Annotated in this window: 114 protein-coding genes, 10 tRNA genes and 1 riboswitch (2 of these 125 running past the window's edge); of the genes, 36 read left to right on the plus strand and 88 right to left on the minus strand. The window is 41.6% G+C overall.

The genetic code is table 11. The annotated features are described in order from the left end of the window. Window positions 1-333, minus strand: partial view of a spore photoproduct lyase gene (gene splB, locus NSQ54_12935; protein ID WYP25229.1) — the 5' portion only. Its footprint begins 693 nt before the window's first position; the window shows 333 of its 1,026 coding nt (coding positions 1-333); its start codon is at window positions 331-333; its stop codon lies off the left edge, out of view. Window positions 334-514: 181 nt separating this feature from the next. Between splB and dat the strand changes: the two genes are divergently transcribed. Continuing rightward, complete coding sequence (gene dat / locus NSQ54_12940) at window positions 515-1,390, plus strand: D-amino-acid transaminase (protein WYP25230.1); 876 nt, start codon at window positions 515-517, stop codon at window positions 1,388-1,390. Between the two features lie 71 nt (window positions 1,391-1,461). Here the strand turns inward: dat and NSQ54_12945 are convergent, their stop codons facing one another. From NSQ54_12945 to NSQ54_12955, 3 genes are all read right to left on the minus strand, one after another. Next, window positions 1,462-2,307 carry an SDR family oxidoreductase gene (locus NSQ54_12945; GenBank protein WYP25231.1) on the minus strand — a complete coding sequence of 282 codons (846 nt, stop codon included), beginning with the start codon at window positions 2,305-2,307 and terminating at the stop codon, window positions 1,462-1,464. After that, entirely contained in the window at window positions 2,304-4,634 is a 2,331-nt protein-coding gene (gene helD / locus NSQ54_12950) for an RNA polymerase recycling motor HelD (GenBank protein WYP25232.1), read from the minus strand. Before helD ends, NSQ54_12945 begins: the two co-directional genes overlap by 4 nt. Before the next feature lie 431 nt (window positions 4,635-5,065). Further along, window positions 5,066-5,905 (minus strand): biotin/lipoate A/B protein ligase family protein, encoded by an 840-nt coding sequence (locus NSQ54_12955; protein ID WYP25233.1) that lies wholly within the window; start codon window positions 5,903-5,905, stop codon window positions 5,066-5,068. Window positions 5,906-6,052: 147 nt separating this feature from the next. On the opposite strand from NSQ54_12955, the gene NSQ54_12960 reads away from it, so the two are divergent. The 5 genes from NSQ54_12960 (at window position 6,053) to NSQ54_12980 (ending at window position 10,135) form a co-directional block, all read left to right on the plus strand. Further along, window positions 6,053-6,436 carry a rhodanese-like domain-containing protein gene (locus tag NSQ54_12960; GenBank protein ID WYP25234.1) on the plus strand — a complete coding sequence of 128 codons (384 nt, stop codon included), beginning with the start codon at window positions 6,053-6,055 and terminating at the stop codon, window positions 6,434-6,436. Between the two features lie 127 nt (window positions 6,437-6,563). Continuing rightward, on the plus strand, window positions 6,564-7,259 hold the full coding sequence (locus NSQ54_12965; GenBank protein WYP25235.1) for a response regulator transcription factor: 696 nt from the start codon (window positions 6,564-6,566) through the stop codon (window positions 7,257-7,259). Then, the gene (locus tag NSQ54_12970; GenBank protein WYP25236.1) at window positions 7,256-8,617 is read left to right on the plus strand and encodes a HAMP domain-containing sensor histidine kinase; all 1,362 of its coding nucleotides are present in this window, start codon (window positions 7,256-7,258) and stop codon (window positions 8,615-8,617) included. Before NSQ54_12965 ends, NSQ54_12970 begins: the two co-directional genes overlap by 4 nt. Continuing rightward, entirely contained in the window at window positions 8,610-9,299 is a 690-nt protein-coding gene (locus tag NSQ54_12975; protein ID WYP25237.1) for a PepSY domain-containing protein, read from the plus strand. Before NSQ54_12970 ends, NSQ54_12975 begins: the two co-directional genes overlap by 8 nt. 95 nt (window positions 9,300-9,394) lie before the next feature. Continuing rightward, window positions 9,395-10,135, plus strand: coding sequence for a PepSY domain-containing protein (locus tag NSQ54_12980; GenBank protein WYP25238.1), 741 nt, complete (start codon window positions 9,395-9,397; stop codon window positions 10,133-10,135). A gap of 302 nt (window positions 10,136-10,437) precedes the next feature. Here the strand turns inward: NSQ54_12980 and gcvPB are convergent, their stop codons facing one another. The 3 genes from gcvPB to gcvT are packed head-to-tail and all read right to left on the minus strand — an operon-like array spanning window position 10,438 to window position 14,360. Continuing rightward, window positions 10,438-11,901 (minus strand): aminomethyl-transferring glycine dehydrogenase subunit GcvPB, encoded by a 1,464-nt coding sequence (gene gcvPB, locus NSQ54_12985; GenBank protein WYP25239.1) that lies wholly within the window; start codon window positions 11,899-11,901, stop codon window positions 10,438-10,440. After that, window positions 11,898-13,241 (minus strand): aminomethyl-transferring glycine dehydrogenase subunit GcvPA, encoded by a 1,344-nt coding sequence (gene gcvPA / locus NSQ54_12990; GenBank protein WYP28559.1) that lies wholly within the window; start codon window positions 13,239-13,241, stop codon window positions 11,898-11,900. The genes gcvPB and gcvPA overlap by 4 nt, the downstream gene beginning before the upstream one ends. A gap of 15 nt (window positions 13,242-13,256) precedes the next feature. Further along, window positions 13,257-14,360 (minus strand): glycine cleavage system aminomethyltransferase GcvT, encoded by a 1,104-nt coding sequence (gcvT, locus tag NSQ54_12995; protein ID WYP25240.1) that lies wholly within the window; start codon window positions 14,358-14,360, stop codon window positions 13,257-13,259. 164 nt (window positions 14,361-14,524) lie between these two features. Continuing rightward, window positions 14,525-14,618, minus strand: a riboswitch (glycine riboswitch). Window positions 14,619-14,775: 157 nt separating this feature from the next. Between gcvT and NSQ54_13000 the strand changes: the two genes are divergently transcribed. Next, entirely contained in the window at window positions 14,776-16,452 is a 1,677-nt protein-coding gene (locus NSQ54_13000) for an SNF2-related protein (protein WYP25241.1), read from the plus strand. Then, a complete protein-coding gene (locus tag NSQ54_13005) occupies window positions 16,430-17,251 on the plus strand; it encodes a YqhG family protein (protein WYP25242.1) in 822 nt (273 codons plus the stop codon). The genes NSQ54_13000 and NSQ54_13005 overlap by 23 nt, the downstream gene beginning before the upstream one ends. Before the next feature lie 17 nt (window positions 17,252-17,268). On the opposite strand, the gene NSQ54_13010 is transcribed toward NSQ54_13005, so the two are convergent. Further along, window positions 17,269-17,448 carry a DUF2759 family protein gene (locus NSQ54_13010; GenBank protein WYP25243.1) on the minus strand — a complete coding sequence of 60 codons (180 nt, stop codon included), beginning with the start codon at window positions 17,446-17,448 and terminating at the stop codon, window positions 17,269-17,271. Window positions 17,449-17,562: 114 nt separating this feature from the next. Here NSQ54_13010 and NSQ54_13015 point away from each other — a divergent pair, with 114 nt between their 5' ends. Continuing rightward, window positions 17,563-18,198 carry an MBL fold metallo-hydrolase gene (locus NSQ54_13015; protein WYP25244.1) on the plus strand — a complete coding sequence of 212 codons (636 nt, stop codon included), beginning with the start codon at window positions 17,563-17,565 and terminating at the stop codon, window positions 18,196-18,198. Between the two features lie 46 nt (window positions 18,199-18,244). Here NSQ54_13015 and NSQ54_13020 read toward each other — a convergent pair whose 3' ends face one another. From NSQ54_13020 to comGA, 18 genes are all read right to left on the minus strand, one after another. Beyond that, window positions 18,245-18,493 (minus strand): DUF2626 domain-containing protein, encoded by a 249-nt coding sequence (locus NSQ54_13020; protein ID WYP25245.1) that lies wholly within the window; start codon window positions 18,491-18,493, stop codon window positions 18,245-18,247. Window positions 18,494-18,629: 136 nt separating this feature from the next. Continuing rightward, window positions 18,630-18,806 carry a YqzE family protein gene (locus NSQ54_13025; protein WYP25246.1) on the minus strand — a complete coding sequence of 59 codons (177 nt, stop codon included), beginning with the start codon at window positions 18,804-18,806 and terminating at the stop codon, window positions 18,630-18,632. Window positions 18,807-18,862: 56 nt separating this feature from the next. Further along, window positions 18,863-19,234: a competence type IV pilus minor pilin ComGG gene (gene comGG / locus NSQ54_13030; GenBank protein WYP25247.1), complete on the minus strand. Its 372-nt coding sequence runs from the start codon at window positions 19,232-19,234 to the stop codon at window positions 18,863-18,865. After that, on the minus strand, window positions 19,224-19,736 hold the full coding sequence (locus NSQ54_13035) for a ComGF family competence protein (GenBank protein WYP25248.1): 513 nt from the start codon (window positions 19,734-19,736) through the stop codon (window positions 19,224-19,226). Before NSQ54_13035 ends, comGG begins: the two co-directional genes overlap by 11 nt. Next, complete coding sequence (comGE, locus tag NSQ54_13040) at window positions 19,657-19,977, minus strand: competence type IV pilus minor pilin ComGE (protein ID WYP25249.1); 321 nt, start codon at window positions 19,975-19,977, stop codon at window positions 19,657-19,659. The genes NSQ54_13035 and comGE overlap by 80 nt, the downstream gene beginning before the upstream one ends. Continuing rightward, the gene (gene comGD / locus NSQ54_13045) at window positions 19,961-20,395 is read right to left on the minus strand and encodes a competence type IV pilus minor pilin ComGD (GenBank protein WYP25250.1); all 435 of its coding nucleotides are present in this window, start codon (window positions 20,393-20,395) and stop codon (window positions 19,961-19,963) included. Before comGD ends, comGE begins: the two co-directional genes overlap by 17 nt. Continuing rightward, a complete protein-coding gene (gene comGC, locus NSQ54_13050) occupies window positions 20,395-20,706 on the minus strand; it encodes a competence type IV pilus major pilin ComGC (GenBank protein ID WYP25251.1) in 312 nt (103 codons plus the stop codon). The genes comGD and comGC overlap by 1 nt, the downstream gene beginning before the upstream one ends. A 227-nt stretch (window positions 20,707-20,933) precedes the next feature. Then, window positions 20,934-21,015, minus strand: a tRNA-Leu gene (locus NSQ54_13055). Window positions 21,016-21,034: 19 nt separating this feature from the next. Continuing rightward, window positions 21,035-21,125 (minus strand) — tRNA-Ser (locus tag NSQ54_13060). A gap of 42 nt (window positions 21,126-21,167) precedes the next feature. Further along, a tRNA-Ile gene (locus tag NSQ54_13065) sits at window positions 21,168-21,241 on the minus strand. An 11-nt stretch (window positions 21,242-21,252) separates the two neighbouring features. Further along, window positions 21,253-21,323: transfer RNA gene (locus NSQ54_13070), tRNA-Gly, on the minus strand. Window positions 21,324-21,366: 43 nt separating this feature from the next. After that, window positions 21,367-21,438, minus strand: a tRNA-Gly gene (locus tag NSQ54_13075). A 4-nt stretch (window positions 21,439-21,442) separates the two neighbouring features. Beyond that, window positions 21,443-21,517, minus strand: a tRNA-Gln gene (locus NSQ54_13080). Between the two features lie 16 nt (window positions 21,518-21,533). Then, window positions 21,534-21,607: transfer RNA gene (locus NSQ54_13085), tRNA-Met, on the minus strand. A 21-nt stretch (window positions 21,608-21,628) separates the two neighbouring features. Further along, window positions 21,629-21,721: transfer RNA gene (locus NSQ54_13090), tRNA-Ser, on the minus strand. A gap of 19 nt (window positions 21,722-21,740) precedes the next feature. Next, window positions 21,741-21,813, minus strand: a tRNA-Ala gene (locus NSQ54_13095). Window positions 21,814-21,986: 173 nt separating this feature from the next. Continuing rightward, window positions 21,987-23,033, minus strand: coding sequence for a competence type IV pilus assembly protein ComGB (gene comGB, locus NSQ54_13100; GenBank protein ID WYP25252.1), 1,047 nt, complete (start codon window positions 23,031-23,033; stop codon window positions 21,987-21,989). Further along, window positions 23,024-24,025, minus strand: a complete 1,002-nt coding sequence (comGA, locus tag NSQ54_13105) for a competence type IV pilus ATPase ComGA (GenBank protein WYP25253.1) — start codon at window positions 24,023-24,025, stop codon at window positions 23,024-23,026. The genes comGB and comGA overlap by 10 nt, the downstream gene beginning before the upstream one ends. 114 nt (window positions 24,026-24,139) lie before the next feature. Between comGA and NSQ54_13110 the strand changes: the two genes are divergently transcribed. Continuing rightward, window positions 24,140-24,212 (plus strand) — tRNA-Leu (locus tag NSQ54_13110). A gap of 31 nt (window positions 24,213-24,243) precedes the next feature. Here NSQ54_13110 and NSQ54_13115 read toward each other — a convergent pair. Then, on the minus strand, window positions 24,244-24,522 hold the full coding sequence (locus tag NSQ54_13115) for an HNH endonuclease (GenBank protein WYP25254.1): 279 nt from the start codon (window positions 24,520-24,522) through the stop codon (window positions 24,244-24,246). 132 nt (window positions 24,523-24,654) lie between these two features. On the opposite strand from NSQ54_13115, the gene NSQ54_13120 reads away from it, so the two are divergent. Both NSQ54_13120 and NSQ54_13125 read left to right on the plus strand, forming a co-directional pair. Then, complete coding sequence (locus NSQ54_13120) at window positions 24,655-26,997, plus strand: ATP-dependent helicase (protein ID WYP25255.1); 2,343 nt, start codon at window positions 24,655-24,657, stop codon at window positions 26,995-26,997. After that, the gene (locus tag NSQ54_13125) at window positions 26,994-27,638 is read left to right on the plus strand and encodes an HD domain-containing protein (GenBank protein WYP25256.1); all 645 of its coding nucleotides are present in this window, start codon (window positions 26,994-26,996) and stop codon (window positions 27,636-27,638) included. The genes NSQ54_13120 and NSQ54_13125 overlap by 4 nt, the downstream gene beginning before the upstream one ends. Window positions 27,639-27,678: 40 nt before the next feature. Here NSQ54_13125 and NSQ54_13130 read toward each other — a convergent pair whose 3' ends face one another. The 6 genes from NSQ54_13130 to NSQ54_13155 form a co-directional block, all read right to left on the minus strand. Next, entirely contained in the window at window positions 27,679-28,818 is a 1,140-nt protein-coding gene (locus NSQ54_13130) for a glycerate kinase (GenBank protein WYP25257.1), read from the minus strand. Window positions 28,819-28,970: 152 nt separating this feature from the next. Then, complete coding sequence (locus NSQ54_13135) at window positions 28,971-30,377, minus strand: sodium:alanine symporter family protein (protein ID WYP25258.1); 1,407 nt, start codon at window positions 30,375-30,377, stop codon at window positions 28,971-28,973. Window positions 30,378-30,499: 122 nt separating this feature from the next. Then, window positions 30,500-31,615, minus strand: a complete 1,116-nt coding sequence (locus tag NSQ54_13140) for a glycosyltransferase family 2 protein (protein ID WYP25259.1) — start codon at window positions 31,613-31,615, stop codon at window positions 30,500-30,502. Between the two features lie 105 nt (window positions 31,616-31,720). Continuing rightward, window positions 31,721-36,280, minus strand: coding sequence for an NTTRR-F1 domain (locus NSQ54_13145; GenBank protein ID WYP25260.1), 4,560 nt, complete (start codon window positions 36,278-36,280; stop codon window positions 31,721-31,723). 133 nt (window positions 36,281-36,413) lie between these two features. Continuing rightward, window positions 36,414-38,705: an NTTRR-F1 domain gene (locus NSQ54_13150; protein WYP25261.1), complete on the minus strand. Its 2,292-nt coding sequence runs from the start codon at window positions 38,703-38,705 to the stop codon at window positions 36,414-36,416. Window positions 38,706-38,816: 111 nt separating this feature from the next. After that, window positions 38,817-40,502, minus strand: a complete 1,686-nt coding sequence (locus NSQ54_13155) for a glycosyltransferase family 2 protein (GenBank protein ID WYP25262.1) — start codon at window positions 40,500-40,502, stop codon at window positions 38,817-38,819. An 89-nt stretch (window positions 40,503-40,591) separates the two neighbouring features. Between NSQ54_13155 and NSQ54_13160 the strand changes: the two genes are divergently transcribed. Then, window positions 40,592-41,053, plus strand: coding sequence for a hypothetical protein (locus NSQ54_13160; GenBank protein ID WYP25263.1), 462 nt, complete (start codon window positions 40,592-40,594; stop codon window positions 41,051-41,053). Here the strand turns inward: NSQ54_13160 and NSQ54_13165 are convergent. From NSQ54_13165 to NSQ54_13185, 5 genes are all read right to left on the minus strand, one after another. Then, window positions 41,040-42,008, minus strand: a complete 969-nt coding sequence (locus NSQ54_13165) for an NAD-dependent epimerase/dehydratase family protein (protein WYP25264.1) — start codon at window positions 42,006-42,008, stop codon at window positions 41,040-41,042. The two genes, NSQ54_13160 and NSQ54_13165, sit on opposite strands and share 14 nt — an antisense overlap. A 13-nt stretch (window positions 42,009-42,021) precedes the next feature. Beyond that, window positions 42,022-43,278 carry a nucleotide sugar dehydrogenase gene (locus NSQ54_13170; GenBank protein WYP25265.1) on the minus strand — a complete coding sequence of 419 codons (1,257 nt, stop codon included), beginning with the start codon at window positions 43,276-43,278 and terminating at the stop codon, window positions 42,022-42,024. 139 nt (window positions 43,279-43,417) lie between these two features. Then, window positions 43,418-44,113, minus strand: a complete 696-nt coding sequence (locus NSQ54_13175; GenBank protein WYP25266.1) for a DapH/DapD/GlmU-related protein — start codon at window positions 44,111-44,113, stop codon at window positions 43,418-43,420. A 3-nt stretch (window positions 44,114-44,116) separates the two neighbouring features. Continuing rightward, complete coding sequence (locus tag NSQ54_13180; protein WYP25267.1) at window positions 44,117-45,136, minus strand: glycosyltransferase; 1,020 nt, start codon at window positions 45,134-45,136, stop codon at window positions 44,117-44,119. A 13-nt stretch (window positions 45,137-45,149) separates the two neighbouring features. Next, complete coding sequence (locus NSQ54_13185) at window positions 45,150-46,136, minus strand: glycosyltransferase (GenBank protein WYP25268.1); 987 nt, start codon at window positions 46,134-46,136, stop codon at window positions 45,150-45,152. A 157-nt stretch (window positions 46,137-46,293) separates the two neighbouring features. On the opposite strand from NSQ54_13185, the gene NSQ54_13190 reads away from it, so the two are divergent. Next, the gene (locus NSQ54_13190; GenBank protein WYP25269.1) at window positions 46,294-47,298 is read left to right on the plus strand and encodes a DUF4855 domain-containing protein; all 1,005 of its coding nucleotides are present in this window, start codon (window positions 46,294-46,296) and stop codon (window positions 47,296-47,298) included. Window positions 47,299-47,418: 120 nt separating this feature from the next. On the opposite strand, the gene NSQ54_13195 is transcribed toward NSQ54_13190, so the two are convergent. The 6 genes from NSQ54_13195 to NSQ54_13220 form a co-directional block, all read right to left on the minus strand. Continuing rightward, window positions 47,419-48,375, minus strand: coding sequence for an alpha/beta fold hydrolase (locus tag NSQ54_13195; GenBank protein WYP25270.1), 957 nt, complete (start codon window positions 48,373-48,375; stop codon window positions 47,419-47,421). 92 nt (window positions 48,376-48,467) lie between these two features. Continuing rightward, window positions 48,468-49,457, minus strand: coding sequence for a glycosyltransferase (locus NSQ54_13200; protein ID WYP25271.1), 990 nt, complete (start codon window positions 49,455-49,457; stop codon window positions 48,468-48,470). Continuing rightward, window positions 49,454-50,407, minus strand: a complete 954-nt coding sequence (locus NSQ54_13205; GenBank protein WYP25272.1) for an NAD-dependent epimerase/dehydratase family protein — start codon at window positions 50,405-50,407, stop codon at window positions 49,454-49,456. Before NSQ54_13205 ends, NSQ54_13200 begins: the two co-directional genes overlap by 4 nt. Next, entirely contained in the window at window positions 50,407-51,456 is a 1,050-nt protein-coding gene (locus tag NSQ54_13210; protein WYP25273.1) for a Gfo/Idh/MocA family oxidoreductase, read from the minus strand. The genes NSQ54_13205 and NSQ54_13210 overlap by 1 nt, the downstream gene beginning before the upstream one ends. Further along, window positions 51,453-52,565, minus strand: a complete 1,113-nt coding sequence (locus tag NSQ54_13215) for a DegT/DnrJ/EryC1/StrS family aminotransferase (GenBank protein ID WYP28560.1) — start codon at window positions 52,563-52,565, stop codon at window positions 51,453-51,455. Before NSQ54_13215 ends, NSQ54_13210 begins: the two co-directional genes overlap by 4 nt. A 167-nt stretch (window positions 52,566-52,732) precedes the next feature. Next, window positions 52,733-52,891, minus strand: a complete 159-nt coding sequence (locus NSQ54_13220) for a hypothetical protein (GenBank protein ID WYP25274.1) — start codon at window positions 52,889-52,891, stop codon at window positions 52,733-52,735. Window positions 52,892-53,080: 189 nt separating this feature from the next. On the opposite strand from NSQ54_13220, the gene NSQ54_13225 reads away from it, so the two are divergent. The 3 genes from NSQ54_13225 (at window position 53,081) to NSQ54_13235 (ending at window position 55,556) form a co-directional block, all read left to right on the plus strand. Then, window positions 53,081-53,773 (plus strand): hypothetical protein, encoded by a 693-nt coding sequence (locus NSQ54_13225; GenBank protein WYP25275.1) that lies wholly within the window; start codon window positions 53,081-53,083, stop codon window positions 53,771-53,773. Between the two features lie 99 nt (window positions 53,774-53,872). Further along, on the plus strand, window positions 53,873-54,583 hold the full coding sequence (locus tag NSQ54_13230; GenBank protein WYP25276.1) for a hypothetical protein: 711 nt from the start codon (window positions 53,873-53,875) through the stop codon (window positions 54,581-54,583). Window positions 54,584-54,587: 4 nt separating this feature from the next. Beyond that, complete coding sequence (locus NSQ54_13235) at window positions 54,588-55,556, plus strand: glycosyltransferase (protein ID WYP25277.1); 969 nt, start codon at window positions 54,588-54,590, stop codon at window positions 55,554-55,556. Here NSQ54_13235 and NSQ54_13240 read toward each other — a convergent pair. The 3 genes from NSQ54_13240 to NSQ54_13250 are packed head-to-tail and all read right to left on the minus strand — an operon-like array spanning window position 55,553 to window position 57,864. After that, window positions 55,553-56,677, minus strand: coding sequence for a glycosyltransferase (locus NSQ54_13240; protein WYP25278.1), 1,125 nt, complete (start codon window positions 56,675-56,677; stop codon window positions 55,553-55,555). The genes NSQ54_13235 and NSQ54_13240 overlap by 4 nt on opposite strands. Then, window positions 56,664-57,497, minus strand: coding sequence for a dTDP-4-dehydrorhamnose reductase (rfbD, locus tag NSQ54_13245; protein ID WYP25279.1), 834 nt, complete (start codon window positions 57,495-57,497; stop codon window positions 56,664-56,666). Before rfbD ends, NSQ54_13240 begins: the two co-directional genes overlap by 14 nt. Window positions 57,498-57,516: 19 nt before the next feature. Continuing rightward, complete coding sequence (locus tag NSQ54_13250; protein ID WYP25280.1) at window positions 57,517-57,864, minus strand: DUF1360 domain-containing protein; 348 nt, start codon at window positions 57,862-57,864, stop codon at window positions 57,517-57,519. 138 nt (window positions 57,865-58,002) lie between these two features. Here NSQ54_13250 and NSQ54_13255 point away from each other — a divergent pair, with 138 nt between their 5' ends. Next, window positions 58,003-58,437 carry a hypothetical protein gene (locus tag NSQ54_13255; GenBank protein ID WYP25281.1) on the plus strand — a complete coding sequence of 145 codons (435 nt, stop codon included), beginning with the start codon at window positions 58,003-58,005 and terminating at the stop codon, window positions 58,435-58,437. A 302-nt stretch (window positions 58,438-58,739) separates the two neighbouring features. Here the strand turns inward: NSQ54_13255 and fabI are convergent, their stop codons facing one another. Genes fabI through NSQ54_13280 form a run of 5 tightly spaced genes read right to left on the minus strand, consistent with a single transcriptional unit; the run spans window position 58,740 to window position 62,338 of the window. Further along, window positions 58,740-59,519 carry an enoyl-ACP reductase FabI gene (gene fabI / locus NSQ54_13260; protein WYP25282.1) on the minus strand — a complete coding sequence of 260 codons (780 nt, stop codon included), beginning with the start codon at window positions 59,517-59,519 and terminating at the stop codon, window positions 58,740-58,742. Window positions 59,520-59,575: 56 nt separating this feature from the next. Beyond that, entirely contained in the window at window positions 59,576-60,487 is a 912-nt protein-coding gene (locus NSQ54_13265; protein ID WYP25283.1) for an RluA family pseudouridine synthase, read from the minus strand. Further along, window positions 60,480-61,277, minus strand: a complete 798-nt coding sequence (locus NSQ54_13270; protein ID WYP25284.1) for an NAD kinase — start codon at window positions 61,275-61,277, stop codon at window positions 60,480-60,482. The genes NSQ54_13265 and NSQ54_13270 overlap by 8 nt, the downstream gene beginning before the upstream one ends. A gap of 19 nt (window positions 61,278-61,296) precedes the next feature. Next, complete coding sequence (locus NSQ54_13275; protein WYP25285.1) at window positions 61,297-61,932, minus strand: GTP pyrophosphokinase family protein; 636 nt, start codon at window positions 61,930-61,932, stop codon at window positions 61,297-61,299. A 13-nt stretch (window positions 61,933-61,945) separates the two neighbouring features. After that, on the minus strand, window positions 61,946-62,338 hold the full coding sequence (locus NSQ54_13280) for a hypothetical protein (protein ID WYP25286.1): 393 nt from the start codon (window positions 62,336-62,338) through the stop codon (window positions 61,946-61,948). Between the two features lie 178 nt (window positions 62,339-62,516). Between NSQ54_13280 and NSQ54_13285 the strand changes: the two genes are divergently transcribed. After that, window positions 62,517-63,104 (plus strand): CYTH domain-containing protein, encoded by a 588-nt coding sequence (locus NSQ54_13285; protein ID WYP25287.1) that lies wholly within the window; start codon window positions 62,517-62,519, stop codon window positions 63,102-63,104. A gap of 69 nt (window positions 63,105-63,173) precedes the next feature. Here NSQ54_13285 and NSQ54_13290 read toward each other — a convergent pair whose 3' ends face one another. Further along, complete coding sequence (locus tag NSQ54_13290) at window positions 63,174-63,842, minus strand: lytic transglycosylase domain-containing protein (protein ID WYP25288.1); 669 nt, start codon at window positions 63,840-63,842, stop codon at window positions 63,174-63,176. 173 nt (window positions 63,843-64,015) lie between these two features. Between NSQ54_13290 and NSQ54_13295 the strand changes: the two genes are divergently transcribed. Beyond that, a complete protein-coding gene (locus NSQ54_13295; protein ID WYP25289.1) occupies window positions 64,016-64,396 on the plus strand; it encodes a globin in 381 nt (126 codons plus the stop codon). 15 nt (window positions 64,397-64,411) lie between these two features. Continuing rightward, window positions 64,412-65,323 (plus strand): ClpXP adapter SpxH family protein, encoded by a 912-nt coding sequence (locus tag NSQ54_13300; GenBank protein WYP25290.1) that lies wholly within the window; start codon window positions 64,412-64,414, stop codon window positions 65,321-65,323. Between the two features lie 257 nt (window positions 65,324-65,580). On the opposite strand, the gene pepF is transcribed toward NSQ54_13300, so the two are convergent. The 9 genes from pepF to NSQ54_13345 all read right to left on the minus strand — a co-directional run bounded on the left by pepF (window position 65,581) and on the right by NSQ54_13345 (window position 73,894). Continuing rightward, a complete protein-coding gene (gene pepF / locus NSQ54_13305) occupies window positions 65,581-67,383 on the minus strand; it encodes an oligoendopeptidase F (GenBank protein ID WYP25291.1) in 1,803 nt (600 codons plus the stop codon). 49 nt (window positions 67,384-67,432) lie between these two features. Beyond that, window positions 67,433-68,647, minus strand: coding sequence for a competence protein CoiA family protein (locus tag NSQ54_13310; GenBank protein WYP25292.1), 1,215 nt, complete (start codon window positions 68,645-68,647; stop codon window positions 67,433-67,435). 333 nt (window positions 68,648-68,980) lie between these two features. Then, window positions 68,981-69,637, minus strand: a complete 657-nt coding sequence (gene mecA / locus NSQ54_13315) for an adaptor protein MecA (protein WYP25293.1) — start codon at window positions 69,635-69,637, stop codon at window positions 68,981-68,983. 288 nt (window positions 69,638-69,925) lie between these two features. Beyond that, window positions 69,926-70,321 (minus strand): transcriptional regulator SpxA, encoded by a 396-nt coding sequence (gene spxA / locus NSQ54_13320; GenBank protein ID WYP25294.1) that lies wholly within the window; start codon window positions 70,319-70,321, stop codon window positions 69,926-69,928. A 292-nt stretch (window positions 70,322-70,613) separates the two neighbouring features. Beyond that, window positions 70,614-70,754 (minus strand): hypothetical protein, encoded by a 141-nt coding sequence (locus tag NSQ54_13325; protein ID WYP25295.1) that lies wholly within the window; start codon window positions 70,752-70,754, stop codon window positions 70,614-70,616. Between the two features lie 29 nt (window positions 70,755-70,783). Then, window positions 70,784-71,344: a GNAT family N-acetyltransferase gene (locus NSQ54_13330; GenBank protein ID WYP25296.1), complete on the minus strand. Its 561-nt coding sequence runs from the start codon at window positions 71,342-71,344 to the stop codon at window positions 70,784-70,786. Window positions 71,345-71,626: 282 nt separating this feature from the next. Further along, complete coding sequence (locus NSQ54_13335) at window positions 71,627-72,865, minus strand: putative glycoside hydrolase (GenBank protein WYP25297.1); 1,239 nt, start codon at window positions 72,863-72,865, stop codon at window positions 71,627-71,629. After that, window positions 72,855-73,085, minus strand: coding sequence for a hypothetical protein (locus tag NSQ54_13340; protein ID WYP25298.1), 231 nt, complete (start codon window positions 73,083-73,085; stop codon window positions 72,855-72,857). Before NSQ54_13340 ends, NSQ54_13335 begins: the two co-directional genes overlap by 11 nt. A gap of 161 nt (window positions 73,086-73,246) precedes the next feature. Next, the gene (locus NSQ54_13345) at window positions 73,247-73,894 is read right to left on the minus strand and encodes a hemolysin III family protein (GenBank protein ID WYP25299.1); all 648 of its coding nucleotides are present in this window, start codon (window positions 73,892-73,894) and stop codon (window positions 73,247-73,249) included. Window positions 73,895-74,034: 140 nt separating this feature from the next. Here NSQ54_13345 and NSQ54_13350 point away from each other — a divergent pair, with 140 nt between their 5' ends. Next, on the plus strand, window positions 74,035-74,571 hold the full coding sequence (locus NSQ54_13350) for an HD domain-containing protein (protein ID WYP25300.1): 537 nt from the start codon (window positions 74,035-74,037) through the stop codon (window positions 74,569-74,571). On the opposite strand, the gene NSQ54_13355 is transcribed toward NSQ54_13350, so the two are convergent. Then, complete coding sequence (locus tag NSQ54_13355) at window positions 74,568-75,080, minus strand: TlpA disulfide reductase family protein (protein WYP25301.1); 513 nt, start codon at window positions 75,078-75,080, stop codon at window positions 74,568-74,570. The two genes, NSQ54_13350 and NSQ54_13355, sit on opposite strands and share 4 nt — an antisense overlap. Window positions 75,081-75,258: 178 nt before the next feature. Beyond that, on the minus strand, window positions 75,259-76,419 hold the full coding sequence (locus NSQ54_13360; protein ID WYP25302.1) for a glycosyltransferase: 1,161 nt from the start codon (window positions 76,417-76,419) through the stop codon (window positions 75,259-75,261). A 146-nt stretch (window positions 76,420-76,565) separates the two neighbouring features. Here NSQ54_13360 and trpS point away from each other — a divergent pair, with 146 nt between their 5' ends. Then, window positions 76,566-77,555: a tryptophan--tRNA ligase gene (gene trpS / locus NSQ54_13365; protein WYP25303.1), complete on the plus strand. Its 990-nt coding sequence runs from the start codon at window positions 76,566-76,568 to the stop codon at window positions 77,553-77,555. Window positions 77,556-77,630: 75 nt separating this feature from the next. Here the strand turns inward: trpS and NSQ54_13370 are convergent, their stop codons facing one another. The 3 genes from NSQ54_13370 to NSQ54_13380 all read right to left on the minus strand — a co-directional run bounded on the left by NSQ54_13370 (window position 77,631) and on the right by NSQ54_13380 (window position 79,480). Beyond that, window positions 77,631-77,759 carry a hypothetical protein gene (locus NSQ54_13370; protein ID WYP25304.1) on the minus strand — a complete coding sequence of 43 codons (129 nt, stop codon included), beginning with the start codon at window positions 77,757-77,759 and terminating at the stop codon, window positions 77,631-77,633. Window positions 77,760-77,826: 67 nt separating this feature from the next. Further along, window positions 77,827-78,573, minus strand: a complete 747-nt coding sequence (locus tag NSQ54_13375; GenBank protein WYP25305.1) for a YjbA family protein — start codon at window positions 78,571-78,573, stop codon at window positions 77,827-77,829. A gap of 61 nt (window positions 78,574-78,634) precedes the next feature. Then, window positions 78,635-79,480 (minus strand): DUF2268 domain-containing putative Zn-dependent protease, encoded by an 846-nt coding sequence (locus tag NSQ54_13380; protein WYP25306.1) that lies wholly within the window; start codon window positions 79,478-79,480, stop codon window positions 78,635-78,637. 121 nt (window positions 79,481-79,601) lie between these two features. Between NSQ54_13380 and NSQ54_13385 the strand changes: the two genes are divergently transcribed. Beyond that, a complete protein-coding gene (locus NSQ54_13385; protein ID WYP25307.1) occupies window positions 79,602-80,339 on the plus strand; it encodes a GTP pyrophosphokinase family protein in 738 nt (245 codons plus the stop codon). A 172-nt stretch (window positions 80,340-80,511) separates the two neighbouring features. Further along, the gene (coaA, locus tag NSQ54_13390) at window positions 80,512-81,465 is read left to right on the plus strand and encodes a type I pantothenate kinase (GenBank protein WYP25308.1); all 954 of its coding nucleotides are present in this window, start codon (window positions 80,512-80,514) and stop codon (window positions 81,463-81,465) included. A 278-nt stretch (window positions 81,466-81,743) separates the two neighbouring features. On the opposite strand, the gene NSQ54_13395 is transcribed toward coaA, so the two are convergent. Further along, window positions 81,744-82,316 (minus strand): metalloregulator ArsR/SmtB family transcription factor, encoded by a 573-nt coding sequence (locus NSQ54_13395; protein WYP25309.1) that lies wholly within the window; start codon window positions 82,314-82,316, stop codon window positions 81,744-81,746. 130 nt (window positions 82,317-82,446) lie between these two features. Beyond that, window positions 82,447-83,244 carry a CAP domain-containing protein gene (locus NSQ54_13400; protein ID WYP25310.1) on the minus strand — a complete coding sequence of 266 codons (798 nt, stop codon included), beginning with the start codon at window positions 83,242-83,244 and terminating at the stop codon, window positions 82,447-82,449. 420 nt (window positions 83,245-83,664) lie between these two features. Between NSQ54_13400 and NSQ54_13405 the strand changes: the two genes are divergently transcribed. The 3 genes from NSQ54_13405 (at window position 83,665) to NSQ54_13415 (ending at window position 87,552) form a co-directional block, all read left to right on the plus strand. Further along, window positions 83,665-84,192, plus strand: a complete 528-nt coding sequence (locus NSQ54_13405; protein ID WYP28561.1) for a cell wall hydrolase — start codon at window positions 83,665-83,667, stop codon at window positions 84,190-84,192. A gap of 104 nt (window positions 84,193-84,296) precedes the next feature. Then, window positions 84,297-84,908, plus strand: a complete 612-nt coding sequence (locus NSQ54_13410; GenBank protein WYP25311.1) for a hypothetical protein — start codon at window positions 84,297-84,299, stop codon at window positions 84,906-84,908. Window positions 84,909-84,990: 82 nt separating this feature from the next. Continuing rightward, window positions 84,991-87,552, plus strand: coding sequence for a CBS domain-containing protein (locus NSQ54_13415; GenBank protein ID WYP25312.1), 2,562 nt, complete (start codon window positions 84,991-84,993; stop codon window positions 87,550-87,552). A 250-nt stretch (window positions 87,553-87,802) separates the two neighbouring features. Here the strand turns inward: NSQ54_13415 and NSQ54_13420 are convergent, their stop codons facing one another. Next, window positions 87,803-88,498, minus strand: a complete 696-nt coding sequence (locus NSQ54_13420) for a hypothetical protein (protein WYP25313.1) — start codon at window positions 88,496-88,498, stop codon at window positions 87,803-87,805. Window positions 88,499-88,646: 148 nt separating this feature from the next. Here NSQ54_13420 and NSQ54_13425 point away from each other — a divergent pair, with 148 nt between their 5' ends. Continuing rightward, entirely contained in the window at window positions 88,647-89,714 is a 1,068-nt protein-coding gene (locus tag NSQ54_13425) for a DUF3900 domain-containing protein (protein ID WYP25314.1), read from the plus strand. Window positions 89,715-89,764: 50 nt separating this feature from the next. Here the strand turns inward: NSQ54_13425 and asnB are convergent, their stop codons facing one another. The 3 genes from asnB to NSQ54_13440 all read right to left on the minus strand — a co-directional run bounded on the left by asnB (window position 89,765) and on the right by NSQ54_13440 (window position 94,168). Beyond that, window positions 89,765-91,663 carry an asparagine synthase (glutamine-hydrolyzing) gene (gene asnB, locus NSQ54_13430; protein WYP25315.1) on the minus strand — a complete coding sequence of 633 codons (1,899 nt, stop codon included), beginning with the start codon at window positions 91,661-91,663 and terminating at the stop codon, window positions 89,765-89,767. Between the two features lie 301 nt (window positions 91,664-91,964). Continuing rightward, on the minus strand, window positions 91,965-93,203 hold the full coding sequence (gene fabF, locus NSQ54_13435; GenBank protein ID WYP25316.1) for a beta-ketoacyl-ACP synthase II: 1,239 nt from the start codon (window positions 93,201-93,203) through the stop codon (window positions 91,965-91,967). 26 nt (window positions 93,204-93,229) lie between these two features. Then, entirely contained in the window at window positions 93,230-94,168 is a 939-nt protein-coding gene (locus NSQ54_13440) for a beta-ketoacyl-ACP synthase III (protein ID WYP25317.1), read from the minus strand. Window positions 94,169-94,357: 189 nt separating this feature from the next. Between NSQ54_13440 and NSQ54_13445 the strand changes: the two genes are divergently transcribed. Beyond that, entirely contained in the window at window positions 94,358-94,639 is a 282-nt protein-coding gene (locus NSQ54_13445) for a hypothetical protein (GenBank protein WYP25318.1), read from the plus strand. Between the two features lie 34 nt (window positions 94,640-94,673). Here the strand turns inward: NSQ54_13445 and NSQ54_13450 are convergent, their stop codons facing one another. The 3 genes from NSQ54_13450 to NSQ54_13460 all read right to left on the minus strand — a co-directional run bounded on the left by NSQ54_13450 (window position 94,674) and on the right by NSQ54_13460 (window position 95,873). Further along, window positions 94,674-94,991, minus strand: a complete 318-nt coding sequence (locus NSQ54_13450; GenBank protein ID WYP25319.1) for a hypothetical protein — start codon at window positions 94,989-94,991, stop codon at window positions 94,674-94,676. A gap of 58 nt (window positions 94,992-95,049) precedes the next feature. Beyond that, window positions 95,050-95,241 (minus strand): ComZ family protein, encoded by a 192-nt coding sequence (locus NSQ54_13455; protein WYP25320.1) that lies wholly within the window; start codon window positions 95,239-95,241, stop codon window positions 95,050-95,052. A 428-nt stretch (window positions 95,242-95,669) separates the two neighbouring features. Further along, window positions 95,670-95,873, minus strand: coding sequence for a hypothetical protein (locus NSQ54_13460; GenBank protein WYP25321.1), 204 nt, complete (start codon window positions 95,871-95,873; stop codon window positions 95,670-95,672). Between the two features lie 182 nt (window positions 95,874-96,055). Between NSQ54_13460 and NSQ54_13465 the strand changes: the two genes are divergently transcribed. Both NSQ54_13465 and NSQ54_13470 read left to right on the plus strand, forming a co-directional pair. Then, window positions 96,056-97,651, plus strand: coding sequence for a peptide chain release factor 3 (locus NSQ54_13465; GenBank protein ID WYP25322.1), 1,596 nt, complete (start codon window positions 96,056-96,058; stop codon window positions 97,649-97,651). Window positions 97,652-97,771: 120 nt separating this feature from the next. Next, the gene (locus NSQ54_13470) at window positions 97,772-98,140 is read left to right on the plus strand and encodes a VOC family protein (GenBank protein WYP25323.1); all 369 of its coding nucleotides are present in this window, start codon (window positions 97,772-97,774) and stop codon (window positions 98,138-98,140) included. Here the strand turns inward: NSQ54_13470 and NSQ54_13475 are convergent, their stop codons facing one another. From NSQ54_13475 to ctaG, 12 genes are all read right to left on the minus strand, one after another. Next, window positions 98,141-99,037, minus strand: coding sequence for an NAD(P)-dependent oxidoreductase (locus NSQ54_13475; GenBank protein WYP25324.1), 897 nt, complete (start codon window positions 99,035-99,037; stop codon window positions 98,141-98,143). A gap of 49 nt (window positions 99,038-99,086) precedes the next feature. Then, the gene (locus NSQ54_13480) at window positions 99,087-99,830 is read right to left on the minus strand and encodes a hypothetical protein (GenBank protein WYP25325.1); all 744 of its coding nucleotides are present in this window, start codon (window positions 99,828-99,830) and stop codon (window positions 99,087-99,089) included. Window positions 99,831-100,035: 205 nt separating this feature from the next. After that, a complete protein-coding gene (locus tag NSQ54_13485) occupies window positions 100,036-100,221 on the minus strand; it encodes a YjzC family protein (GenBank protein ID WYP28562.1) in 186 nt (61 codons plus the stop codon). Between the two features lie 52 nt (window positions 100,222-100,273). Continuing rightward, window positions 100,274-101,224 carry an ornithine carbamoyltransferase gene (argF, locus tag NSQ54_13490; GenBank protein WYP25326.1) on the minus strand — a complete coding sequence of 317 codons (951 nt, stop codon included), beginning with the start codon at window positions 101,222-101,224 and terminating at the stop codon, window positions 100,274-100,276. A gap of 17 nt (window positions 101,225-101,241) precedes the next feature. Then, window positions 101,242-104,385, minus strand: coding sequence for a carbamoyl phosphate synthase large subunit (locus NSQ54_13495; protein WYP25327.1), 3,144 nt, complete (start codon window positions 104,383-104,385; stop codon window positions 101,242-101,244). After that, the gene (locus NSQ54_13500) at window positions 104,378-105,460 is read right to left on the minus strand and encodes a carbamoyl phosphate synthase small subunit (GenBank protein WYP25328.1); all 1,083 of its coding nucleotides are present in this window, start codon (window positions 105,458-105,460) and stop codon (window positions 104,378-104,380) included. The genes NSQ54_13495 and NSQ54_13500 overlap by 8 nt, the downstream gene beginning before the upstream one ends. Before the next feature lie 64 nt (window positions 105,461-105,524). Continuing rightward, entirely contained in the window at window positions 105,525-106,679 is a 1,155-nt protein-coding gene (locus NSQ54_13505) for an acetylornithine transaminase (GenBank protein WYP25329.1), read from the minus strand. Window positions 106,680-106,700: 21 nt separating this feature from the next. Further along, window positions 106,701-107,483 carry an acetylglutamate kinase gene (gene argB / locus NSQ54_13510; GenBank protein ID WYP25330.1) on the minus strand — a complete coding sequence of 261 codons (783 nt, stop codon included), beginning with the start codon at window positions 107,481-107,483 and terminating at the stop codon, window positions 106,701-106,703. A 17-nt stretch (window positions 107,484-107,500) separates the two neighbouring features. After that, on the minus strand, window positions 107,501-108,736 hold the full coding sequence (gene argJ / locus NSQ54_13515) for a bifunctional glutamate N-acetyltransferase/amino-acid acetyltransferase ArgJ (protein ID WYP25331.1): 1,236 nt from the start codon (window positions 108,734-108,736) through the stop codon (window positions 107,501-107,503). A 14-nt stretch (window positions 108,737-108,750) separates the two neighbouring features. Next, window positions 108,751-109,788 carry an N-acetyl-gamma-glutamyl-phosphate reductase gene (gene argC / locus NSQ54_13520; protein ID WYP25332.1) on the minus strand — a complete coding sequence of 346 codons (1,038 nt, stop codon included), beginning with the start codon at window positions 109,786-109,788 and terminating at the stop codon, window positions 108,751-108,753. A gap of 222 nt (window positions 109,789-110,010) precedes the next feature. After that, window positions 110,011-110,619, minus strand: a complete 609-nt coding sequence (locus NSQ54_13525; protein WYP25333.1) for an SCO family protein — start codon at window positions 110,617-110,619, stop codon at window positions 110,011-110,013. Window positions 110,620-110,635: 16 nt separating this feature from the next. Next, complete coding sequence (gene ctaG, locus NSQ54_13530; GenBank protein ID WYP25334.1) at window positions 110,636-111,550, minus strand: cytochrome c oxidase assembly factor CtaG; 915 nt, start codon at window positions 111,548-111,550, stop codon at window positions 110,636-110,638. A 137-nt stretch (window positions 111,551-111,687) separates the two neighbouring features. Between ctaG and NSQ54_13535 the strand changes: the two genes are divergently transcribed. The 4 genes from NSQ54_13535 to NSQ54_13550 all read left to right on the plus strand — a co-directional run. Then, entirely contained in the window at window positions 111,688-112,506 is an 819-nt protein-coding gene (locus NSQ54_13535; GenBank protein ID WYP25335.1) for a Cof-type HAD-IIB family hydrolase, read from the plus strand. An 82-nt stretch (window positions 112,507-112,588) separates the two neighbouring features. Continuing rightward, window positions 112,589-113,047, plus strand: coding sequence for a GNAT family N-acetyltransferase (locus NSQ54_13540; GenBank protein ID WYP25336.1), 459 nt, complete (start codon window positions 112,589-112,591; stop codon window positions 113,045-113,047). A gap of 333 nt (window positions 113,048-113,380) precedes the next feature. Next, entirely contained in the window at window positions 113,381-113,980 is a 600-nt protein-coding gene (locus NSQ54_13545; GenBank protein ID WYP25337.1) for a hypothetical protein, read from the plus strand. A gap of 143 nt (window positions 113,981-114,123) precedes the next feature. Continuing rightward, on the plus strand, window positions 114,124-115,343 hold the 5' portion of the coding sequence (locus NSQ54_13550; protein ID WYP25338.1) for a hypothetical protein. It continues 40 nt past the right edge of the window; only the first 1,220 of its 1,260 coding nucleotides appear in the window; the start codon lies at window positions 114,124-114,126; the stop codon falls past the right edge of the window.

Genomic DNA, 115,343 nt, shown 5'->3' on the forward strand with positions numbered 1-115,343 from the left:
CGTACGAATATATGGTTTATCTCCAAGTGTTGTTTGTAGGTAGCAGTAATGACAATGACCCATACAACCTGTCGCAAGAGGGATGGCATATTCCGCTGATGGTTTTGATGTATCAAACTTCAACGTTTTACGAACACCGATTACTAAAGTTGACTTGGCATTTCGATATTTTTGTAGATCATTTTTTCCGGGAATGTTACGTACTTGGTTATGAGACGTCGTTTCTCGAATCTCGACGCCTTCTTTTTCAAATTTCTCTTTCAATTGACGTCCTAGTGGGTAGTCAAGAGCACCCGGCTCAATATAAACCAATTGTGGATAAAAAGCTTTCATGTTTGCACATCCTTTCGTACCTTTAGGGTGCGCTTGAATGAAGGAAACTTTTGTGTAAGGTTCTGGAAATTCAACAAAAAGGCTTTTCTTTTTTCCGAATAAAGCGTAAAATGATTGACAATTTTTTTGGAACGTGTTCAGATTGTAAGGAATTAATAAGTACATTGCGGAGGTCAAGCAGATGAATTATGTAATAGATCATATGAAAATTGTGCCCGAAAGTGATGCCGGACTCTCGTTTAACGACCGCTCCTATCACTTTGGAGACGGCGTTTATGAAGTCGTGCGAATTTATGATCAAACTCCATTTCAATTAATTGAGCATTGGGATCGTCTATTCCAAAGCGCAAAGAAACTCGACATGAATGTGACATTTACAGCAGAAGAATTAACAACTTTAACAAATAAGTTAATTGAAGCAAACCAAGTGATTAATGGTGCGTTGTATATTCAAGTCTCACGTGGGGCTACTCCAAGAAATCATTTGTATTCACGTGAAGAGACACCCGTTGTTACTGGTTTCACCATGAATGCACCTGCTTCAAATCAAGAAGAAGGCATTGCCGCTTGGGTAACAGATGACATGCGCTGGCTTCGTTGTGATATTAAAACAGTGAATTTGCTAGGGAATGTCATGGCAAAACGAGAGGCCGCTGATGCCGATTGTCAGGAAGCCATCTTGCACCGCGAGGGAACGGTTACGGAAGGCTCATCTTCAAACTTATTTTTAGTCAATAATGGTACGTTATACACTCATCCCGCGACTAATCTTATTTTAAATGGCATCACTCGTCAGTTAGTCATCCAACTAGCTAAAGACGCAGGGTATGCTGTTATGGAAGAACCGTTTCCAAAAGACGTTCTGGATCACGCAGAGGAAGCTTTTATCACAAGTACAACAAGTGAAGTGACTCCAATTGTTGAATTCAAAGGTCAGATCACAGCAACGATGCCAATCGGGCCTGTCACAAGACACCTTCAAACCTTATTTAAAGAGGCCATCCAAAAAGAGCAAGCCCGCACGAGTGAAGAAACATCCGAAACAAATAAGTCATGAATCAAAAAGAAGCTCCTGTCCCTTTTGAGGGATAGGAGCTTCTTCATCTGAACAACTAAAAGAGAACAATCTTACCTTTTCCCTCTCATCTTTTTAAGCACAACATATTCAATGATGCTCATAGGTAGCAGGGTTTTAAGTAATATCATTAGCTTAGTGTTTTTACCGATTGGATACCTGAGCTTCGGTCGCCTTACTTGGGAGATCGCAACAATTTTATTGACCACCTCGGCAGGGTCTTTTGAAGAGGTCGCTGAATGAGAGGCTTCAGCGACTAATGTTTGGGTAATCGCTTTGTAGTCATCCTCATCAGAGAACTGCGCTTCCTCCAGCCCCTTTTCCCAAATGCTCGTTCGGTAAGGTCCAGGCTCCACTAGGCTAACATATACTCCGAATGGCAGCATCTCAAATCGTAAGGATTCGCTAAAGCCTTCAAGCGCAAACTTTGATGCGGAGTATGGTCCAAGTGCGGGAAATCCGAATCTCCCACTGATGCTGCTCAGCATAATGATTCGCCCTCGCCTCCGCTTTCTCATGTCTGGTAAAAATGCCTTAGTTACAGCGATAGCTCCGAGTACATTCGTATCAAATTGATTTTTCCATTTCTCCATAGACACGCCTTCAGTGGGCCCACCTTGACAATAACCTGCATTGTTAATGAGAATGTGAACGTTTAACCCGTCGCTATGAAGCTGATTTTTAAGTTCATTGAGATCGGTCGCTTTTGTTACATCAAGCTTTTTGAAGATGATTCTTTCGTCAATATTGCGTTCTCGAGCTTTTTCTATTAACAACGTGGCCTTTTTTGGATCACGCATCGTCGCAACGACAGTCCACCCTTTTTCTGCAAATTCAACCGCTAGAAGCAAGCCAAATCCACTGCTTGCTCCTGTGATGAGTACACAATCTTTTTTCATCTTGAAACATGCTCTACTTGATATGTCTCCTGGTTTGCCTCTTTTAAGAAAGAACAAGTCTCCCCAAGAGAGAAAAGAATGAGCTCATGCATGGCTCTTGTACAGACCGTATAGAACAATGTTCGTTCGTGTTCATGAGCATAAATTTGATCGGATGCATCATGAACAATAACTGCATCAAATTCAATTCCTTTTGATAAATAAGAAGGAACGACATGAATTCCTTGTTCAAATTCATACGAGTCTTTTGTCAGTAATTTTAATGAGATCCGCTCTTTTAGCAAGGTGTAGACCTCCTTACTTTCCTCGGCTGTTTTCGTAATGATCGCTATGGATTGATGGCCATCTTCTTTGAGCCTTTCTACTTCGTGAATGATCGTTTCTAAGTGCTGATCTGTAGTAACTATCTTCACTTTCGGCTTCTGTCCCTGACGATTAAACGGCTCAATCAAGTCACCCTTTGGAATCATTTGTTTAGTAAACTCAACAATTTCACTAGTTGATCGGTAGCTTTTTGTTAAATGCATGACATTGTGTAGTTTACCTGTATGAAGACTTTCGTCAAGCATTGTCCGTTGATGCTGGGACTGTGCATAAACGGCTTGATTAATGTCACCTAAGATGGTCATTTGAGCCGTTGGATAAATCAATTTTAAGTATTCAAACTGGAACGGTGAATAATCCTGTGCCTCATCAATAAACACATGCTGAATGGCATGGTTTGACTTACTTCCCGCAAGCTGATCTTTGACATACAAATACGGTGTAACGTCTTCAAAGCGAAGCAAGCGATCGTTCAAATGTGTAAGTGTTTGGCTGCATATCATTTCCCAGTTATCTGGCGTATCTTCGTGAGCTTGCTTAAAAAGATTAACGAACATTCGATCAACGTGAATAAAGGCCATCTTTTTCACTGCGTTCTTTAATGGTTTAAATTGCTTTGCTACAATTTGTTTGGCTAGTTGTTTGCGTTCAAACTTCGCTTCATCAAAATCCCCATCCTGATCCTCATATTCCTGCTGATATTTTTTACGTACTTCTTGAAAGGCTTCAGCACCAAGTAGTTCAACTTCATCTTCAACCCAGCCATTATTGCGTTCTAGCACTTCAAGTCGTGTGAGCTTAATCAATAACCACTCGGCAGTGAGCTTCATACGATTAGCCATTGAAATGGACTGATCTAACGAATAGAAATATGCACTGATACGCGAAGCATCAATTAACACTTCTCCCCGAAAACGAACCTGCTTAAATTGCATTCCTTGTTTCGATAAACGAGCTAAGTACCGATCAATCAGCGTTTTAAAAGCGAGGCTTGATTTATACCGGATACTTGAAACCCTTTGATCGTACTCTATTTCAGAGGATAGAGTTAATAAATTTTCCGTCTGTGTAAAAGCATCCTCCACCTCAAATGATTTGCCAATGCGTTTTTGAACATATTGCTGGAAAGTGGTTTGCTCAATATTTTCTTCACCGAGCTCCGGCAATACCTTTGAAACATAGCTATTAAACAACGGGTTAGGCGAAAAGAGCATCATTTGATTAGCTTGTAGGGTATCCATATGACGATAAAGGAGGTAGGCCGCTCTTTGTAAGGCTGCCGATGTTTTCCCGCTCCCCGCTGCTCCCTGGACAACGAGATAACGACTAGACTCATCGCGAATTAATCGGTTTTGCTCTAGCTGGATTGTAGCGACGATACTCTTCATTTGCGGATTCGCTTCATTTCCTAACACTTCTTTTAGCAAATCATCGCCAATGGTTAAACCGGTATCGAACATACTTACAATCGTTCCATTTTGAATGAGGAACTGACGTTTTTTAGTCATTTCACCTTCTGTTTTCCCTTCAGGAGACGTGTAATAGGCTTCTCCTGGCGCGAAATCATAATAAAGACTAGAGATTGGCGCTCTCCAATCATGGATTAAAAAGTTTTGTTTTTCTTCATCTAACAAGGAAGCAACCCCTAAATAAATGGAAACGGATTCGTCTTGACCCTGTTCTTTAAAATCAATACGTCCAAAATAAGGTGAACTTTGGATTTTCTCTAACCGTCTGATCGTCTGGTCCATCGTTCCATGCGTTCGCTCCCGCTCTCCAAGAAGCTCTGATTGCTGTTTAATACTTAACACCGTTTCAAGCGCATCCTCAGGGTTGTCCATATTCACTGTGACATCTTCCCAGAAGGTTTTGCGTAGATGGATAATTTCAGATTTGTTTTTTTGATCGTGCTGAGTGAGCGCAGTGATCTCCCGCTTAACCTGCTCTTTAATTTGATTGATCCGTTGCTGTTCTGACTCTTTAGAATGATTGGATGTACTCATTCACTCACGCCCCTTAAAAAGTTACTTGACACCCAGACGGATGTTTGTTAAGATATAATAGAGATATACTGAAATGATTTAATTTTAAAAGTCTTGAGCTCTTATCGTACCATGCAGACGTTGCTACAGCAAGGTCTTTTTTATATGAAGCTGAAGTGTTTGGGACATAACTAAAAATCAATTAGGAAATGGCGAATGTTTCGATTACAGAATCATTCGCCATTTGTTTTTTTCGTATTTTAGTAAGACGAGCGGAAGGAGAACCCGAGACTCCTACGGAACAGAACGCGGTGAAGACACTGTAGCGGCGCTTTTCCCGCGAAAGGGGCTGAGGCCGTTCCCGTGGAAAGCGAGGGATTCTCCTGTAGCGAATTTGCTGCTGTGTCCGTGTTTGACTATTTACATTAAAGTGCTGTCCCGGCATCGTATGTTTATCTTCTGAAATTCCATTCGTCAGTCGCGTATCTTTGATCAATAATTTTTTGAACCTCATGCTCCTCAGCATCAGTTAATTCATACGGTTCAAGTTGAATGGATAATCCTTTTTCAAATCCTCTTTTAAAAAGTACACTTGCCTCTTCCACAGTCATAGGTTTTTCTCTTAACGCATTAATGGCTACTGCCTTATGTTTAAAATTACGTTGCATTCGCTCTCTTAATCGATCACTTGAATAATTAAACAGATCAAAAAGCTTGTCCTCATCTATATCGAGAATAATGGATCCGTGCTGCAAGATCACTCCTTTTTGTCTTGTCTGCGCGCTTCCCGCTACCTTTCGACCTTCAACTACTAGCTCATACCATGAAGGCGCATCAAAACAAACAGCAGAACGAGGATTCTTTAATGCTTCTTTATCGGCTTCTGAAGAAGGAATTGAAAAATACGCCTCTAACCCAGCCGCTTTAAATCCTTCAAGCAGCCCTTCTGAAATGACTCGATATGCTTCCGTAACTGAAACCGGCATCCTGGGATGATCTTCAGAAACGATAACACTATATGTAAGCTCTTGATCATGTAATACGCCTCGTCCACCAGTTGGTCTTCTAATAAAACCTAATTGATGTTCACCTACAGCGCTCATATTAATTTCCTTCTCAACTTTTTGAAAATATCCAATAGAAAGTGTCGCTGGATTCCAGCCATAAAATCGAATGGTTGGTGGAATCTTACCTTCGCTATGCCAATTTAACAAGGCCTCATCTAAAGCCATGTTGTACTCAGGAGAACGTTTACCAGAATCAATGAATCTCCACACTTCAGTGTTTTGCATCTCTATATGACCCCTTTCACTCTACTTAAGTGTATCAAAACTATGACGAAACAGCCAAGAAATTGGTGAACACGTTGCCAAAACGTGTTTTGAGCTTTATAATTTAGTAGAAAAGTTTTTTAGTTGAAGGAGCGTGCACCACCCGTTATGGATTTGCAGATTATTTTAATTATCATCTTAGCAGCACTAATTGTATTTTTAGTGGTTAGACGATTCTATACACCTAAGTATATTAAAAATTTAACCCAAGAAGAATTTATTAAAGGCTATCGCAAAGCGCAGCTAGTTGACGTCAGAGAGCCCAGAGAATATGACGGTGGACATATTCTTGGCGCACGAAACATTCCAATGTCTCAAATCCGTCAACGCATTAATGAATTCCGTACGGATCAGCCAATCTATATCTACTGCCAGTCAGGTGCTAGAAGTAGACAAGCCGCAAGCATCATTCGTAAAAAACGTGGAAACACTGAAATTTATCAATTAAAAGACGGGTTCCGTAAATGGACGGGTAAGATTAAAAAGAAATAATGTAACCTAAACGCTCCTTCACATCAAGTGAAGGAGCGTTTTTGTAGTAAAATACCTTCGCTTGCTAAGACGCGGAACTCATTGTACAGTATCTTTACAAACTTGTAGGTTGAGGTGGTATGCAAGAATGTTGGATGAAACTCGAATATTGATTGTTGAAGATGAACTGAGTATCGCTCGTATCCTAAAGTTAGAGCTGGAGCACGAAGGGTATCAAACCGAAACCGCTCCAGATGGATTAAAGGCATGGGAACTTCTTCAAAACCATTCATGGTCCCTTCTTTTATTAGACGTGATGTTGCCAGGTCTGAGTGGCATGGAAGTTCTAAGACGACTACGTGATCGGAATGATCAAACTCCCGTCATTATGCTAACAGCCCGTGACACGGTGATTGATAAAGTTTCTGGTTTGGACTTAGGTGCAAACGACTATGTAACAAAACCTTTTGATATCGAAGAACTTCTGGCACGTATTCGCGTCCATTTAAGGGGAGTACAAACACTTAAACAAGAAGAAAATCACTTAAAAATTGCTGATTTAGAGATAAATACATCTTCTCATGAGGTTACACGAGCAAAAAAAGAAATTTCACTCACTGCTCGTGAATATGAATTGCTATTATTTTTCGTCAATCACCCCCATCAAGTCCTCAGTCGTGATCAGCTCCTACAAAAAGTATGGGGTTATGATTATTTGGGAGACTCGAATATTGTTGATGTGTACGTTCGATACCTCCGTCAAAAAATTGATAAGGATGTTTCACATAAGCTCATTCATACGGTTCGAGGCGCGGGGTATATACTAAAGGACCAAAACGCATGAGGCTTCAACGTCGAATTATCGTTGTATCTACTGTTGGACTTTTTTTGATCTTGTTAATCGTCAATAGTGCTGTGTATCTTTTTTTCAAACAATTTATGGAACAATCCGAACTCACTCAGATTAAAGACCAGGGTCAGTCTATTGTTGAAACCATTGGAGATCACCAAAATCCAAGTGTATTATTGGACAACTATATCATTGGAGACGGTATGCTTCGTGTCATACGACCGGGCGATTACATTGAAAAGGTTCTTACAAAGTCTCGCGAGTATCGACAGATCCCTACTACCTATTCCGAAAGCGAAGCATCCTCGATTGTTCACTATGAAAACAAGGATTACGCAGTGTATAAACAGCCTTTCATATGGAATGACGGGACCGTTGTGACTCTAGAGTATGTAGAATCGATTTCTCACTATTCAAATGCTCTCAGTCTATTACAAACAGTACTCCTTACTGCCTCTGTCCTGGTTTTAATTCCTTCGATTGTTGCGAGTGTATGGCTTAGTCGATTTATCCTAACTCCTATACGTGCACTGATTGCAACAATGAACGAAATTAGGAGCAACGGAACGTTTAAAAAAATGGACGTCTCTTCCAAAAATAAAGATGAGTTAACTCAGATGCGTATCACGTTTAACCAAATGATAGACCTGCTAAAAGAAAATTTCGAAAAGCAACAGCAATTTGTTTCCGATGCTTCACACGAATTAAAAACACCACTCACTGTTATTGAAAGCTATTCCACACTTCTTAAGCGCTGGGGAAAAAAAGATCCCGCCATTCTAGATGAAGCGGTTGAAGCCATCTATTCAGAAGCACTCAGAATGCGAGGAATGACACAGCAAATGCTTGATCTAGCAAAAGGAGATCAGTATTCGATTCAACCATTAACAGAACTAAATGCAACTGAAATTACACAGGAGGCAGCTGAACGATTAAGCCGATCGTTTAACCGGAACATTCACTTCGTTGCAAAAGAGACCATTTCATTTCTTGGTCAGGAGGATCTGTTCAAACAATTGCTTTTTATCTTAATTGAAAATGCAATAAAATATAGCAAAAAAGACATTGTTATCAGGTTGTATACCAATCAAAAGTCCCTAACCCTTCAGATTGAAGACAAGGGTATTGGCATTCCTGAAAATGAGCAAACTGCTATATTTGAGCGCTTTTACCGCGTATCAGAAGACCGGAACCGGGAATCAGGAGGCTCTGGACTCGGACTCTCTATTGCCCAAAAGATCGTAGAGCAATTCCAAGGTACCATCCTTGTTCAAAGTAAAATTGGGGTAGGCTCCACTTTTATCGTGAATATTCCCACAAGGCTATCCAAGGAGGTGTCTCAACATGATTAAACACCCCATTCGAATGGTTCTCTCTTTATTTGTTCTTGCTGCGACTGGCTTTGTTATCTATTTAATATTACCAGCTTCTGATTCTTCGTTGACTTTAGAAGAAGCAACCGAACAGATTGAAGCTCAGTATGGAAGTAGCCCTGTTGAAATTACGTTAGATGATGGAGTGTATACTGCTGTAATTGAGCGAAAAGAGGGTCTTTATAAGGTGGAACTGAGCGAAGAGACAGGATCTATTCTTTCTTTAGTTTTAATTGAAACGAATGCAGTTCAACCAATAGGAGAGTCTATAACAGCGAGTGACGCCCGGGAACTGATTCTTGAACTACTCCCTCCTTCAGCTACTATAAAAGATTTAGAGTTACTCGATGTGGAGAACCCTCCTGTTTGGGAAGCAGAAGTTGAATATATGGACAGAGATGGCGATATTGCTCTTCATGCAGAAACAGGAGAAGTCATTCGAAATTCATTTGAAGAAGATCTCTCACCGTCCTATCTATCAGAACAAGACGCTATAGATATTGCTCTTCAAGAAATTAATGGCATGGTGGATGATGTGGATCTTGAAGAGTCCGATGGAAGAATGGTCTATGAGATTGAGATAGAGAATCAGGAGACGGATGAGGACGTAACGGTCATTATCGATGCAATCACCGGACAAATCATACAATTTGAATATTAATCGTTCTCTCATCAAATTCTAATGTTCCATTCATTCTCCTTTCATGTTGAGTTACTATACTGCATGTATAGCCAATCAACGAAAGGAAGATAAATATGAAAAAACCAATGATTTTGACATTAACAACGCTGCTGGCGATTGGAGGAACATCTGTTGCGATTGCATCAACAGGAGCAAATGCAACGGAAACGGAACCAACTCTGTCTTTAAATTCCAAGGGTAAGCCCGTTAATGAACAAGAGGCTTCTGCTTTAGCTGAAGCATTTATCGGAGGAAACGTGACAGATATTGAAAAGGATGATGACGGCACCATTGAGGTTGAAGTGAAACGTGATGGCGAAGAATTTGATGTAGAGATCCTTCAACAAACAGGCCAAATTGTAAATGTCGATGGGAACCTCTTGAAGATTGATCCTACAAATCAAAAGATTATTTCTGTAGAAGAAGCAGAAACAGCTGCAAAAAAAGCGGTTAATGAAGAGGACATCATGAAAGTTGAACTTGAAATAGATAACGGGTTATATGTATATGAGATTGAATTTAATGTAGATGGTGAAGATGAAGATGTCAAAATTAACGCCGAAACAGGATCCATTGTCTCAATGGATGATGCTTTCAAAGCGAATCTTCATGAGCAAGGTGATCTAATCTCTATAGATGAAGCCAAATTAATTGCCACTGGTGAGTTTGATCAAAAAGCAACTGTAACTGAAATCGAGCATGATACGGATGACGGTTTTTCTGTATACGAAATGGAACTACTAGTAGACGGTGTTGAATATGATGTTGAGATCGATGCTGTCTCAAAAGCAATTCTTAAAAATGAAAGAGATTGATTCATAACCAAAAAGAGACTGAGACAAAGACTATAAATTAACTAGAAAATGGCTAATGATTCTAAGATCGAATCATTAGCCATTCGTGTTTTTCGTATTTTAGTAAGACGAGCGGAAGGAGAACCCGAGACTCCTACGGAACAGAACGCGGTGAAGACACTATAGCGGTGCTTTTCCCGCGGAGGGGGCTGAGGCCGTTCCCGTGGAAAGCGAGGGATTCTCCTGTAGCGGGTTTATTGCTATATTCGTGTTTTGCTATCCACATTAATTGTTCTGTCCAAGCCTCTTTTTTCCTTTAACCGTTATTCAGCTTTTAGATAGCGTAACACGGGTTTACGTGCAGCTAGTGTTTCATCTAAACGTCCTATCACTGTGTGATGTGGAGCTTCTTGAACGATTTCTGGGTTCTCTTCTGTTTCTTTAGCAATTTGAATCATTGCTTCAATAAATTCATCTAATGTCTCTTTTGATTCTGTCTCCGTTGGCTCAATCATCATACATTCTTCCACATTCAACGGGAAGTAGATCGTTGGTGGATGATATCCGAAATCAAGAAGTCTTTTAGCGATATCAAGTGTACGTACACCCAGCTTTTTCTGACGTTTGCCTGATAGGACAAATTCGTGTTTGCAGTGCTGTGTATAAGGCAGATCATAATGAGGAGCTAAGCGTCTCATCATATAGTTTGCGTTTAAAACAGCAAACTCTGATACTTGTCGTAAACCTTCAGGACCCATTGTACGAATGTAAGTGTACGCACGTACGTTGATTCCGTAGTTTCCGTAATATGGCTTCACTCGACCAATGGAGTTCGGTCGATCGTAATCAAAATCGTACCCATCTTCCGTTTTAACTAGTAAAGGCTTAGGTAGGAATTCAATCAGATCCTTCTTCACACCAACTGGTCCAGATCCTGGGCCACCGCCACCGTGAGGTCCGGTAAATGTTTTGTGGAGGTTTAAATGAACTACATCAAAGCCCATGTCTCCAGGTCTTGCAATTCCTAGAATGGCATTTGAGTTTGCACCATCATAGTAAAGCTTTCCGCCCGCTTCGTGGATAATTGAAGCCATTTCAACAATGTAACTTTCAAATAAACCTAGTGTATTCGGATTGGTTAGCATTAATGCTGCTGTTTCATCACTGACGACTTCACGTAAATGGTCAAGGTCAACTAACCCGTGCTCATCTGTGCGCACAGTGATTGATTCAAATCCTGCAACTGTTGCTGAAGCAGGATTTGTACCGTGTGCTGAATCCGGTACGATGACCTTTGTACGACGAGCGTCCCCTCTCGCTTCATGGTACGCGCGGATCATCATGAGCCCAGTCCACTCTCCATGCGCTCCGGCAGCTGGTTGTAGCGTAACCTCATCCATTCCGGTAATTTCAGCAAGTGACGTTTGAAGGTTATGGAGTAGTTCCAAAGAACCTTGAACTTGTTTTACTGGCTGATACGGGTGAACATTTGCAAGTCCGTCAATACGCGCAACATCCTCATTAATCTTAGGATTGTATTTCATTGTGCATGATCCAAGCGGATAAAAACCTGAATCGACGCCGTGATTTCGCTTGGATAACGCTGTATAGTGACGCATAATTTGAAGCTCAGATACTTCAGGAAGCTCTGGCTCTTCTACACGAATAAATTCATCAGGTATAAGTGAGCTAAGATCTACTTCCGGGATATCAAGGTCTGGCAAGCTATGTCCAACACGTCCTGGTTTGCTTAATTCAAAAATCAATGCTTGGTTATCTGTGCTCATTGTAATGCCCCCAATTCACTCGCAAATGCATCTAGCTCTTCTTTCGTGCGTACCTCAGTTACACAAAGTAACATTTGACCTTTAAGTGACTGATCGTCACGTTCCAATTCATATCCTCCAATAAACCCTTTCTCAAGAAGCGTTTCATTTACTTCTTTTACAGATTGGTTTAATTGAATTACAAATTCATTAAATGTCGGACCTTCATGAACAACGTGAACGCCTTCTTCTTTAAGCTTTGCTTTTAAATAAGCAGCTTTTTGTACATTTTGATAAGCCATGTCTTTTACGCCTTTTTTACCAATAGCCGTCATGGCCACAGATGCGGCAAGCGCATTTAATGCCTGGTTCGAGCAGATATTAGATGTCGCTTTGTCACGACGAATATGCTGTTCACGCGCTTGAAGAGTTAACACAAATCCGCGCTGTCCTTGATCATCAACGGTTTGCCCAACTAAGCGGCCTGGAACCTTACGCATTAATTTCTTTGTTGTTGCAAAATATCCACAGTGTGGTCCACCAAATTGCATCGAAATACCAAATGGCTGTGCATCTCCTACCACAATATCTGCACCGAATTCACCTGGTGATTTTAGCAATCCTAATGCAAGTGGGTTACTTGATACAGCAAGTAAGGCTTTTCCTTGATGAGTAATAGCTTCAATATCTGCAAGAGGTTCTACATGGCCAAAGAAGTTAGGATATTGAACAAGCACACAAGCCGTATCATCATTATAATGTTCTTTCAAAAGATCTAAATCAGTTACTCCATTTTTTGTATCAATCTCAATCACTGTTAATCCTTGGCCATATGCATTTGTTTTAAGCACGTCGCGGGCTTCTGGATGAACAGCTTTTGATACAAGAATGGTTTTCTTTTTAGTATGACCGCAGCTCATCATTGCCGCTTCAGCAAGTGATGTGGGACCATCATACATAGAAGAATTCGCAAGATCCATTCCTGTTAGTTCACAAATCATACTTTGGAATTCAAAGATGGCTTGAAGTTCTCCTTGGGAGATCTCAGGCTGATACGGTGTATATGCCGTGTAAAATTCAGAACGAGAAATCACATGGTTCACAATCGAAGGAATGTAGTGATCGTACACGCCTGCTCCTAGAAATGAAGGCACGCTTTTAGTAGACGTATTTTTTGCTGCAAGTCCATTAAAAAATTTAATGAGTTCTGGTTCTTTTAAAGCTCTTTCAATATTTAACTGCCCCTTAAAACGAATATCGCTCGGGATATCAGCAAATAATTCTTCAATTGAGTCAACACCAATCGCTTGAAGCATTTCGTCGCGATCCGTTTCTGTCATTGGTAAGTAACGATTATTCATATTCAACAAATCCTCCTATGGACGTGGTCGTTTGTAAAATGGAGTGCCTACAACTTCAGCTTGTATCCGCTTTTTGCGAATTTGAACCTCTACCTTTGAGCCAAGCTCCGTATAACGAGTATCAAGTATGGCAAGGCCAATGTTTTTACCTAGAGTTGGAGATTGTGTACCTGTTGTCACAAACCCGATCTGCTCTTCGCCTACATATACCTCGTATCCGGCTCTTGGAATCCCTTTATCAAGCATTTCAATTCCGACAAGCTTACGAGTAAGTCCTTCTTCTTTTTGTTTCTTAAGTGCTTCTTGTCCAATAAAAGGAACCTCTTTGTTTACTTTCACAGCAAAACCGATACCGGCTTCAAGTGGCGAGATATCTTTTGTTAACTCTTGCCCGTATAATGCTAACTTCGCTTCAAAACGAAGCGTATCACGTGCGCCTAGTCCACATGGCACAAGCCCTTTAGATTCTCCAGTAGAAAGAAGCTGCTTCCAAAGTGTCGGGGCATCTTCAGATGAGATATATAGCTCAAACCCATCTTCGCCTGTGTAACCAGTTCTTGAAAGAAGAGCATTCACTCCCGCAACTGTTACTTGGTCCTTAAAATGGAAGGGACGGATCTCAGCAAGAGGCTCGTCTGTTACCTGTTGAAGAATGGATTCAGCATGAGGTCCTTGGATAGCAAGTAACGCTGTCTGCTCTGACACATTTTCCATTTCAACCGAGCTTGGTTTATGTTGCACCATCCAGTCCCAGTCTTTATCAATATTTGAAGCATTAACAACAACAAGATAATCGCTAGCCGATTTCCGATAGACTAATAAGTCATCAACCGTTCCACCATTTTCGTAACACATTGCTGTGTAGATCGCTTGGCCGTCAACTAGTTTTGAAAGATCATTTGTGAGAAGTTTCTGTAAAAAATCCAGAGACTCTTCTCCAGTTACCTCAAATTCACCCATATGAGATACGTCAAATAGACCTGCTTTTGTTCTAACTGCCTCGTGTTCAGCTTTAATACTTGAGAATTGAACAGGCAGTGCCCATCCTCCAAAATCAATTGTTTTCGCCTGATAATCCTTGTACAAGTCATAAATAGGGGTTTGTTTTAAGTCAGCCATGCTTCTCCTCCTGATAAACGAATAGTTTGAACTATTAAACAAAAAAGGACAGACTGATACACGATAACTTGTGTATCACCCTGTCCTTGAACCAGAAAGTTTCACTCGGCTGTTGCCGAATTGTCTTCGTGGGTGGCTTGCATAGCAAGCTCTCTCCAGAGCTGCGTCACGTAAAAGTCTGTTTGCCTGAGAGATTCACATCACTGCTTGCTCCTTCGGCGCCGGGCAGTTTCGCCCGATCTCTCCCCTTACCTTCATCCGCAAAAAAGATTCGATTATGATTTTCGTAATTGGTACATACTACTAATATTCATGTTGCTCTATACACTGTATATCCTATCAATAGTCCTCATATGGCGCAACGATTTTTTTTAAAAGATGTCGAATGATTTACTTTAAAAGGAGACCGCAGCTCATGACAGTTCCTATACATTTTGATGATTCATGGCGTTTTGAATTTCTTCACCGGCTTGATTCTGATGGTCAATGGGCCAGTTGGGAAAACTATTGTTTAGCCTATGAAGCTCACCACTATCAGAAAGTTGCAGATTTTCATGGCTTATTGGCTCCTGCACACCTACCTCAGCTTGAACCATTCCCACATCAATTAGAGGTTGCAAAAACTGTTATCGAAGAAATGAATGGAAAGGCCATTCTTGCCGATGAAGTGGGGCTTGGAAAAACAATCGAAGCAGGTCTGATCTTAAAAGAGTACATGATCCGAGGCTTAGCTAAAAAAATCTTAATACTTGTCCCTGCTTCCCTCGTTTCTCAGTGGGCGGTTGAATTAAATAGCAAATTCTATATTCCCGCCATTCCTCAAAAAAAATCGTATGTGTGGGAACAATGTGATGTCGTTGTTGCATCCATTGATACGGCAAAACGACAGCCACACCGGGATCTGGTGCTCAACCAATCCTATGACCTTGTTATTATTGACGAAGCACACAAACTGAAAAACCCGAACACTAAAAACTACGAGTTCATTCGTAGTCTTAAGAAAAAATTCTGTCTGCTCTTAACAGCTACACCTGTTCAAAATAAACTAGAAGAAATCTTTAATCTGGTATCCCTTCTAAAGCCAGGACATTTAGGAGACTTAACAAGCTTTGAAAAAGAATTCCGTTCAAGCGGACGCTCTCCTAAAAATGATGAAAAGCTTCGCGCTTTAGTCAATAAAGTCATGGTGCGTAATCGCCGTGAGGAAACCGGGATTAAGTGGACAAAACGGATCGTTGAAACGGTTCCAATTACATTTAGTGAAGAAGAAAGAGCATTGTATGATGCCATATCTCAGATGGGAGCAAATCATTTCTCCCTACTTACTTTAAAACGTGAAATTTGCTCAAGTCGTGAAGCGACATTTATGACGTTAAAGAAGTTAATTGAAAAAGCAGAAGAAGAAGGAAGAGACAACAAAGAAGCAACGGCTCTCCTAGAACAAGCGGCAAAAGTCGAGCGACACGCTAAGGCAGAGAGAGCACTTGAACTCATTAAACAGATTGATGGAAAAGTGATTATCTTTACTGAATACCGGGCTACACAGCTTTACCTTCAATGGTACTTGAAACAACATGGCATTGTTTCCGTACCTTTCCGAGGCGGCTTTAAACGCGGGAAAAAAGATTGGATGAGAGAGCTTTTTAAGAATCATGCTCAAGTCCTGATTGCAACCGAAGCCGGGGGCGAAGGAATTAACCTTCAATTCTGTAGTCACATTATTAACTACGATCTCCCTTGGAATCCTATGAGAATTGAGCAGCGCATTGGGAGGATCCACCGATTAGGTCAGCAGCACGATGTACGGATTTATAATTTCGCTGTCCAAAACACCGTCGAACAAAAAATATTAGATCTGCTCTATGACAAGATTCATTTATTTGAAAAGGTCATTGGACAACTGGACGAAATTTTAACACGTATTCAATTACCGAACATCGATGAATATGTAAAGGATGTTCTTCTCCATTCGGATTCCGAAGGCGAAGTCAATATAAAATTAACCCATCTAGCATCAGTCATGAATGATGCAGCAGAAGAAAGCGAAGATGAGAACGGAGAGGATTATCATGAATCAGTCCGAAGTTCGTAATTATGTTGAACGCTATTTTGAAGCAAATGATTGTCCTCCTGTAGAACGTCAACCTGACTTTCTAACCGTTCAACTATCAATTGATATGGATAAATTACTCATGAATCGTCCCTTTTACTGGCACTATCTAGAGAAAACTGGCGGTTCACCTAATCCAATGAAAATGACACTTATTACAGAGTCTACGCCGAATACAAAAGATATGAAGGGAGAATATATTCACTTTGGCTCCCCTCGCCTTCATCAATTGTTTCAATCAACAAAGGCGCTCGGATCCTATATTCGAATGTACGAGGATGTTCAAGTGAGTCGTAGTCAATCTACCGCACTTCAACCTTGGATTAACGTCAATGCAAAGGTATCATTTCAATGCGATCGTAAAAAGGATGTGATTTTATCATTAGGATTAAATCTCATTCATGGACAGATTGTGACTGACTTTCACACAAAGATGACGGAGATTTCGCTTACACCGAAGCTTCCAGACTATTGTTTTACCATGGCTTCACTCATTAAGCCCGCAAGTGGTCTGATCCGATTACAAAAAATGATTCAAACCTTCGCACATAACGAACCGGACGATTGGGCCGTTCAAGCAAGACAGCGCTGGCAACAGGATGCAGAACTACTTGAGAGTTTTTATGAAGAGTATGAAGAGAAACCAGAAAGTTATCAATTAGAAAAAGAAGCACTACGTGAACAATATGAACCTCGAATCGAAGTAGAAATGATCAACGGCGGTCTTTTCTTTTTACAGCAGCAAGTGTTCACACAAAAAAATGGACATTCCGCCAACTAGCGAATGTCCATTGATACTTAAGGTGCACCTTCTCCAGTTGTGATTAATGAGTACAACGTCATGACGGAGAAAAACCCAAAAACTAAAACCGTTACAAACGAAAATCCTACAGCAAATAAGTTCATCCGTTTCATTTCACGAATTCCACCAATCACTGCAAGAATTGTAATGATTAAAAACACGATGGCAAGAAACAAATTGAATTCCTCCTTCCACTTACCTTGTACCATTCACAGACGTGAATGTTTTGAACACTCCCAAGAAAACAGTTATGATACGTATATACACTTATTTTCAAAAGGAGGATCAATATGACTTGGACTCAACTTCCACTAGGTCCCATTCAAACAAATGCGTACATTTTAAGAAATTTAGAAGGTGAAGCACTGATATTCGATCCAGGTGGTGACGCAGGCACATTACTTCAATGGTTAAAGGATCATGAGATTACCCCGCTCGCCATTTTACTAACGCATGCTCACTTTGATCATATCGGAGCAGTTGATGCTGTTCGTGATGCCTACTCCATTCCAGTGTATCTTCATAAAAATGAGGAAAACTGGCTTGAAGATCCTGAGCTGAACAGGTCTACTGCATTTCTTGGACGAACAAAGGTAACGGCCAGACCAGCAGAACACATACTAAGTAGTGAACAGTCGCTCCAAATCGGTTCGTTTACCTGCAACGTTCTTGAAACACCTGGCCACTCTCCTGGAAGCGTATCCTATTACTTTGAAGATGAAGAAATTGTCTTCTCAGGAGACGCGTTGTTCGCAAGCAGTATTGGCCGCACAGATCTTCCAGGCGGAAACCATCAACAGCTTTTAGAAAGCATCCATTCAAAGTTAATGGACTTGCCTGAGGAAACGATTGTGGCATGCGGTCATGGTCCTACTACCACCATTTTAAGAGAAATGGATTCAAACCCCTTCTTAAACGCTTTGTAATGAATGAACCGGTAAAGCTTCCTGTATGAGAAGCTCTCCGGTTTTTTTAATGGTGTCCTCCAAAGCTTGGGACAAGAACAAAGGTTGAGTAGTACGTAAAGCCAACAAAAAAGATGGTTAAATACGCGCCAAATATGTAGATATATACTCGCTCTGATAAATACAAATAACTTAAAGCAAGCAGGATCGCTGTTTGAGCAAAGAAAAGTAAAGCCATACTATGCATGTCTCCAGCAAAAAACAGTACAGCAAAGATCCCTGTCCAAAAAGCGAGCACACGATACATCCGTTCCATATGCTGTGCCTCCTTCATTAATGTATGCGATTACTAATGATTGCTTCTCTATTATATACCCTAATTTTCCCGTTTGTAAATGCTTTCGCCGCTTCTCATTTTGAATTTTGGAAGCGGCGTCAGTTTATTGAGTGAACTATTTTCTACGAAAAAACCATCCGATTGCCATTGGTATAATCCCAAAGGCCCGAAAGGATAAAGATGCACGTGCTGACTTTCGTTGTTTTCGTTCTTCCTTACGTAATGTAGTAGGCTTATCCATCTGAATTACGGCCTGCTGTGTAATAAATTTCACTAAATCCTGTAATGACAAGCTCTCACTTCCCCACGACTTTTACCCTTATTGTGCCCCATTCCCTCATGTTTAAATCAGTCCATATCTTTAAAATATGTGATTGTTCTGTTTTCCTTATTATAGTGTAGGATCGACCATCTTTTATGATGCTCACCGATTCTACCGTGTAATTCTACTTGAACACTCACATCAGATTGTCCGTGCATTGAATACGAGACCGAACCCACTTCATAATGGAAATCACCTTTTTCATTGACCATGTCTGGTTGATGCAGAACATCAACCACTGCCATTTGCATAAGATGATCCATTTGCATAAGCTTCTCCTGTTCAAATACAACACGCTTCTCTAGTTCATACAACTGAATCGTATACAAACAAGATAGTGTTAGTATCGCGACTAATAGTAGCGTAACAGGATATGCAAAGCCTTTTTCACAATTCATGCTGTATACCCACCTTGCTAAACATACTGCTCATTGAACGTTCGAAGACATAACCATGCTTCGTTATCGTTACACAGCTCAGTCGTTCTTCTACGTCTAATTCACATGTAAATGATTGAACGGAATCAAGCATTGGCACGTATCCTCTTCCTTGTACGAACCTATAAATCGATTCCGACGATAATTCGTAGCGTATCTCCTCCTCATCTACAAATAAACTTAAGGTATTCTCCTTGATAACCATCTTTTCAGACCCACGCACTTCTGAATGCAACTGATTATAAAAAACTTGTAGCTCAAAGCTTGAGTCATGTTTATAAAAAGGGGACCAGGCGATTGATGTAACAATCAGAGGAACCACACTTATGATGAGAAGTGTTAATCCAAATGCAATAGATGCTTCGAGGAGCGTAAATCCTTTTTCATTTTTTAGTATAAAGACAGCTTTCGTAATGTCTTGAATTCGCCCCTTTCCACGTAAGACAAAATTGAGTTGAACCATCAGCAATCACTTCATGCTTAAATTGATAAAGCGAGTGATTAAAAGAGACTGTGGCGGTTTCATGTGTAAATGCAAGAGCATACTCCTCAAGTAAATACAACGCCTCTTCTTGCTGTTTAATAACTACTCTTTCTTGGTGTATTTTTATGAGCACAGGAAGGATAAAGGTTGTAACAATCGACAACAGAACAAGAGAAATCATGACTTCAATTAACGTAAAGCCACTACATTTGTTGTGCATAACGAATTCTCCCCTTTCCCAGGTGGAGCGTATACACATAGTGCTGTCGATTCGTTCGGAGTTGGATGGTTCCAGCATATCTAGGGTTTCCCACACGATTAAAAGCAACGAATGGCCCAGTCAATGTTAAAGGTCTAATCTGCATGTCGCTTGAAGCAAAAGGTCTTTCAAGATATGTTTCACCTTTCAAAAGACGAAGCTGATAGGTTTTTGCTAAAGGTCTAACATCTATCGTTTCTCCCCTAGCCATCGCCACGTGCTGAGCTAATATAAAATCTTGCTTCAGCTGCCAAGAGACATATTGCGACTCATGAGATTCTCGTACATTCGAAAAAGTAATTAGAGGCAGTACTGTGAGGATAGAAAGAAGTGTAAGTGTGATGAGCATTTCAAGTAATGTGTATCCTTGTTCATTCATTAGGAGGGCTTTATTACAACAAGTTGGTTGTTTAGCTCCAATTGGTCGCCATTTGGACAATTACCTTGGTCTGCATACCCACCATCTACTAAATCGCTAATGGAGCTTGGGGCAATTCCCTCTTCAAGCTGATAAACGGAAACTTGAGATTGGAGAAGTTTAATCGTGGCGTCACAACCTTTTTCGTTTGCAACTTCATTGTTTTTGGTCATGTTGGGAATCGCAATTAAAAGAAGGATGGAGATAATCATTAATACAACTAACATTTCAACAAGCGTAAATCCTTTTTGACAACGGTACCATTTCTTCATCATTAATCGCTCCTTTAGGTTGGGGAATGGAGCTGTGGGTTTAGAGGGGAAGACGATACTGAACGGAGCAAACAGTTCTCCTTTCTACAGGATAGTATATGATTAGACATCGCTATCCTCATTTCCTTCTTAAAAAAGAAAAAACTACACCTATTTCATTTTAGCAAGGTAAATAAACAGAAAGAGAACCTTGGTTTTGTTTAACAAAACCAAGGTTCTCTCAGCGATGCGGGTGAAGGGACTTGAACCCCCACGTCATAAGACACTAGATCCTAAATCTAGCGCGTCTGCCAATTCCGCCACACCCGCGTATTTAATTTCTTCAAAATGGCGGAGAAGGAGGGATTTGAACCCTCGCGCCGCTTACACGACCTACACCCTTAGCAGGGGCGCCCCTTCAGCCACTTGGGTACTTCTCCAAGAGTCAAAAAGCATAGCTCTTATCTTATTGAAGAGTATGATGGGCCTGAGTGGACTCGAACCACCGACCTCACGCTTATCAGGCGTGCGCTCTAACCAGCTGAGCTACAGGCCCATACTCTAGAAAGCGGGTGATGAGAATCGAACTCACATCATCAGCTTGGAAGGCTGAGGTTTTACCACTAAACTACACCCGCATATTTACATGTATCCTATTCATTCGCACAGATAGTACAGCGAAGCGGAAGACGAGATTCGAACTCGCGACCCCCACCTTGGCAAGGTGGTGTTCTACCACTGAACTACTTCCGCAAAATGGCTGGGCTACCTGGGATCGAACCAGGGAATGACGGAATCAAAATCCGTTGCCTTACCGCTTGGCTATAGCCCATCAAACAAAAAGGTAATTGCGGGGGAAGGATTTGAACCTTCGACCTTCGGGTTATGAGCCCGACGAGCTACCAGACTGCTCCACCCCGCGACGTTATAAAGTTAATAAAAATGGAGGAGGAAGAGGGATTCGAACCCCCGCGCGGTTTGACCCGCCTGTCGGTTTTCAAGACCGATCCCTTCAGCCAGACTTGGGTATTCCTCCGAGATAAAAAGTATGAAAGTGGAGCCTAGCGGGATCGAACCGCTGACCTCCTGCGTGCAAGGCAGGCGCTCTCCCAGCTGAGCTAAGGCCCCTCGTTAGTCATGAGTGTTGCTATGTAATTCGTTAGTGTTTCGCTGTCGTTCCGAATAACTATCGGCGACGTTTAATAATATAACATGGTACCTTTGATTTGTGCAACCCTTTTTCGAAAAAAAGTTTAAAACTTTTTTTGAAAGGGAGAAAAAGCTTGCTTTCTCCCCTTATATTACCGCAAAGCTCCGATCATTTCAAACATCGGAAGCATAACCGATAAAAACACAACAAAGATAAATCCACCCATGCCAATAAAGAAAACAGGCTGGAGAAAAGCCAGTCCCTTTTTTAACGATTCTTCAAGATCAACAAAAAGTAATTCACTATAATTTTGCAAATCAGATGCAAGATAGCCTGTACGATTACCATTCTCCACAACAAATGAAAGATCTTTAAGAAAGTAATGACGATTCTGGAGCATTTGACTGAGCGACTCTCCCTGCTGTAGCTCCCTCTTCATTTGCACAGCCTCATGTTGAAAAAACGGAAGATGTGATTGCTGCTCAAAAATAGACAATGCGTGCTGTATCGACATCCCACCTGCAAGAAGTCTTCCAAATTGCAAAGAAAAATAATAAGTAAGGATTCTGCAGGTCACTCTTCTCGTTATCTTTAATTGCAATAGCTTGTTTATCTTTAGGTGTGGTGGCATGGGTTTAATCTTCACACGATAGTACATGTAGAGGGAGATAAGAACGACGAGTATTCCGCAAGCAATGAGGGGAAGATTCTCTAAGAAGTTGAAGAAGAACGCAGTTAGTGCTGGAGGATTGCTGTTCATTGAAACAAATAAATTTTGAAAATGCGGAACGATGAATTGTTGAACAATGATTAAGACCATTACACCCGCCCAGCCTAAAACAAGCGGATAACGCAAGAGCTTCTGGATCTGCACTCTTGTTTTCTCTCTTCCCTCAAATACGATTCCTGCTTGAATAAAACCGTTCGCTACTTCACCCTGTTCTTCATAAAAATAAATAAAAGAAAGGATATCAGCAGGCAGATTTAAATGTTCAAATGCCTCGTGAATGCGCACGCCACTGTGTAAGTCAACCTGCACATGTTCAAGTTGTCCTTGAACCGTTTCATTTCCATGTAGAGCGATAAATGAAAGAGCTGCATCCATGGAATACCCTTGTTGCAGTAAGTTTCCGATACGAATCAACCGTTTTGCTTGCTCCAACTGATTGACTTTTTTTCTTAATGGAATCAGGTCCACTCCTCCATTCGTTTCATCTTCGCGCTAGAGATAAATCCCAATGCCCAAGCTTTTCTAGCTGCATGAATTAATTGATAATAGGTTGGACGAGTGCCTGACAACACTGCCTTTGTTAACAAATCACCATGAAGGATCTCATAAAGGGCGCCTTGATAATCCCATACGGTACCGACTAGTCTTTGCGCAATGATCGCCTGGCATACTTCAGCTAGTTCCATTTTAGACAAACCATATTCCTGAAAACGTAATACAGCCTGATACGCATCAGTTGTATGAATACTTGCAATGACTAGATGCCCCGTGAGAGCTGCCCTAATCGCGAGCGCCGCTGTTTCTTTATCACGTATTTCTCCTACAATAATGACATCAGGATCATGGCGAAGAATAGCTCTGAGTCCAGTCTCGAAGGTCATGCCTGCTCGGTGATTAACCTCCAGTTGAACAATTGACGGTAACGTCCGTTCAACAGGATCTTCTATCGTAATAAGAGATCTTGTGTGTTCTTGAATAATTTCATTTGCCATCCCGTATAACGTTGTTGTTTTCCCTGAGCCTGTTGGACCGCAGATTAAAACAAGTCCGTTTCGAAGTTTGGTTAATTGTTGGAGTTTTTTTGATTGGGTATAGATAAGAGGTAATGAGTCTAATGATTGAAACTCGGTTTGAGGAATTAATCGAATGGCCATGCTTTCCATTCCATGTGCGGGTAACGTGGATAATCTGAGTGAGTAAAGTCCTTTTGTTGAGTGCATACTCATCGCCATACTTTGGGGTTTTCTTCGTTCGCCGATGTCCATTCCAGACATATACTTAAAATGGCTAATCATCCGCTCCGCTACATGGTTAGTAAGACGACGTTGCGAAACCATTTCACCATAAATTCGGTAATGGACAAAACAATGATTTTTTTGCGGGATAAAATGAATGTCAGTCCCCTGCTTATGAATGGCATCTTCAATAAGACGGGTGCTTTCTTTATCAATTTCGTACAATGATTCACCTTCTTTCTTTTTAAGCCTATAAAATCTTTCGACACTTTTTTCTTTTTTCCTTCTAGAATCATAAAAAATGGTTTTTCGGACATACTACTAGAATCAACAACATAATGGGCTATAGCCAAGTGGATGGTAGCGAACTCAGAACCCGCTAACGTTGGTTCGAATCCAACTAGCCCAACCATAAAGACGAGCGCATCCATCATTGCACTCGTCTATTTTGATTTCTTTCTTGTTTTCGGAATCGTTTTAGACGGTTGTTTTCGTATCCATTTAATGAATCTTCGTACGGCTTCATCCTCTTGTAATTCTTTAATCGTTGACAGTCTAGCCGCAAGCTCCGCGTTGCTATATAGTACATGAATTTGTTTATGACAAGGAATACAGAGCATCGATGTTTGTAGATGAGCCCCTCCCTTTTGTCTTGGCGTTAAATGATGGACCGTCCGTTCAACTTCTTCTCGCAAACAAAGCTCACACTGACCGTTGTTCATCTTTTCACCTTCTTACATTCTCAAATGTTCACAACATTCTTCTGAAATTATTCTCCCTTTTCTCCCGTAAATTTGCTACGATTGATAGTATCTTTTTAGAGATGTAGCGATTGATGCAAAGGATGTTTTCACATGCAAACAGCATTTTATCAACATAAATTAACTACTCTATCTACACTAGACCGTAGTGAATGGCAGCGAGTATATCAAGCCGCTAAACGAGGCGAGGTGACCTGTCCTCATTGTCATGAGCCTGTGCGCATGAACATGAGCATAAAGTGCGCCCCTTTATTTGAACATCCTCGTTCATTGTTTGATTGTGAGGAACAGGTTAAGAAACTTGAACGGACTCAAACAAAAATAGAACAACCAACAACAAATCAAACGGAAACGAGTGTCGGTGGGTTTATCTTACCCAAAGGTCACTCTATCGAATCTCAATCTAAACCAGTTAATGACCTGGAATGGAAGGAGCCTGTTTCAATTCACAGCTTTCCCTCCTTTACAAAGCCTTCTTCAGTTAAAAGAAACCAGTCAAACCCTTACCGTCAATCACTTGAGGAGTCAGGTATCATCCTTGACGAGGCACAGTGGAGAGCCGTCACAAAAACGGAAGGACCATTATTACTTGTAGCTGGTGCTGGCAGCGGAAAAACGCGTGTCCTAACTAGCAGAGCGGCATATATGCTACAGCATGTCGGCATACTACCTGAACAAATGATTCTCGTTACCTTTACGGCGAAAGCAGCAAGAGAAATGAAAGAACGGATGCAAATCTATCCTGGTCTTTCAAAACAAACGCTAAGGAAATTAATGATTGGTACCTTCCATAGCATTTTCTATAAGATGCTTCTACATCATGAGCCTGATAAATGGGACAGCCGTTTTTTATTAAAGGAATGGCAACGAGTTCAGATCATTAAAGAGGCAGGTCGCAACATGGGTCTTGATGAGAAAGAATTCGCCTACGATCAAGCCCTCACTCAAATAAGCTGGTGGAAAAATCACTTACTGACACCAGAGCAGGTGAAACCAGCAGATCATTGGGAGGAACGCTGCGCCTCTTTGTATAAAACATACGAAGAAACAAGAAAAGCACGATCTACCTTTGATTTTGATGATATGTTAACAGGTTGTTACGATATGCTTACTTCCAATCAAGCTTTACTTAAACGATACCAGGAACGTTTTTCCTACGTTTCAGTTGATGAGTTCCAAGACATTAATAAAATTCAATTTAAGTTGATTCAACTATTATGTGAGCCTGATCGTAATCTTTGTGTAGTTGGAGATGATGATCAATCGATTTACGCTTTTAGAGGCAGTGATCCCGAATACCTTCGACGTTTCCCTGCTTTATATCCGGAAGGTGAGACGCTTATTCTAAATCAAAATTATCGCTCCACCCACCCAATCGTGTCACTTGCCAATAATGTTGTAAAAACAAATAAGCAACGAATGAGTAAGGAATTACAAGCTCAAGCAACTTCAGAGACGGTTCCTTTCCTCTTCTTTCCTTATGATGAAGAAGAGGAAGCAACGATGATTGTGACAGATATTAAAGAGCGCATTCATGAGGGGGCTGCCCCCTCAGATTTCGCGATTCTTTACCGGACAAACGTCCACTCCATGGCTTTGTTTGAACGGCTGATCCAGTCTAGCATTCCATTTATGATTGAGCAGGACGGCGAATCCTTCTACAAACGGAAAGTGGTCAAAAAAGCGCTGGCTTACCTTCGTATTGCCCAGCAACCAGATGATACAGAAGCAATGACAGATTTAATTGGAGCGCTGTTTTTAAAACAGGATCGATTAACAGAGATTAAGAGTCTCAGCATCATGCACGACTGCTCGTTACTTGAAGCCTTAAAGCATCTCAGTGGTTTAAAGCCGTTCCAGCTAAAAAAAATGGAGGACCTGCCCTCTCAATGTAAGGAGATTAATCAATTAACCCCTCTAGAGGCATTAAATCGGATCGAAAAGGAGCTTGGCTTTAAGGATTATCTTAAAAAGCAGGGTAGCGAAGGTAATAAGATGGATAAAGGAAGCGACGATCTTGCCAGATTAAAAGTATCTGCAAGACAACATAACTCAATTCCCTCTTTCTTGGAACATGTTGATCATATGGTTGCCAAGCAAGACGAACAACGATCGCAGCCAAATGATTCTGACGCCGTTCAACTCATGACTATCCACCGCTCAAAAGGACTGGAGTTTAAACATGTGTATATCCTTGGTGCGGTTGAGGGATCTATGCCACACGATTATGCATTGGATGCTTGGCGTGATGGCGACGATCAGCCTCTCGAAGAAGAACGCAGGCTTATGTATGTAGCCATGACGCGTGCCGAGTATGCCCTAGCTATTTCCGTTCCAATGATGTATAAGGGAAAACGCGCACAACGCTCTCGTTTTGTACGCGAGATGAGTCGACAGACAGCGCCTATTAAACGGACCGAGGTGAAATCAAGGTGAATTCAACGATTATAGACGAAACCGAGCAGTGGGTTCGCGAAAAGCTTTCTGACGATACGTCTGGGCATGACTGGTATCATATTATGCGGGTAACTGCCTTAGCTCAGTATCTATGCAAGGACACCGCTGCAGACAAAAATACAGTGGTTCTCGCAAGCCTTCTTCATGACTTAGCTGATGATAAATTGATTGAAGATGAAGAAGCAGGACGCCAAATGATTGCAGATTGGTTAAAAGATAAAAATGTAGCTAAAGAAACGATCGACCATATTCTTCTCATTATTTCTACAATGTCGTTTAAAGGCGGAACCGGTTCTCCTATGGAAACACTTGAGGGGCAAATTGTTCAAGACGCTGATCGACTTGATGCATTGGGTGCGATTGGTATTGCAAGAACCTTCACGTATTCAGGGCATAAGCAGCAACCGATGTACGATCCTCATTTGCCAACGAGAGAAAACATGACGGTCGAGGAATATCGAAAAGGTCGATCAAGCGCTATTCATCACTTTTATGAAAAGCTACTCAAGCTACCAGCTCTTATGAATACGTCAAAAGGGAAAGCATTAGCTGAAGAAAGAGCCAAGTACATGAAATCCTTTTTGCAGCAATTTTACTCGGAGTGGACATTCAAAGAATAGAAGGAAGAGCCAAAACTTGTCACGGTTTTGGCTCTTCTTATTAACGTTTTAGTTTCATCGTCATAGCAATGTTTTTTGCTAATGCTTCAAGGTATTCTAGCCCATTCTCCATTGCATCTTCAAGTGGAATGGCCCCCGGAACTAATGAGAATGCCGCATCAATCCCATGATCATGTATAACCTCATACCGATCCCCTAATTGTCCTGCAACGGCGATAACTGGCACACCTGCCTCTTTTGCAGCTTTAGCCACACCAATTGGCGTCTTGCCAAAAATCGATTGATGATCTAGGCGCCCTTCTCCCGTGATCACAAGGTCTGCTCCCACTAGGTGTGAAGAGAAGTTTGTTAATTCCAGTACAAGCGTAATACCTGAGGCTAATCGAGGATGAACAAATGCAAGTAACCCCGCTCCAAGTCCTCCGGCTGCTCCTGCACCAGGCGTATCCTGAACCGCAAGCCCTAGTTGATCTTTTACTACACGTGCGAACTGTGCAAGGCCCATTTCAAGTTGGTCACGAATGGCTTGAGTTGTAGCGCCTTTTTGTGGACCGTACACTGCCGTGGCTCCATTCTCACCAAGTAATGGATTCTCTACATCAGAGGCCACCTCAATCGATGCTTGTGCAAGTCCAGAATGAAGCCCATCCGTTTGAATGGTTGTTAATGTATGTAAGGCACCCCCGCCAAATGGAAGCTCTTGTCCGCTGTGATCCAAGAGTTTTACTCCTAAAGCTTGAGCCATTCCAGCTCCACCATCGTTTGTAGCACTCCCACCTAGACCTAAAATTATTTTTGTTGCTCCTTCATTTAACGCGTCCACCATTAATTCTCCCGTACCATAAGATGTTGTCGTGAGAGGATTTCGTTGGTTCTGCGGAACGTGATGCAATCCAGACGCAGAGGCCATCTCAATTACGGCCACCCCGGTATCTTTAGAGAGGGCATAACTCGCCTCTACAGGCGTTCCTAATGGTCCCGTTACGGTTATTTTTTTTATGTTTCCATGTAAGGCATCAGCTAGAGATTCAACAGTTCCTTCTCCCCCATCTGCCATTGGAATTTTAAGATAAGTGCAGTTCGGATAAATTTGTTTAAAGCCTTTTTCTATTGCAAGTGCAGCTTCATTTGCTGAAAAACTCTCTTTAAATGAATCTGGGGCAATGATTATTTTTTTCATTTTGTCTCCACTCCTTCCCTTAATCACTCAAAAGATAGCGCTTTACTATTACGTTATCATCATACCTAATCTATAATTCTTGTACAAGATGTATACGTTTTTCTATAAAACAAAAAGTCATTCGCCTATTTAGACGAATGACTCTTTTTCAATTAGTTATCTTTTTCTTTTTCTTCATTCCACGTATCTGCACCCTTAAGTCCAGGTATATTTTTCTGGAAGAAAACAGGATCTTTTCCTAACTTACGTTGTTCCTGATAATCTTTTATCGTTGCAAAGGCTACCTTACTAATGAGTAAGATCACAACAAGGTTAACAGCAGCCGTTATCGCCATAAAGACATCTGCCAGTTGCCAAGCTAGTTCAATTCCAATCATTGAACCAACAACAACCATTACAATTACAGCAATTCGGTACACATGAAGCCAGATTGTTCCTTCTTTAATGAACTGAATATTTGATTCTCCGTAATAATAATTTCCAAATAGAGACGTAAAGGCAAAGAAGAAAATAGAAATTGCCACAAATCCAACTGCCCAGCTCCCTAAGTGATCACTTAATGAAGCTTGCGTTAACGCAACACCATCTACTGCACCTGTTTGATAAACATCTGATAGTAAAATAGCAAACGCCGTTGCAGAACAGACAATGATGGTATCAAAGAAAACACCTAGTGATTGAACAAGACCCTGTTTAACTGGGTGAGAGACATGAGCTGCAGCTGCAGCATGCGGTACACTACCCATCCCTGCTTCATTTGAGAAGAGTCCTCGTCTAGCACCAAGTACTAGCGCTCCAATCACTGTTCCAGTCGTAGCTTCCCGTAAACCAAAGGCATCTTGAACAATTAGTAGAAATACGGAAGGAATCTGAGTATAGTTTAAGATCATAACAAAAAGGACAACACCAATATAAAAGATCGCCATAACCGGCACAACGATTGATGAAATCTTAGAAATTCGTTGTACTCCACCATAAATAATTAACCCAGTTACTGCAGCAACAATGATACCTACAAACAATTTATTAAAATTAAAGGCTTCATCTAGCGCATTGGCAAGAGTATTCGCTTGTAATGAGTTGAAAATTAATCCAAATGTTATGGAGATCAATACTGCAAAAAAGACAGCGAGTCCTCTTTTACCTAAGGCCGTTTGAATATAATAAGAAGGGCCCCCTCTGAACTGATTTCCATCCTTCACTTTATACACCTGAGCTAATAAACTTTCAATGAACCCGGTAGCCATCCCAATAACCGCGACGACCCACATCCAAAAAATCGCCCCAGGACCTCCTGTTGCAATTGCAAGAGCCACACCTGCAATATTTGCCGAGCCGACTCGTGAAGCAGCACTTATACAAAAGGCTTGAAAGGCAGAGACTTCATCTTTGTTTGACGTTTTATCTCCAAGCACTCTAAACATTTCAGGAAACATTCTAATTTGAACAAAGTTTGTTCGGATCGTAAAATAAAGTCCTACTCCAACAAGCAAAATGATTAGGATGTATGTATATACAAAATCATTTAAATCTCCTATTAATTTGATTAAGCTGTCCATCTTTTGCTCCTCCTTTAAACTGAATTTTTATCATACCCTTAATACGTCATACAAGCAATCTATGTAAAAATTAACCATAAAAAAAGAGAACGATGATCGTTCTCTTAGATAGTACCCAATCCCTAATCGTTTGAATCTTGTTTTGTTAATCCAAGCTCATTTTCAAGGAGTTTTTTATTTGCTAAAATTGTTGCATCCTTTGGTCGATAGCCACGAGCGAGTTCATTCTTTTCATAAGACTTTTGTTTATCTCCTGTTCGATAATAACAAACACATAGTTGAAGGTTTGGATACCATGTTGAATACGCCGGGTAACTAAAACTCCATTGATCTGGGTCCGGTTTTAATTTCGCAGCCACTTCGTACCAATAGATGGCATCTAGATAAAACGCTCTTGTCTGATAGTTGTACCCTATTCGTGAACAGGCTTCGGGCCTAGGTGTTCTAGTGTAAAGAAATGAATCAAATAATGCTTTAAGTTCTTCATCAACTTGATTTAATGCCCGGTAGCAATCTGCTTTCCCAATGCAGGCATGGAACGTATCTTCAATCCATCCGTCACCTTTCTTAATGTGGAGATTGTATTGCTCAATAGCCTTTTCACATTTTCCTTTCTCTCTTAATTCATTTCCATAATAAAAGTAATCTCTTGCAGAAAATTCTTCGCCGGCCTCTTCTTTCTGTTGGAAAATAGAATAAATTACTCCTAAATTACTGCTTACCTTTTCAGGGGTAAATTCTTTTTTGTGTGTAATGGAAATGTCGGAATTAATGATGTTACCAAACACGTTTAAGTACTCGTGAGCATCTCCTCCCCAGAGGAAATTCTTCGATCTTTTTACTAGCCGATTCCTGCGGTACCTAAGAGCCACATTGCCCTCGTCATCAACGCCATTATCATAATACATGGATACGGAATCAACAGAGGGATCCAACGTTTCTTTAAGTTTAAGTAATTTCTCTTGATCTTCTTTGAGCAAGACATCATCCGCATCTAAGTAAAGAATGTACTCTTTCGTTGCATGCTTAAATGCTTCATTTCTAGCTGCTGCATAGCTATCAGTCCATTTGTAGAAAAAAACTCGATCGGTGTAGGTTCGCGCCAATTCTTCCGTCCCATCTGTAGAACCTGTGTCCAGAATATTAATCTCATCAACAATATGCTTCACCGTATCAAGGCAACGTCCAAGTAATTTTTCTTCGTTCTTTACAATCATACATAAGCTGATCGTAATCATTTAGGCTCACTCCTAACTTTTATCTTCCTACTATCTGTATACTATGAACAAAGCGTAAGTACGTGAAAAAAACAGCCACTTGAAAAAGTAGCTGTTTCAAATTTATTAAGATAGACGAACGATATTTAAGCTTGCTCCAACACCAGGTTGGAGGGTAGCTGCTCCAAGTAAACTATATAACTGAAGGGTAATTGTTGCTCCAGCAGGGACCTCTTGAATAAATTGGGCAGTGAAGAGATTTGTTGATATACCTGGTGCTACAACTGATCGATCTACTTGGGCACCATTTAGTAAGATCCTTGAGTTGAGAAGTAAACCAAGTGTTGTTTTGACGTTGTATCCAATTTGGTACGTTCCTGCTTGGGTAACCGTAAAAACTGTACCAGCTGCATTTGATGTTATACCTGATAGAAGCTGTAAGTTTGGTAAAGGTACAGGTGTTCCTAATAAAACGACCGTAATAGCTGTGCCTTGCGTGTTTCCAGCATAGCCAAAAGTCGAGGTTACACTTGGGCCGGTTGCTCCGGTTGGTCCTGTTGCCCCGGTTACTCCTGTAACTCCGGTTGGCCCGGTTACTCCGGTGGCTCCGGTTGGCCCGGTTGGCCCCGTTACTCCGGTGGCTCCGGTTGGCCCGGTTGGCCCCGTTACTCCGGTGGCTCCGGTTGGCCCGGTTACTCCTGTCGCTCCTGTTACTCCCGTGGCTCCCGTTGCCCCCGTGACTCCCGTGGCTCCAGTGGCTCCGGTTGACCCGGTTGGCCCTGTGGCTCCTGTCGGCCCCGTGACCCCTGTTGCTCCGGTTAGCCCTGTTGGCCCTGTTACTCCGGTGGCTCCAGTAGATCCTGTTGCCCCGGTTACTCCCGTGGCCCCTGTTGCTCCGGTGGTTCCCGTCGGCCCAGTTGCTCCGGTGGTTCCCGTTGCTCCAGTAGTTCCCGTTGCCCCGGTGGCTCCAGTTGGCCCTGTTGGCCCGGTTACTCCTGTCGCTCCCGTTACTCCCGTGGCTCCGGTTGGTCCCGTGGCTCCCGTGGCTCCGGTTGGCCCTGTGGCTCCGGTGGTTCCCGTCGGCCCAATTGCTCCCGTGGCTCCTGTTACTCCCGTGGCTCCCGTTGCCCCCGTGACTCCCGTGGCTCCCGTTGACCCGGTTGGCCCTGTGGCTCCTGTCGGCCCAGTTGCTCCGGTTGGCCCTGTGGCTCCCGTTGGCCCGGTTGGCCCGGTTACTCCTGTCGCTCCAGTTGCTCCGGTTGCTCCCGTTGCCCCCGTGACTCCCGTGGCTCCAGTTGCTCCGGTTGGTCCAGTAGATCCTGTTGCCCCGGTTGCTCCGGTTGGCCCGGTTGGCCCTGTGGCTCCGGTGGTTCCGGTGGCTCCGGTGGTTCCCGTCGGCCCAGTTGCTCCCGTGGCTCCGGTTGGCCCCATGGCTCCGGTGGTTCCGGTGGTTCCCGTCGGCCCAGTTGCTCCCGTGCCTCCCGTTGACCCGGTTACTCCTGTTACTCCAGTTGCTCCCGTTGACCCGGTTACTCCTGTAACTCCTGTTGCTCCGGTTGGCCCTGTTACTCCGGTGGCTCCAGTTGGCCCGGTTGGCCCTGTTACTCCCGTGGCTCCAGTTGGCCCGGTTGGCCCCGTCGCTCCTGTTACTCCCGTCGCTCCTGTTACTCCCGTTGCTCCTGTTGCTCCGGTTGGCCCCGTGGCTCCTGTCGCTCCCGTTGCTCCGGTGGCTCCGGTTGGCCCCGTGGCTCCTGTTGCTCCTGTTGCTCCGGTTACTCCTGTCGCTCCCGTTGCCCCGGTCGGCCCGGTTGCTCCTGTTGGTCCAGTTACTCCAGTGGCTCCGGTCGGTCCCGTTGCTCCCGTGGCTCCTGTTGGCCCCGTTGCCCCGGTGGCTCCGGTCGGTCCCGTTGCTCCCGTGGCTCCCGTCGGCCCGGTTACTCCAGTGGCTCCTGTTACTCCCGTGGCTCCGGTGGCTCCCGTTGCTCCTGTCGCTCCGGTTGACCCTGTTGCTCCTGTTGGTCCAGTCGCTCCCGTTGCTCCTGTCGCTCCCGTTACCCCAGTGGCCCCGGTGGCTCCCGTTGCTCCTGTTGGTCCAGTTACTCCAGTAGCTCCCGTCGGTCCCGTGGCTCCCGTGGCCCCTGTTACCCCGGTTGCCCCGGTTACTCCGGTCGCTCCGGTTAGCCCGGTTGCTCCTGTTACCCCGGTGGCTCCCGTTGGACCTGTGACTCCCGTCGCTCCGGTTGGACCTGTCGCTCCTGTTGCTCCCGTTGCTCCTGTCGCTCCGGTTGGCCCGGTTGCTCCTGTTACTCCCGTGGCCCCGATTGCTCCTGTTACTCCCGTGGCCCCGATTGCTCCTGTTACTCCCGTGGCCCCGATTGCTCCTGTTACTCCTGTCGCTCCGGTTGACCCTGTGGCTCCGGTTGGACCTGTGGCTCCTGTCGCTCCGGTTGGACCTGTGACTCCCGTCGCTCCGGTTGGGCCCGTTACTCCGACTGGCCCGGTCGCTCCTGCTGCTCCCGTTGGGCCTGTTACTCCTGTCACTCCGGTGGCTCCCGTGACCCCTGTTGCTCCGGTTGGACCTGTGGCTCCTGTCGCTCCGGTTGGCCCGGTTGCTCCGGTTGGTCCTGTTGCCCCGGTTACTCCTGTAACTCCGGTTGGCCCGGTTACTCCGGTGGCTCCGGTTGGCCCGGTTGGCCCCGTTACTCCGGTGGCTCCGGTTGGCCCGGTTGGCCCCGTTACTCCGGTGGCTCCGGTTGGCCCGGTTACTCCTGTCGCTCCTGTTACTCCCGTGGCTCCCGTTGCCCCCGTGACTCCCGTGGCTCCAGTGGCTCCGGTTGACCCGGTTGGCCCTGTGGCTCCTGTCGCTCCGGTTGGACCTGTGACTCCCGTCGCTCCGGTTGGGCCCGTTACTCCGACTGGCCCGGTCGCTCCTGCTGCTCCCGTTGGGCCTGTTACTCCTGTCACTCCGGTGGCTCCCGTGACCCCTGTTGCTCCGGTTAGCCCTGTTGGCCCGGTTACTCCGGTGGCTCCAGTAGATCCTGTTGACCCGGTTACTCCCGTGGCCCCGGTTGGCCCTGTGGCTCCGGTTAGCCCTGTTGGCCCGGTTACTCCTGTCGCTCCCGTGGCCCCCGTGACTCCCGTGGCTCCCGTGGCTCCAGTTGTTCCTGTGGCTCCCGTCGCTCCGGTGGCTCCCGTGACCCCTGTTGCTCCAGTTGGCCCTGTTGGCCCGGTTACTCCTGTCGCTCCGGTGGCTCCAGTTGTTCCCGTTGCCCCGGTGGCTCCCGTCGCTCCGGTTGCTCCCGTTGCTCCAGTTGGCCCTGTTACTCCTATCGGCCCCGTGACCCCTGTTGCTCCGGTTACTCCCGTCGCTCCTGTTGTTCCGGTGGCTCCCGTGACCCCTGTTGCTCCAGTTGGCCCTGTTGGCCCGGTTACTCCCGTCGCTCCCGTGACCCCTGTTGCTCCAGTTGACCCGGTTGGCCCGGTTGGCCCGGTTACTCCAGTCGCTCCCGTTACTCCCGTGGCTCCGGTTGTTCCCGTGGCTCCTGTCGCTCCCGTCGGCCCAGTTGTTCCCGTGGCTCCCGTTGGTCCAGTCACTCCGGTGGCTCCCGTGGCTCCCGTGGCTCCGGTTGGCCCTGTTACTCCGGTGGCTCCTGTCGGCCCCGTGACCCCTGTTGCTCCGGTGGCTCCCGTTGCTCCTGTCGATCCGGTTGGCCCTGTCGCTCCAGTTGTTCCCGTTGCTCCTGTTACTCCGGTGGCTCCCGTCGCTCCGATGGCTCCCGTGACCCCGGTTACTCCCGTTGCTCCTGTCGCTCCGGTTGACCCGGTTGGTCCTGTTGCCCCGGTTACTCCTGTTACTCCTGTCGCTCCAGTTGGCCCTGTTACTCCGGTGGCTCCCGTGGCTCCCGTTGGCCCTGTTACTCCTGTCGGCCCCGTGACCCCTGTTGCTCCGGTGGCTCCGGTTACTCCCGTGGCTCCTGTTGCTCCAGTTGCTCCCGTGGCTCCGGTTGGCCCTGTTACTCCCGTTACTCCGGTTGGTCCGGTCGCTCCCGTTACTCCGGTTGCCCCTGTTGCTCCCGTTACTCCTATGGCTCCTGTTACTCCTGTTACTCCTGTTGGCCCTGTTGCTCCCGTTGGTCCAGTCACTCCGGTCGCTCCTGTTGCTCCCGTCGCTCCCGTTGGCCCCGGTGGTCCCGGCGGTCCAGTTGGCGGCGGTGGACCTTCAAGTACAAGCAACCCGACATCATCTATGAGCATGTCTGAACCTCCAACCTGTGGAAGTGAGTTAAGAAGCACCATTGCTTGTGTAGCGTTTAAAGGCACAGTAAAAGTTGTTTGACTTATCTCTAACCAAGTGTTTGTTGAGATTCCTGGTATATTTTGAGGCGGTATACTAATAATTAGACCATAATTAATAAAATTAAAATTATCATCGTAGTAGTTAACAGATATCGTTATAGGAGCCGCTACATCGACGTCTGATACTTTTGAAATGGATGTATAGAATTGGAATGTCTCTCCTGGTGAAACATCAACTATTTGATAGATAAATGCGTTGTTAAATGTATCATTTAGAAGAAGACTATAAAATCCTGAATGACTATACAATGAGGTTATCTCTGCATTAAGAGGAACCCATGGACTGATTGATCCTGTTTCAAATCCTCCGTTTATGATTTTGTTAACCATTTTCACTCCTCCTTTAACGCAATATAATCTATAAATATTCAGTCTTTGATCTATTTGTTTGAGCCTTAACCTACCATTAGTTTTTATTTTCCAACAAAAAAAAGCCCACAAGAATGGGCTCAACATTTATAAACTAGTCTACTCTAATGACTACAAGTGAAGCACCTACTCCAGCTTGTAATGTAGCAGCAGCAACAACTCCAAATAATTGTATCCCAATTGTCGTCCCTGCAGTTAACGTAGTGATAACATCGGCTTCATAGCTACTTAATGTTAAAACTGGAGAAATAACCGTTCCAGGAATTGGCGCTCCACCCGCTACCGCTTGAGCACCTGCTAATAATCCAGCTGTCAAATTTATACGATATGTGATGTAGTATCTTCCGGTTACGGGTACTGTAAATAAAGTAGACGTTCCGTTTGCTACAAATCCATCTAAACTTTGAGCACCTGCTAATGGAACTGCTGTACCTCCAAGAATAACAGCTAAAAGTCCTCCAGCCGTGTTCACTGCTGACATACTATTTGCAGTGACAGAGGTGCCGGTTGGACCAGTGGCTCCTGTTACTCCGGTTGCTCCCGTTACCCCGGTTGCTCCCGTTACCCCGGTTGCTCCCGTTGCTCCGGTTACTCCAGTGGCTCCCGTTACTCCGGTTGCTCCGGTCGCTCCCGTTGGTCCGGTTGCTCCGGTTGCTCCTGTTACTCCGGTTGCTCCCGTTACTCCGGTTGCTCCGGTTGCTCCGGTTGCTCCGGTTGCTCCGGTCGCTCCCGTTGCTCCGGTTACTCCTGTCGCTCCGGTTGCTCCTGTTACTCCGGTTGCTCCGGTCGCTCCCGTTACCCCGGTTGGTCCAGTTGCTCCTGTTACTCCAGTGGCTCCCGTTACTCCGGTCGCTCCGGTTGCTCCGGTTACTCCCGTTGCTCCGGTTGCTCCTGTTACTCCGGTTGCTCCCGTTACTCCGGTTGCTCCGGTTGCTCCTGTTGCTCCGGTCGCTCCCGTTGCTCCGGTTACTCCTGTCGCTCCGGTTGCTCCTGTTACTCCAGTGGCTCCCGTTACTCCGGTCGCTCCGGTTGCTCCTGTTACTCCCGTCGCTCCGGTTGCTCCTGTTACTCCGGTTGCTCCGGTTACTCCCGTTGCTCCGGTTGCTCCGGTCTCTCCAGTGGCTCCCGTTACTCCTGTCGCTCCCGTTGCTCCGGTTACTCCGGTTGCTCCGGTTGGTCCCGTTACTCCTGTCGCTCCCGTTGCTCCCGTCTCTCCTGTTGGGCCTGTTACTCCGGTTGGTCCCGTCTCTCCTGTTGGGCCGGTTGCCCCAGTTTCACCTGTTGGTCCGGTTGGTCCAGTTGCTCCCGTTGGGCCGGTTGCTCCGGTCTCTCCTGTTGGTCCTGTTACTCCCGTCGCTCCCGTTGGGCCGGTTGCCCCAGTTTCACCTGTTGGTCCAGTTACTCCTGCTCCAGTTCCTGCTGGTCCTGTTGCTCCCGTAGCCCCGGTTGGTCCAGTTGCTCCGATCTCTCCTGTTGGGCCAGTTACTCCCGTCGCTCCCGTTGGTCCGGTTGCCCCAGTTTCACCTGTTGGTCCTGTTACTCCCGTCGCTCCCGTTGGACCTGTGGCTCCAGTTGCTCCAGTTTCACCTGTTGGTCCGGTTACTCCTGTCGCCCCCGTTGGACCCGTGGCTCCGATCTCTCCTGTTGGTCCTGTTACTCCCGTCGCTCCCGTTGGTCCTGTTGCCCCAGTTTCACCTGTTGGTCCGGTTACTCCTGTCGCCCCCGTTGGACCCGTGGCTCCGGTCTCTCCTGTTGGTCCCGTTACTCCCGTCGCTCCCGTTGGACCTGTGGCTCCAGTTTCACCTGTTGGTCCAGTTACTCCTGTCGCCCCCGTTGGACCCGTGGCTCCGGTTTCTCCTGTTGGTCCAGTCGCTCCAGTTGCTCCGGTTGGACCAGGAGGACCGCTCGGTACAAAAAGAGCTCCTATCGTGATCATTGAAACATCATCTATTACAATATCTGCTGTTCCTACTGAAGCGGCAACTGATATTGTAACTGATGCAAAAACGGTACCTACAGGTGCAGCTTCTGTTGTTTCATAGACTGTTAACCACGTTGCAGCAGTTGCCTCTGGTACTCTATCTGAGAGAACATTAATCAGTAATCCTGATCCTAAAAGGACAAAGCTTGCATCATAATAATCAACTGTGATAGTGACTAAAGGAGAAGGTAGCACACTTGTTTTAGCAAGCGATGCTAGCACTTCAAAGCTCTCTCCTTCATTCACGGGAATGGTTTGTGATAAGGTTGACCCTGTTAATGCAGGTAATTGAACTGCATAGATTCCAGTGTGACTAAATGCCGTTGTTAAAAGGCCATTAATACTAGTCCATGGAGTCAAGGCACCTGTTTCAAACCCACTATTTTCAATTCGATTGATAACCATATTTCCCCTCCTTTGCAACGAATGCTTCATTATAAGAAGCTGTATTATTCTATGAGTTCAGAAATGGATGGACAGCACATTCGCCTAGTATTTAAATAGTTTTCGATCTTATTAAGAGTGTTGGATTACCAAACTGATTTCTAACGAGTAATCAATTAAGTCCTCTCCCTTACTTTTTGAGCTTGATAGAAAGTCCTTTTTCAAGTAAAGTGGTTGCTCCTCTAGTAAATCTCTACCTCGACCTCCATCTGAAAAACTTCCTCGGACTCCTTTATCATTAATCCAGTACTTGAACCCTTTAAGTATAGAGGCTAAGATCTTTTGCTCATTTTTCTCTATAAACCTACTAGCAGAAACGGATAAAGGAGCTACAATCTGATGACCCAACTCAAGTAATTTCAAATGACTTTCCCCTAACGATTGAAGGGAAGAACGATTAAAATCAGAAAAAACGGATCGTTTTAATACAAATGGAGGAATAAGAAGTGATGAATTAGGAAGCTTATGGCAGCCAGCCGTTACATTTAATAATGTATTCCCTATATGGACGAGCGTCATTTTTTCAATGGAGCTCTGTGTACTGGATTGATCATTTATACAAACATCAACACCTGGTTTATCAACCTCATCAAAAAATTGTTGAATTTCGTCTCTTGTTATAGGAATCTCTGCCGAATGAAACAGCAATCGGTTTCCTTGAGCAAGCTGACTCCCAATATAGAAGGCTGTATCTAGCGAACATGTCTGGTCAACTGTGATAAAGGGTATCGATTGATGGGCAAAAAAATCAATGGCAACAGGATGAGTTGAAGTTACAATAGGTACCCACTCAATCTGTGGAGATTTGAGCAGCTCCTGAACATCTAATAATTCAGCCCCTTCTGACACATAGAAAATAACACTCCTGTCTCTCGCTTTAGACAAGGCCTGCCACTTTAAACGATCTGAATAAAGTAGATGAACCCCCTCTAATGGCTTTGGATAATGTAGTGTTGGTCCGTACATATCGAATAAATAATCAAGCGCTTCTAAGAAATCACCATGCATACGTTGCATCGCTTCACCAATCACTTCCCCTGGCTTAGGCAAATGGTTTATTCGCATTTTGTTCATTCTTAGTACATCAATTGTATGAGAAACCGATACTTCAAGCTGTTTATCAACAGCGATGGTATTTGCTAACACAGGATTCGACAATTCACTACGTCCAACCATCTCAAGCCCCTTAAGACTGAAGGCATGTGGAATCGTTAAGATGTTCTCTGCACGCAAATCTCTTCTCTCTTGTATGGCATTTAGAAAGAATCTAGATTGAGAGATAATGTCCGCCCTCTCCACTTTCGTAATCCAATCAATTGAATTGATTGCCATATCAACTCCATTTTCTACGTCTTGAATAAATGGCAAATAATCCTCTGCTTTAATCACAATATCTGCATCCGTAAATAAATAAATGTCTGCTTTCGCATTAAGCGCACCTATTGCTCGCCCTACATCATTCCCAAGCGGTTGAGTAAAATTTAGCACCTTTGCGCCATGTGACTCTGCAATATGTGCCGTTTGATCCTTTGAGCCGTTCACTACAACGATGATTTGATCAGGCTGTAGACGCTTAAGCTCTGCTAGTACACCAGGCAGCGTATCAGCCTCGTCCATTGCAGGAACAATCACGTGTAGCTTGTAATCAAGGTTTCGTTTGACAATGCCTGTGGAAACCGGTAAAGGTGATTGCCCATTCAACTTTCTTAAATAATCTTCTTTATTCGTAATCACGCGATAAGAAAAACTATTCCTCATAGGACGCTCCCCCTTTTTGAGATTGATCTGCATGTTCCAAATCATTTGGACATATACACTATATAAACAACATTAATGAGGTGATTCGTATGGATAACAAGCAGACTTCCTTTCGAACAAAACTAACACCTGTTCAGTTACAGCAGCGTCTGATTTACACTCAATCTGAGCTAAAAAAATATAAGGCACAAGTTGAAAAATACCAAAATGATTATTATTACAACATGATTGATGAACTAAAAGAAAAGGAACAAGCTTGGATCTTAGAAAAGGATGAGCTTCAGCAAAACCTCTCAACTGCAAACGAAACCATCCAACTTCTTCAAGACGAGCTCACTACGTTGAAAGCACAAGAAAAGGCAGATCAAACATCTGCCCCAAAAGGTCAAAAAGAAATACCGATGCCTACTCAAAATACCCTGGACCCAGATACTACACGGGCAAAGGAAGATCCAAAGGAAATCACTCCTTATCAAGATGAAACACCGATATCAGCATCCAAAAACCAGGATTGGTTTTTACGATCCGTGAAAGGGTCTAAGAAAAATTAGTTTTCTGATACGAATTAACGAGTGATTGAATGCCTTCAATCAAATCTGTTTCAGGAACATAGTCTAAGAGATTTTTAGCCTTCTCTATACACGGAATTCTTTTTCTCATATCCTCAAAGCCTTTTCCGTAAGCTTCTTCATATGAAATTTGTTTGACTGGAGAACTTGATTGAGTGCACCTTTTTACAATCTCAGCGAGTTCTGAAATCGTGGTGCCTTGATTTGTACCAATATTAATAATTTGTTGATCGGTCTTTTTTTCTAATACCAAGGCTGTTGCTTTTGCAGTATCTTTCACAAATGTAAAGCACCGGCTTTGGGTTCCATCTCCAAAAAGAGTAATCTCTCTGTTCTCAAGCGCCGCCTTCACAAAAATAGGAACCACTCCACCATAGATTGAATCGTTTGCTCTTGGACCATATGCATTAAAATATCTAAGAATGGTCACTGAGAGGCCTTCTTTTCCGTAGGCAAGACAGAGATGTTCCTCCATTGACTTGGCTGTTGAATAGCACCATCTGTGAACATTCGTTGAGCCAAGCAGGCGGTCGCCATCCTCTTTATATGGAAGATTCTCGCTCTTCCCATAGACCTCTGAGCTCGATGCAAAGACTACCCTTTTTTGATAACGGGCGGCACTTTCCAAGACCGACGATGTACCTGTTAGATTTTCTTTAATCACTTTTAAAGGAGAATCGACACAGTGCTTTACACCAAGCACAGCAGCCAAATGGAATACGACGTCATGCTTTTTTATGAGTGGATCTACGGTAGGAACATGACTACAATCCCCTTCAATTAATCGGAACTTGGGATTTTCACGTAAATGGGCGACATTTGATTGATTTCCATTTGAGAAATTATCTAGAGCTGTGACCATATGCCCCAACTCCAACAGCTCTTCACAAAGGTGGGAACCAATAAATCCCGCTCCACCCGTAACCAGAAGATTCACACTCTCACCTCATTTATAATCGTATTACATGATCATAGGTTCCTTTTATACAATTTCTCGTATCAAACAATAAGGAGACTCCTTTTATCAAAGCAGAATAATCAATTTGGCTATGATCTGTTAAGATAATGGCCGCATCATAAGAGGATAACTTTTTTTGATCAAAGGAAGTGCCATGATATGTTTTTCCTTGTAACGTAATGTTCTGTACAAACGGATCATAATATTCAACGTTCCAGCCACGTTTGATTAATTCCTCCATAACCGGAAGTGATACAGATTCCCTCACATCGTTAACATCTTTCTTGTACGTTAATCCGACTAATAAAACGCTTGGATTTTTCTTACCTGAGCCAAGTGCCTTTTCTAATCGATCGACCACATACATTGGCTGCTTGTCATTAACTTTTTTAGCTAAGTCAATAAATGGTGTATGAAGCTTTTGTTCATTTGCTTTCCACTTTAAGTAAAGAGGATCAACCGGAATACAGTGTCCACCAATTCCCGGTCCTGGATAATAAGGGGTAAATCCGTATGGCTTAGTACTTGCCGCTTCAATTACTTGCCATATATCAATATGGAGTTCATGACAAATTTGACTCATTTCATTTATGAATGAAATGTTTATTAGTCGCTGAGTATTTTCTAGGATTTTTGTCATTTCTGCCACACGAGTATTTTCTACAGGAACAAGAGATGTAAATGCCTTCCCGTAAATGGCTTGAACCTCATGTAGACATGCTGTTGTTACACCACTTACTACTTTCGGGATATCTTCCAAATCATAATCTAGATTCCCTGGATCAATTCGTTCAGGAGAGTACCCTAGAAAAAGATCAACTCCTACCTTTAGCCCACTTTTTTCTAGCAGCGGAACAAGTACTTCTTCAGTTGTTCCTGGAAAAGTGGAGCTTTCAAGCACAACAAGATGACCAGGACGAAGATATGGAAGCATGGCTTTCGCTGCAGATTCTAGATAACTTAAATCAGGATCTTGATGATTTCTAAGTGGGGTTGGTACGCATAAAATAATGGCATGTGCTGTCTCCATTTTTTTAAAGTCAGGTGAAAAACGGAATTGCTTTGAAGCTGTTAACTTTTGCATGTCTTCATTTGAGTAGTCAGATAAATAGGATATGCCTTTCTCTAAGCAGTCCATTTTTCTAACGTCGATATCAATTCCAATTACATCATATCCACTTTTATGAAATAATGTCGCCAATGGTAATCCTACGTACCCGAGACCAATGACAGCAATTTGAGTCGTCATTCGTGCAGCCCTTCTTTCAAATGGTTAGATTATCAGTCTAACTATTGATATGTGGCTGTTTATTGATTCGTTAAAGCCAATATCCATATTCATCAGACGAAAGAGCAAAATAATGAACTAGCCCATCTAAAAGTGATCGTCAACTCCTGACTCTTGCCGGATTCCCTACTGTGACCGCTTTTTCTGGAACATCCTTTGTGACAACAGCTCCAGCACCGACAACCGCATGCTCACCTATCACAATGGCAGGTAAAAGTGTAGCATGATTCCCAATTTTGGCATGTGCCTTAATGTGCGGACCTGTATGCGTTCCCTTACCACTTGCCATATATTTGTCATTCGACATAGAACAACACGGACCAATAAACACGTGATCTTCAATAATCGTATCTGCTGTCACATAACATCCGGTTTGAATGGTGACATTTTTTCCAATTCGAGTATTCGGTTCAATCATGGCATGTCGGCCGATGATTGTATTTCGATCAATAAAGATCTGTTCACGAATGCTAACATGATCTCCGATAAATACTCCTTCCGCTAAGGAAAGCCCTCTGTACAAAGTGACATGACTCCCGATTACCACTTCATTATCAATTGCAAGTGGTGGTAATTCGGCAGCTGGTTTTCTGGCCATCTTTTTGTTTGAACCAGGACGTTTCCCTAAGACGACGTGATCACCAATTTCAACATCATTGCCTATGACTGTCCCTTCTTTAATAACAGCATGTGCTCCAATGGTGACTCGATCACCAATACGAACACCCATTTCAATGACAGCATATTCGCCTACTTCAACATTCGTTCCTAAAATCACACTTGAATGGATGCTCATTCGCTATTCAGTCTCCTTCATAACCGTTTGATAGATGGAAAGTAACGTCTCGGTGACAGTATTTGCATGATGATGCCTTTCTACATACGTTCTTCCTTGAACTCCAAGTGCATGCCGCTTTTCAGGATGTAAGAGTAAATCCTTCAAAACTGACTTAATTGTGTCAGGGTTCGCTGACTGGATAGGAAGATCAGTCGGAAGAGTTTGATACAAATCCGGTCGGATAAACGCTACAACCGGTTTACCTAATGCCATGGCTTCGATGCTAAGATTCCCATACATTCCACATAAGATCTGATCAATAATCAGATCTGCATCCTTGTATTGTTGGGTTGCCTCTTTATGACTTGTATTTTCAATTAATTGAAAATCAAAGGAACATTCATTTTGTAAATCTGAAAGTGCTGCTTCAATGATGTCCGTTCCTTTAAACTCTCGCTGGGAGGGCGCATGGACCACTAGTGGCCTCTCTTTTTGAATACTTGGATAGCTAGGCGTGTACTTCTGGACATCACAGAGTCTTGGAAGAACATAAATAGGTACGTCATTCTTTTCATAATACGGTTTAACATATTTGTATAATTCATAGTCCTGTACGATGGCTACATCAATAAGCTCTGCAAAAATGGTTAAATTGTGATGAATCGTCTCGTCCGGCAAGGAAGATTCAGCATTCACATACACATTGCTATAGTCTTCTCCTTGTCTTGCCTTTTGACGTGTTCTCACATCTGTCCCACGATGATGCATAATTATTTTTCCACCGTGCTTTTTAATCCAATGTAAATCCCTGAAGTCTCCAATGAATGTACCACTATTATGAAAATGAAAAATATCAAAGTATGGGATGGCTGCGAGAGCTACTTTTTGCATATCATACGAGTCTGTTGGGTATGTTCCAGGGTAGTCAAAGCTTGTTTGGAAGTAGTTAAAAGCAGCTGAGGTAAGTCCTTCCTCACGAAGCTTCGTATTAATCAGCCCTACCTGACCCGCAATTTCCATTGGCGCGTGGCAAATTTTCAAACCAGCTCCCCCCTTATAACTTCTGGTAAATTAATTCTAGACTTTCAGCAATATGATCTGCATGATGAAAGGTTTCAACGAATGCACGCGACCGTTTCCCAGTTTCATGTCTTAGTACAGGGTCTTGAATGTAACCCTTTAGCACCTCAATTAATGTATCGGGCTTCGCAATGACAATTGGGAAGTCGTCAGGTAAGTGTGAACGAACGTCTTCGCGAATGTTTGCCATCACAACTTTACCAAGAGCCATCGCTTCAACACTTAGCACACCATAGGTTCCACATAATAATTGGTCAATAATGATATCCGCCTCTTTGTACAATTCCAGTGCCTTATCATGACTTAATTGTTCTACCTTTCTGTATTCAAAATCATAGCCTTCCGCTTCCAACTGACTAAGTGCCTCATGCACATATTGCGTCCCTTTAAATGCTTGATTCGTAGGTGCATGAACGATTAACGGCTTTGTAACGGCCGGTGAGGGATAGTGCGGTACAAATTTTTCAATTTTACAAATAAGTGGAACCACATGAACATTTTTGTAGTACTCTTGCACATAAGGAACCATTTCATAATCTTGAACAATTGCCGTATCAATGTACTGAGTGAGGTATAACAACCTCTCATGAATATACTCATCTGTGTTATAGCTTGGAGGAAGAGGATACGGATTTAATTCTTTAACCTTTTTAGCCGTTCGTACGTCATTCCCCCAATGATGCATGACAAGTTTTTTACCTAGTCCCTTTAAATAAGGAAGTTCTTCTCCTTTCACAGTGAATGAATTACCATTATGAAAGTGACACACTTCTGCAAACTGACTGAGTGGAAGTAAGTATTTATAAAGCTCATACGCATCTGTGGGTACAATATGGTCCTTGTAATTCAAATACGTGTGAAACCAATTTAGACCATTCACCTGATGACCTCGCTTTTTAAGAGCATCACACATCATGCCCATTTGACCGGAAATTTCAGTTGGAACATGAATAATCTTCACTCGACATCCCCCGATTCTTTACCTAGCTGCCTTTTCTATATCTATTCAACCAATCGCCTATTCGTTAATAAAAGCTGTTAAATGAAGCGAATCATTTTTTTGTGGTGTCTCACATAAGCTGTTACTAGGGAAGAGTTTGGGGAAAGGTGGCTTAAATATGAAAGGTTTGTTGAAAGGTGAGAGCATCGGTGTTAAAAATCATCTCGCCATTATTAATATAGGGGGATTTGATGATCAAAAGATTAGATCGTGGGGAAAAGAAGAGTTACGTCCCGCTGTCTCCTATCAATTAAATGGCGTGGAGACAGGAGAAACTTACTTTGAAGGATTTATTTTTAATCCCATTTCATCGAAGCCTGGTTCTTATATTCATCCTCTTTATGATGGGTTCGGTGAGCGTTCGACTGAAGGGGATTGGATTCGGTACCTTGAACTTCTTTTTGAAGAGGAAACCAATCTTCATGCCCTTCATTCACTTACAGAACATCCTTTAGATATTTGGATTGGTCTACCTTATCCGTTGGTCGGTGAAACCATCTTCGGCTTGGGAGGTACAAATACTCAGCTTATCTTAAACAACACCTCCAACCGATTAACAGCGTTAACATGGTGGTATAAACTGTTTTTGAGTGTGTGGAATTCTGCAGGCTTCACAAAATTAAAGCTACAAGGGTTCTACTGGATTAAAGAAGTCTTAAATGAGCCAGATGAAGAATTGATTCAACAGATCAATACACTCATTCATGAAGATGGTTATAAAACGATGTGGCTCCCAAATTACGGTGGGTTTGGTGCGATGAAACCTTGGAAAGGCGATCATTTGAAGTTTGATGTAACGGCTCTTAATACGAATTACTATGGCAACACGATGATGGGTACAGAATGGATTAATCACGCTTGTATGTTCTCAAATGTATTTGGTTGTGGCATTCAAATGAATATGGGTAAAGGCTGGACCTTTAGCCCGCATCATGTCTATGACTTTCTGAATATGGGTCTTCCTACTCGCAATAATTATATAAATGATGCCCTACTCGTATTTAATTTCTATAACATTACGTGTAAAGAATTTGCTGAAGATCATCCAGCTGAATATCAGCAAGTGCGTCACTTTCTAAAAAAAGAATATGTCGATCAACAGTATCCGGGGAGAGCGTATTAAGTGTTAAAATAAGTTTGGGACACAACTAAAAATCAATTAGAAAATGGCGAATGATTCGATTGCAGAATCATTCGCCATTCGTGATTTTATTTGAACAAGCGGAGGGAGAACCCGAGACTCCTAACAATCCAACAAGAATTGATAAACCTTATCTGGTTGGCCAGGTAATTGCTCGTGGGCAAAATCTGGATACAGTACGTATGTTTTTTTACTTGTAATTTTATTATAGGCAGCGAATTGAGTAGATGGCGGGCAGCTATTATCCATTAGTCCAACCCCCATTAACACCTCTCCTTTAATTCGATTGGTTAAGTTTTGGATATCAATATAACCAAGTGTTGTAAAAAATTCGTCGGCACGTTCATGCCTTGGATCAAACCGTCTAAAATAATTGTGTATTTCATTGTAGGAAGAGTTCTGTGCATCAATTTCCCATACGCGCTTGTAGTCACTTAAAAATGGATAGTTTGCAGCTAACTTCTTTACCGTTGGAGCAAGAGCACCACATGCAAGCGTTAACGCTCCTCCTTGTGAGCTTCCCGTTGCAACGATTCGCTCCGCATCTACTTCTGGCATTTCTTGAGCCACTCTCACAAGTTGTGCTGTGTCTAAAAATACATTGCGGAAGAATAGGTCTTTCGGATTTTGTACACCACGAATAATATGTCCGTTCAGTGTGTTTCCAAGAACCTGTGCATTATCCTCTGATCGCCCCCCCTGTCCACGCACATCCATTGCAAGCACGGAAAAGCCTGACGCTGCATAACCGAGTAAATCTGACCACTCTGGAGAATGCCCGGAGTATCCATGGAAATGAAGTAAGGCTGGATGAGCGTCTTTCGGTAAGGCTGGTTTAATATACTTGGCATAGACACGAGCCCCACCTACTCCGGTAAAGAATAAATCATAACACTCAGCAAACGGTGCCTGAAAATCACTTTTCTCAAGCTGCACATTAGGATCAGTATTCTCAAGCTCCTCTAAGGCTTCCTCCCAATACGAATCAAAATCATCTGGACGTGGATTAATTCCCTTGTATTCTTTGAGTGCTTCAATTGGCATATCTACAAATGACATATGTATCCTCCCTTTTTAAAAGCGCTTTCAAATTCTTAGTATAATCGAAACAGAGAGAAATGGAAACATTTTCTCTGTTTCAATTTGATCGTTTATAAAGCTGGGAGTGTTTGATAGATATCCTGTATTTGTTTGGCTACTACTTTACTATCATGATAGGTTTCAACATACTTTCTTCCTCTTAGACCAATCTCTTGCCACGTGTGTGGAGCGTCTAATAGTCCTTTGACTGTTTCATAGATGGTGTGTGGATTTGCGTTGACTACAGGTGGAATCTCAGTGAATTTAGTAAGCAAATCATCTCTTACAAACGTAACTACAGGCTTCCCTAAAGCCATCGTCTCAACAGAAAGTAACCCATAGGAACCGCATAAAATTTGATCTAAGATAATGTCTGCTTCTTTATACAGTTCAACAGCCTTATCATGGTTCATATGTTCAATTCTCTGATAGTTAAAGGTATGCGTCTCTTTTAATTGCTTAATCGCCCGTTCCACATGCACGGTTCCTTTAAAGTAAGGATTTGTAGGTGCATGAACCAGAAGAGGAACGCTCTTAGTCGATGTCTCAACCCTATGAATTTTATCAAGATCAATTGCAATAGGAACAACATGCACTCTCTTATAATAATCCTTTACATACTCATAAACTTCGTAATCCTGCACAATCGCATCTTCAATAACAGAGCTAATTTGATTTAAACGGTAGTCAATATACTCATTTGATGGAGAATCGCCTGTATAAGCATAGGGATTTAGAAATCTTGCCACATCGTGAAACCTAACATCATTGCCCCAATGATGCATAACTGCTCTTTTTCCACTCCCTTTTAACAATTGTAAATCTGTATAATCGTCCTTTAAAGATTGAGCATAATGAAAATGAAACAGGTCATGCTGGTCAATTAGTTGGTCCGCAATTTGAGCAATTTGCCCTTTCTCCATATACTGCAGATGCTCTTCATAGCCTAAATAGGATTGAAACGTATTATAGCTGTTTACTTCATAACCTTCCTTTTTAAATTCACCGGCCATGATCCCCATCTGCCCTGCAATTTCCGTGATTCCTTGAAAAATCTTCATTTTTGTCCTCCCACTATCCAGTCATGGGTATGTTTAATCCCTTCTTCCAGCGTAAATGCTGGCTCCCAATTTAAGACCTCTCGAGTTCTCCCAATATCTAAACATCTACGACTAATAGTATCGACCGTTCGTTTTGTCGCGAATTGCTGATTGACCTGTGCATCTCCAAACACTTTCCCAATTTCAGTTGATAAACCCAAGACACTCGTTTCAATTCCTGTTGCTACATTTAACGTTTCTCCAATGGCTGCTTCTCGCTCTGCAGCAAGCAAGATAACATGAACAGCATCATCAATATACGTAAAGTCTCGCGTTTGACTGCCATCTCCGTAGATTGTCATAGGTAACCCTGCCATTCTAGCTTCAAAAAATTTTGCAACTACGCCACAATAAGGGTTTGTTGCTACTTGCCCAGGTCCATAGACATTCGAAAGCCTTAAGATTGTTACTGGGAGCTGATGCAGAGAATGAAAAACTTGTGCATACTGTTCGGCTCCGTATTTACTTGCAGCATAAGGCATTCGAATTTTTACTTCACCTAAAGGCGTTGGAATTTGATCTGCATCTCCATAGACAGAGGCGGTAGATGTGTAGACAAAGCGCTTTACGTGTTTTCCATGTTTTCTAATTTGCTCAAGTAACGTGTAGGCACCACGTAAATTCACTTCAAAATCTTGCTTCATGTCAGTAACAGACAGCACAAGATTCCTACAAGCGATATGAAAAACAACATCAATGTCAGGTAAAATGGATTCAAGAAGCTGTTCGTTTAAAATACTGTCCTCTATAAGTGTCACATTTGGATCTTTTGGAACTTCCGAAAAAGACCCTGTTGATAAGTCATCAATGATTGTAATTTTGTCTGCTTTTTTTTGCAGTGCACGCACGACTCTTGAACCAATAAAACCCGCACCACCTGTTACTAAAGCATGCTTATACTTAAGACTCACTATTCAGTCACTCCTTTCATATCAATCGTTTTGAATTGGTTTAATGGAAGTGTAACCGGACTCTTTTGTTTATGAGATTGGTAGAGCGCGAAAATGGTTTCTAATGCTCTTTCAGACTCATCAGCCGTAACGGCTTCATTTGTTTCGTTATTTACATGTTTAACAATTTCGCGGTACATAATGGTTTGTTCGTTTTTCTCTGATAGAAGGTCAATGAATTCTAGCTCACTTGGACCACTTTCAAGCATGTAAGCAGAAAGTTGATCATAATTTTTGCCTTCTAAAATGATGGTTCCTTTTTCACCAAAAATCTTCAAACCATACCCATGATTTTTCGGCCATGTCACAGAGTTTGCTTCAATTAACCCTGTAGCCCCAGACTTAAATTGGATCGTGCCGAGTGCAACGTCTTCTGTTTCCTTATGTGTATGAATCCATTGCAATTGCCCTGTAACAGTTCTTACTTCTCCAAGATACCAACATAATAAGTCAATCATATGAATGCCCTGATTGATTAGCATCCCACCATCTTGCTCCCACGTCCCACGCCACGGAGCCACCTTGTAATAGTCAATCGAACGTTGAATGGCCATTGATACTGTTCCTGTATAGATCTGACCAAGCAAACCTGCTTCAATATACTTCTTAATCTCATGTAATGCCTTGCGGAAACGAAGCTGGTGACATACAAATAACTGCTTCTTCTGACTAGAAGCGAGTGCCCTTAACTCACGAGATTCTTCAATGGAAAGAGCTAGTGGTTTTTCAACAAGCACGTGCTTATTAGCTTTTAAGGCATCACGCGCAATGGAGACATGCATTCCTGAAGCCGTTGCAACTAAGATCAGATCACAGTCAGATTCTAAAAGCTGTTGGTAGTCCTCATACAGCTTTAATTCTCTACTCTTAGAAGGTATTAATGCCTCAGCCTGTTTCATTCGTTCAATTGACAGATCACTTAAAGCAACAATTATTATCTCGGGTATTTGAGCTAAAGCTGAGAGATGCTTTTCTGTGATTCTTCCACAACCTATAATTCCAAGCTTCATTTGTTGATCTCTCCCATTAACGTTGAGATGGTTTCAACAATCTCTGACTGCTCATCCTTTGTTACATACGGATGCATCGGAATCGCTAATAAACGTTTTGATTTTTCTTCTGCAATTGGAAAGCTACCAGCCTTGTAACCTAACGATTGATATACCTCTTGCAGATGTAATGGAAGTGGATAATACACCCCATTAGCAATACCTGCTTTTGTTAGCCCTTGAGATAGCTGATCACGCTCATCAACTTCAATACAATAGAGATGGTAGATATGCTGGATACCTGGTGCCGCATGTGGAACTGATAACCCTTTTAATGAAGCGAGATGTTTTTTGTAATAAGTAGAAATTGTTTGTCTGTTCTGATTGAGCTCATCAATTTTCCCGAGACTAATGCGAAGAAGCGCAGCCTGTAATTCATCTAAACGACTGTTATAGCCTATTTCCCTATGAAAATATTTCTTTACGCTGCCATGATGGCGAAGCATACGAATTCGTTCATTCACGTGAGCATGCTTCGTAACGACAAGTCCACCATCCCCCATCGTTCCAAGGTTCTTTGTAGGGAAAAATGAAAAACAACCTACATCTCCAAGGGTCCCAGCCTTCTTCCCTTTATATGTTGATCCAAAAGCCTGGCATGCATCTTCAATAACATAAAGCTGATGTTCTTTAGCGATGGCCATTATGGCATCCATATCTGCCGGATAACCAAATAAATGAACAGGCATGATCGCTTTTGTTTTATCTGTTAAAGCCTTTAAAATGTTCTTAGGATCGATATTGTATGTGTCTGTTTCAATATCAACAAAAATGGGAGTCGCACCTACACGTGAAATGGCTTCTGCAGTAGCAAAAAACGTGAAAGGTGTCGTAATGACTTCATCTCCCTCTCCAATACCTAGGGCATCCAGAGCAAGCACCAGGGCATCTGTTCCATTTCCGACTCCAATGGCAAACGGACTATTTAAGTAATGTTTTACTTCCTCTTCAAATGCCAGACCTTCTTTACCAAGAATATATTGACCACTGTTATAAACACGTGCCATTGCTTTTAACGCCTCATCTTTAATCATCTGAAACTGACGATCTAAATCAATAAGTGGGATCACAGCTTTCACTCCTTATGCCTCGTTTTTCTTCTGTCTACTTATATGAGAGGAACGTGATCAGAGGAACGGCATTTCCACTCAAAAGAGTAAAAAACCATTCATTTTTTTCATAAGTAAGAGCTCATATGAGAATGTTGTTCTCAAGTAGAGCTCTTCTTCAACATACATTAACGCTGTCCACAGCATTTTAATGGTTTTTGTTGTTTTGGTTGAGGAGGTTTAGGCAGTGAAGCAAAAGGTCGCTGCTTTGCTTTTTGTCCAGCGGCTGGTTTCGCTGGATCAATAGGTCTTGCGTAAAGTGGTTTCAAATTTGGATCTTGATTCATCACAAACACTCCCTTTCTTCTATAGGATATGTAGGAGTCTAAGAATGGTTAGTTAAAAAATGATGCCCCATTTCAAAAAATCTTGGGACATTTTGCACCAATTTAGATGCCACTCATACAATACAGTAGTTTGAACACCCAGCCCGCAAGAAATTGTTCGGATGGGTAAACTTTAGAGGAGGTAAGATAATGAGTTTAAAAAAGCATAGCGTCGTAATAAATGTTCCCAAAGTATTTGATTGGGTCACTCGTCAAGTTGATCTTCAAACCATTAGTTTTAGAGAGCCGGAGCTTTCTAATTTGTTCCCAGGATTAGTTGCTCCATCTCCAGCTGAGAGTGACTTATGCTCCTTTCTTCAATCAACACCTGGATACACAACATCCGCTCGTGTTCTAGATGAGTCTCTTTACACGTCTGAAGTAACAAATCCATTAGACCGCACAAGTGTTGAAGTAACACTTCCTAATGGAACAGAAGTTGTACTTGAGAAAGTAAAAATTCTAGCTCGTGGGTTAATAGAAGTAGATATCCTAGATGTAAATGAAAATATTATTCTTACATCTAATCCAATTGAGTTTGCAACGATCCAGACATTCTACTTATCTGCTCCAGAAGATACTGTAGTGAGTGCATTTATCTCATCTGGACAGTGGGATGCTGAGGTTGTATGTGATTCTGCATTTTCTCAGTTAGATATTTCTCTAACATGCTGCTTAGATGTTCATGTATCAGCAGACGTTCGTCTAGAAGTAGAAGCTTCATATGTGAAGCCTCGCCTTGAGTTCCCGATTTCTGACTTGATCTGCAGAAATCAAAGCTATTTCCCTAATCCTGTTTCACCAGTCGTCTTCCCAGGTCTAACAACAACAGAAACAGAATAGAAATGTGGGGCTGTATTCATATACAGCTCCATTTTTTCTTCTTTTCTCTCATTTTCAGTCATACATATAAACAAATGGAGACAGTTAGGAGGGGTCAGCGTGTCCAATCGATCAAAAGATCAAGCACCACTTAATCAAGATATTCAATTGGAGCAGAAGCTTCTGCACTATCGTTCAGAGATTAAGAAATTTCAACGAATTATCCACCTACAGAAAAAGAAATTAAGTTCTCAAGAAGAAGAGATTGAAGCATTTAAGCAGCAATCTCTTTTTAATCAGCCGATGTATCAGCAGAAGCCGCCGTCTACTCATCAAAAACCAGAGGCGATGGCAGGGATTTATTCTTTCTTTTCATATTCAACCTTTTTGCCGGTAAAACCATCAGCCGGTTCCGAGGAGCCTTGTTTTATTAATGGGGACTTCACTATTCGAAATGACTCTGGTATCCCGCTTCATGACCCATTAGTTTGCTTAAGATTTAGTAAGCCTAATTTGGCGAATCTGTCAGGAAAGGTGAATCAAAATAAAAGAAATTATGAAAGTGAACACATCGTTGCAGATGAGTCCCAACAAGCGTGGTCTTATCTTCCTGATCATTCATTAAAAAAAGTAAGAGAAACAGGTGAGTTTTGGTTACGCCCTACAATAAAACAGCTTGATCATCAAAAAGAATTGGTGTTTCAGCAGTTTGAAATTTTACTTCCCTATAATGGATCTAGTTTTTCAGTGAGTATAAATGGATACATCTACGGTTTAGAAATCCCAGATGGTCGACAAGCATTAAATACAATCATTTGCAACGTAACCTAATGGTATGAACGTATTATTCTTAAGCTCTGGTTATCGGGGCAGCTACACGTATATTGAACAATCGATCGTTCGTGCGTTTCACTCAGAATCCATTCCGCTCGTTTTTGGCCGGTGTATACACGAATTTCGTTTTCAACATTTGGTAAAGCTTTGTCAAACAGAGAAGCCTTCATTTATTTTTACTGTACTAGGATACAAAATACCTCAAGCCTTTTTAACATGGGCCAAAAGCCAACAGATTCCGGTTTTTTGCTGGTTAACAGAAGATCCTTATTTGCTTGATCAATCATTAGAGCTTGCTCCAAATGTCACTGCATTGATCACTGTTGAAAAAAAGGCTTGGAGCTATTACGAAGAACAAGGGTATCACTCCCTCCACTTACCGCTTGGCGCGGATTATTCTATTTTTAAGCCGAAACGTGTGGACCCGGCTAAACAAAGTGATCTATGTTTGATCGGTTATCCATATCCTGATCGAGTGGAGCTGATTCGATATTTGGCGAATCAACTCCCGATTAAAGTAACTGTAGCAGGAAATTGGTACCCCTATTCCTTACCGAAGAACGTTACGATTGCTTCCCTTTGGGTCACTCCAGAGGAAGCAGTTGATTATTACACAAGCAGTAGTATTGTGTTAAATACGTATCGTAAACGCACTCAACCTGAGAACAAAAATGAATTAGGATTAGAAGGGATCAGTCCAAATAACCGAGTATTTGAAGTGGCTGGGTGCAAGGTTTGTCTTTTAAGTGAAAAACGAGATGATTGGTCTACATGGTTTAATGCAGAGGATGTTCCTCTTTTTGAATCAAAGCAAGATTTGGTTGAGCAGGCTGAGGCACTTTTAAAAAATAGCAGCAGCCGGACTAAATACGCCTTAAATAGTTACCAGACTGCTCGCTCAACCCATTCCTACGCAAACCGAATCAATCAATTGGTTACGTGGATTCAAGAAAAAGACCTGACTTCTTAGTCAGGTCTGTTCAGACTCTCCATCGAAATTTGGAGAGTTTCTTTGCGTTTCTGATAAATTTGATCCGGTTCATGTACAAGCTCACTTACTTTCCGGAAAAGAGAATGAGGCGTATTGATTGAAGCTATCCATCCTGCTCTCAATCGATTAACCACTTCTGCTTGTGTCCCTAGATCAAAGCATAATACAGGATATCCCATCGAAATGGCTTCATGTGTTGTATATGAGAATGTCTCAGGACAAATAGAAGGTATGAGGACAAAATCAATTTCGTCTTGTTGTAAAAGTTGCGGGAGTTGTTCAGGGGAAGAGTAGCTGCCCCTTTTATGAAAATGTGGAAAGCTGAGCTTGTCTAATGCTCGACTTGAAGCTCCATAATGATAAAACTCACATGAAACCTGCTTGCGATGCGTCTGAGTGAGCAAGGTACGTACTTCTTGATCTCCTTTATGGTAGGCCAGGTTCCCAAGAAGTGCGATTCGAACAGGTACTTGTGGCTTCTTTAGTGGATTTTTTTTAATCGAGAAAGGTAAGGAATGTGGTAAAACATTCACCTTTAAATCTGGTACGTACTCTTGAATGATGCGTTTTGCTGAATCGCTTGGTGCGATTACTTGATCTGCTTCTTTTAGAAGGTGTTCATATAACTCTCGCCATTTTTTAATACTCGGTTCGCGTGATGAAAGCATTTGTTCCATGTGCACCCGTCTGGCCCCGTATGTCGCACAAGCATCACACACCCTCTCCTGCTTCGGTTTACCACAGTACGTACCTTTTTGATTCACAAAGAAAACAAAAGGACAGATGGCATAAAAATCATGGATCCAAAACGTGTATGGGGTCTTTCTTTCTTTTAATAGGGTTAGTAACGAAGAAAGTTCCATTTTCCAGAGATGATGAATATGAATGTGTTTAATGGCTAAGTGTGTCATTTCAGCTTTTAGCTTTGAAAAAGGAATATGCCAATCCGAGACTCCCTCACGGCGAAACGTTACGGTTTGATGTTCAACAAACGCTTCATAGATGGTTAATTCTTTGTGTTTGTCCTTCCAATGTGCGATAAACCGACCAATTCCACCTCCTCCATTATGGTGGATTAGAAGAACATTAGAATTCATCATGCAGACGCTCCTCCATGTATTCCTCTAAGGCCTTTCTCCAATTACGCACATCTTTTCCAGTGACTTGTTTCCACTTTTCTTGTGAAAGGATGGTATGAGAAGGTCTTTTAGCGACACTGCTTAGAGGGTTCGTTGGCATCGCTCGGAGTAAGATCTCATTGCTTGTATAGGAGAGAATTGTTTTTGCCCATTCATATCTGCTGCACCTACCTTCGTTTGTAAAATGATACATTCCAGGCGGATGCTTTAACAGCTGTAGGGAAGCTTTTACAAGATCTTTAATATAAGTAGGCGTTCCAAATTGGTCATCTACCACTGTGATCTCACCTGTTTGTTTTACTTTTTGCAAAATCTTATCGACAAAATCTCCTTTACCTCCAAACAACCAGGAGGTCCTGATTACATAAACTGAGGGACGATGCTTAGCCATTTCCTCCCCTAGCCATTTACTATAAGCATAGATCGATTGTGGTGTAGGTGTATCCGTTTCTTGATAAGGAATCATGGATGGCTCTCCAAAAACATAATCAGTGCTAAATAGCATCAAGGTTCGTGTACCTGCCGCTTCCAGTAGGTGGTGAACAGCCAGGCTGTTCACCATAAATGATGTAACCGGGTCTCTTTCACATGCATCTACATTTGTCATGGCAGCACAGTGAAGAATTAAATCTGGTTTTATTCTTTCAACCGTTTGAATAACCTGAGATCGATTTGTACAATCCAACCTATCCTTTGAGAAGGCGAATACTTCTTCATTCTTTAACATCGCTTGAAATGCTTTTGCGACCCTACCTTCAGATCCAGTAATGAGTACTCTCATTTTCGACCTCCTTCCACCCTTACTCCATATATCTTTTGAAAAATGCTTCAAGTATGGCCGCTGCTCCTGCTATCGCCAAAATGTGAATCACATAAATAGAAGGTGGTGTTAACCATATCCAACTCACATACAACAGAGCCGTTGTCCACATTCCCATACACCAATAACAGCTAAGAAGCATCCCTAGCCACCGTCTTAGTCCCTTCCCCTTTGGTTCAATATAATAATAGGGCTGATCGGTTGTGTGATCTTCTTTCACTTCTAAAAAAGGCTTGCGCAACCAGCCTGTAATTTGATCATGTATCAATAACCTCGTTAATCGAAAAGAAGCTAATACAAGGACAACCCATTCGTATCCTTCTAACACCTGCTCTCCCCCTTTTTCTCATCTATACAAGATGTATGAGGAGTTACGCTTGTCTTATTCATTCTTTGATTAGACAAACACCCACCTTAAGAAGGCTGCATATAGTAGGGAAGAACTGTAAAGGAGAGATGACAAAAGATGAATGCATTTTTCAGACGAAATCAACGTCAACAACCCTCTGTGTTTTTTCTGCCTCCTGTTGTCATTGAGCAATATTTAAATCAGTGGGTGACCACAACGATTCCAGGTTATGGACGCGTGATTGCGTATGTCGCTGATTTTAATCGGAACACGGGTATGGTGTCTCTACTCGTGTATCAGCCACCGTTCTATAATCAGCAATTTGTTCAAGTTCACAATTCAGATCTTGTTAGTATTAGTCCATACTTTGGACCCACTCCTCCAAGACCTGGGCAAGGTGGCGGCGGACAGGGTCATTGGAACCCTGGAGGTGGGCAAGGACCGTGGAACCCAGGTGGTGGGCAAGGACCGTGGAATCCAGGGGGCGGTCAAGGCGGCGGTGGATTTTGGCCATGGCTTTGGAATCAAGTTGGGGGAAGTCAGCGCCAATAAAAAAACTGGAGACAAACGTTTTCGAAACGTTGTCTCCAGCCTAAGAGCTTGGACATAACTAAAAATCAAATAGAAGTTGGCGAATGATTTAGTTGCAGAATCATTCGCCATTTGTGGTTTTATTAGAACTAGCGGAGGGAGAATCCGAGACTCCTACGGAACAGAACGCGGTGAAGACACTGTAGCGGCGCTTTTCCGCGGAGGGGGCCGAGGCCGTTCCCGCAGGTGAGAGGAATTCTCCTGAAGCGGATCTAATGCTATATTCATAATTTAATCGTTATTAATGTTATGTCCAGGCCTTTTTATAAAGAAATAATATTGTATCCACCATCTACATGAAGAATTTCACCAGTAATTCCTCGTGCTAAGTCACTTGCCAGGAATAAAGCTGTGTCCCCTACTTCTTCTTGCGTTGTTGTTTTACGTAAAGGTGCTTTTTCTTCGATTGTTTTTAACACATCGTTGAAACCACCAATTCCTTTTGCAGCAAGCGTACGAATAGGACCAGCCGAGATCGCATTCACACGGATTCCATCCTTACCAAGGTCATTGGCCAGATATTTCACACTTGCATCAAGAGTCGCCTTCGCTACACCCATGACGTTGTAGTTTTTAATTACTTTTTCTCCACCTAGGTACGTAAGTGTAATGATGCTTCCACCTTCAGACATAAGCGGACGAGCTTCTTTTGCTACAGCAGTTAGTGAATACGCACTAATGTTTTGAGCAAGCAAGAAACCATCACGAGTTGTATTAAGATACTCGCCTTCAAGCTCTTCTTTATTTGCAAAAGCAATACAGTGGGCTAAACCATGAATCGTTCCAACTTCTTCTTTGATTTGCTTAAACGTAGAAGCAATTTCTTCGTCACTTGTAATATCACAAGGTAATACTAAATGATCATCACGATCCAAGCTTTCCGCTAATTGACGAACGTTTTTTTCTAGACGCTCTCCTGCATATGTAAAAATTAAACGAGCTCCAGCCTTCGCTAGAGACTGAGAAATTCCCCAGGCAATACTGCGTTTGTTTGCAACACCCATAACAACGAATGTGCGGTTTTCTAAAGATAATTGAAACATAAAATTTCCTCCTATTGGTTGTTGCTAGTAGTTGGTCCTAATGATTGTACCATATTTTATTCCGACTTTTCGATTTGAGTCAGTAATCGGCTAAAATCGTCTGGTGGCTTTGCTTCAAAAACCATACTCTCTTGTGTAAAAGGATGGGTAAAAGAAAGCTTATAGCTATGTAGTGCTTGGCGATCTAATCCTAAAGATTCTCCACCATATAGTTCATCTCCTGCTAAAGGATGCCCTATTGATGAAAAATGAACCCGAATCTGATGGGTACGCCCTGTTTCAAGTGCAATTCGAACATACGATAACGAAGAAGTTGATCCTAGCGTTTCATAATGAGTTACGGCTGGTTTACCATCTGGTGTCACCATGCGCTCGATAATACTATCAGGCTTTCGTCCAATCGGCAGATTAATCGTTCCATTTGGAGGGGTAACCACTCCCTGGACAATCGCTTCGTATCGCCTCTGCAAATGCCCTTCTTTTTGCTGTTTGCTCATTTGATCATGCGCATAACGGTGCTTGGCAATGACCAAAAGACCTGATGTCCCGCGATCTAGTCGATTAACCGGGTGAAACGTTGCTTGAATAGTATGTGCTTGATAGTAGGCTAATACTGCGTTGGCAAGAGTTCCTCGAGGGTATTCACGAGATGGAATGGTTGCCATACCTGCAGCTTTATTTACAATAAGAAAATGCTCATCCTCAAACACAATGTCAAAGGGCCTTGCTTCTGGAATTAATCCTTTTGAAGGAGTTTCCGGAGAAAGCTGAACCACTACCTCATCCCCCTCCTCCAAAACCGTTCGGACCGTTTTTTCCTCACCATTTACGCGTAGCGAGCCACCATGGTATTTAATCGAAGCGAGCATTTTTTTTGATATCTGTTTCCGGACTCTTAAAAAGGCACGCAGACTTGTATTTGCCGAAGAAGCTTCAACCTTCCAAACAAACGTAGGTTGATTATTCACCAATAAACGACTCCTTCACTCTTTTCCAAAATGGAAAAGGACGAAAACGAGCAAATCGAATGTTCTCTTCTGCCACTCTACATTGAATGGAGGCAATCTCTTGATGATTAATGGTGTGATGATCAATCGTAACCTGTACGTCCTCATTTTGAATGAGCTTCAATAAACAAGTATGATGCTGTGGCAAAACAAGCGGTGAGCCAATCGTCCGATACACACGATTATTAATAGAAGCCATTTCAGAAATCTGAAGAGAAGCAAGGGATGGATGCAGGATGGCGCCACCTAACGCTTTATTATAGGCCGTACTTCCTGACGGTGTGGATATACAAAGCCCGTCTCCTCGAAATGTTTCAAATGTCTCCCCTTTGATCTCTACATTACAGACTAGGGAGGAACCTTGAGAATTCTTAACTGTTGCTTCATTAAGTGCCAAATAACGCTTTGGCGTCGAACCATCCGCATAGCGTACAACCACTTCTAACAGCGGATACTCCACTACTTGAAACGGTGTTTTTGCAATATGAATAATCAAATTCTCTACTTCATCTGGAATCCAATCGGCATAAAAACCTAAGTGTCCTGTATGAACACCAACAAAAGCTGTTTCTTCAAGTCGGTGACTGTAATCGTGGAAGGCTTGAAGGAGCGTTCCATCTCCGCCTACTGAGATCACAATCTCCGGCTCTTGTTCATTTTCTGTTAAACCAAATTCATTAAGTGATCGTATGATTTGTTCAACCAATGCATCTGATATTGAATCGCCACGTGATGCGACTGCGTAATTCAATGGATCACCTCATTTTACATTACTGTATATTTTGTTGCTGTTGATGTTTTGCTGATAGGAGTCGCTGGGCCTCCCTAACCTCATCTCGAATAATGGACATCTCTTCGTCTAGTTGAAATGCGGCTTCCGATGCTCGCATCAGTCTCATGCTAATATCCTCAGGAATTTCCCCACTATACTTATAGCGCAAAGAGTGTTCGATTGTTGCCCAGAAGTTCATCGACAAGGTCCGTACTTGAAGTTCGACCTGAATCTTCTTTTCACCTTGGATGGTTTGGACCGGATACCAAATAATTAAATGATACGACCTGTACCCACTCGGTTTTTGCTCCAGAATATAGTCTCGTTCTTCTATAATTTCAAAGTCTTTACGTTTGCGAATGAGTTCAATGACTGTTTCAATATCTTCAACAAACTGGGTGACAATTCGGACACCTGCTAGATCTTGAATCTCTTTTTCGAGGTCATCAAACGAAATCTTCTTACGCGCAGCTTTATTTAAAATACTTGATACGGGTTTCACTCGCCCGGTCACAAATTCAATAGGTGTATGGTTAGAGCTTTTTTGATATTGCTCCCTGATCCCCTTTAACTTAACCTTTAATTCTTCAACTGCCTGTTTATATGGTGACAGAAGTTCATCCCAGCTGTTCATGTTTAATCACCACCTAATTAGTTTCGTTCAGATGAAAGGCTTTTAATACGGCTTGTTCAAAATCAGCACCGTAATTCCCATTGCCTGCAATGTTCTCTAAGAGAAAATCAAATTCTTCATGGAACCCTGTAAGCTCCATTCCTTGATCTTCTCCTAAGACAAGCCAAATAGGCTTTTTTGTTTGATAAGCTTGGTTAACGGTTTCCCACATTTCTTGATGGAACACAATGTGATGAAAACCTGTATCATCTTCAATTATGTATACAAATGCAAATCCATCAGAGTCAACGAGCAATCGGTTCCCAGGTTTCACCTTTTGTGCTGTTTCGATTGGTACGTTCTCATGGCCAACTACACGCCATTGGGTATCGGTTTCAATCATTTCTATAATGTGTATTTTGTGCATAGTATGTACCCCTCATTCCAAATGAAAAATCAAGCGTATTCCACTTACCAGTTTATCATATTTTTAAGCGGCACAGAATTGATTCCCCACAGAACTGAACGAAGTTGAGCTAAAAATTTCTCTATGTCATAATAGATAGATCCATAAACCGTTGATTAATCAGGAGGACCTTACCTAAATGGCTCAAGAACTTGAATTTGAAACCAAAACATTAGTATTTTTAGATGAGTTTCATGCATTACATACTTTTTTTCAAACAACAAATCAAGAAGCGATCACTCAACACAATCATTATTTTGAAACACCAGCTTTCGCTTTAAAGGAAGCAGGTTCTGCCTTACGCATACGAGAGAAACATAAGAAGTCTACTCTAACATTAAAACAACCTGCTCTAGACGGCGGGTTACTTGAAACACATCAATCCATTACAGAGGATGAACAAAAAGTAGCTATTAAAGAAGGCAAGCTACCTGATGGAGAGGTTTTACAGCGAGTAAGCTCCCTACAAATTCATACAGATGATCTAAAATTTATTGGTACCTTAACAACGGATCGCCTAGAGTTTCCTTATGACGGAGGAACGGTTTGTCTTGATAAGAGTAGCTATCATGGTGTGATCGATTACGAGCTTGAGTTTGAAGGAACATCAATGGAGCATGCCGAGCAAGTAATCACGTCCATTCTAAAGAAAACAAATATCCAAAGAAAAAAAACACCGAACAAGGTTGCTCGATTCTTTGCACAAAAAGAAACTAAGCGTACATAGTAAATAAAAAAAGACGAAAGAACGGTGATATCATCCCATTCTTTCGTCTTTTTTCGCCGTTACATTTGATTAAACAGTTCGAAACGTGTTCATTACCTTTGGTACATAAGCCATGGTTTCTTTGAACGGTGGGATGCCATTGTACTTATCAACGTTGCCCGGACCCGCGTTATAAGCAGCAAGAGCCTTTTCAATAGAGCCGTTATATTTTGTCAGCATGCTTTTCAAATACTTTGCGCCACCGTTAATGTTTTGCTCAGGATCAAATACATTCTGTACACCGAGCCCTCTAGCCGTTGCAGGCATCAGCTGCATAAGTCCCGAGGCTCCTACATGACTTTTAGCGTTCGGGTTAAAATTTGATTCTTGCTTGATCACCGCATAAAGCAATTTAGGATCTAACGAATAACGAGCTGCTGCTTTATCAATCAAATCTTTAAAAGGGTATGGCGTACTTGGTGCATTTGTATTGACTGGAACGGTTTCAGGTGATTGAATGTGCGAAACCTGCTGTTGAATGGATTCAAACCGTTCTTTCGCTGCTTGAGATAAAAATAGATCACTTATACTTGTTTGTGGCGGTTCCAATAACGGTTGCTGATTAAGCTGATTATGGAGTACATCAGAAAACATATGATTTGCTTCATTAGCTGAACCACCATATCGTTGATTCGCCCAAGATAGCTGTGTTTGGTTTTTCATATTTACTAATTGATTATGTAACAATGAAAATTCCATCTTCTCACCCTCTTCTCATCCATTACTTTTTTTACTATACCAAAGCCTGTCCCACAAACCAACAGAAAAACAAACATTAATTCCAATATATTCAATTGCCGTACAGATTATTTGAAGTTCTTAATCAAGGTTGCTACAATGTAGAAGAGGTTGACAAAGGGAGTGTAACTGTCATGCCAGATTCCAATTCTACTCCGTATATAGCTCTAGGTGGCGAAGAGGTGCTTTCAAAATTAGTAGACACCTTCTATTTTCATGTAAGCAACCATACTCTATTATCGGATTTATTTCCTGATGATTTAACAGAAACAGCTTATAAACAAAAACAATTTCTTACACAATTTTTAGGAGGGCCTTCTCTATATACTGAAGAGTTTGGTCATCCGATGCTTAGAGCTAGACATCTTCCATTCCCCATAACCGAGGAACATGCCAATGCATGGTTACAGTGTATGGAGCAAGCACTCGAAGATGTAAAAGTTGATCAAACAGTGCGTATGTATATGATGGAACGCCTTTCTTTAACTGCACATCATATGGTAAATACGCCTTAGAAAGGAGAATGACCATTGAATCCTCAAGAGATGTTAGCAACGTGTGATGATAAACAGGGCGTATGTGGTCTAAATCCAGGTGTATCTTATCCAACTAAACAATTAAAACCTATTGAAATTTATACTTTTATTGATCCACTATGTTCTGAATGCTGGGCCATTGAGCCCATTTTAAAGAAGCTGTATCTGGAGTACGGCGCGTATTTTCGGATCCGGGTGATTTTGGCCGGGAAACTAAAAGTCTGGAATGCCTGTCCTTCATTAGTTTCAACGAAAAGAAACAATCGCTTCAAAGAGGACCCTCCAGGAGCAAAAGGAATGTCCTGTGAAGGTGCTGTACGATTTAAACCAGACGAACTTGAACCTTATCGTGCTTCACTAGCCATAAAAGCCGCCGAGCTGCAAGGACCTCAAGCTGGAACTAGGTTCTTGCGAAAGTTAAGGGAATACCTTTTTCTTGAAAAGCTAAATATCACCGATGAAAAGGTGCTAACTAACTGTGCAAAAGACGCTGGACTTGATCTTGAAGCTTTCACGTTTGATCTACATTCTCCTTCTTCTGCAAAGGCGCTTCAATGCGATGCCAAAACAACTAAAGAGATGGATGTAGAATCCGTACCGACGTTTGTCTTCTTTAATGATAATGTGGAAGAAGAAGGCATGAAAGTCTCTGGTCAATATCCGTATCACGTGTACGTTCAAATTCTAGAAGACATGCTTGGCTTTAAACCAGAACGTGCTGAGCCAATTGGATTAGAGGGATTTTTAAAGCAACATTTATTTGTTGCAACTGTCGAATGTGCAGCGGTTCTAAATATTACGGAGGAAGAAGCGACAAAGCAATTAAAGCTGCTTAAACTCCAACAGAAGGTTGAAGCTGTGCCATATAAGTATGGAACGTTTTGGCGCTATATTAAAAAAGAATAGCATGGACGATTTGTTCGTTTCATAGAATAAAACAGGACACCATTAAGGCGTCCTGTTTTTTCTCTATAAGGAGTGGGATAGGTGAAAGCAATCACATTGGTGTTTAAACTATGCATCGTCATCGTGACGTTTTTTTTGTACTTGCTCGGATTGATGAATGTTTTCCCCGTTTTGATCGGAGGCGTCCTATTCTTTCTTTCCATTCTCTTTTTACTCTATCCTTCTGTGAAGGCAAATCGGTTTAAAGGATTTCGCTCTTAGTCTTCTAGTAATTCTTCCATCTGATCAAGAGTTTGCTCAAATAATTCCATTGCCTGTTTGATTGGATCAGCTGTTGTCATATCTACCCCTGCCTTTTTCAACATATCAATAGGGTATTCAGAGCTTCCTGTTTTTAAGAATGATAGAAATCTGTCAACAGCTGGTTGACCTTCCTCAAGTATCTGTTTAGATAATGCTGCTGCTGCACTATATCCGGTTGCGTATTGGAACACATAAAAATTGTAGTAGAAGTGAGGAATTCTTGCCCATTCATATCCAATCTCTTTATCGATAACCATGTCCTGACCGTAATACTTTACGTTCAAATCATAGTACGAGCGTGTCAGTTCATCCGCCGTTAATGATCCACCTGCTTCTACTTTTTCATGAATAAGCTTCTCAAATTCAGCAAACATGGTTTGACGGAATACAGTACCTCTGAACCCTTCTAAGAAATAATTCAGGATATAAAGTTTCTTTTCTTTGTCATCAAGTGTTTCAATAAAATGATGATGTAGTAAGGCTTCGTTTAATGTGGAAGCTACTTCCGCTACGAAAATCGTGTAGTCACCATACACATATGGCTGTGTGCTTCTTGTATAGTCACTGTGTAAGCTATGCCCAAACTCATGAGCTAATGTGAACAGATTATCAACATCATCCTGCCAGTTCATTAAAATAAATGGTTTTGTACCATACGATCCAGATGAATACGCACCGCTTCGCTTTCCCTTATTCTCCTGAACATCTACCCATCTTTCTTCAAAGCCTTTTTTTAATCGATTAACATACTCTTCGCCTAAAGGGGCTACTGCTTCGATAACCTTCTGCTTGGCTTCCTCATATGTCACGCTGAACTCTACATCCTGAACAATTGGCGTATAAAGATCATACATATGTAGTTCTTCCACACCTAAACATTTTTTTCTCAAGCGAACGTAACGGTGAAGTAATGGCAGGTGATCTTCTACAGTCTCAACAAGTTGATCGTAAACACGTAATGGTATATGTGTTTCAGATAACGCAGCTTCCCTGGCACTATTATATTTTCTTGATTGAGCATGAAAAATATCGCCTTTTACTTGTCCACTTAACGTGGCTGCAAACGTATTTTTATATGATTCATACGTAGCATATACAGCCTCAAACGCTGCTTTACGAACATCTCGATTCTTGCTTTGCAGGAGTGAGACAAAACGACCATGCGTAATCTGTACCTCTTTGCCGTCCTCTCCCTTAATAGTCGGGAACTCCAAATCAGCATTATTTAGGGCACCAAATGCCTGACTTGAAGCTAGGAGCGCTTCTTTCGCTCTTGCTAAAAGCTCCTCTTCCTTCTCAGATAGAATATGGTCTCTCTGTTTTTTAAGTTGATCAAACATATGAGCAAATGCTTGTAACTCTTTCTTTTCTGAAACAAGAGTATCAAGTACCTTTGGTTCCATTGCCAAAAGCTCTGGTGTAACAAATGCAGCCTTTTGTTCAAGAAGCGACATTAAACCATATGCTTGATCCTGCAGGGCAGAGTAATATGAATTCCCAGTATCTTGATCATGTCTCATATGAGCATACGCAAATAATTTACCAAGCTGTTCTTCAAGCTCTAGCTGTTTGCTTAATGCTTGAAATAAAATGTCCGAAGACTCACTTAGCTTTCCACGGAATTCGTCCATTTCAGAAACGTCTCCCTTAAATTGCTGTGCGACTTGCTCCCACTTTTCGTCGCTACTAAAAATCGATTCCAGATCCCATGTATCAGCCACTGGTACTTCGTTTCTCTCTAAAACGTTCTTAGTCAATAAATACACCTCCAATAAACTAGCTCTGAGTATAGAGCTTCACCCTCTATTATCTCTGAATTTGATGGAAATTGGGAGTATTTTGACTTATTTTCGATAGATTTGTATCGAATTGATTGGCTTGATTTGGGGTTAAAGGAAGAGTAATGCCTCTTTTAAGGATAAATACCGTGTCCCCTTTCTCTTCATAAACACCAAATAATTTTAATAGACACATGTATTCTAGGATCATTTGTTTAAGCAAATCTGAGTCGCTATTAAATGGGTGTGTACGAAAGGTAAGGATTCGGTTGTACATAAAGGGGGTAAGATTATTTTTTATTTTAGATAGTGAAATGCTTTGGTTTACAGTGAGAGGCAAGATACTTGAAACAAGTATAATCGTTTGCCAAATGTGAGGAGATGTTTCGATGAAATGTTGAACAGGAAGAAACCAACCAGCTTCAGCAGGAAATTGACTTGGGCTTATGTTGTGATGGTATAGCCACTTTTGATACATTCGACGTTCTTTTGACTGATAAGGATGTACAGGAGGGTAACGCCAGGCTTTTTTTAACCGAAGCCAAGACTTTGGATTAAGTGTTGGAATGATAGAGGGATGAAGAATGGTGTCCAATGAGAAAGAGGCATTTTTTTTGCAGCTTAGCTGCGCCAAGGCTCGGGTGGTTGAGAATGATCGAATTTGTTTTAATAAAATCCACTGTGAGGATTCAGGACAGTAGTAATTGATGTTCATCTGTTCCATGCGATCTTTTCTAGCCGTCAGCCATTCAAATCCTAAGATCTGAAACACATCTCCTTGCTTACGCCGAAGCCTATTACCACCAATGATCCAAATTGGCGTAATACCTATTTGCTGATACCCTTGTGTACGTTCAAGGAAGCGTTCCTCTGATAAGGAAGAACATTGATATTCAATCGCAATCAATTGATTACCTACTTTACAAAGTAAATCGGGACGTTGTTGGATAAGCGGTAAATATACTTCTAATGAAACGGGGATTTTTTGTTTCACTAACCAGTTGTATAATTGTAGCTTGCCGCTTAAGTGATATGGAGATTCTGGTTCAAGCGAGAGTCTACACGTGGTATGTTTGTAGTGAGCGAAATGCCATTGGCGTTTCGTGCCAAGCTTTAACGTAACCCTGGCATCGCATGCGGGACACGCAAAATGTTTCTTAGATCTTAAATCTTTAAGTTCCTTTTCAAACCATTTGTCGGCCATTGAAATTTTTGTCCCATCTTCAAGGACAGCAGTTAGCATAGAAACACCTCCATGCTACGTTATGTTCGACAAAAAGTTCAGCAATCCTTTTAAATAATACAAAAAAACTGGGAGATAACACGAATGTCGTGAGCTAAACATGAATATAGCAACTAATCCGCTACAAGAGAATTCCTCGCACCCGTCGGGAACGGCCTCAGCCCCTTGCGCGGAAAAACGCCGCTACATTGTCTTCACTGCGTTCTGTTCCGTAGGAGTCTCGGGTTCTCCCTCCGCTCGTTATAATAAAAAGCAGAAACGGCGAATGATTCTGCAATTGAATCATTCGCCGTTTGTGTATTGATTTTTGGTTATGTCTCAAGCTCGATTTATTTAGGCTCTTGGGGAAAACTGCTGTCGTAGTGTCTCAAGTGCGGACTCATCAATAATTGACTTTCCATACTCTCCTACACGATGAACGGTGATGTCTGATTCAAATCCATATTCCAGGATGTGGCTTAGCATATTATCTTGTTCATCTTCAGTATATTGTTCATCATCAAATACGATGTGTAAATAATAATGACCCTCAAAATGGAATAATCTATTATCCAGATCCGCCTCTAAAAAGCTATGGCTCAAATCAATTAAGTCTTCAAAGTCTTTAAACCCAATCATAAGCTCTAATGGCTCGTGAATCGATTCATCCTGATCAAGAAGCTCAGCTCCATTATCTGTTTCACTGTCTCCATTAGCAAGAGCATGTTTGTCCTGCCAATCAGGTACGTCAAGCTTCATGCTGCCGTCCGTTACTTGTCCTCTTGTTACTAAGATTTCAAGACCACGGTCCATTGCATGAACCTGGATCCATAATGGGCCATCTAATTCAAAATCATCACGATTATTCGCTTCATTCATCATTTCAAAGAAGAGCTCTTCTCCACGCTCACGATTGTACCAAATTTCGTCTCGTTCAAAACCTCTTGACTCTATATCTTTATACGTAATAAAAAATTTAATGGTTGTGTCATTCACGCGTTCGATATCCATAATCGCTCTCCTCCGATCATTTACTCTAAGCAAGATCTCTGCTTGAATGGTATAGTTACACTTTACCCTTTGTATAGAACGGTTAACCTCGTAATAAAAGGGATCGTAACTTTCTTCTATTTTATGATAGTTCAAAGTAAAAAGGAATGATAAAATCAGATTTTTCTAAATTCCTTTTTATGATATGAACCCTTTTGTAATTCCTTATTTTCCTTTATTGAATACTTACTGTCAAGTATCCGTGCTTATAAATAAAACCTTCTACACATGACTGTAGAAGGTTTATTGTTAATTAACAAGTCGCTGCGCTTCTTGTAATTGGAATGTACGAACTTTTCTAGGTAAGAAGCGACGAATCTCAGCTTCGTTATAACCCACTTGAAGACGCTTTTCATCGAAAATAATTGGTCGACGTAATAGACCTGGATTTTCACTAATAATTGTAAAAAGAGTTTGTAATGAAAGGTTTTCAACCTCAACATTAAGCTCTTGAAAAACTTTGGAACGAGTTGAAATGATCTCATCTGTTCCATCCTCAGTCATTCGAATCACTTCTTTAACCTCGTCCACTGAAAGCGGTGAAGAAAAAATATTACGTTCCTCAAACGGAATGTCATGCTCCTCTAACCATGCTTTTGCTTTACGACAAGATGTACAGCTTGGTGAAGTTAACAATGTGACCATCTTACCAACCTCTCCCTTCAAGGAATCAATCTTTTGACTAAAAATGAGAACGTCTGTTTCACACTACTTATTATACAGAAAGTACGGTTGAAAGTACATAGTAGTTACAAAAAAGTTATACAAAACCTCTACATTAAAAGTCGATCGTTTAATATGTAACTAGTGATGTACATTCCCCGTAATACTTTAGCTTAAACATAGTATACTAAAAATCTTTTTAAACAAAAATGTTTCATAACTCTTTTACAAGTTGTTACTCAATTCAAAAAAAGTCCACCATAATGGCAGACATTTAAGCAATAATTTTACGATATGATTGAGGAGTTGTTTGTTTTAACGGTGACCTTTTCCAATTATCTACATTCTTCTTTAAAAGGTCTTTTAACATTTCCCGCTTTTTCTTTTGATGCTTTGCTTTTTCTTTATTCTTCAATTGGCACACCACCTTTTGCCGAGTTGCCTTTAATCTACTGCTTTTTCATCCTTATTGTACGTAACAGCCTGATCCACTGCATCGTAAGATTCTCCGTACAGATCTTGGTCTTTATACGTATGGATGTTTTCGTACGTGTGTTTCATTTTCTCATAAATACTATGCTCTGTTTCATCTGTGGGTGACCAGTACAAGATCTCAAGCTCATTCACTGTGTTCGTTGCTAATGACTTCTTACGGTACCCTACAGACTGGGCATGAGTAAACCCTTCCCTAGAATAAAATCGATTCCTTTTCACAGTATCTGTATCTTCATAATCAACCGGTTCAACTTCTAAAATAATGGGTTTATTCTTACGCTTAAGCTTATCGAGTAATTGCTTTCCTAACCCTTGACCACGTGCATCCTTAGATACGAACAAGTAATCAACAAAAACAAAGTCATCTGTTTCTACATACATAATAACATGGTTTTCGCTTTCATCTTTATGGTAAATATCTGCTTTTTCTTTTAACAGCAGTTCCATATGTTCTTTTGACTTCATCTCTTCAACCGGAAAATACTTACTAAGTTTTTCATACCAGCTCATTGTAGACTCATTCCTTCCTTTATTCTTCATTACTTTTAACGTATGGGCATTACTATATTCCTTTTTTTCAAAAAGAGTAAACGCTATCTTTTTTATAATCACAAAAGAGGCTAGGATATAACATTAAAATAAATATAAACCACCGACATGGAAGATAGGCACTACTCTTATAATAAAAACAAAAATGGCGAATGATTCAGTCGATGAATCATTCGCCCTTTTTCAATTAATCTTTAGTTATGTTTCGGTCTCTCGCTTTATTGTTCACTTGATTCAAGCTTCTTAAGGAGAATAATTTACGCCTTGTGAATAGGTGTTCCCAGCATTCCATAGAAGAAATTCAGTAATTCCTTCTTCTTTTAGACCTCGAATTTGATCTTCAACCTGCTCTTTACCATATGTTTGCCATTCTCCAGATGGTAAGTAGCTTGCCGTAAAGTCTTGAAGCCACGGTCTAGAGACTGGTCCGTCTTCAAGCTCGGAAAGAAGCTCATTTTCAACTTTAGCGTACTCTTTTGACATTTCATATGGGTAAAGGTCTGGCTTATCAATTCCAAAGTATGAGGTCCAATGACTCGGATAAATCATAGAAGAAATAACGTCAACGTTATCAGAAATGCCCAAGAAGCTTTGTCCGATTCCAGGTGCATACTCTACAGTCGCTGCATATCCAAAAATATCAACCGATACATCCACATCATATGCGCTTAACTCTTCTTTTGCATATGCAACAAAGTCATTGACCGCGTTAACACGGCGGTGAATGTTATCTCCATCTCCACCTTCGTATTTACCAGTTGAATATTCAAGATCCTCATCGCGTTTCTCAAATCCCTCTGGGAAGCGAACATAGTCAAACTGAATTTCTTGGAAACCCATTTTTGCAGCCTCTTCAGCAATATCAACGTTATATTCCCAGACTTCTTCAAGGAATGGATTAACAAAAGCTTCACCACGCCCGTTCTTCCAAACCTTTCCGTTTTCTTTAAACGACCATTCCGGTTTCTCTTCTGCCAAAACGGAATCCTTAAACACAACAACACGTGCAATTGGATATATGTTATTTTCTTCTAATACGTCAAACATTTTTTCAGGATCACTTATGTAATTATGTGCGATATCATAGAAGGGAGAATCTTCGTCCGGACGGTATGTAAGATGTCCATTATCTTCTTTAATGTCAATAACCATAGAATTTAATTCTGTATCATTTACCATGTCTACAAGCGTATTGAATCGTTCCCCACCAGCTGAATTACCCGTAACATAAATTCCTTTTACTCCATCCTCTGGATAACTAAATTGCCTATTTGATGAGTGTACAAAGCGTGCCAATCGATCAGGCAAATTGTAGCTTTTCAGTTCAGTTACCTTTTGAGCAAGTTCTTTTGCTCCATTCCCTGACTCGTCTTCAGCATGCGCCGTGTGGCTTATTCCCACAACAGCAAGTCCCATTGCAAAAACGGATACTGCTTGCTTCCACATCTTGCCACAACCCTTCGTTTCTAGATTAATCCTCATCCTTTGCATCCCAATCCTCTGGGATCGGTTCGTTCATTTCTTGTTCCATTGCCTTTCTTTTCAAATCAATCTGTTCTTTGTACCACTCAAACTGTTTCTTGCTTACTACATATTCTTCCCCATTATGTAATGCTTTGATGTTTCCTGCTGCAACCTGTCCTTTGATGTATGCAAGCGGAAGATCTAAGTATTCGGCCAATTCCGATAATGATATGTACATACGTAACCTCAACCTCCACGGAGAGTATATCGTTTTTAGACATTCTTCGACTACACATACCGGAAAAATCGATAATTTTACGTATTTAATCTCTACAATACCCGTTTTTGAAAAAAACATGCCAAAATTTGAAAAAGAGCCTGATTTTTTAATCAGACTCTTCACTGGATAGGTAAAATGTACATAATCACTAAAAAGAAGTGAAGCACCGTCCCACCTAGCACAAATAAATGCCAAACTGCATGATGAAATTTAAATCCTCTCCATATATAGAAGATGGTTCCTAAGCTGTACAAAATACCTCCACCAACTAAGAATAGGGTTCCTTGAATTGGTAGTGTTAAAACGATTGGTTTGATAGCAAACAGCGCCATCCATCCCATAAGTAGATAGAAGATTGTTGAAATCACTAAGAATTTTTTTACGAAGAAAATCTTGAATACAATACCAAGCGTCGCAATACCCCAAACGATTCCAAACAACGTCCACCCTAAGGCTCCTTGAACAACGATAAACAAAATAGGTGTATAGGTACCTGCGATAAAAAGATAGATCGCTGAATGATCAAGAATCTCAAAGAGGTCCTTGGCTTTACCGGGCGGAAAACTGTGCACAAGAGTTGAGGATGCATATAATAGGAGCATTGAAGTTCCATAGATGGAGAAGCTAACAATGTGCCACGCGTTCCCATACAAACTCGCAAAAACAATTAATAACGTCAAGCAAGCAATACTAATCACTGCACCAATCCCATGAGTAATCGCATTAGCGAGTTCTTCGTCTTTTGAAAAAACATGTGTAGTTGCCAATCAGTCATCCTCCTTTATCGAATGTCGGGTACTTCATTATATGGAAAGGGTGAATTTTTGTTGCAACTAGGTTCATCCTGTTTATATAATAGATAAACTAATCGTACCAGTTTAAAAGGAACTTTGAAAGGAGTGATTACATGAGAGATGTAACGCTTGTCCAAATCTTTGATCACCCCATCACACAAAAATACGTGAAACGATCAGGCATGGCCCACGCTATTGCTTGTGCCTATCATGCGTTTAAGCTAGCTAAAGAGTACCATGTAAATCCTGATTTAGCAGTGAAAGCTGCGCTTTTACATGATATTGGTCATTATACTTGGTATCGTAACGGCAAGTGGGACTATTCCCTATATAAAGAAAACGATATTCATGCGATAAAAGGCGCAGAGCGCGCACATAAATTACTCATTCGATTAGGTGAGCACCCTAAAGCCGCAAAAGAAATTTCTTTAGCTGTCCTGTTGCATACAGATTCGTACCTACCCAAAGGTGAGCTTCACCTTAAACCATTACAAAAGGTCGTGAACCTTGCAGATGAAGCGGACGAAGAGCCGAGTGGTGGTCATCATTATCGAATGATCGATGATGACAAAGCGAGAAAGATGCTCGCTAAACTTGATCAAATGGTCGAAGACGAATTAAAGCATGTGAAGAAAAAGGGCGAGGATTAATCGCCTTTTTTGTTTGCCTTAATGTACGCAGAAGCAATGTCAGGAGGAAGCATTCCATTGATTCGTTGAACTTCTTTTCCTCCCTCGTCTAAAAAGATCGTAGTCGGAATACCCACAATATGATATTCGTTCATCCACTCCCCAGTTTGATCAAGCCAAGGATCAAATGGTGCTTGATAATGATTTAAAAATGCTAGAAGCTCCTCTAGATCAGGGTCTACTTTTGTAAGATGGATTGGTACAAATCCAATTCCTTCCTGATCAAGTTTTTTGGAAAAATCAACGACGTCAGGCATCTCTTCTTGGCACGGTTGACACCACGTAGCAAAGAAATGAACAACCACTTTTCGACCTTTATATTCTTCTAATGTTTTGGCTTGTCCCGATAAACTTTTTGTTTCAATTTGATTTAAAGGCTTTTCAGCAGCCACAGCTTGGTGAGCAGACATTGGATAGACCGTTAGAAGGAGAAATAGTGTAAGCAGGTAAAGTAATGTTCTTTGGTTCATATAGCTCCTCCTTTTTACTGATACAAACCCTTGTTATAATAGAAAACGAAAGGGAGTTGATTACGCATGACTAAAATTCAAATCAGTCAAGTTATTGCCATTCTTATCCTCATTGCTTTTATGTTTTATACCTATCAAACAGAGGAGCGAATGCTTTATTTATTTATCCCCATCGCTCTTATAAATATTCTGCTATGGGTTCTGCGTCAACGTGAGCGCAAAGTGGCTCGTGACCGTGCGTCTCAAGGATAATTTGTTGAATGATATGATTTGTGGCGTTTGGCTTACCAAGAACGTTAGCTTGTTTAAGATATGCGCTTCTTTCTTTTTGATTGAATAATAACGTATGGATCGCTTTATGAAGCTGAACTTTGTTTAAAGCCAATATCGCAGCCTTCTTCTCATGTAAAAGGAGTGCATTCTCCCATTCCTGTCCTGGTAAGGGCTGATAGATGACAATAGGTGTTGTTTCAGTTATTGCATGTGCAAGTGTAAGGCCTCCCGCTTTTGTGACAAGTATGTCTGAGACACCTACATACGTTGAAAACTCATTTGTAAACGGAATGACCTTTACGTTTTGGCTGTCCCCAACATGCTTCAACTTTAGAGAAACCCGTTGATTCATGCCTGTAAAACAAAGAATATGAACCTGTGACATATGTTTAAATGCATGGATAATTTCTTCGTACCTTGCTATCCCTTCTCCCCCACCTGCAATCATAATAATCAGTTTTCCTTTTGGTAGACCTAACCGTTCTTTCACCATCTCTTTGTTTGCTAGGCGCCCCGTTGAGTATTCAATGGGAATGCCATATGAATGGTAGGAAGAAGGTACACCCATGTGTGAGGAAACTGGTTCTAATCCAGATAGAAAATATCCTGAGACCTGTGGATGGATTGCTAGACGGTGCAACTTAAAATCAGTGCTTATATGGTAAAGTGGAATCTTTTTGGTCGACCATTTCATCCAAGTTGCAAGTAATCTTGTGATTAGAACGTGAGTAGAAAGAATAAAAGGACGATGACACTCGAGAATCTTATGCCCAACCGAATGGAAGAGGTTTCTAGCCAGACTCTCAAACAATCGATCCCCTTTCTTTGACTTGGACGTATAGCGATAACATATGTCCCACAGAACAGGTGTAGTAGATATCATGTTAAAGTAGCCTTTTCGTATCATTCTTTGTTGCCACACTGGAAGACTATCGAATAGATCCAATACTTCAGATTTATAATGAGTGAGGCGATCGATTTCATTTGCGAGAACATTGGCTGTTTTGGTATGACCATAACCGATTGAGGCATGAAGTATTAAGGGCTGTGCCTTTATCTTGACCAACCTCCTTAAGCTTTTTCAGGACGTAATACAAGTATATGGACAACCTATTTCTTTATTCATGCAGGACTTAATTGTAATAGAGGAAAGAACACGAGTAGATATGGTATGATACACAGGAGACAAACGTAGTAATGGAGGAGAATGTAATGAAAACCGTTTTTTCTGGAATACAACCTAGTGGAACTGTTACATTAGGAAATTACCTAGGAGCGATGAAACACTTTGTCGATATGCAGGAAGATAATCAGTGTTACTTTTGTATCGTAGATCAACACGCCATCACTCAACCGCAAGAACGTTTAAAGCTTAGAGAGAACATTCGTAGTCTCGCTGCTTTATACGTTGCTGTTGGGCTTGATCCTAAGAAGGCCGTTTTGTTTGTTCAATCTGAAGTGCCTGCACATGCTCAATTAGGATGGATGATGCAATGTGTTTCATATATTGGTGAACTTGAGCGAATGACTCAATTTAAAGACAAGTCTTCAGGGAAAGAAGCTGTATCTGCTTCACTTCTTACTTACCCTCCTCTAATGGCAGCGGACATTCTTCTTTATGGAACAAACGTTGTACCTGTTGGAGAAGATCAAAAACAACATTTAGAGCTTACACGTAATCTAGCCGAACGATTTAATAAGAAATACAATGATATATTTACAGTGCCAGAAGTGAAAATCCCTAAAGAAGGCGCTCGTATTATGTCACTAACGGATCCAACGAGTAAAATGAGTAAATCGAACCCTAATCCTAAAAGCTACATTTCAATTTTGGATGAACCACAAACCATTCGTAAAAAAATCAAGAGTGCCGTCACCGATACGGAAGGAACGGTACGCTATGATAAAGAACAAAAACCAGGTGTTGCGAATCTGTTAACGATCTATTCTTCAATTACGGGTGAGTCTATTGCTGCTCTTGAAGAACGTTACGAAGGCAAGGGATATGGTGATTTTAAAGCGGATGTTGCTGAGGTTGTAGTGAATGCTTTAACGCCAATTCAGGAAAAACACCATGAGCTCATCACGTCAGATGAATTAGATTCTATCTTAGATGACGGTGCCTCACGAGCGAATACCCAAGCCGTCCGCATGCTTCACAAAGCAGAACGCGCAATGGGACTTGGCCGTCGTACGAGATAACTATTAGTAAACAAACGATCCGTTTTCGATCGTTTGTTTTTTTTATAAAGAAAAAACGAATGCAAAAGCATCCGCTTAGTATCCGTTATTCTTTTTCCAGACCTTGCCTACAAAGAAAGATAGGCCGAGTGTACCCACTAACAAAATCACAGTGAATACTTGCATTACTGTATAAGCTAAACCATCCATCGTTTCTCCACCCATGTAACCGCCTCCACCATTGTTTTCTTAAGTATAGTAGAAGTTCAGAAGTAAGTAAACGATAAATCGCTTATTTTACGCTTTCAGGGTGCTCTTGCTCCCACAGCTTCTCGAAAAATGGCTGCCCTTTTATCATTGCTTCGCACAATTCAACATGACGACTTGTCCAGCCGATTAAGACTTCATTCATAAAATGATTCCAGGCTTCGTGTCGCTGCATGCATTGGATTTGCTCGTAGGCTTCCGGCTTCCACTCTGTATACCAGTACCTCACCTCAGCATCTGTCCCTGATTGATTCAATTCATCTAATACCATATGAAGAAGAAGCTTTAACTGTCTTTCCTTACGAGTCAATCCAACCATTTCCCGAGGAGATGGAGATAGAATATGATAGTCTTTTTGAAGGGGTGGATGTTCAAGCTCAAATACCTTCCACTCCCCATTTTCTAAATGCTCATAAACAAGCTGTTGCTGTCTAGGTGTTAGACGACTTTTTCTTATTGGTGTTTGAAATCCAGCGGTATCAACAGCTATAATACGTCTCCCATCTGAAGCAATAAAGCAATAATCCAGTTGAATTCTTGACATATTTTTTCGTAGGTAGCTTTTTTGGTACACTTCCTGTAGCAATGCTTCTGGTAATTCGGCTAAGTCATTTTCAAGATAATCCATGAGTGAATCGGTGACCTTTACTAATATAGCCTGGTCCAGCACCTCTACCCGATCACTCGGACGCCATTCTACAAAATCACACACATTATATCCGTTCTCTTCCCCTTCAAACCAGTTAATCCATACATCACGCATGACGACCATTCAAAACCCTCCTTGCTGGCATATTCGATAGTACCCACAGTATAGGCAAGGGTTCATTAGTTTATTCCGCGAAACTCATACTCTTTAAAACTTCTTTCAGAAACACCTGACTCTCTGCCCCTTTAAACGTTAACCAATCCGTTGTTTTCCAAGCAGGTCTTTTTAGATGAGCGGCCTTTGCCAGCTGATACCCAACATAATAGCCAAGTAAAGACGGAATCTTTAATCTTGCATCTCCATACAAATACTTTCTGTGCGCAGATCGGCCTTTTCGTTCAAGATTTGGAGTCACCCATTTTTTGACCCACTTCTTTTCAAATTGGTCATCATATAGTGAAGTCCATGGAGCAAGCTGCTCCCTCCCTACATATTCAAGTACTGCACGCTCAGCTAGCCCCTCCATAAACATGGATTCGAGTAAGGTAATGGATTCCTCTGTCTCATTTGTATGCATCAATCTAACAGCATGATGATATTCATGAACAACTAGAGATTGAATCTCTTGATCGCTCAGATGGGTCCCAACAAATAAAAAAAGAGCAAACGGAAAACTGATTCCTGCTTTTTTAGAAGGGTCCTTTATTCCTTTATTAACTGGGAGAAGGTAAATAGGCAAATCTGGTCCGCCCCATAGCTTCTTTAATTGTAAAAATTGAGACTGAACAGTTTCCCAGATTGGTCTAGAAGCTAAATCCTCTAAATCCGCCAGATCTTGCTCTGAAGCTAAAAACAACCCTTGTTCTACTAAAAAGGGATGAAGCTGTTCGGCAATGTCACCCTCAAACCATTTCGTTAAAGGGTCTACAAACCACTTTTTCTGAGCCTGATACACATTTAGTTGTGAATTCCTTATCTGTAAATCTTGCAAAAAATAGTTGATCCATTTGTCCGTCCGGACTACGCTCAAGCCTGATTCCTCCTTCCATCTCATAATTCTCGACAACGTCCCACACTGATAAACTTGACTTCGTATGTGCTTCCTTTCAAAATTAAGGGTAGACACAAGACTTTATTTAAGGAGACATTCAATGGCTAATTTGGATATAAAGAACCTTCAGTCTTTTAAAGTAGAACTCACACGATTCATGATGACTTATAAATTTGCACTCGATGAAATGAATACGAAGATCAAAATATTGCAGGAGGAGTTTGAATATGTTCATGAACACAATCCAATTGAACATATTAAATGCAGACTCAAATCACCTGAAAGTATCTTTAAGAAGGTCATTCGTAAAAATTGTCAGCCTTCTCTTGAGAGCATTAAAGCTCATATAAAGGATATTGCCGGTATCCGCATAACATGTTCGTTTCTTTCAGATATCTATACACTTTCTGAAATGCTTCAAAATCAAAGTGATATCCGAGTGCTTGAAGTAAAAGATTACATAAAGCATCCAAAAGACAACGGATATCAGAGTCTTCACTTAATATTGGAACTTCCTGTTTTTATGACTGACCGTACTGAATATGTATGTATGGAGGTTCAAATCCGTACGATTGCGATGGATTTTTGGGCAAGCCTCGAGCACAAGATCTATTACAAATATGAATCTGATGTACCTAAGCACCTTCTGCAGGAATTAAAAGAAGCAGCTGATTCAGCGGCAGCACTCGATCGAAAAATGGAAGGAATCCATAATGAAATTGATACGATTAAGAAACGCAAAAAAGTCTATGATGAGAATCATAAACTTCAAATTAAAGATCAAACCTTTGAGCTACCTGCCGACCTACTGAAGCTACTTGAAACAAAAGATGAATAATTGATTTAGAGAGCGGCACACTTTTATAACAGTGTGACTGCTCTTTTTTTTCAGTTTTTGTAAGCGACTTCTATTGATTCTACTCCCTTCAAGTGATACTCTGCTAACAGATACTCTTTTATCCCTTAAAGCGTTACAAGCAGGAGGGTGAACTCTCTAAAAGGAGATACGTATGTTAACTAAAACGACACCGACAACAACAGATGCGTACACAAGTTTTACCAGAAGCGAATGGTCTTCGCTTGCGTATCAAGCCTCTGTGAGTCTTACAGACGAGGAACGAACTCAATTACAAGGAATTAATGAAACCGTCTCGCCCGATGAAGTCGAACAAATATATGTCCCTTTATCGGAACTATTATATATGCATACCACTCATGCCGTTCATCTGCATAATGATCAAAACCGTTTCTTTCATAGAGAAACAAAGAAAGTTCCTTTTGTCATTGGTATTGCAGGCAGTGTATCTGTCGGTAAAAGTACAACTGCACGTTTAATCCAAGCCCTTATTAGCCGTTGGCCCAATCGTCCAAAAGTTGAACTTGTTACAACGGACGGTTTCCTTTACCCAAATAAGATACTTGAAGAACGTGGATTAATGAAACGAAAGGGCTTCCCCGAAAGCTACGACATTCGGAAGCTGGTTCGCTTTCTCTCTGATATTAAATCGGGTCGCAAAAGCACAGAGGTCCCACTTTACTCTCATCTTACGTATGACGTGTTAAGTGAAAAATCCCAGCCTATCGACGAACCTGATGTTGTCATCGTAGAAGGAATTAATGTTCTTCAAGTAAACAAAAAAGACCGTCGCATCTCACCAGTCTTTGTCTCTGACTTCTTTGACTACTCCATCTACGTGGACGCAGACGAAGAAAACATCATAAAATGGTACATTGATCGCTTTAAAGTGCTTCAACATACAGCATTCCAAGATCCAAACTCCTTCTTCCATCGCTACCGCCACTTAAGCGAAGCTGAAGCTGAGGAAGTAGCCTTATCCATCTGGAAAAGCATTAACGGCGTCAACCTCGAAAAAAACATACGCCCTACTCGCTACCGTGCCGACATGATCCTCACAAAAGGAACCTGTCACCGCGTGGAGCAAGTTCAAGTGAAGAAGAGCTAAGAAAAAGGACCCCGGGGGTCCTTTTTCTATGTGGAGTTGTTTGTTATTCTCTTTGTTGATTCTGAGCTCTCTTTGTTGATTCCTTGCTTTCTTTGTTGATTCTGCGCTCTCTTTGTTGATTCCGCTCTCCCTTTGTTGATTCTGCGCTCTCTTTGTTGATTCTACGCTCTCTTTGTTGATTCCGCACTCTCTTTGTTGATTCCGCACTCTCTTTGTTGATTCCGCACTCTCTTTGTTGATTCCCCGCTCTCTTTGTTGATTCTGCGCTCTCTCTGCTCCTAGGTCAACCACATCTCCCGTGGATTCAGCTGATACACACCCTCGTTCCGATTCATGAAATGGCAGATGATCCATTCGCGGCGAATGATTGCATAATCTGCAAAGTACTGCTGAATATGCTCGTTGATTTCTTTTTCGCTATAGGACTCTCCGTCCTTTATTCCTCGGAGCATATACTCCAAAACAATCAGCTTCTTTTTCCGCTGTGCTGGAAAGGTTTTAAGCTGATTTTGTGCATTAAAGAAATTTTTGATGACAGCCAATTTTTGATCGTCAGTTACGTGAAAATCCTGGTTCATTTCATTCTCCCCAATCTTCGTTACAGCCAAAGCAAGGGCCATTAACGTTTTTTCGTTAAGATGATAGTACACTGTGTTCTTATCTCTAACCTGTCTAACTACATCTATCTCTTTTAATTTTGCCATGTGATGAGATATGGTTGGCGCTTTTAATCCAAGTTTACCTGCGATCGCCTGACCGTGCAGGGGTCCCTTTTTTAACATGGAGACGATCTGAATTCGAGTTTTGTCCCCCATGACCTTATGAAAGTTAACAATCCGACTTAATTGCATAGCTATCCTCTCTCTATTTCGATGAGTATCTAATTTCATATTAATCTAATTAGATGATCATGTAAATAGATCACATTAAAAAAGCTCGTTGCAAATCTACTATTTGCAACGAGCTTACTCTAGTTATAAATTAACCTTTGAACATTTGAACAAACATTTTACCGTAAGGACCGCCATCAACAATACCGATTCCAACATTTGTGTAGTCAGCTTTTAAGATATTCTCACGGTGACCTTGTGAGTTCATTAGTGCTTGGTGAGCTGCTTCTACTGTTTGGTTTCCAGCAAGGTTTTCACCAGCTGTACGATACTCGATTCCGAACTGATCCATCATTTGGAATGGTGAACCGTATGTTGGAGAGTTATGATCAAAGTAGTTATTATCGATCATGTCTTGTGCTTTTACGCGTGCTACTTCAGCTAGCTCCGGGTCAGCTTTAAGTGGAGAAAGACCAACACTTTCGCGTTCTTTGTTAACTGAATCTAGCATTTGTTGCTCTTCTGCTGAGAATTCTGCTGCATCCGTATCAGCATCTTCTTGTGGAGCTGCTTCTTCTTGTGGAGCTTCCTCTTCTGCTTGAACGTCTTCTTCAACTGGAGCAGGTGCTTCCACTGCCTCTTCTTCTACTACTTCTTCAGCTTGCTCAGGCTCTTCTACTACTTCTGCTCCTGGCTGCTCAGCTGCTTGTTCGAAATCAAATTGATTAAAGAAATCAATCACCCATTGACCGTTTTCGAAATTGATAGTTTCAGCTCCAGGGAATTTTGCAAGACAATTAAACGCTTGCTGTGCATCTTGAGCGTCAAATTGGATTACGTAAGGACCACTTACGTGTGTATTGGAAGCTGCATCAGCTTGTCCTAAAAAACCTACTGCTGTGATTGCCGCTGCTGCAGCAGATGATACTACGATTTTCTTGAAATTCATCTTAGAATTCCTCCTCAGAAAGTTTGTGTTTTGATCTACAATTCGCATCTTAGCATAGCTTTTTTTAATAGAACCATGGTAAAAGTTTCATCATTAGGAAGAGTAATAGAATCCTTAGAATCGTTGTTATACGTTGCGCCTCTAAGGGTTTTCAATTCTCTCCCCCTCCACATAAAAGGAAATATGTCAAATATCCAATGAACTTTAATATTTCGTTACATAACTGTAAAAAAGCGTGATGAGACCATGTGTATCAAGGAAACTACTCAATCTGACTCAAAATTGGGTAAATTTACTTGCACATTTACCCCTAAAAGTTTGATAGGTTAATAGGCAGATCATGCACAGGAGGTATTTTCATTGAAAAAGAAATTATTAACCAGTCTACTAGTGGTGGGTTTAGTGGCCACAAGTACACAAATGGTCGAAGCAAAATCAACTCATACCATTAAAAAGGGAGAAACCCTTTCATCTATAAGCGATCAATATGCCATCCCAACGGCTGCAATAAAAAGAAGTAATCAACTTTCCTCTACTAATATTGTCGCTGGTGATACATTAACGATCCCTACTTCTGTTTCCGCAAATGAAAAGGAATTGTTAGCACGCCTTGTGCACGCAGAAGCTAAAGGTGAGCCATATGCAGGTAAGGTAGCTGTAGCAACGGTTGTACTAAACCGTGTTGATAGTGATTTATTCCCTGACAATGTCAATGATGTTGTATATGAGAGAAGCGCATCCGGACATTACGCGTTCTCACCGGTTTTAGATGGTTCTATCTCGAATAAAGCAGACAGTGAATCCATTCGTGCGGTAGAAGAAGCTCTTCAATTTAGAGGACAAGGACAAAATTCCTTATACTTCTATAACCCAACTACGGCAACAAGTAAGTGGGTTTCCACTCGCGAACAAACGCTTGTCATTGGTGATCATGTATTTGCTAAATAAGTAATTCTTTTAAAGACCCCTAAAAAAAAGGGGTCTTTTTTCGTAGCTTAATCTTGCGGTTAGGGGGAATAGAATGATCAAGAGAGATAAAGGAGGAATCAGTCATGGTACGTGTAACCAAAACACCCACTTTACAAATGCATCGTGTACTGCAGCACCGTTTACAAAATGCTGTTCGTCCAAATTCAGCAGCGCCGGTTGAACGGGTATCCTCCATTGCTCCAGTTACGGAAGTGGTATCGAATGAATCAGCCAATTATTTATATGAGTATGAGCGAAATGGGTGGGTCCATCGGCTCCGTACCACATTAAAAACCTTTTATTTAAAAGAGCGGGCTCTTTGGAAGCATGCACGCATGCAACGTCGAACACTTGCTCAATTTGAACAATTTATTGATACATGGAATGAAACGGCTAAACAAATGGAAAAGCTCGAGCAAATGGGGTTATCCTTTCAAAGTGAATTACGACATTCCCTTAAGGATCAGTCTGACTTACTTTCTGAAGTAGGTGTAACAGTGGATGGTTTAACTCTTACTTTTCAAAAACAGTCTACTCGACCTCACAGTGAATGGGTTGATCAATTACAAGCAGTAAAAGTCCAACTGTATCAGAACTATCATCAGCTCTTTACACTCACCTTCGAGGAATCTAGTTCTCCTTATGAACAAGGCCCAACTGAACTCCAAGGTCTGATATACGAGAAACGTGGATAGACTTCTAAGACACAGTCGTGACGAGCGGCTGTGTCTTTTGCTACAATAAAGAAAGATTATAGACATGAGGAGACTCTACTAAATGAAAATACTTGCCTCTCATTTACAAATAGATTTTGATGGGTTGGCTTCGTTAATTGCTGCTCAAGCTTTGTACCCTGAGGCCACCATTGCTCTGCCCTCCCAACAACAAGAGAGCGTAAAACATGTGCTTTCATTGTACCGAGATACATTTAAAGCTGAAGCGATTGATAAGATCAGCTGGGATGAAGTGACGGACCTTGTGATTGTTGACACCTCATCACTCAAACGCTGTGGCATCCCTCTTGAGAAGCTTTCAGCTCTTCACACGTTAACGATCTATGACCATCATCCTACCAATCCAGAGTCTGTTGCCACCGAAGTGGTTCAGGAACCTGTTGGCGCTTGTGTGACTCTGCTCATAGAGAGACTCCAGGAACAGAATATCAAGTTAGAACCTTCGGAAGCGTTATTACTTGGACTCGGTTTATACAGTGATACCGGTTCATTTCAACATATGCAAACAACGGAGCGAGATTTATCCGCTGCAGCCTTCTTGCTGTCTCAGGGGATGGATCTAGACGTGATGAAACCATTTTTAGAAGATCATTTAACTGATACACAGGAGATGTTGTATCAGCAATTAAACGAATCGATCGACATTTATGAGGAGAGCGGCTTACAGATCGCCATTTGTTATTCCGTTTGTGAGTCGTTTATTAGTGGGCTCGCTCCGATTACTGAACGATTAGTTAGCACACTTAAAGCAGATACCGTTTTATCCGTTGTTCAAATGGGATCAAACACCTACATAACAGGAAGAAGCCAGACGATGCGAGTGAATGTAAAAAAAATCATGATGGCATTTGGAGGCGGCGGCCATCCCCAAGCCGCTGCAGCCTCTGTTAAAAAAGGAGCCCTACAGGATGTTCTTGAGCAAGTGAAGTCTGAGCTTCCTTCGGCCATCCAACCTGCTATTACTGCTGGTATGATTATGAGTTCTCCAGTTCATACGATTGAAGAGAACTGTACTCTAGACGATGCGGCTGATGCCCTAATACGATATGGACATACAGGTATGCCCATCTTAAACGAATCAGGACAATTGTCGGGAATGCTTTCACGAAGAGATTTAGACAAGGCACAACGACATGGATTAGGACATTCTCCGATCCATTCTTATATGACAAAAGAGGTTCTTACTCTGGGTCCTGAGGCTCCACTTGAATCGATTCAAGAAGTAATGATTACCCATAATATTGGCCGCATTCCTATTTTAGATCATGAAACATTAGTAGGTGTTGTGTCCAGATCCGACGTGTTGTCCATTTTACACGATGAAGCCAAACGAAAGCACTATGAATCAGAAGCTAGTCGGCTCTCCACTCATAGTTTAATCGATGCACTGGCCGAGCATTTCGATTCAGCTATTTACGATTTACTCGTACTAGTAGGAAATGACGCTAGTGAATACAGTTATAAGAGCTATCTCGTTGGAGGTGGTGTACGTGATGTGCTACTGGGCCGCTCAAATGAGGATGTGGACATCGTCATCGAAGGAAATGCAATTGAATTTGGAGAGCATCTAGCCGCTACTCACGGAGGAAGTACAAAGGCACATCAAAGCTTTGGAACAACCACATGGACCACGCCATCCGGGATAAAAGTCGACCTTGCTACGGCACGATCTGAACACTACGAGCAGCCTGCTTTATTACCTGAAGTAGCCCCATCACGTATAAGAGAGGATTTATCGAGGCGAGACTTCACAATAAATGCCATGGCCATTAGTCTCCATCCTGATACGTTTGGAGAGCTTCTAGATCATTTTCAGGGTCAACGTGATTTAAAAAATGGTCACATTCGTATTCTTCATTCACTTAGCTTCATTGAAGACCCTACAAGAATCTTCCGAGCGGTGCGATTTGCCAATCGGTTTGACTATCATCTTCACCCTGAAACCGAAGCACTCGCAAAAGGAGCAAAAGCCTCACTATTGGGATTATCTGCAAGCCGAGTGATGCATGAACTTGATCTAATGCAACAAGAAAATCAATTGCTATCTTCTTTTCATACGTTAGATCATCTTGGTGTTTGGCACACTCTTCTTAAGACTGAACCGAGTGAAAACAAGTGGACACATATGAATCAATTAATGACACACGGGTTTGTTGAGCCATTTCTATTTATGGCTGCGTTATGCTATGAGGGGAACGGTCGTTTTGGGGAATCTATTGATTTCTATGCGTTATCGAGTAAAGACCAACGTCTGCTACGGACGGTCAGAGAAGCCGACATTTATGAAGTCACGGACAACGAGACGTTGGGAGAGTGGCATAAGCAGATCCACACCCTATCAGCTAGAGTACTACTATTTATTGCAACAAAACCTGACTTTGAGCATGGTGAAACACTCATTGCTTATATCCAAAAGCGTAACCACTTAGCTCCACTTCTTGCAGGAAAAGATCTTGTAACCGAGTTAGGCCTTGAGCCTGGCCCTATCTTCTCTTCTATCCTCACTGGAGCATACAGTCTTCAATTGGATGATGTACTGTCGACCAAGCAAGAAGCACTTGATTGGGCAAAAGAATATTATAAAAAAGAGATGAGACATAACTAAAAATCAATTTGAAAAGGCGAATGATTCTACAATCGAATCATTCGCCTTTCGTGATTTATTTGAACAAGCGGAGGGAGAACCCGAGACTCCTACGGAACAGAACGCGGTGAAGACACTGTAGCGGCTCCCTTTCCGCGGAAGGGGCTGAGGCCGTTCTTGTGGGTGCGAGGGATTCTCCTGTAGCGGATTATTTGCTATATTCGTGTTTTACCCGCTACATTCAAGTTATGTCACGCCGTCTTTTTTATCATTAATGAACCAGACCATCCAGTAGGTGGGCGATATATACTTCGATACTTGTCATCACAAAAAAGAATGAAAAGACTGAATAAAGTAAGAGGAGTACGGCCAAGCACAGCGCAATTAATACTGGTTTTGTACGATCACTCTTTAAGTAATAAATCTGTACAATATATAAAAGAATTAACACATAAACAGGAGTTGCCATACCAATGAAGTATAAAAAGCTCGCTCCAAATGCCATGCCGCGAAATCCTAAGACAACTGCTTTCGTTAATAGGGCTAACCCTATTAATACATTAATGATATGAATAAAAAATGCTTTACCTTTTTCTGTCCCTCTAAAAAGTAAAACAGCTAGAATAGTGATGTTTAAGCAAAGAGCAATTATTAAAAGTAAAAGAAAGAAAATCTTTTCATTATAAACGAAATATAAAGCACTGTACGAAGAATAGAATAAGATTAAAAGCTGAATGTACAACACAGTATAAAGCCAGCTCATCTTGAAAACACGTTTCATTGAAATGAAAAGTAGAAAAATATGTAGAGCAACAATTAGAATTAATTCAAATGAAGCCGTAACAGAGTTAAAGAATCCATCAAAGGAAGAAATGCCCACTGTACTACTTAATCCAATGATGAATAACACGACCAATAAGATTCGCTCAAATAGAAAAAGGGTACTCTTTTCATTTTCCTTATCCATGTAATAATTCCTTTCATTGGATGATATGTTTGTTCTTATTTTATGTCTAACCCTCTTTCATTACAACAACAAATTAGAAATTGACGCTCCCTCTTGCTTCTCCTATACTAGTACCATTGCCTAACTTTCTTTAGAGGAGTTCGTCCACATGGATTTTGAAATACAGTTTTTATCCTTTTATTTAATTACAGTAGATGGTCGTGATGAGCAAGCAGATAAACGGTTTAAGCACTTTAAAACACTCGACAAACACGAATTTGAGCATAGTGAGATGAAGGATTTTTTAGATGGAGAGCTGAAGAAGATCGTAAAGAGAAAGGCGGAGCATCATCCTAAGTCGGATCAGGTCCCGACTAAGATTGGTCACTTTGTCACTGAGCCTGGTCACCCACTTGAATCAAATCCAAATTATGCGTTGCTTCATAAAACACGCTTTGCTGAGACAAAAGAAGACTTTAAGAATGTGAGTGAACAGCTTGTTCGTATTTATTTAAATACAAGCGCTGTACGTGGTGGTGTCTTTCTTGTGGCGACAGCCGTTCCGCGAAAATTCTTTGATGATTCCTTTGTCTTTATCATGAAATGTGACTTTGAACCGAAAGTAGCTTCGATTGCCGATGAAGCATCACTTATTCAAAAAGTGGAGTATGCGATTACGACCAAAAACATGAAGTCCATTCAGTATCCCTATATGCCTGAAGAAGGCATGCTTGAACATACGGAGGTTAAGATTCACCAAGCCTCCCATGCCAGGTATTTTGAAGACTTCTTAAAGTATGTAGAATACGGAGAATCCTTACCTGTTATTATGAAAACTCAGGTCATGAATATGGTACAGGAGCATGTGTACGAAACATATGAGGAACAGAGTGAAGAAAGACAAAAGTTTGAGCACGACCTTGAGATCTGGGAAGGTAGTGAAACTCGAGAGCTTCAAGAGCGCTTAGATACACATCAAGTGATGGAAGCCGCCGCTCAAATTGTGGATCATACACCAGAAGCAGAGATAAAGATGAAGGTTGGAGAAACATCCATTAAAGGCTTACTTGCAGACTTCGGAGAATCCATTCATCTTGGAAAAATAAATGGGCGATATGTATTGCTTCTAGATGCGGAAACCATCCAATTTGAAAAAGGTGTGTCCCCTATCGAATTCCATAAACCTGATGACTTACATCACATTATTGAAAAGCTCGCTCAAAAACCTTCTAATTAATAAAGACAAAAGACTTCTTTCCTCGTGTTGGAAAGAAGTCTTTTTTATGGTTAGCTTGTTTTTAATTGTAACTGGGACATTTCATCGACAGCCTGCTTAATGCTACCGCTGTTTTGAATGTAAAGTGAATGCCAGATTAAGAAACAAAGAATCGTCCATAGCTTACGACTATTATCTCTTTTTCCTGCTGCATGCTCCTCAAGTAAAGCGAGGGCTTCTTTTTGATTAAAGATCGTCCCTGCTGCTTGATTGATTGTTAAGATATCCTTCGCCCAATCATATAGCTCATTTTTCAGCCAATGACGAATTGGAACCGGGAACCCTAGTTTTTTGCGATTCAAGATGGAATCTGGAACCACACCTTTAATGGCTTCACGCAGCACATACTTTGTTGTTCCATTTGCGATTTTTGCGGATTCCGGGATGCGACTCGCAACTTCAAAAACTTCTTTATCTAAAAATGGTACACGTAACTCAAGTGAATGCGCCATCGTCATTCGGTCAGCCTTTACTAAGATATCTCCCGGTAACCACGTATGAAGATCAATGTATTGCATCTTCGTTGAATCCGTGTAGGAGACAGCTTTTTGATAAAGCCCTTTCGTTAACTCGGTAAAGGAGTAATCATTGTGATAGGTTCTTAGAATTTGTTCCTTTTCAAGCTCTGTAAAGATTTTCGCATTACCGATATACCGTTCCTCAATCGGCGTTGTTCCTCGAAGTAGGTAGCTACGCCCACGCATTCCCTCAGGTAGTCCTAGCGCCATTTTATTAATCGTACGTTTCATTTGACTTGGCCAACGATTAAAGTAACGAAGCGCTTGTGGCTCACGATAAATGTTATATCCACCAAACAGCTCGTCCGCTCCTTCACCAGACAGAACAACCTTTACATGTTTGCTGGCCTCTTTTGCAACAAAATAAAGAGGTACTGCTGCTGGGTCGGCAACTGGATCGTCCATATGCCAGATGATTTTAGGTAATTCACGAATGAATTCCTCAGGTGTAATATGCTTATGAATATTCTCGACGCCTAACTTCTCGGCCGAATCTTTTGCAATGTTCACTTCACTAAAGCCTTCGTGGTCAAAACCTACTGTAAAGGTTTTAAGATTAGGATTGTGTTCTTTAGCAAGTGCTACAATCGTTGTTGAATCAATTCCACTTGAAAGGAATGCTCCGACAGGCACATCACTTCGCATATGCTTCGCAACGGAGTCCTTTAATACATCAATGGTTTGCTTAGCATAGCTTGAAAGTGATTCGTTTCCTTGATGGAAGCTTTTTGTGTAATAAGCTTTAATCTTTGCAGGCTGATCCTTTTTCTTTGTCAGCATATGACCCGGCTCAAGCTTTTGCACAGATGGCGCTAAGCTCATTGGCTCAGGAACGTATTGATAGGTTAAATAATGCTGGATACCTTCAGTCGAGATCTCAAGTTGCGGATCAATCATACGAATGCTTTTTAATTCAGAGGCAGCAATTAACCTTTCACTTGTCTCTATGTAGTAAAAAGGTTTAATTCCAAATGCATCACGTGCACAGAACAACTCTTCACGCTCATCATCCCAAATCATAAACCCGAACATGCCTCTAAGTTCCTTGACGCAGTCTTGTCCTTTTTGAGCGTATAATGCAACGATGACTTCTGTATCTGTATGCGTTTGAAACTCATACCCTGCTTCTATAAGATCCGCACGAAGCTCCTTGTAATTATAAATCTCACCGTTAAAAATAATGTGATATTTATTTTGATAAGACAGTGGCTGCGTCCCGTGCTCTAAATCAATGATACTTAATCGTTTAAATCCAAAAGATATATCGTTATTTTTGTATGTCCCAGTTGAATCTGGTCCTCTATGATGAATCGCTTCAAGTGCTTCTAACCATTTATCTTCATGGATAAATGAAGCACCTCCTGTAATCATTTCACCAATAAATCCGCACATATCTGTTCCTCCAACTGTTTGAATTCCAGAGTATCGCTAGTCGGTTAGAAAAAAGTAATTACACTCTTCTTGCCCCTTTTCATCTTGCTTTATTCCAGAATTCAATTACCTGTATTTACCTCAAATATTTCATTTACGTTACAAACTATAATAATTTGTACACCTCATCTTACTCGATATGTTCTCTAAAGAAAACCCATTTTTCGATATTTTATATATTTTTTACAACAGAACAAGAGTTCGTGAATAAACCTAAAAAAGAGTGCCCTCTTAGGACACCCTTTCCTTACTGCTTGTTCACTTAAACATACTTTTTGAAGATTAATGTCGCATTATGTCCACCAAAACCAAGTGAATTACTTAACACTGCATTGACCTCTGCATTTCGTGCTTTATTCGGAACATAGTCCAAGTCACAATCTGGATCTGGCGTCTCATAATTGATGGTTGGCGGTAATACCTGTTCCATTATCGCTTTAATAGAGAAGATCGCTTCTACAGCACCAGCTGCTCCAAGTAAGTGACCAGTCATTGATTTAGTAGAGCTCACTGCCATATTGTAAGCATGCTCTTTAAAGACCGACTTAATGGCCATTGTTTCAAATTTTTCGTTCATTGGTGTACTTGTTCCGTGTGCATTCACATATTGGATTTCTTCTGGCTTAAGACCTGCATCATCCAATGCCATTTGAATGGCACGTGCTCCACCTTCTCCACCTGGAGCAGGAGCCGTAATATGATGGGCATCTCCTGAAGCACCGTACCCAACAATTTCAGCGTAAATGTGAGCACCACGTGCTTGTGCAGATTCTAAGCTTTCAAGCACAAGAATACCTGACCCTTCTCCCATAACAAATCCATCGCGGTTTGCATCAAACGGTCTAGAAGCTGTAGCAGGATCCTCATTATGCGTTACAGCTTTTGCTGAACAGAATCCGGCAATCGACATGTTTGTAATTGGCGCCTCTGCCCCACCTGTAATCATTGCATCCGCGTCTCCACGCTGGATCACCTTAAACGCATCTCCGATAGAGTTTGTTCCACTCGCACAGGCTGTAACCGAGCAAGAGTTTACTCCCTTTGCCCCAGTAATAATGGAAACCTGTCCAGATGCCATATCAGGTATTAACATTGGAACAAAGAACGGACTAACACGGCGTTGTCCTTTTTCGATAAAGTTATGGAATTGCTGCTCGTATGTTTCCATTCCACCGATACCAGAACCAATCCAAACGCCAATACGAGGTGCATTCGTTTCATTAATCTCAAGATCTGCGTCTTTAAGCGCCATTAATGAAGCAGCTACCGCATATTGAGTAAAACGATCCATCTTTCTTGCTTCTTTCTTGTCCATAAACGAAGCTGGATCAAAGTCTGTAATCTCAGCAGCTACTTTCATTGGAAATGCATCTGCATCCACGCGCGTCAGGGGACCTACTCCTGAAACACCTTCTTTAATCCCATTCCATGTTGACTCTACATCAAGTCCAAGCGGGGTGACAGCTCCCATTCCTGTTACTACTACTCGTTTATTTTCCATACCTATCTACTCCTTTACGTAAGCTCTTATCTACCCCAACGAAGCGCCACCGCGCCCCATACCAATCCTGCACCAAAACCAACCAGGACAACAACATCTCCGTCCTTGATCTTGCCTGCTCCTAATTCATCCACTAACGCCATCGGAATTGAAGCTGAAGATGTGTTTCCATATTTTTTAACAGTGACAGACATTTTATCAACTGGTAAATCTAATTTTTCACGTGCTGATTCCATAATTCGAATATTTGCTTGGTGTGGAATTAAATAATCCACATCTTCCTTTGTTAAACCAGCTTTATCAATCACCTTTAACGAAGACTCACCCATTTGACGAACAGCAAACTTAAAGACTTCACGGCCATTCATCTCCATGAATTCGCCTTGCTTGTTAATGTGCATTGCGCCACCGCCATCAGAGCCCAAATCATAAGAAAGAATTCCTTTTCCTTCTGATACAGGTCCAATAACAGCTGCACCAGATCCATCTCCAAACAACACAGCTGTGTTTCGATCTGACATATCTGTAATGGTTGAAAGCTTTTCTACTCCAATAACTAACACATTTTTGTATGCACCATTCTCAATAAACTGTTGCGCCGTAACAATACCGTAGATAAATCCTGCACAAGCCGCGCTGATGTCCATAGCAGAAGCATTCACTGCACCTAATCTCTTTTGAACAAGTGTTGATACTGTAGGAAAAGCCATATCTGGTGTAACGGTTGCGACTAAAATTAAATCAATTTCTTCGGCACTTACGTTCGCTTGGTCTAGCGCCTTAATAGCTGATTCATACGCCATATCAGATGTTTTTACATCATCTCCGGCAAATCGACGTTCCTCTATTCCCGTTCTTGTGCGAATCCATTCGTCTGATGTATCTAAAACTTTCTCAAAATCTGCGTTTGTAAACACTTTTTCAGGAATATAGCTACCCATTCCCAAAATTCCCGCATTCGTCATGTCTCTTTCTCCTCTCACAGCGAGCGCTCGCTCGATGTTTCGACAAATTCTTAGTACCTGATACTAATTTTACTGTAAACTTTGCCTCCTGTCTAGACTGAACCTACGCTCAGATCCTATGCAAAGGGGCGAATACCCCTACACATCAGGCTCTTTTGAACATACAGTAAAGAGAGGAGTTGATTTTTTGTGAGTGAACAAGATAACAAACGCGAGAATCAAGGTGATTTTTTTTCAAACATGATGTTTGGAAGAAGACCAGAACCACCTAAAGAGGAAAAGAAAGAGAAAGAGAAAGAAATCGAATCAAAGCAAGACCCCAATCAAATTGAACAAGTGATTGAACTTGTGCAAGCACTAGGTCCTGTATTAGAGCAATTTGCCCCCGTTGCAACAGCTGCTAAATCGTTTCTTTCAAAAAAACTAAAAGATTGGTCAACCGAATCTAAATCAGATGACCGTAAAGAGTGAATCAACATCCGAGGATGAGATTCCTCTTTTTTTATTAGTCACCAGCCATACGTTCCATTAATAAACGGAACCATTCGTCCATTTCTTTTTTTAAGTGAGCTTCTTTGTCATTAGCAGGTGTAATACTTTGTACGTCTTCATACGTTTGTAGAAATCCTTCAATGTCATGAAGTCTAAGTTGCGCTAACCCAATGTTAACAAACACACGCATCTGCTTCGCATCCCCTGCACGCATGATCTCTGCGAATGGTTGCAGCTTTTCAAGTCCTTCTTTATCTTTCTTATCTCTAATTAATTCAATACCCTTTTTCATTTCCTCGCCAAGCGCTTTTAATTTCGTTTCTTTATCCATTAAACTCAACCCTTTCTATAGAAAAAGACTCAAAACGTTACCGTTCGAGTCTTACGATTTATTCTTCGCTACTTGCATCTTCTTTTCCTAGTTCATACGCTTCTGTCATGACTTTTAGAAAAAGCTCCATCATTGGCTGTAAGTCTTCAAAACCAAGTTCAATTCCTTTTTCTTGGAAGAACGCTTGTCCTTCAGGAAGATGCTTCATTGCCACCTGCATCAATTTCATATTAAGCTCTGGATTCGCCATGCTCTCCACCTCGTTCATTATTTTCTATACAAAGATACTATGTAGGTTGGTGAATCGCAAGTTTTAAGGATGATACAACGAATATATCCGCTACAGTGGGAACTTCGCTAAGTTAAAGAAGTAACAAAAGAGGCTAAGCAAAACTTAAAATCAATTAAAAAACGGCGAATGATTTTACGATTAACCATTCGCCATTCGTGTTTTTTGGATTATTTAGTAAGACGAGCGGAAGGAGAACCCGAGACTCCTGCGGAAAAATACGTGGTGAAGACACTGTAGCGGTGCCTTTTCCGCGGAAGGGGCTGAGGCCGTATCCGCGGAAAGCGAGGGATTCTCCTGTAGCGGTTATTGTGCTATATTCATGTTTTGCCATCCACGTTAATGTTATGTCCCGTCCACTTTTTTCAGTTATGCTTCCTTTCTCTTCATCAGCTCAACCCTCGTTGCTCGGTCAGATCCACAATTTTTACACTCATCACTTTAGAGAGATTCACAAGCTCTCCTTTAATTGTCCACCAGTTGCCTCGGGCCTGGGTGATCTCATCTTCTAATTGTTGGTAGGATTCTTTTGAGATCATAATTTGTTTTGAGCTTGAATTCTCAAATTCGAATGTAATAATAAAGTCATGCATGTCTCATCTCTCCAATCTTTTTGTTCACTACTCTCCTCATAAATACGAGAGAGCCTATAGATGAGTTTCACTAAATTAAGGAATCTTAAACTTCGGATGAATTCACTCTTAATTATTGCTATAATAGAGGGCAGTGTGCATAGGAATGAAAAAGGCTCAACTGATAGAAATGAGGACAAATCATGAATTATAAAGAATCAGTGAAAACAAGACGTACGTTTGCCATCATCTCTCACCCCGATGCCGGGAAAACCACGTTAACAGAGAAACTACTGTTATTTGGTGGAGCCATCAGAGAAGCTGGTACCGTAAAAGGTCGCAAAAACAGCAAGCATGCAGTCAGTGACTGGATGGAAATTGAGAAACAACGTGGGATCTCGGTAACGAGTTCCGTTCTTGAGTTTGAGTATGACGGCTATAACGTCAATATATTAGATACACCTGGTCACCAGGACTTTAGTGAAGATACCTACCGGACGCTGACAGCTGCCGATTCAGCAACCATGTTAATCGATGCCGCCAAAGGGGTAGAGGCACAAACGAAGAAGCTTTTTAAAGTGTGCCGGATGCGTGGTATTCCAATCTTTACATTTATGAACAAACTGGATCGCCAAGGACGTGATCCATTTGAATTAATGGAAGAGCTTGAGGATTTACTTGGCATTCGTTCCTATCCAATGGGCTGGCCCATTGGTATGGGTCAATCGTTCTCTGGTGTATACGATCGTCATGAAAAGAAATTAGAATTATATAACCCTAAGAACCCAAAAGACATCGATGTGATTCAATTAACAGGACCAGATGATCCTAAATTGGATGAGGCGATTAACGATGAGCAGCTCGTTGCCCAATTCCGTGAAGAGATTGAGCTTTTAGATGTTGCAGGTGATGAATATGATGCCGAGCTTATTGCTAAAGGCGAGCTTACGCCGATGTTCTTTGGAAGTGCTGTATCAAGCTTTGGTGTACAAACGTATCTTGAACATATGCTAACTCTTGCACCTAGTCCGGTGCCGCGTGAAAGCTCAAAAGGAATAATTGATCCACTTGAGCATGAGAAGTTCTCTGGATTTATTTTTAAGATCCAAGCAAATATGAACCCTGCTCACCGTGACCGTATTGCCTTCTTACGTATCACTTCCGGTAAGTTTGAACGGGGTATGACTGTCAAACATGTACGAATCGGGAAAAATATGAAGTTGGCCCAACCTACACAATTACTCGCTCAATCAAGGAGTATTGTACAAGAGGCATACGCAGGAGATATTCTCGGGTTGTTTGATCCAGGTAACCTACGTATTGGAGATACACTTGTTGAAGGGGATTCCTTTGAATTTGCAGAGATGCCACACTTCTCTCCTGAACACTTTAGTGCCATTTCAGTTAAAGAAGCGCTTAAGCATAAATCCTTTGAAAAAGGAATTCATCAATTAACTGAAGAAGGTGCCATCCAGCTGTTTAAAACATATAATCGCTTTGCAGAACAACAAATTGTTGGTGTAGTTGGTGTACTTCAGTTTGAAGTATTAGAACAACGACTAAAAAGCGAATACCATGTGGACATTCAACTAGATCGCCTACCGTATACCTTTGCTCGTTGGGTTGTTGGACCAACTGAAGCGTTTGAGAAATTTAAGAAAGCCCAGAAAAATTTAGTGACGGACCGTGATTCTAGAATTGTTGCGTTATTTGAAAATGAATTCCAAATGCGTACAGCACAGGAGAAGTACCCTGAACTGTCCTTCCATGAAAATTCTTTCTTTAAAACAGAAGAATAAGTTAAAAACCTAAAGCGCCTGGCTCCAGCCGGGTCGCTTTAGGTTTTTTCGTTTGTCGACAGGATTCTACTTATGCTGCACCCTTCATCATGTACAATGTAAGAAAAAGGAGGAATCAATATGTCGACTTTTTTAAAACACATTCATCACGTACAATTAGCTGCACCTATTGGAGCTGAGGACGAAGCCAGGGCGTTTTATACAAAAGTCCTTGGGTTCACGGAAGTTGAGAAGCCCGCTGACATGAAGAAAAACGGTGGATGCTGGTTTGAGCAAGGCGATATTTCCTTACATATTGGAATTGAAACACCATTTGTTCCAGCGGATAAAGCTCATCCTGCGTTCTATACGGATGACCTTGAAGCCGTTTCCCGGCACCTAGACTCGCTAGGCGTTAAAGTGGAATATGATACCCGTTACCCTGGCTACACGCGTTTTTATGTGTACGACCCTTTCCAAAATCGAATTGAAATCCTGCAAAAAACGTAACTATCTAAACCTATTTCTTTTATGAACATGTTCTTCCTGGTGTCGTATTCCTTCTTCGATTGTAACTGATGCCGTAAACTGTAACTGTTCTTCTGCTTTTTTGGGAGAGAGTGAGGACCTGGTGTGAGACTCTTTTAGTAGTTCCTCGCAAGCTCCAAGTAATTTAGCTCCAATAAACCATTGATTACGTTTGCCAGAGGTTAAATGGTAAATGCTCGAACGATCTCTCTTTATTGCAGCCTGAACAAATCCTTTTGCGACATCTGTTACATAAAGAGCATCTAATGTAGATCGATCTTTATAGATTTCTTGCTCATGGTTTAGTAATTGAGCAAATGTCATGTCCTTACGCTGCCATGGTCCAAACACCGTTGGTAACCGCAGAATGGAATATCTTAGCTGATGAGCTTCCGTTTCCTTTGCAATACTTTGCTCGAGTTCGTATTTGATTAGTCCATACGGTGAAATGGGTTGTGGCGGTGTTTCTTCTGTAATCAGACCTGGAACGTCCCCATATATCTCAACAGTTGATGGAAAGATGAGCATCGCGTCCTTTTTCATCGCTTGACTAATCGCTTGGATCCACTTGGTCGCTTGTTGTACGGTTTGATTTTTCAGCTGCCATTTACTTTCAAGTGAAACAGGTGATGCCATATGAAAAACGGTATCCGCCTCTGAAATCATCGTATACAGGCGGCTGTCAGTATCATCCAAATCCCCTAGCATCCATTCAAAGGATGCATTACGCCCCATATACATTAACTTCTCATCAAGTTCTGGGTATTCGCGCGGATCTTGTTTTTCAATACACACCACCTCCACACCCTTCTCTAAAAGCTCCTGACAAAGGTGGTATCCAATAAAGCCTAAACCTCCAAGAACAACAGCCTTTTGCACATACATTCTCCTTTCAATAGCTTTGACCCTCTCTGTTAAACAAAGAGGGTCACAATATCCGTTCGTGCTTTTGAAAAAACTGAACAGTTGGCTCACTAATCGAATCAAAACGCCTCGTTGAGCTAAAAAGCTTTAATTGCACGGATTGTCTGTGCTTTAATAACTCACCCTCGAGTCTTCTTGAATGGTTTGGTAGTGGGTAGCGTCTTTCATTGACTTGATGAATCAATAAGACAGGTGGCCACACTTTATGAAAAGGTGGGTTTGATATATGTCGTACCCACTGGTGATTGATTCGTTCAGACTTCACACCATACGCTTGAGATAATTCATGCTTTAATTTTTTATAGTACAGCTTATTTTGATATTCAAATTCATAATAAGCTTCTAAATAAATACAAGGATTAAAAAACAGCATCGACCGAATCGCCGTTCGACCACGAGAAACTAACTTAAGAGCCGTAATTGCTCCTGTTCCTTCAGCTAAAAGATGAATGTGTTTGTTTAAGATTTCCGTTTTAAGCAGATGCTGAATTAGCTGTTCACAATACGTACATGCAGCTTCATTCCCCCACATCTTTGGATCTAAATCCGAAGTAAAGACGGTATATCCACTAGCAAGTAACGAATCAAGAAACTGCCTTTTCTCAGGGTGGTTCTCCCATATACAACTAGCTTCCTCTACGGTTCCAACCTGACCGCTTAACAAAAAAACAGCAAAGCCATTTGGCTGTTCAGGCAGAAATTTTACATTCCACTTACCTTTCCACTTAAAATATCGTACGTCAACCATCGTGCATTCTCCTAATCATGACACTTATTGCTTGGTTAGCGTATGCATCCATGTACCATAATGGACCACCTATCTTAGAATTTAGGACAGCTCTGCTCCTTTTTTCTCTTATCTATCCATTATGCGTAAACTCTCTTCATTAGAATTTGTCCACAAAAAAAACCCTCATAAAAGGGTGATCCTTTTACGAGGGTTACACAAGAGGTTATGGTTTACGTTTGTACGTCCATTTACGATCCTGGTTTGTTAAGTCTGGAAAAGAGTCTCCAGCTTTTAACTTAACAGATTGTGGTGCATTAACAGTACTACCTGTTTCACCAATTTCAACATAAATTCCATTATTGGGTGCTTTTTGCCCCGCAATAAATTGACGACTTTGTCCCAAAAGAATCCCCTCCTATGGGTTAGTATGTCCGTTTGAATCTAGATTGCATGAAGAAGGTTTAACCAATTAAGGCAGCTAGAATCGCTTGCTGTGCATGAAGGCGATTTTCAGCTTGATCATAAACAAAGGAATGCTTGCCATCAATTACTTCTGCCGTTACTTCTTCCCCGCGGTGGGCAGGAAGACAGTGCAGGAACATGTAATCCTCTTTCGCAGATGTTAGAAGCTCTTCATTTACTTGGTACTTAGCAAGTGATTGCTCTCTGGTTGTTTGTTCTGCTTCAAAGCCCATGCTAGCCCAAACATCCGTATAAATGACATCGGCTTCCTTTGCTGCTGCAGCAGGATCATTTGTTTCTTCAATGATTGCACCTGTCTGCTTGGCAATTTCACGCACTTTTGCAACAATGTCCTGATCTACCTTGTGTTCATCCGGAGTAGCCACCACAACATGCATGCCCATTTTTGCTCCTGCCACAAGAAGGGAATGAGCGACATTGTTTCCATCCCCAAAGTAAGCAAGCTTAAGCCCGGCAAGTGTTTCTTTGTGCTCTTGAATTGTAAGAAGATCTGCCAGAGCCTGGCATGGATGATAAGCGTCTGTTAGCGCATTAATGACTGGGACTGTCGCATAGTGTGCAAATTCTTCAACAAGCTCATGCGAGTTGGTACGAATCATAATCGCGTCCAGATAACGTGATAACACTTGTGCCGTATCCCGCACTGGTTCACCACGACCTATTTGCAGGTCTCTCGGACTTAAGAATAATGCGTGACCTCCCATTTGTGTGAGGCCCACCTCAAATGAAACACGAGTGCGAGTAGATGCATTCTCAAAAATCATGCCTAGTGATTTATCTGCGAGAACCCCTTTTTTTGTCTCGGGGTTCTCTTTATAGGACTTAGCCGATTGAAGCAACTGCTTGATTTCATCTGGAGTGTAATCAAACAGTGTTAGAAAATCACGGCCTGTTAACGTGTGAGTTGGTACTTCAGTAGTCTGTGACATGTTTTCTCCTTCTCCCATTATGAAACGGGAATTTGATCGTTTTGCATCCATTCCTGGAGCGAGAATAGCGTATTTGATGTCGCTGTGCGTCCTTGAAGCATAACATCTAACGTATTTAGCTCTGTAATGACAGTTAGACGTTTTCCAAGAGCCGCAATCCGCTGTTCTTTTCCTTCTTTAAAACCAGGTTTCGGAAGACTGATCAGGGCAATCGCCTCTTTTTGAGTAAGCCATTGATCAAATTCGTTACGCACAATGGTGAAACCGTGCTGTTCTAAAAGCTGCTGATAGGATTGGAACTGTTCTTCATAGTCCGAATGAATATCAACATAGACCAACCCTTTTGACTGATACAAGGCTGGCTTTTGGCCTTGGGCCCAAGCAAATGCTTTTTTGAAAGCCTCAGGGAGTGATGTGCTAATACTAATTAATTCACCTGTTGATTTCATCTCGGCTTCAAGTAATGGATCAAGTCCAGAAAGCTTAAGGTATGAGAATACAGGTGCTTTTACGGTATAGAACGATTGCTCAGGTGCAAACCCAGGTGTTAAACCTAGATCATTAATACTTGATCCAAGAAGTAGCTGAATGGTTCCATCAATCAGCCCAACACCAGTGACCTTACTAAAGATTGGAACCGTTCTTGAAGCACGCGGATTAATTTCAATGACGTACAACTGTCCTTGGTATAAGACAAATTGAATATTAAAGATCCCTTTAAAATCCATTCCATTTGCAATTTGTTTCGTATAAGCCAAGATCGTTTCTTTCACTTCATCCGATAATGAAAATGGTGGTGTCACAGCCATACTGTCTCCTGAATGGACACCTGCTTTTTCAACATGTTCAAAGATCCCTGCAATGTAGACATCCGTTCCGTCTGTTAACACATCGACTTCAAGCTCTTTCCCAGGATAGTATGCATCCAATAGTAAAGGATAAAGAACAGTTTCTTCTTTATTTAAATAAGCCTCAAGCTCTTCCTGCGTTGTACAAATAAGCATTCCCTGTCCGCCAATCACATAGGACGGACGAATTAATAAAGGATAGCCAAGCGTTTTAGCACGCGTAAGAGCGTCCTCTTTCGAATCAGCTGTCTCACCTGGAATATGTGGAACGTGAACGTCATTCATAAAGCTGTAAAAACGGCCACGGTCTTCAAGCATATCAATTGTATCAAAACTTGTTCCATACACGTGCACACCTGCGTCTTCTAGCCCTTCTAAAAGAGAAATAGCCGTTTGACCACCAAGCTGAATGATGACACCTTCAACGTTTTCATGCTCTGCAACTGCAAGCACATCTTCAACCGTTAGTGGCTCAAAGTATAGACGATCTGCCGTGACATAATCTGTACTCACTGTTTCAGGGTTGTTGTTCATAATAATCGTTTCGTACCCTAGCTTCCGAAGGCTATACGCACCATGAACGGAACAATAGTCAAATTCAATTCCTTGCCCAATCCGAATGGGTCCAGAACCGAGAATTAAAATTTTCTTGTTGGAGGAAGGAATCGCTTCATTCTCTCCGTCCCAGCTTGAATAATAATAAGCGGTTGATGCAGCAAATTCACCTGCACATGTGTCTACCATCTTATAAGAAGGCTGTAGCTCGTAAGTTTTACGGAGCTCTCTCACTTCTGATTCTGTGACATGCCAGCTATCAGCCAAATGAGGATCCGTAAAGCCTAGCTTTTTATATTGAAGGAGCGCCTCTTTTGAAACGTTGTTTAATGAAGTCTCATTGATTTCATTCTCTGCTTTCACCAGACGGGCATACGCTTGAAGGAAATACGTATTAATACCTGTTTCACGAGCCATCTCCTCAACCGTTACTCCCTGTCTAAGAAGTTCAAGCATAGAGAAGAATCTGCGGTCGTCCGCTTGCTTCACAACCTCCCAATGCTGTTCTGCAGTCCAGTTGGCTAACGCGTCAAGAGAAAGTCCTGACGTTTTTAACTCAAGAGAGCGAATGGCTTTTTGTAAAGCCGCTTCTAAATGACGTTCAATCGCCATGACTTCGCCAGTCGCCTTCATTTGAGTGCCTAACAAACGATTCGCTTGTGTGAACTTATCAAACGGCCAACGTGGGAATTTAACGACTACATAATCCAGTGCTGGCTCAAAGCTCGCATACGTATGACCTGTTACTGGATTCTTCAGTTCATGAAGCAAATAACCAATACTTAGTTTTGCAGCCATTCTAGCAATTGGATAACCTGTTGCCTTTGAAGCAAGAGCAGAAGAACGGCTCACCCGTGGGTTTACTTCAATCAAATAGTACTGCTTACTATTTGGATCAAGTGCGAATTGAATATTACATCCACCAACAATTCCTAATGCGCGAATGATTTTAACCGATACAGAGCGAAGCATTTGATATTCAACATCCGTAAGCGTCTGCGAAGGGGCAACAACAATCGAGTCTCCTGTGTGAACCCCAACAGGATCGATGTTCTCCATGTTACACACAGTAATACAAGTGTCATTTGCATCACGCATCACTTCATATTCAATTTCCTTAAATCCTGCAATACTTTTTTCAATTAAGCACTGATTGATTGGGCTTAGATCAAGTCCACCCTCAACAATTTGAGCAAGAGCGTGCGAGTCTTTAGCAATTCCTCCACCAGCACCACCTAATGTATAGGCTGGTCTAACAATGATTGGATAACCAACCTTCTCAGCAAAAGCTAAAGCTTCTTCAGCTGTTGTCACAATCTCACTTTCAGGTACGGGTTCGTTTAATTCATTCATTAGTGAGCGGAAAAGATCCCGGTCCTCTCCCTTTTTAATTGAATCAATCGGCGTACCTAATAGTTCAACATTGTTTGCTGCAAGAATCCCTGAATCATGAAGCTCAAGTGCTAAGTTTAATCCTGTTTGACCTCCAAGCGTAGCAAGTAAGCCATCTGGTTTTTCCTTTTTTATAATCGCTTCAATACTTTCAATCGTCAGTGGTTCAAAATAAACAACATCCGCACATGCATCATCTGTCATAACGGTTGCTGGATTGTTATTTGCAAGGATTACTTTAATGCCTTCTTCTCTTAGCGCCATACACGCTTGTGTGCCGGCATAATCAAATTCCGCAGCCTGCCCGATAACGATTGGGCCAGAACCTATGACTAATACCGACTGCAGATCGCCTTTCTTATACATACAAGCTTTCTCTCCCTTGACTCATCATCTCTTTAAATACATTAAATAATGTTGCACTGTCGCTTGGTCCCGGATGCGCTTCTGGATGGAATTGCACCGATAACACTGGTAAAGATTTATGTTCAAGTCCCTCAATAGACCCATCATTCACATTAAAGAATCGTGCTTGAAGCTCTGTTTGTGTAAGCGAAGCCTCATTTACCACATAGCTATGGTTTTGAGAAGTCATGTATACTTTATTGGTTTTCTGGTCAATGACTGGCTGATTGGCGCCTCTATGTCCAAAGTTTAGTTTTTCTGTATTTCCACCAAAAGCTAATGCTAACAGCTGATGACCTAAACAAATACCAAGTGTCGGATAATGTTCAGCCATTTTACGAATGGTAGGAATGTAGGACTGCAATTGCTTTGGATTGCCAGGTCCATTTGAAAGTAAAATACCATCCGGCTTTAATGCGTCAATCGCCTCAAAGGATGTGTGATATGGAACAACTGTCACTTGGTTGCCACTGGCTACAAGCTCGTCAACAATGGACGTTTTGTATCCAAAATCAACAAGAACGACATGTCGTTCTCCCTCACCAAATGTTTGCTTTTCTTTGACTGCTACCGTCGATACAACATCCTGCTCTCCAAGTGGCAGCGATGCATTGAAATCAACCGTTTCAGGATTTGTTGTAAGAACCGCTCTCATATCTCCGTTTTTACGGATTCGCTTTACAATTGCTCGTGTGTCCACTCCCGTTAGATAAGGAATTTTTGCTTGGGTAAGACAATCTGACAAAGGTTGATTGACCTCATAGTGATGTCCTGTTTCATTTAGTTCACTAATAAGTAAGGCCTCAGCTTGCGGTTTAAGACTTTCAAAGTCAGATTGATTAATCCCGTAGTTACCGATTAACGGATACGTAAACACGACCATTTGCCCTTTAAAGGAAGGATCACTTAATACTTCCTGATAGCCAGTCATCCCTGTAAAAAAGACGATCTCTGCGTGGACATCTTTACCTTCTTCTGCTCCAAATAATTGGCCGCTAAATGTTTCCCCTGTTTCAAGTACGACGTAGCCTTTCATGACACCCTCCTCGGAACCTGTATATTTAATCTATTTTTTGTGTAAATATTCAAAGATAACCGCACTAAACGGTTGTTGTTTGATTTGTAACGACCTCTGCAAGAATGGATGCTGCTTGCTTTAGTTCTTCGTCTGTTGCAACAAGTGGCGGTAACAAGCGAATCACGTTTGGTCCAGCCGGTAAAACCAACAGCCCTTTTTCTCTAGCTTTTGTAATATACTCCGCTACTGGCGCGTAGCACTCTATTCCAGCAATTAATCCTAATCCACGAACTTCTTTGACAATTGGTGATCCGTTCAGAGCTTCGTTCAAATAGTTTTCAAAAGCTTTCCCTTTTTTCACTACTTCTTTTAAGAAAGACTCATCAAAGATTTCTGTGAGTACCGCGTTCACAACAGCCATTGCAAGTGGATTTCCTCCAAATGTTGAACCGTGACTCCCTGGCTGAAACGCTGGTTTTAAGTGAGCTTTACCAATTAACGCACCGACTGGAAAACCATTTCCAAGTCCTTTCGCAACAGTAATGATATCAGGTGAAAGATTAAAATGCTCATAACCGAATGCTTTTCCTGTTCGTCCGATACCCGTTTGCACTTCATCTACTATGAGAAGAAGAGAATGTTCCTTACATAAGGCTTGAAGGTTTTCTGCAAAATCTGCGTCCATTACTCTGACGCCACCTTCACCTTGAACAACCTCAATCATCACAGCTGCTGTTTCATCCGTCATCAAACGCTTCACAGACTCTAGATCATTTAAATCAGCATAGCTAAAGCTTTCTAGCATCGTGCCATATCCTTCATGGATTTTCGCCTGTCCGGTTGCAGCCATGCTTCCTAACGTACGACCGTGGAACGAATTCTTTAAGCTGATAATGTGTTGTTTACCTGTATGTTTACGAGCTAGCTTAATGGCTGCTTCGTTAGCCTCTGTTCCACTGTTACAGAAAAACACATAGTCTCCACTACTCTTCTCCGTAAGAACTGAAGCTGCTTGTTCCTGACCGTCTATCTCAAATAAATTTGAGACATGCCATAACTGCTCCGCTTGCGTTTTTAATGCATCAACAACATTTGGATGGCAGTGACCAAGATTACAAACAGCAATACCGCCAATGAAGTCCAGATATTCTTTGTTATTAGTATCAACTAATGTCGTACCCTTGCCTGACTTAACATGGACGTCCCATCTTTGATAGGTTGGAAATAATGAACTCATGTGATCCCTTCTCTCTATTTATTAGGAAACAGATGGTGCAGTCTGCTTGACGATTTTTGTTCCTGATAATCCACTTCCAGCTGAAAAGACTGCATTCTTTCCGTTTACGATTCGCACAAATGGAAGAGATCCTTTTAAACTATGCAGGGCTGCACGAACTTTAGGAATCATTCCTCCATAAATCACTCCACTTTGAATGAACTGTTGAACTTCCTCTTCTGTGACTGTCGCAAGCGCCGTACCGTCTTTTAAGATGCCATCTACATCCGTTACAAAGATCAATTCATTGGCTCCTAGAGCTTCTGCAATGGCTCCAGCTGCTGTGTCTGCATTCACATTAAAATGTGTGCCATCCGCATCTACCCCGATTGGAGCAATAACCGGAATTAACTGTTGATCAATTAACGTGTGAATCAGCTCTGCGTTCACTTGTATCGGCTCACCTACATATCCTAGCTTCTCAACATTTACTGGTTTGACCATTAACAGATTGGCATCACACCCAGCTAATCCGATCGCCAGGCCCTCACCTTCTTGTGTTCGTTTCACTAGTTGTTTGTTCACTCGCCCACATAGGACCATTTCTACTGTATCCAACACAACTGAGGTTGTTTTTCTAAGTCCATCTACAAATTCACTCTCAATCGAAAGCTGGTCAAGCATCTGATTAATATCAGGCCCTCCACCATGAACAAGTACGGGGTGTTTGCCTTCTTGTTTAAGCTTTGTAATGCTTTGGAAGAAGTCATCCGATAATTGCTCTAACGTACTTCCGCCACATTTTATAACGACAATTCCAGACATTGATTGCACCTCCTTATTTATGTGCGATATCCTGCATTTATTCGAACATAATCATAGGTTAAATCGCAGCCCCATGCTTTTCCGAATCCTTCTCCAACATGTAAATGAACGTTAATGACCACCGTATCCTCATCTGTCATATAAGCGGTTGCTTGTTCCTCAGAGAAAACAAGTGGCTGACTTTGTAAGAGTGTCATCGTGCTTCCAATTGCGATATCAATCGTTTCAGGGTTAATTTTGCATTCACTGTAACCAATCGCACAAATGATTCTTCCCCAGTTCGCATCCTTACCAAATACAGCTGATTTTACAAGGTCTGAACCGACAATTTGCTTTGCTACCTTACCAGCTTCCTCATCATTTAATGCACCATTTACTTGAACCTCGATCAGCTTAGTCGCTCCTTCACCGTCACGTGCAATTTGCTTAGAAAGTGATTCACATGCAAGCTTTAGCGCTTCGTAAAAGGAAGCCCATTGCGGATGATCTGGTGAGAGTGAATTGTTACCAGCAAGTCCTGATGCCATCACAACCGCCATATCATTTGTCGATGTATCTCCATCAACTGTAATACGGTTAAATGTCTGGTTGGTAATACTGGATAATGCTTTTTGTAGTTCGTCAGACTCAATCACAGCATCTGTTGTAACGAAGGAAAGCATCGTTGCCATATTTGGATGAATCATACCAGATCCTTTTGCAACACCACCAATGGAAATCGTTTGACCATCTATCTCTGTTTGAAAGCAGGTTTGTTTTGTTGTTGTATCCGTTGTTAGAATCGCTTCATTAAATGTTTGTGCCGCGCCTTCAATCGATGTAGGCTTTAATTGTTTAATTCCGTCCGTAACTTTTTCAATCGGTAAATACTCACCAATCACACCCGTGGAAGTAACAGCTACCAAATGCTCTGGAATGTTAAATTGCTGTGCTGATACCTGTCGCATCGTGTAAGCATCTTTTAGTCCACGTTCTCCCGTACATGCATTTGCATTCCCACTATTAACAACTAATGCCTGAATCTTATTTTCTACCGCAATCGATTCCTGTGTTACTTTAAGCGGTGCCGCTTGAATTTGATTTAATGTGTAGACTGCCGCAACGCTCGCTGGCACTTCACATAAAATCGCTCCAAGATCTTTGCGTTTACGCTTTAATCCGGCATGAATGCCTGCTGCCAAAAAGCCCTTTGGTGTTAAAATAGACCCTGATTCTATCTGTTTTACTTGATCTGTTTGTTTGGTTACACTCATCTTTCTACTCCCCTTTATGGATAAACAGGAACAACATCCAGCCCCGTTGTTTCATCCCAACCGTTCATTACATTCATATTTTGTATCGCCTGACCTGCCGCGCCCTTTACCATGTTATCAATCACTGATACGATGGTTGCTCGACCCGTTCGCTCATCATATGACAACCCGATATCACAGTAATTGCTTCCGTATACTTCTCTTGTAGCCGGGTAGTGATTTTCTTTTCTGATTCGGACAAATGGTGAGTCTTTATACACATCATTGTATAACTGATGTAGCTTTTCTTGGCTGTAGGATTCTTTTAGTTGCACATACATGGTTGTCATGATGCCTCGAACCATTGGCACAAGATGCGTCTGGAACGTAATCGCATCAATTTTGTCATTCCATCGTTTAAGCTGTTGCTCAATTTCTGGTGTGTGCTTATGACTGTTCACCTGGTAGATCTTAAAGTTCTCACTCATTTCACTATAATGAGTCATAGCGGATGTTGACCTACCCGCACCAGATGTACCTGTTTTTGCATCAATAATAATTGAATGGTGCTCTACCAAATCTTGCTGTACTAACGGTGCTAAACCTAGTAGTGCGGCCGTTGGGTAACATCCTGGGTTTGCAATAATGGATGCTGATTGAACCTCTTCACTCGCCCATTCATTTAATCCATAGATTGCTAGATCAATGGTTGTTTGGTCTGCTGCCTTGCGTTTATACCAGCTTTCATAAATAGCTGGATCCTCTAATCTAAGATCACCTGATAAATCAATAACCTTTGTTCCGTTCTTTGCTACCTGGTACGTACTCTCTGCCGACACTCCAGGTGGTGTAGCCATAAACACAAGGTCCGTTTCTTGACTTACAACGTCTGGATCAAATGCTTTTAATGTTAAATCGTACACATCGGTTAGATGAGGATACGAATCACTAATATGTACGCCGTCTTTGGATGATGTATATAGATGAATATATTTTACTTTTGGATGGTTCTTCAATAAGCGGAGAAGCTCTGCCCCGCCGTAGCCTGTAGCTCCAACAATTCCTATTCTCATCTAGCTCCCGCTCCGTTTCTATCTCTCTCTGATTTTCTCTTGTGTTTCATTATAAATATGAATAAAAATAAATTCAACTGTATTTTTATTTTATTTTCAAAGAAAAACGAAAAAGGTTGTTACACTAGATATAAAAAGAGCGTAACTCGATTGGATTTAATCGGGTTACGCTCTTTTTTCATTCAATTAGATGTGTAATATTCATTAAAGCTGTATAAATATTTACTTTGTTTCGATTGCTTGCTTTAGATCTTTAATGTACTCTTCTTGGTCTGTTTCTAAACCATCGTATTTACGAATGACATGACCCTCTGGATCTACTAGGAAAAATGCCGTTGTATGCAAAATATCTGAACCGTCTTCTGCTTTCTCTAAACGTGATTTAAAGGAATCCAATGAAAATTGAACGATCTCTTCCTCCTCATAACCAGTAGCAAAGGTCCACGTTTCAAAATCAACTCCTAGGTTTGTCCCGTACTGCTTCAAAAGCTCAGGATTGTCCTGGTTTGGATCAACTGTAAACGATATGACCTTAACCGGAAGCTCCTCTTCAATTGCCTCGGCTTGAAGATTCTGCAAGTTAGGTGATAAAAGCGGACAAACAGTAGAACAATTCGTAAAGATCATATTCGCAAGCCAGTAGTCCCCTTCAAAGTCAGAGACCTGAGTCACTTCCTCATCCTGATTTGTAAATTCAAGGTTTGTTACCTTCATGCCGGCTTCACTTATATCATAAGTAGAATCTGTTTCTTTTGCTCCTATTTCATACACCCAGCTGCATCCTGTAAGTATGAGCACTAAAAACCCAAGCAAACCATATTTCATTTTCATACGTCTCTCCTACCTTTTACAACGAAGGAATATCGCTTATCGTCATGGATCCTTCCTGTTGTTTTTCTTTCCGTAACCACTGCTTAAACACATAGCCAATTGTAATGCCATAGACTACCTCTTGCATAATCTTCATGAGAACACCAGCAAGCTGCTGATCCATTCTCGTGTCCAAAAAAGCCAAAGGTGCAGATGGTCCATTAAACATGGAAAGAGGAATCTCAGTCCCTGCTGGCAAACAATAGGACATCACATTTGCCCAAACAACCGGATCCGTATACGTTGCATACATTGAAGCCGGAGCAAAAATAATTAGCGCACAAGCTGGCGTAATTAAAATCCCATTTGCAAAGATATAGCCGATCCGTCTTAAATCTGACAGCTGGTAGACGCTTGGCAACGGCGCAAGCATATGCCACCACATTAATGCCGCAGCAAATAGTAATCCATACTGGTACACACTATGTAAAATCGGCGACTGCATCAGACTATCAAACATAAAAGGGACATGATAGAATGAAAACAGGCCATTAAATAATAGAAGTGCTAAAATCGGATGACTAAAAAAGCGAAAGATTGGTTGAATGCCTCTGCTTTTTAACCACTCAGCTGCCTGCGAGAATACCCATTTAGGTAATCCTAGAAGCAGGAAAGGAACAGCGACAAAGTAGGCGAGTACCATCTGCAGCATATGAATGCTCATCACCATATGTCCTGCTAGATACAAAGGGCTCCCCCATCCCCCATAAAGTGCTAGCATCCCTAAACCAAAATAGATTTTTTGCCGTAGTGATGTGTTTGAAAGAACGTGTTGATGTCTTTTTTCATATTTAATGAGCCAGCCATATACAATAGAAACAAGGATAATGCCAACGATTAATTCTGGTGTCCAAAGTGCACGGAATGTAAACGTTGTCCACAATGACTCCATAACGCGTCTCCCCCTTAGACCGGGATTTTCATTTTCATCATTCTCCATCCACTATACCACAAATGAAAACGTATCCGCAGGTCAATTTCGTGACAGTATGCAATCTTATAAACTATGTAGTAGAAAGGATTTTACCTATGCCATCAAAACATCTTATCGCACTTGATCTTGACGGAACTCTATTAACGGATGATAAAACAATCTCCGCACGCTCAAAGCAAGCAATCGAGAAAGCAAAGGCATATGGACACATCGTTGCCATTTCAACTGGCCGTCCTGTTCGAGCTAGTCTTAATTATTACCGTGAGCTTGGGTTAACAAGTCCAATGGTTAACTTTAATGGTGCATTTGTTCACAACCCAGATGCCCCGTCCTTTGGTTCGTATCACAGCCCTCTTGACTTAAAAACAGCCAAAACGGTCATTGAGACCTGTGAAGCTTTTCGCGTGAGCAATATTATGGTAGAAGTGATGGACGACTTTTACTTACGTTACAAAGATGAATTATTTGTAGAAGCTTTTACAGCAGGTCAGAACCCTATTGATTACGGCAATCTACTAAATATTCTTCAAGATGCACCAACCTCTGTCTTAATTCATCCTCAATATGACCAGGCTGAATCTCTTAGAGACTTATTAAAAAAGGCGCATGCAGAAGTAATTGAACAAAGAGTATGGGGTGCACCTTGGAACATTATTGAAGTAATTCGTGCCGGAGTTAATAAAGCGGTAGGATTAAAACGAATCTCAGACTATTACGGAATTCCTAGTGAACGAATCATTGCTTTTGGTGATGAGGATAATGACCTGGAAATGCTTGAATTTGCTGGACAAGGTGTGGCTATGGGCAATGCCATTCCTGAGCTTAAGTCTGTGGCAAATCATATTACCCTAACCAACGAAGAAGATGGAATTGCGGAGTATTTAGAAGAAGCATTAAATCTTTCAGTTAAATAACTTCAAAAAACGTAACAGCACGGTTTTCAATCAATGAAATATGATAAGATTTACTAGAGTAACGGACTTTAGGAGGATTCATATGATTGAAATTGTGGAAGTAGATAATCACGCAGATCAGCTTCTTCGCACTCAAATTGTTGATCTTTTGATGGAACAAATGCAGTCAATCGGTCCAAAGGATGGACGACCTGAGTTAGAAGAAACAATCAACCGAGCGCTTGAACCTGGTTCAAAGGCACACTTGTTTATTGCAATCAGTGAACATAATGGTGTTGTTGGTGCTGCCTTCCTCAATGTTGGATTAAGTCTTGGCAAGGGTGGCCAGTATATCTGGTTAAATGATTTGTTTGTCACGAAAGATTTTAGGAACAGAGGAATCGCAAAAAAATTACTCCTTCGCATCATCTACTGGGCTGAACAAAAGAAAATCAAAGGAATTGAATTAGAAACCGGCAGAAATAACGAAGCAACAAAAGCACTTTATAATTCACTTGGATTTTATGATGTCATTTCTAAAAGGTACGGGTTTAGGTTTTAAGTAAATGCGAGAACGAGGCTGGACATAACTAAAAATCAATTTGAAAAGGGCGAATGATTCGATTGTAGAATCATTCGCCCTTTTTGATTTTATATGAACAAGCAAGGGATTCTCCTGTAGTGGATTAATTGCTATGTTTTTGTTTTCTCGCTACATACATGTTATGTCCCGCCCTTGTTTTTTTGTTTCAAACTTCACTTCGTCCAAAAACAAATCCAAGCTGCCCATTTTTGTGATAATTGGGTTTTTTGCGTCTTTTTTTCGCCTGATTTACATATGATGTAGCAAACTTAACAACAGTATTTGACGCTTGTAAAAGGGGTGTACACACTCATGAGAGACGCGTATTTTGATGTGGAGTTTACTGAAGTCTACATTGAGCTAACGAAAACGGCTCTTCATCAGTTTATTAAGCGCATGATGAGTCAGCACTATTCTCTCTTCTGGAGATACGATACCACCACCATTTTCTTAATGATCGAAATGGAGGATTATATCCACGAGCTTCCATTTGTACGTAATGCTTCGTTTTTAACATTATCTGCAGAGAGGCTGAATATCTATGATGAAATCCTCGCTGCAGCTCTTGAGAAGCTACTACAATGTGAAAAAGGAAATGGCATCGTAAAACGGGCAGGAAATGGCCCAATGTACATTACCTCATACCAAGCTGGGGACATTGAATCCATGATTGAAATTGATGGGAGTGAGAAGGTCATGATGAACCGAAATGGCTCGATGGTCCAGTATCGGGATGACGGAAAAGCTTTAGATCCGCGTACAATCTTTAACATGATGAATCTTGAAATTGACTATGTTTTAATGGAACTATTTGAATCGCTTCAAGAGGACAATGAAAAAAAGGTTACACTCCACAAGCAAAGGTTAAAGCGCCTCATCAACAGACGTGAGCAAGTGAAACAGCTTCTCTAATCATTCTCCGCAAGCACAGGTTCTGGTGCTTGCATTTTTTCGGGCTCCCTCCATACATATACCCAATAATCCTCCCTACCTTTATTTCTCTTTCAGAAAAAGTTACAATAGAGAGATGCTTTAAGATAGATGAGGTGATACGCATGAAATTCCCTATCCATATAAATACTGAAGAGGTAGCAAGCAAGCTACAGCCTTCTGTTGTTTCAACCTATAAAAAGCTAGCCGCTTCTCGTTATTTTACGGCTAGTCATTTGGAGCTGCTTTCTAGTGAGGCTAAGCATACCCTTCATACTCACCACAGCGAATCTGGTGTATGGGGGCATCTTCTTTATATTGAAGGCGTGTTTCAGCGATCGATTCAAAACAGTACATCCGAACAATCTCATAGACGGTTTGAACATTTCTATACATCACTCGAAGAAGACATCAATAAGGCGTTAGAAGAGCACAAAGATTCCCAGGCCGTTCGTGCTTTTATGAGACAGCTTGTTGTGCGACTGGAACAGGACCAGAAGTATGAATATGCACCCTGGCCTTCAATTATTGAACACTGTATTCCTACATTGTCAGCAGGACATTTGGAGCATCTAGAAGGAAGCCTTGCATCTAGTTCGTTACATCGTGGCTCTGCAGCAGCTGTTCGATTAAAAAGCTATGTGACCTTACTTGTCGGTAAAGAAAAGCAAGCACTCGATCAATTGCTTACTTTCAAAGCAAACTGGTCCGAGCAACAATTAACCATACACTTTAAGTGCTTAGAATCTCGTGAACGCTGGGAAACGATCCTGCATTGGTTAAAGCAACTCTTTCCAACCAAAACACAAAACAAATATGGTTCTCTGCAAGCTTTTGCCGATCGCAGTCATTCCCATTTAAATCAGAATGGTGGATTTTTAACGGACGTGTGGGATCGTTGGTTGCTTGCACCAAGCTTTCAACGATTTGCAGCCCTTACAGCTCACGAGAAAAAAGATAAAAAACAACAAATTGTTGACTATCTACTCCCGAGACTCGAAGCACAGCTTCACCAAACTCAGACCGTTCAAGTCTATATTCGTCTTCTTCATGATCAGCAACGGTTTGATAAAGCGGCTGAATATTTTTTAATGCATGAACGAAACCCTTCTCGTTTACATGAAGATAAAGAAGCACTTATTGAAACGATGAAGACTTTTACGCCTGAACTTTTAAAACCAGTGTTTCACCAATTTGTCGTTCGACTTGCGGAAAAGAAATCAAGAGTACATTATGAAAAAGCAGCTTTTTACGTGTCGGAGCTTTTACAGGTTTATCAGCTCGATCACTCAGAAGCTCTTTTCTACGATTATTTAGAGCGACTAAAAGCGGAGTATAAAACCTA

Source organism: Alkalihalobacillus sp. FSL W8-0930, assembly GCA_037965595.1.
Taxonomy (GTDB): domain Bacteria; phylum Bacillota; class Bacilli; order Bacillales; family Bacillaceae_D; genus Alkalicoccobacillus.

Bases quoted from the DNA above. Each gene is read 5' to 3' on its own strand.
- dat (WYP25230.1), top strand. From the start codon at position 515: ATGAATTATGTAATAGATCATATGAAAATTGTGCCCGAAAGTGATGCC.
- NSQ54_12945 (WYP25231.1), bottom strand. From the start codon at position 2,307: ATGAAAAAAGATTGTGTACTCATCACAGGAGCAAGCAGTGGATTTGGC.
- helD (WYP25232.1), bottom strand. From the start codon at position 4,634: ATGAGTACATCCAATCATTCTAAAGAGTCAGAACAGCAACGGATCAAT.
- NSQ54_12955 (WYP25233.1), bottom strand. From the start codon at position 5,905: ATGCAAAACACTGAAGTGTGGAGATTCATTGATTCTGGTAAACGTTCT.
- NSQ54_12960 (WYP25234.1), top strand. From the start codon at position 6,053: ATGGATTTGCAGATTATTTTAATTATCATCTTAGCAGCACTAATTGTA.
- NSQ54_12965 (WYP25235.1), top strand. From the start codon at position 6,564: ATGTTGGATGAAACTCGAATATTGATTGTTGAAGATGAACTGAGTATC.
- NSQ54_12970 (WYP25236.1), top strand. From the start codon at position 7,256: ATGAGGCTTCAACGTCGAATTATCGTTGTATCTACTGTTGGACTTTTT.
- NSQ54_12975 (WYP25237.1), top strand. From the start codon at position 8,610: ATGATTAAACACCCCATTCGAATGGTTCTCTCTTTATTTGTTCTTGCT.
- NSQ54_12980 (WYP25238.1), top strand. From the start codon at position 9,395: ATGAAAAAACCAATGATTTTGACATTAACAACGCTGCTGGCGATTGGA.
- gcvPB (WYP25239.1), bottom strand. From the start codon at position 11,901: ATGAGCACAGATAACCAAGCATTGATTTTTGAATTAAGCAAACCAGGA.
- gcvPA (WYP28559.1), bottom strand. From the start codon at position 13,241: ATGAATAATCGTTACTTACCAATGACAGAAACGGATCGCGACGAAATG.
- gcvT (WYP25240.1), bottom strand. From the start codon at position 14,360: ATGGCTGACTTAAAACAAACCCCTATTTATGACTTGTACAAGGATTAT.
- NSQ54_13000 (WYP25241.1), top strand. From the start codon at position 14,776: ATGACAGTTCCTATACATTTTGATGATTCATGGCGTTTTGAATTTCTT.
- NSQ54_13005 (WYP25242.1), top strand. From the start codon at position 16,430: ATGAATCAGTCCGAAGTTCGTAATTATGTTGAACGCTATTTTGAAGCA.
- NSQ54_13015 (WYP25244.1), top strand. From the start codon at position 17,563: ATGACTTGGACTCAACTTCCACTAGGTCCCATTCAAACAAATGCGTAC.
- NSQ54_13020 (WYP25245.1), bottom strand. From the start codon at position 18,493: ATGGAACGGATGTATCGTGTGCTCGCTTTTTGGACAGGGATCTTTGCT.
- comGG (WYP25247.1), bottom strand. From the start codon at position 19,234: ATGAATTGTGAAAAAGGCTTTGCATATCCTGTTACGCTACTATTAGTC.
- NSQ54_13035 (WYP25248.1), bottom strand. From the start codon at position 19,736: ATGGTTCAACTCAATTTTGTCTTACGTGGAAAGGGGCGAATTCAAGAC.
- comGE (WYP25249.1), bottom strand. From the start codon at position 19,977: ATGCACAACAAATGTAGTGGCTTTACGTTAATTGAAGTCATGATTTCT.
- comGD (WYP25250.1), bottom strand. From the start codon at position 20,395: ATGAATGAACAAGGATACACATTACTTGAAATGCTCATCACACTTACA.
- comGC (WYP25251.1), bottom strand. From the start codon at position 20,706: ATGAAGAAATGGTACCGTTGTCAAAAAGGATTTACGCTTGTTGAAATG.
- NSQ54_13115 (WYP25254.1), bottom strand. From the start codon at position 24,522: ATGAACAACGGTCAGTGTGAGCTTTGTTTGCGAGAAGAAGTTGAACGG.
- NSQ54_13120 (WYP25255.1), top strand. From the start codon at position 24,655: ATGCAAACAGCATTTTATCAACATAAATTAACTACTCTATCTACACTA.
- NSQ54_13130 (WYP25257.1), bottom strand. From the start codon at position 28,818: ATGAAAAAAATAATCATTGCCCCAGATTCATTTAAAGAGAGTTTTTCA.
- NSQ54_13135 (WYP25258.1), bottom strand. From the start codon at position 30,377: ATGGACAGCTTAATCAAATTAATAGGAGATTTAAATGATTTTGTATAT.
- NSQ54_13140 (WYP25259.1), bottom strand. From the start codon at position 31,615: ATGATTACGATCAGCTTATGTATGATTGTAAAGAACGAAGAAAAATTA.
- NSQ54_13145 (WYP25260.1), bottom strand. From the start codon at position 36,280: ATGGTTAACAAAATCATAAACGGAGGATTTGAAACAGGATCAATCAGT.
- NSQ54_13150 (WYP25261.1), bottom strand. From the start codon at position 38,705: ATGGTTATCAATCGAATTGAAAATAGTGGGTTTGAAACAGGTGCCTTG.
- NSQ54_13155 (WYP25262.1), bottom strand. From the start codon at position 40,502: ATGAGGAATAGTTTTTCTTATCGCGTGATTACGAATAAAGAAGATTAT.
- NSQ54_13160 (WYP25263.1), top strand. From the start codon at position 40,592: ATGGATAACAAGCAGACTTCCTTTCGAACAAAACTAACACCTGTTCAG.
- NSQ54_13170 (WYP25265.1), bottom strand. From the start codon at position 43,278: ATGACGACTCAAATTGCTGTCATTGGTCTCGGGTACGTAGGATTACCA.
- NSQ54_13175 (WYP25266.1), bottom strand. From the start codon at position 44,113: ATGAGCATCCATTCAAGTGTGATTTTAGGAACGAATGTTGAAGTAGGC.
- NSQ54_13190 (WYP25269.1), top strand. From the start codon at position 46,294: ATGAAAGGTTTGTTGAAAGGTGAGAGCATCGGTGTTAAAAATCATCTC.
- NSQ54_13195 (WYP25270.1), bottom strand. From the start codon at position 48,375: ATGTCATTTGTAGATATGCCAATTGAAGCACTCAAAGAATACAAGGGA.
- NSQ54_13200 (WYP25271.1), bottom strand. From the start codon at position 49,457: ATGAAGATTTTTCAAGGAATCACGGAAATTGCAGGGCAGATGGGGATC.
- NSQ54_13210 (WYP25273.1), bottom strand. From the start codon at position 51,456: ATGAAGCTTGGAATTATAGGTTGTGGAAGAATCACAGAAAAGCATCTC.
- NSQ54_13220 (WYP25274.1), bottom strand. From the start codon at position 52,891: ATGAATCAAGATCCAAATTTGAAACCACTTTACGCAAGACCTATTGAT.
- NSQ54_13225 (WYP25275.1), top strand. From the start codon at position 53,081: ATGAGTTTAAAAAAGCATAGCGTCGTAATAAATGTTCCCAAAGTATTT.
- NSQ54_13235 (WYP25277.1), top strand. From the start codon at position 54,588: ATGAACGTATTATTCTTAAGCTCTGGTTATCGGGGCAGCTACACGTAT.
- NSQ54_13240 (WYP25278.1), bottom strand. From the start codon at position 56,677: ATGATGAATTCTAATGTTCTTCTAATCCACCATAATGGAGGAGGTGGA.
- rfbD (WYP25279.1), bottom strand. From the start codon at position 57,497: ATGAGAGTACTCATTACTGGATCTGAAGGTAGGGTCGCAAAAGCATTT.
- NSQ54_13255 (WYP25281.1), top strand. From the start codon at position 58,003: ATGAATGCATTTTTCAGACGAAATCAACGTCAACAACCCTCTGTGTTT.
- fabI (WYP25282.1), bottom strand. From the start codon at position 59,519: ATGTTTCAATTATCTTTAGAAAACCGCACATTCGTTGTTATGGGTGTT.
- NSQ54_13275 (WYP25285.1), bottom strand. From the start codon at position 61,932: ATGAACAGCTGGGATGAACTTCTGTCACCATATAAACAGGCAGTTGAA.
- NSQ54_13280 (WYP25286.1), bottom strand. From the start codon at position 62,338: ATGCACAAAATACACATTATAGAAATGATTGAAACCGATACCCAATGG.
- NSQ54_13285 (WYP25287.1), top strand. From the start codon at position 62,517: ATGGCTCAAGAACTTGAATTTGAAACCAAAACATTAGTATTTTTAGAT.
- NSQ54_13290 (WYP25288.1), bottom strand. From the start codon at position 63,842: ATGGAATTTTCATTGTTACATAATCAATTAGTAAATATGAAAAACCAA.
- NSQ54_13295 (WYP25289.1), top strand. From the start codon at position 64,016: ATGCCAGATTCCAATTCTACTCCGTATATAGCTCTAGGTGGCGAAGAG.
- NSQ54_13310 (WYP25292.1), bottom strand. From the start codon at position 68,647: ATGCTAACTGCTGTCCTTGAAGATGGGACAAAAATTTCAATGGCCGAC.
- mecA (WYP25293.1), bottom strand. From the start codon at position 69,637: ATGGATATCGAACGCGTGAATGACACAACCATTAAATTTTTTATTACG.
- spxA (WYP25294.1), bottom strand. From the start codon at position 70,321: ATGGTCACATTGTTAACTTCACCAAGCTGTACATCTTGTCGTAAAGCA.
- NSQ54_13330 (WYP25296.1), bottom strand. From the start codon at position 71,344: ATGAGCTGGTATGAAAAACTTAGTAAGTATTTTCCGGTTGAAGAGATG.
- NSQ54_13335 (WYP25297.1), bottom strand. From the start codon at position 72,865: ATGAGGATTAATCTAGAAACGAAGGGTTGTGGCAAGATGTGGAAGCAA.
- NSQ54_13340 (WYP25298.1), bottom strand. From the start codon at position 73,085: ATGTACATATCATTATCGGAATTGGCCGAATACTTAGATCTTCCGCTT.
- NSQ54_13350 (WYP25300.1), top strand. From the start codon at position 74,035: ATGAGAGATGTAACGCTTGTCCAAATCTTTGATCACCCCATCACACAA.
- NSQ54_13355 (WYP25301.1), bottom strand. From the start codon at position 75,080: ATGAACCAAAGAACATTACTTTACCTGCTTACACTATTTCTCCTTCTA.
- trpS (WYP25303.1), top strand. From the start codon at position 76,566: ATGAAAACCGTTTTTTCTGGAATACAACCTAGTGGAACTGTTACATTA.
- NSQ54_13370 (WYP25304.1), bottom strand. From the start codon at position 77,759: ATGGGTGGAGAAACGATGGATGGTTTAGCTTATACAGTAATGCAAGTA.
- NSQ54_13375 (WYP25305.1), bottom strand. From the start codon at position 78,573: ATGGTCGTCATGCGTGATGTATGGATTAACTGGTTTGAAGGGGAAGAG.
- NSQ54_13385 (WYP25307.1), top strand. From the start codon at position 79,602: ATGGCTAATTTGGATATAAAGAACCTTCAGTCTTTTAAAGTAGAACTC.
- coaA (WYP25308.1), top strand. From the start codon at position 80,512: ATGTTAACTAAAACGACACCGACAACAACAGATGCGTACACAAGTTTT.
- NSQ54_13395 (WYP25309.1), bottom strand. From the start codon at position 82,316: ATGCAATTAAGTCGGATTGTTAACTTTCATAAGGTCATGGGGGACAAA.
- NSQ54_13400 (WYP25310.1), bottom strand. From the start codon at position 83,244: ATGAATTTCAAGAAAATCGTAGTATCATCTGCTGCAGCAGCGGCAATC.
- NSQ54_13405 (WYP28561.1), top strand. From the start codon at position 83,665: ATGGTCGAAGCAAAATCAACTCATACCATTAAAAAGGGAGAAACCCTT.
- NSQ54_13410 (WYP25311.1), top strand. From the start codon at position 84,297: ATGGTACGTGTAACCAAAACACCCACTTTACAAATGCATCGTGTACTG.
- NSQ54_13415 (WYP25312.1), top strand. From the start codon at position 84,991: ATGAAAATACTTGCCTCTCATTTACAAATAGATTTTGATGGGTTGGCT.
- NSQ54_13420 (WYP25313.1), bottom strand. From the start codon at position 88,498: ATGGATAAGGAAAATGAAAAGAGTACCCTTTTTCTATTTGAGCGAATC.
- NSQ54_13425 (WYP25314.1), top strand. From the start codon at position 88,647: ATGGATTTTGAAATACAGTTTTTATCCTTTTATTTAATTACAGTAGAT.
- asnB (WYP25315.1), bottom strand. From the start codon at position 91,663: ATGTGCGGATTTATTGGTGAAATGATTACAGGAGGTGCTTCATTTATC.
- fabF (WYP25316.1), bottom strand. From the start codon at position 93,203: ATGGAAAATAAACGAGTAGTAGTAACAGGAATGGGAGCTGTCACCCCG.
- NSQ54_13440 (WYP25317.1), bottom strand. From the start codon at position 94,168: ATGACGAATGCGGGAATTTTGGGAATGGGTAGCTATATTCCTGAAAAA.
- NSQ54_13450 (WYP25319.1), bottom strand. From the start codon at position 94,991: ATGGATAAAGAAACGAAATTAAAAGCGCTTGGCGAGGAAATGAAAAAG.
- NSQ54_13455 (WYP25320.1), bottom strand. From the start codon at position 95,241: ATGGCGAATCCAGAGCTTAATATGAAATTGATGCAGGTGGCAATGAAG.
- NSQ54_13460 (WYP25321.1), bottom strand. From the start codon at position 95,873: ATGCATGACTTTATTATTACATTCGAATTTGAGAATTCAAGCTCAAAA.
- NSQ54_13465 (WYP25322.1), top strand. From the start codon at position 96,056: ATGAATTATAAAGAATCAGTGAAAACAAGACGTACGTTTGCCATCATC.
- NSQ54_13470 (WYP25323.1), top strand. From the start codon at position 97,772: ATGTCGACTTTTTTAAAACACATTCATCACGTACAATTAGCTGCACCT.
- NSQ54_13480 (WYP25325.1), bottom strand. From the start codon at position 99,830: ATGGTTGACGTACGATATTTTAAGTGGAAAGGTAAGTGGAATGTAAAA.
- argF (WYP25326.1), bottom strand. From the start codon at position 101,224: ATGTCACAGACTACTGAAGTACCAACTCACACGTTAACAGGCCGTGAT.
- NSQ54_13495 (WYP25327.1), bottom strand. From the start codon at position 104,385: ATGTATAAGAAAGGCGATCTGCAGTCGGTATTAGTCATAGGTTCTGGC.
- NSQ54_13500 (WYP25328.1), bottom strand. From the start codon at position 105,460: ATGAAAGGCTACGTCGTACTTGAAACAGGGGAAACATTTAGCGGCCAA.
- NSQ54_13505 (WYP25329.1), bottom strand. From the start codon at position 106,679: ATGAGTTCATTATTTCCAACCTATCAAAGATGGGACGTCCATGTTAAG.
- argB (WYP25330.1), bottom strand. From the start codon at position 107,483: ATGTCTGGAATTGTCGTTATAAAATGTGGCGGAAGTACGTTAGAGCAA.
- argJ (WYP25331.1), bottom strand. From the start codon at position 108,736: ATGAGTGTAACCAAACAAACAGATCAAGTAAAACAGATAGAATCAGGG.
- argC (WYP25332.1), bottom strand. From the start codon at position 109,788: ATGAGAATAGGAATTGTTGGAGCTACAGGCTACGGCGGGGCAGAGCTT.
- NSQ54_13525 (WYP25333.1), bottom strand. From the start codon at position 110,619: ATGAAAATGAAATATGGTTTGCTTGGGTTTTTAGTGCTCATACTTACA.
- ctaG (WYP25334.1), bottom strand. From the start codon at position 111,550: ATGGAGTCATTGTGGACAACGTTTACATTCCGTGCACTTTGGACACCA.
- NSQ54_13535 (WYP25335.1), top strand. From the start codon at position 111,688: ATGCCATCAAAACATCTTATCGCACTTGATCTTGACGGAACTCTATTA.
- NSQ54_13540 (WYP25336.1), top strand. From the start codon at position 112,589: ATGATTGAAATTGTGGAAGTAGATAATCACGCAGATCAGCTTCTTCGC.
- NSQ54_13545 (WYP25337.1), top strand. From the start codon at position 113,381: ATGAGAGACGCGTATTTTGATGTGGAGTTTACTGAAGTCTACATTGAG.